The organism is Pantoea sp. BR_17 (assembly GCF_041955125.1).
GTDB lineage: Bacteria > Pseudomonadota > Gammaproteobacteria > Enterobacterales > Enterobacteriaceae > Pantoea > Pantoea stewartii.
On sequence record NZ_JAVAXT010000009.1, the window covers coordinates 115,344 to 219,848 of the forward strand.

The 104,505-nt window shown below is 53.5% G+C and carries 96 protein-coding genes and 2 pseudogenes (1 of these 98 cut by a window edge); 37 read left to right on the top strand and 61 right to left on the bottom strand.

Going from position 1 to position 104,505, the window contains the following annotated elements:
* A protein-coding gene (fdhD, locus tag RAC60_RS14970; protein ID WP_226374606.1) for a formate dehydrogenase accessory sulfurtransferase FdhD crosses the window boundary here: on the bottom strand, positions 1-686 show its 5' portion. 88 nt of this gene lie to the left of the window's left edge; 686 of the gene's 774 nt are visible here — the first part of the coding sequence; the start codon lies at positions 684-686; the stop codon falls past the left edge of the window.
* Between the two features lie 474 nt (positions 687-1,160).
* Here fdhD and fdhE point away from each other — a divergent pair, with 474 nt between their 5' ends.
* From fdhE to RAC60_RS14985, 3 genes are all read left to right on the top strand, one after another.
* Positions 1,161-2,084, top strand: a complete 924-nt coding sequence (gene fdhE, locus RAC60_RS14975; RefSeq protein WP_039339184.1) for a formate dehydrogenase accessory protein FdhE — start codon at positions 1,161-1,163, stop codon at positions 2,082-2,084.
* 39 nt (positions 2,085-2,123) lie between these two features.
* Positions 2,124-2,735, top strand: a complete 612-nt coding sequence (locus RAC60_RS14980) for a glutathione S-transferase (RefSeq protein ID WP_006121390.1) — start codon at positions 2,124-2,126, stop codon at positions 2,733-2,735.
* Between the two features lie 391 nt (positions 2,736-3,126).
* Positions 3,127-3,876 (top strand): MipA/OmpV family protein, encoded by a 750-nt coding sequence (locus tag RAC60_RS14985; protein WP_033737302.1) that lies wholly within the window; start codon positions 3,127-3,129, stop codon positions 3,874-3,876.
* Positions 3,877-4,087: 211 nt separating this feature from the next.
* Here the strand turns inward: RAC60_RS14985 and glyS are convergent, their stop codons facing one another.
* A complete protein-coding gene (gene glyS / locus RAC60_RS14990) occupies positions 4,088-6,157 on the bottom strand; it encodes a glycine--tRNA ligase subunit beta (protein WP_375093967.1) in 2,070 nt (689 codons plus the stop codon).
* A gap of 9 nt (positions 6,158-6,166) precedes the next feature.
* The gene (gene glyQ / locus RAC60_RS14995; protein ID WP_006121387.1) at positions 6,167-7,078 is read right to left on the bottom strand and encodes a glycine--tRNA ligase subunit alpha; all 912 of its coding nucleotides are present in this window, start codon (positions 7,076-7,078) and stop codon (positions 6,167-6,169) included.
* Positions 7,079-7,359: 281 nt separating this feature from the next.
* Here glyQ and RAC60_RS15000 point away from each other — a divergent pair, with 281 nt between their 5' ends.
* Positions 7,360-8,355 (top strand): acyltransferase, encoded by a 996-nt coding sequence (locus RAC60_RS15000; RefSeq protein WP_006121386.1) that lies wholly within the window; start codon positions 7,360-7,362, stop codon positions 8,353-8,355.
* A gap of 1 nt (position 8,356) precedes the next feature.
* Here RAC60_RS15000 and yieH read toward each other — a convergent pair whose 3' ends face one another.
* Positions 8,357-9,019 carry a 6-phosphogluconate phosphatase gene (yieH, locus tag RAC60_RS15005; RefSeq protein WP_375093968.1) on the bottom strand — a complete coding sequence of 221 codons (663 nt, stop codon included), beginning with the start codon at positions 9,017-9,019 and terminating at the stop codon, positions 8,357-8,359.
* A 148-nt stretch (positions 9,020-9,167) separates the two neighbouring features.
* On the opposite strand from yieH, the gene RAC60_RS15010 reads away from it, so the two are divergent.
* Positions 9,168-10,481: an NCS2 family permease gene (locus RAC60_RS15010; protein ID WP_033737296.1), complete on the top strand. Its 1,314-nt coding sequence runs from the start codon at positions 9,168-9,170 to the stop codon at positions 10,479-10,481.
* 62 nt (positions 10,482-10,543) lie between these two features.
* On the opposite strand, the gene RAC60_RS15015 is transcribed toward RAC60_RS15010, so the two are convergent.
* The 6 genes from RAC60_RS15015 to rpmH form a co-directional block, all read right to left on the bottom strand.
* Complete coding sequence (locus tag RAC60_RS15015) at positions 10,544-11,134, bottom strand: malonic semialdehyde reductase (protein WP_006121383.1); 591 nt, start codon at positions 11,132-11,134, stop codon at positions 10,544-10,546.
* 215 nt (positions 11,135-11,349) lie between these two features.
* Positions 11,350-12,714 (bottom strand): tRNA uridine-5-carboxymethylaminomethyl(34) synthesis GTPase MnmE, encoded by a 1,365-nt coding sequence (gene mnmE / locus RAC60_RS15020; protein ID WP_006121382.1) that lies wholly within the window; start codon positions 12,712-12,714, stop codon positions 11,350-11,352.
* 89 nt (positions 12,715-12,803) lie between these two features.
* Complete coding sequence (gene yidC, locus RAC60_RS15025) at positions 12,804-14,444, bottom strand: membrane protein insertase YidC (protein ID WP_006121381.1); 1,641 nt, start codon at positions 14,442-14,444, stop codon at positions 12,804-12,806.
* Between the two features lie 2 nt (positions 14,445-14,446).
* Positions 14,447-14,704 carry a membrane protein insertion efficiency factor YidD gene (gene yidD / locus RAC60_RS15030; RefSeq protein ID WP_006121380.1) on the bottom strand — a complete coding sequence of 86 codons (258 nt, stop codon included), beginning with the start codon at positions 14,702-14,704 and terminating at the stop codon, positions 14,447-14,449.
* The gene (gene rnpA, locus RAC60_RS15035) at positions 14,668-15,027 is read right to left on the bottom strand and encodes a ribonuclease P protein component (RefSeq protein WP_013023999.1); all 360 of its coding nucleotides are present in this window, start codon (positions 15,025-15,027) and stop codon (positions 14,668-14,670) included. The genes yidD and rnpA overlap by 37 nt, the downstream gene beginning before the upstream one ends.
* A 14-nt stretch (positions 15,028-15,041) precedes the next feature.
* The gene (rpmH, locus tag RAC60_RS15040) at positions 15,042-15,182 is read right to left on the bottom strand and encodes a 50S ribosomal protein L34 (RefSeq protein ID WP_000831330.1); all 141 of its coding nucleotides are present in this window, start codon (positions 15,180-15,182) and stop codon (positions 15,042-15,044) included.
* A 598-nt stretch (positions 15,183-15,780) separates the two neighbouring features.
* Between rpmH and dnaA the strand changes: the two genes are divergently transcribed.
* From dnaA to RAC60_RS15070, 6 genes are all read left to right on the top strand, one after another.
* Entirely contained in the window at positions 15,781-17,187 is a 1,407-nt protein-coding gene (gene dnaA, locus RAC60_RS15045; RefSeq protein ID WP_006121378.1) for a chromosomal replication initiator protein DnaA, read from the top strand.
* Positions 17,188-17,191: 4 nt separating this feature from the next.
* A complete protein-coding gene (gene dnaN / locus RAC60_RS15050; protein ID WP_006121377.1) occupies positions 17,192-18,292 on the top strand; it encodes a DNA polymerase III subunit beta in 1,101 nt (366 codons plus the stop codon).
* 125 nt (positions 18,293-18,417) lie between these two features.
* Positions 18,418-19,503: a DNA replication/repair protein RecF gene (gene recF, locus RAC60_RS15055; RefSeq protein ID WP_375093969.1), complete on the top strand. Its 1,086-nt coding sequence runs from the start codon at positions 18,418-18,420 to the stop codon at positions 19,501-19,503.
* Positions 19,504-19,520: 17 nt separating this feature from the next.
* Entirely contained in the window at positions 19,521-21,929 is a 2,409-nt protein-coding gene (gene gyrB / locus RAC60_RS15060) for a DNA topoisomerase (ATP-hydrolyzing) subunit B (RefSeq protein ID WP_375093970.1), read from the top strand.
* Between the two features lie 172 nt (positions 21,930-22,101).
* Positions 22,102-22,911, top strand: a complete 810-nt coding sequence (gene yidA / locus RAC60_RS15065) for a sugar-phosphatase (RefSeq protein WP_289367698.1) — start codon at positions 22,102-22,104, stop codon at positions 22,909-22,911.
* A 108-nt stretch (positions 22,912-23,019) separates the two neighbouring features.
* The gene (locus RAC60_RS15070) at positions 23,020-24,273 is read left to right on the top strand and encodes a DUF3748 domain-containing protein (RefSeq protein WP_263757262.1); all 1,254 of its coding nucleotides are present in this window, start codon (positions 23,020-23,022) and stop codon (positions 24,271-24,273) included.
* Here RAC60_RS15070 and RAC60_RS15075 read toward each other — a convergent pair.
* Positions 24,254-24,616: a YceK/YidQ family lipoprotein gene (locus tag RAC60_RS15075; protein WP_006121372.1), complete on the bottom strand. Its 363-nt coding sequence runs from the start codon at positions 24,614-24,616 to the stop codon at positions 24,254-24,256. The genes RAC60_RS15070 and RAC60_RS15075 overlap by 20 nt on opposite strands.
* Positions 24,617-24,892: 276 nt before the next feature.
* Between RAC60_RS15075 and ibpA the strand changes: the two genes are divergently transcribed.
* The gene (gene ibpA / locus RAC60_RS15080; protein WP_006121371.1) at positions 24,893-25,309 is read left to right on the top strand and encodes a small heat shock chaperone IbpA; all 417 of its coding nucleotides are present in this window, start codon (positions 24,893-24,895) and stop codon (positions 25,307-25,309) included.
* Between the two features lie 201 nt (positions 25,310-25,510).
* On the opposite strand, the gene RAC60_RS15085 is transcribed toward ibpA, so the two are convergent.
* The 11 genes from RAC60_RS15085 to RAC60_RS15135 form a co-directional block, all read right to left on the bottom strand.
* Entirely contained in the window at positions 25,511-26,440 is a 930-nt protein-coding gene (locus RAC60_RS15085; RefSeq protein WP_375093983.1) for an Rpn family recombination-promoting nuclease/putative transposase, read from the bottom strand.
* A gap of 225 nt (positions 26,441-26,665) precedes the next feature.
* A complete protein-coding gene (locus RAC60_RS15090) occupies positions 26,666-27,577 on the bottom strand; it encodes an EamA family transporter (RefSeq protein ID WP_058701535.1) in 912 nt (303 codons plus the stop codon).
* Between the two features lie 158 nt (positions 27,578-27,735).
* Positions 27,736-28,986, bottom strand: a complete 1,251-nt coding sequence (locus tag RAC60_RS15095) for a valine--pyruvate transaminase (protein ID WP_205953802.1) — start codon at positions 28,984-28,986, stop codon at positions 27,736-27,738.
* 80 nt (positions 28,987-29,066) lie between these two features.
* Positions 29,067-30,041 carry a glyoxylate/hydroxypyruvate reductase GhrB gene (gene ghrB / locus RAC60_RS15100; RefSeq protein WP_039339173.1) on the bottom strand — a complete coding sequence of 325 codons (975 nt, stop codon included), beginning with the start codon at positions 30,039-30,041 and terminating at the stop codon, positions 29,067-29,069.
* 71 nt (positions 30,042-30,112) lie between these two features.
* Positions 30,113-31,393, bottom strand: a complete 1,281-nt coding sequence (locus RAC60_RS15105; RefSeq protein WP_039339172.1) for an MFS transporter — start codon at positions 31,391-31,393, stop codon at positions 30,113-30,115.
* A gap of 33 nt (positions 31,394-31,426) precedes the next feature.
* A complete protein-coding gene (locus RAC60_RS15110; RefSeq protein WP_289367697.1) occupies positions 31,427-32,380 on the bottom strand; it encodes a sugar kinase in 954 nt (317 codons plus the stop codon).
* A gap of 9 nt (positions 32,381-32,389) precedes the next feature.
* Positions 32,390-33,139 carry a sugar phosphate isomerase/epimerase gene (locus RAC60_RS15115; RefSeq protein ID WP_006121352.1) on the bottom strand — a complete coding sequence of 250 codons (750 nt, stop codon included), beginning with the start codon at positions 33,137-33,139 and terminating at the stop codon, positions 32,390-32,392.
* A 139-nt stretch (positions 33,140-33,278) separates the two neighbouring features.
* Positions 33,279-34,304 (bottom strand): LacI family DNA-binding transcriptional regulator, encoded by a 1,026-nt coding sequence (locus tag RAC60_RS15120; protein WP_375093971.1) that lies wholly within the window; start codon positions 34,302-34,304, stop codon positions 33,279-33,281.
* Between the two features lie 62 nt (positions 34,305-34,366).
* Positions 34,367-35,356, bottom strand: a complete 990-nt coding sequence (locus RAC60_RS15125; protein ID WP_375093972.1) for a LacI family DNA-binding transcriptional regulator — start codon at positions 35,354-35,356, stop codon at positions 34,367-34,369.
* Between the two features lie 161 nt (positions 35,357-35,517).
* On the bottom strand, positions 35,518-36,180 hold the full coding sequence (locus RAC60_RS15130) for an OmpA family lipoprotein (protein ID WP_375093973.1): 663 nt from the start codon (positions 36,178-36,180) through the stop codon (positions 35,518-35,520).
* A gap of 116 nt (positions 36,181-36,296) precedes the next feature.
* Positions 36,297-36,857, bottom strand: a complete 561-nt coding sequence (locus RAC60_RS15135; protein ID WP_375093984.1) for a DNA-3-methyladenine glycosylase I — start codon at positions 36,855-36,857, stop codon at positions 36,297-36,299.
* Between the two features lie 191 nt (positions 36,858-37,048).
* Between RAC60_RS15135 and RAC60_RS15140 the strand changes: the two genes are divergently transcribed.
* The 4 genes from RAC60_RS15140 to RAC60_RS15155 all read left to right on the top strand — a co-directional run bounded on the left by RAC60_RS15140 (position 37,049) and on the right by RAC60_RS15155 (position 40,432).
* On the top strand, positions 37,049-37,654 hold the full coding sequence (locus tag RAC60_RS15140; RefSeq protein ID WP_205952436.1) for a hypothetical protein: 606 nt from the start codon (positions 37,049-37,051) through the stop codon (positions 37,652-37,654).
* 152 nt (positions 37,655-37,806) lie between these two features.
* Positions 37,807-38,343: a primosomal protein DnaT gene (gene dnaT, locus RAC60_RS15145; RefSeq protein ID WP_006121358.1), complete on the top strand. Its 537-nt coding sequence runs from the start codon at positions 37,807-37,809 to the stop codon at positions 38,341-38,343.
* A complete protein-coding gene (gene dnaC / locus RAC60_RS15150) occupies positions 38,343-39,083 on the top strand; it encodes a DNA replication protein DnaC (protein ID WP_375093974.1) in 741 nt (246 codons plus the stop codon). The genes dnaT and dnaC overlap by 1 nt, the downstream gene beginning before the upstream one ends.
* Before the next feature lie 215 nt (positions 39,084-39,298).
* Entirely contained in the window at positions 39,299-40,432 is a 1,134-nt protein-coding gene (locus RAC60_RS15155; RefSeq protein WP_324020667.1) for an ROK family transcriptional regulator, read from the top strand.
* 25 nt (positions 40,433-40,457) lie between these two features.
* Here RAC60_RS15155 and RAC60_RS15160 read toward each other — a convergent pair whose 3' ends face one another.
* On the bottom strand, positions 40,458-41,414 hold the full coding sequence (locus RAC60_RS15160) for a LacI family DNA-binding transcriptional regulator (protein ID WP_039339256.1): 957 nt from the start codon (positions 41,412-41,414) through the stop codon (positions 40,458-40,460).
* A gap of 289 nt (positions 41,415-41,703) precedes the next feature.
* Here RAC60_RS15160 and RAC60_RS15165 point away from each other — a divergent pair, with 289 nt between their 5' ends.
* The 8 genes from RAC60_RS15165 to RAC60_RS15200 all read left to right on the top strand — a co-directional run bounded on the left by RAC60_RS15165 (position 41,704) and on the right by RAC60_RS15200 (position 49,715).
* Entirely contained in the window at positions 41,704-42,018 is a 315-nt protein-coding gene (locus tag RAC60_RS15165; protein WP_033737272.1) for a PTS sugar transporter subunit IIB, read from the top strand.
* Positions 42,019-42,030: 12 nt separating this feature from the next.
* Entirely contained in the window at positions 42,031-43,368 is a 1,338-nt protein-coding gene (locus RAC60_RS15170) for a PTS sugar transporter subunit IIC (RefSeq protein ID WP_033737270.1), read from the top strand.
* Positions 43,369-43,380: 12 nt separating this feature from the next.
* A complete protein-coding gene (locus tag RAC60_RS15175; protein ID WP_058708574.1) occupies positions 43,381-44,763 on the top strand; it encodes a glycoside hydrolase family 1 protein in 1,383 nt (460 codons plus the stop codon).
* A gap of 11 nt (positions 44,764-44,774) precedes the next feature.
* Entirely contained in the window at positions 44,775-45,077 is a 303-nt protein-coding gene (locus tag RAC60_RS15180; protein WP_072021690.1) for a PTS lactose/cellobiose transporter subunit IIA, read from the top strand.
* 190 nt (positions 45,078-45,267) lie between these two features.
* Positions 45,268-46,647 (top strand): carbohydrate porin, encoded by a 1,380-nt coding sequence (locus RAC60_RS15185; protein WP_033737263.1) that lies wholly within the window; start codon positions 45,268-45,270, stop codon positions 46,645-46,647.
* Between the two features lie 190 nt (positions 46,648-46,837).
* Positions 46,838-47,254 carry a VOC family protein gene (locus RAC60_RS15190; protein WP_054634764.1) on the top strand — a complete coding sequence of 139 codons (417 nt, stop codon included), beginning with the start codon at positions 46,838-46,840 and terminating at the stop codon, positions 47,252-47,254.
* A gap of 337 nt (positions 47,255-47,591) precedes the next feature.
* The gene (locus RAC60_RS15195) at positions 47,592-48,893 is read left to right on the top strand and encodes an MFS transporter (protein WP_033737399.1); all 1,302 of its coding nucleotides are present in this window, start codon (positions 47,592-47,594) and stop codon (positions 48,891-48,893) included.
* Between the two features lie 15 nt (positions 48,894-48,908).
* Complete coding sequence (locus RAC60_RS15200) at positions 48,909-49,715, top strand: substrate-binding domain-containing protein (RefSeq protein WP_058708575.1); 807 nt, start codon at positions 48,909-48,911, stop codon at positions 49,713-49,715.
* Here the strand turns inward: RAC60_RS15200 and RAC60_RS15205 are convergent.
* The 3 genes from RAC60_RS15205 to RAC60_RS15215 form a co-directional block, all read right to left on the bottom strand.
* Positions 49,690-50,589 carry a LysR family transcriptional regulator gene (locus tag RAC60_RS15205; RefSeq protein ID WP_033737398.1) on the bottom strand — a complete coding sequence of 300 codons (900 nt, stop codon included), beginning with the start codon at positions 50,587-50,589 and terminating at the stop codon, positions 49,690-49,692. The two genes, RAC60_RS15200 and RAC60_RS15205, sit on opposite strands and share 26 nt — an antisense overlap.
* A 145-nt stretch (positions 50,590-50,734) precedes the next feature.
* Positions 50,735-52,057 carry a PAS domain-containing methyl-accepting chemotaxis protein gene (locus tag RAC60_RS15210; protein ID WP_058701542.1) on the bottom strand — a complete coding sequence of 441 codons (1,323 nt, stop codon included), beginning with the start codon at positions 52,055-52,057 and terminating at the stop codon, positions 50,735-50,737.
* Between the two features lie 300 nt (positions 52,058-52,357).
* Positions 52,358-52,573, bottom strand: a complete 216-nt coding sequence (locus tag RAC60_RS15215) for a YdgH/BhsA/McbA-like domain containing protein (RefSeq protein WP_033737256.1) — start codon at positions 52,571-52,573, stop codon at positions 52,358-52,360.
* Positions 52,574-53,286: 713 nt separating this feature from the next.
* Here RAC60_RS15215 and RAC60_RS15220 point away from each other — a divergent pair.
* Positions 53,287-54,105: an AraC family transcriptional regulator gene (locus RAC60_RS15220; RefSeq protein WP_058701543.1), complete on the top strand. Its 819-nt coding sequence runs from the start codon at positions 53,287-53,289 to the stop codon at positions 54,103-54,105.
* Here the strand turns inward: RAC60_RS15220 and RAC60_RS15225 are convergent.
* The 8 genes and pseudogenes from RAC60_RS15225 to xylF all read right to left on the bottom strand — a co-directional run bounded on the left by RAC60_RS15225 (position 54,076) and on the right by xylF (position 61,962).
* Positions 54,076-54,714, bottom strand: coding sequence for a LysE family transporter (locus RAC60_RS15225; RefSeq protein ID WP_033737253.1), 639 nt, complete (start codon positions 54,712-54,714; stop codon positions 54,076-54,078). The genes RAC60_RS15220 and RAC60_RS15225 overlap by 30 nt on opposite strands.
* Before the next feature lie 278 nt (positions 54,715-54,992).
* The gene (locus tag RAC60_RS15230) at positions 54,993-55,181 is read right to left on the bottom strand and encodes a YjfB family protein (protein ID WP_006121221.1); all 189 of its coding nucleotides are present in this window, start codon (positions 55,179-55,181) and stop codon (positions 54,993-54,995) included.
* A 137-nt stretch (positions 55,182-55,318) separates the two neighbouring features.
* Complete coding sequence (locus RAC60_RS15235; protein WP_205950909.1) at positions 55,319-55,786, bottom strand: OsmC family protein; 468 nt, start codon at positions 55,784-55,786, stop codon at positions 55,319-55,321.
* An 81-nt stretch (positions 55,787-55,867) separates the two neighbouring features.
* A complete protein-coding gene (locus tag RAC60_RS15240) occupies positions 55,868-56,305 on the bottom strand; it encodes a GNAT family N-acetyltransferase (RefSeq protein WP_375093975.1) in 438 nt (145 codons plus the stop codon).
* A gap of 675 nt (positions 56,306-56,980) precedes the next feature.
* Complete coding sequence (xylR, locus tag RAC60_RS15245; RefSeq protein ID WP_375093976.1) at positions 56,981-58,156, bottom strand: D-xylose utilization transcriptional activator XylR; 1,176 nt, start codon at positions 58,154-58,156, stop codon at positions 56,981-56,983.
* 93 nt (positions 58,157-58,249) lie between these two features.
* Positions 58,250-59,431 carry a xylose ABC transporter permease XylH gene (gene xylH / locus RAC60_RS15250; RefSeq protein WP_375093977.1) on the bottom strand — a complete coding sequence of 394 codons (1,182 nt, stop codon included), beginning with the start codon at positions 59,429-59,431 and terminating at the stop codon, positions 58,250-58,252.
* Positions 59,424-60,943, bottom strand: a pseudogene (locus tag RAC60_RS15255) (xylose ABC transporter ATP-binding protein). Before RAC60_RS15255 ends, xylH begins: the two are co-directional and overlap by 8 nt.
* A 26-nt stretch (positions 60,944-60,969) precedes the next feature.
* Positions 60,970-61,962: a D-xylose ABC transporter substrate-binding protein gene (xylF, locus tag RAC60_RS15260; protein WP_039339152.1), complete on the bottom strand. Its 993-nt coding sequence runs from the start codon at positions 61,960-61,962 to the stop codon at positions 60,970-60,972.
* Between the two features lie 354 nt (positions 61,963-62,316).
* Here xylF and xylA point away from each other — a divergent pair, with 354 nt between their 5' ends.
* Entirely contained in the window at positions 62,317-63,639 is a 1,323-nt protein-coding gene (gene xylA, locus RAC60_RS15265) for a xylose isomerase (RefSeq protein ID WP_375093978.1), read from the top strand.
* Positions 63,640-63,656: 17 nt separating this feature from the next.
* Entirely contained in the window at positions 63,657-65,102 is a 1,446-nt protein-coding gene (gene xylB / locus RAC60_RS15270) for a xylulokinase (RefSeq protein WP_375093979.1), read from the top strand.
* A 38-nt stretch (positions 65,103-65,140) separates the two neighbouring features.
* On the opposite strand, the gene RAC60_RS15275 is transcribed toward xylB, so the two are convergent.
* The 6 genes from RAC60_RS15275 to pstS form a co-directional block, all read right to left on the bottom strand.
* Positions 65,141-66,379: an MFS transporter gene (locus RAC60_RS15275; protein ID WP_110268683.1), complete on the bottom strand. Its 1,239-nt coding sequence runs from the start codon at positions 66,377-66,379 to the stop codon at positions 65,141-65,143.
* Positions 66,380-66,489: 110 nt separating this feature from the next.
* Positions 66,490-67,227, bottom strand: a complete 738-nt coding sequence (phoU, locus tag RAC60_RS15280) for a phosphate signaling complex protein PhoU (protein WP_006121211.1) — start codon at positions 67,225-67,227, stop codon at positions 66,490-66,492.
* 17 nt (positions 67,228-67,244) lie between these two features.
* Entirely contained in the window at positions 67,245-68,018 is a 774-nt protein-coding gene (gene pstB / locus RAC60_RS15285; protein ID WP_033737235.1) for a phosphate ABC transporter ATP-binding protein PstB, read from the bottom strand.
* A 44-nt stretch (positions 68,019-68,062) separates the two neighbouring features.
* Positions 68,063-68,953, bottom strand: coding sequence for a phosphate ABC transporter permease PstA (pstA, locus tag RAC60_RS15290; RefSeq protein WP_033737233.1), 891 nt, complete (start codon positions 68,951-68,953; stop codon positions 68,063-68,065).
* Complete coding sequence (gene pstC, locus RAC60_RS15295) at positions 68,950-69,912, bottom strand: phosphate ABC transporter permease PstC (RefSeq protein ID WP_006121208.1); 963 nt, start codon at positions 69,910-69,912, stop codon at positions 68,950-68,952. Before pstC ends, pstA begins: the two co-directional genes overlap by 4 nt.
* Positions 69,913-69,998: 86 nt before the next feature.
* Positions 69,999-71,042 (bottom strand): phosphate ABC transporter substrate-binding protein PstS, encoded by a 1,044-nt coding sequence (gene pstS / locus RAC60_RS15300; protein ID WP_006121207.1) that lies wholly within the window; start codon positions 71,040-71,042, stop codon positions 69,999-70,001.
* Positions 71,043-71,226: 184 nt separating this feature from the next.
* Here pstS and RAC60_RS15305 point away from each other — a divergent pair, with 184 nt between their 5' ends.
* Positions 71,227-71,454: a hypothetical protein gene (locus RAC60_RS15305; RefSeq protein WP_253275879.1), complete on the top strand. Its 228-nt coding sequence runs from the start codon at positions 71,227-71,229 to the stop codon at positions 71,452-71,454.
* A 192-nt stretch (positions 71,455-71,646) separates the two neighbouring features.
* On the opposite strand, the gene glmS is transcribed toward RAC60_RS15305, so the two are convergent.
* From glmS to ravA, 18 genes are all read right to left on the bottom strand, one after another.
* Positions 71,647-73,476 (bottom strand): glutamine--fructose-6-phosphate transaminase (isomerizing), encoded by a 1,830-nt coding sequence (gene glmS, locus RAC60_RS15310; protein ID WP_375093980.1) that lies wholly within the window; start codon positions 73,474-73,476, stop codon positions 71,647-71,649.
* A gap of 145 nt (positions 73,477-73,621) precedes the next feature.
* Positions 73,622-74,992 (bottom strand): bifunctional UDP-N-acetylglucosamine diphosphorylase/glucosamine-1-phosphate N-acetyltransferase GlmU, encoded by a 1,371-nt coding sequence (gene glmU, locus RAC60_RS15315; protein ID WP_172913541.1) that lies wholly within the window; start codon positions 74,990-74,992, stop codon positions 73,622-73,624.
* A 161-nt stretch (positions 74,993-75,153) separates the two neighbouring features.
* Complete coding sequence (locus RAC60_RS15320) at positions 75,154-75,573, bottom strand: F0F1 ATP synthase subunit epsilon (RefSeq protein ID WP_013023936.1); 420 nt, start codon at positions 75,571-75,573, stop codon at positions 75,154-75,156.
* Positions 75,574-75,597: 24 nt separating this feature from the next.
* Complete coding sequence (gene atpD / locus RAC60_RS15325; RefSeq protein WP_006121202.1) at positions 75,598-76,995, bottom strand: F0F1 ATP synthase subunit beta; 1,398 nt, start codon at positions 76,993-76,995, stop codon at positions 75,598-75,600.
* A gap of 30 nt (positions 76,996-77,025) precedes the next feature.
* Positions 77,026-77,892 carry a F0F1 ATP synthase subunit gamma gene (atpG, locus tag RAC60_RS15330; protein WP_006121201.1) on the bottom strand — a complete coding sequence of 289 codons (867 nt, stop codon included), beginning with the start codon at positions 77,890-77,892 and terminating at the stop codon, positions 77,026-77,028.
* Positions 77,893-77,944: 52 nt separating this feature from the next.
* Positions 77,945-79,486, bottom strand: a complete 1,542-nt coding sequence (gene atpA, locus RAC60_RS15335) for a F0F1 ATP synthase subunit alpha (RefSeq protein ID WP_028725331.1) — start codon at positions 79,484-79,486, stop codon at positions 77,945-77,947.
* Positions 79,487-79,500: 14 nt separating this feature from the next.
* The gene (atpH, locus tag RAC60_RS15340) at positions 79,501-80,034 is read right to left on the bottom strand and encodes a F0F1 ATP synthase subunit delta (protein WP_006121199.1); all 534 of its coding nucleotides are present in this window, start codon (positions 80,032-80,034) and stop codon (positions 79,501-79,503) included.
* 14 nt (positions 80,035-80,048) lie between these two features.
* Positions 80,049-80,519 (bottom strand): F0F1 ATP synthase subunit B, encoded by a 471-nt coding sequence (gene atpF / locus RAC60_RS15345; protein WP_013023933.1) that lies wholly within the window; start codon positions 80,517-80,519, stop codon positions 80,049-80,051.
* A gap of 102 nt (positions 80,520-80,621) precedes the next feature.
* Complete coding sequence (atpE, locus tag RAC60_RS15350; RefSeq protein WP_003849523.1) at positions 80,622-80,861, bottom strand: F0F1 ATP synthase subunit C; 240 nt, start codon at positions 80,859-80,861, stop codon at positions 80,622-80,624.
* A 48-nt stretch (positions 80,862-80,909) separates the two neighbouring features.
* The gene (atpB, locus tag RAC60_RS15355; protein ID WP_033737226.1) at positions 80,910-81,728 is read right to left on the bottom strand and encodes a F0F1 ATP synthase subunit A; all 819 of its coding nucleotides are present in this window, start codon (positions 81,726-81,728) and stop codon (positions 80,910-80,912) included.
* Positions 81,729-81,736: 8 nt separating this feature from the next.
* Complete coding sequence (atpI, locus tag RAC60_RS15360; protein WP_006121196.1) at positions 81,737-82,120, bottom strand: F0F1 ATP synthase subunit I; 384 nt, start codon at positions 82,118-82,120, stop codon at positions 81,737-81,739.
* A gap of 689 nt (positions 82,121-82,809) precedes the next feature.
* Complete coding sequence (gene rsmG, locus RAC60_RS15365) at positions 82,810-83,427, bottom strand: 16S rRNA (guanine(527)-N(7))-methyltransferase RsmG (protein ID WP_006121195.1); 618 nt, start codon at positions 83,425-83,427, stop codon at positions 82,810-82,812.
* 47 nt (positions 83,428-83,474) lie between these two features.
* A complete protein-coding gene (gene mnmG, locus RAC60_RS15370) occupies positions 83,475-85,364 on the bottom strand; it encodes a tRNA uridine-5-carboxymethylaminomethyl(34) synthesis enzyme MnmG (protein WP_033737220.1) in 1,890 nt (629 codons plus the stop codon).
* A gap of 431 nt (positions 85,365-85,795) precedes the next feature.
* Complete coding sequence (mioC, locus tag RAC60_RS15375) at positions 85,796-86,236, bottom strand: FMN-binding protein MioC (RefSeq protein ID WP_033737219.1); 441 nt, start codon at positions 86,234-86,236, stop codon at positions 85,796-85,798.
* A gap of 154 nt (positions 86,237-86,390) precedes the next feature.
* Positions 86,391-86,852, bottom strand: a complete 462-nt coding sequence (asnC, locus tag RAC60_RS15380) for a transcriptional regulator AsnC (protein WP_006121192.1) — start codon at positions 86,850-86,852, stop codon at positions 86,391-86,393.
* 103 nt (positions 86,853-86,955) lie between these two features.
* The gene (gene ovoA, locus RAC60_RS15385; protein ID WP_058701550.1) at positions 86,956-89,094 is read right to left on the bottom strand and encodes a 5-histidylcysteine sulfoxide synthase; all 2,139 of its coding nucleotides are present in this window, start codon (positions 89,092-89,094) and stop codon (positions 86,956-86,958) included.
* Between the two features lie 74 nt (positions 89,095-89,168).
* The gene (gene viaA, locus RAC60_RS15390) at positions 89,169-90,629 is read right to left on the bottom strand and encodes an ATPase RavA stimulator ViaA (RefSeq protein ID WP_033737214.1); all 1,461 of its coding nucleotides are present in this window, start codon (positions 90,627-90,629) and stop codon (positions 89,169-89,171) included.
* Positions 90,626-92,122 carry an ATPase RavA gene (ravA, locus tag RAC60_RS15395; protein WP_039339253.1) on the bottom strand — a complete coding sequence of 499 codons (1,497 nt, stop codon included), beginning with the start codon at positions 92,120-92,122 and terminating at the stop codon, positions 90,626-90,628. The genes viaA and ravA overlap by 4 nt, the downstream gene beginning before the upstream one ends.
* Positions 92,123-92,393: 271 nt before the next feature.
* On the opposite strand from ravA, the gene kup reads away from it, so the two are divergent.
* Positions 92,394-94,262: a low affinity potassium transporter Kup gene (kup, locus tag RAC60_RS15400; protein ID WP_006121188.1), complete on the top strand. Its 1,869-nt coding sequence runs from the start codon at positions 92,394-92,396 to the stop codon at positions 94,260-94,262.
* 30 nt (positions 94,263-94,292) lie between these two features.
* Here the strand turns inward: kup and qseC are convergent, their stop codons facing one another.
* Together qseC and qseB are read right to left on the bottom strand one after the other, a co-directional pair.
* Positions 94,293-95,633: a quorum sensing histidine kinase QseC gene (qseC, locus tag RAC60_RS15405; protein WP_375093981.1), complete on the bottom strand. Its 1,341-nt coding sequence runs from the start codon at positions 95,631-95,633 to the stop codon at positions 94,293-94,295.
* Positions 95,621-96,292, bottom strand: a complete 672-nt coding sequence (gene qseB, locus RAC60_RS15410; RefSeq protein WP_006121187.1) for a quorum sensing response regulator transcription factor QseB — start codon at positions 96,290-96,292, stop codon at positions 95,621-95,623. The genes qseC and qseB overlap by 13 nt, the downstream gene beginning before the upstream one ends.
* Before the next feature lie 161 nt (positions 96,293-96,453).
* Between qseB and RAC60_RS15415 the strand changes: the two genes are divergently transcribed.
* The 7 genes from RAC60_RS15415 (at position 96,454) to rbsR (ending at position 102,831) form a co-directional block, all read left to right on the top strand.
* Entirely contained in the window at positions 96,454-96,855 is a 402-nt protein-coding gene (locus tag RAC60_RS15415) for a YgiW/YdeI family stress tolerance OB fold protein (protein ID WP_006121186.1), read from the top strand.
* Between the two features lie 182 nt (positions 96,856-97,037).
* Positions 97,038-97,457, top strand: a complete 420-nt coding sequence (rbsD, locus tag RAC60_RS15420; protein ID WP_006121185.1) for a D-ribose pyranase — start codon at positions 97,038-97,040, stop codon at positions 97,455-97,457.
* A gap of 7 nt (positions 97,458-97,464) precedes the next feature.
* Entirely contained in the window at positions 97,465-98,973 is a 1,509-nt protein-coding gene (gene rbsA, locus RAC60_RS15425) for a ribose ABC transporter ATP-binding protein RbsA (protein WP_033737209.1), read from the top strand.
* Complete coding sequence (gene rbsC / locus RAC60_RS15430) at positions 98,970-99,941, top strand: ribose ABC transporter permease (RefSeq protein ID WP_006121183.1); 972 nt, start codon at positions 98,970-98,972, stop codon at positions 99,939-99,941. The genes rbsA and rbsC overlap by 4 nt, the downstream gene beginning before the upstream one ends.
* Before the next feature lie 26 nt (positions 99,942-99,967).
* Positions 99,968-100,843, top strand: coding sequence for a ribose ABC transporter substrate-binding protein RbsB (rbsB, locus tag RAC60_RS15435; protein WP_375093985.1), 876 nt, complete (start codon positions 99,968-99,970; stop codon positions 100,841-100,843).
* A 61-nt stretch (positions 100,844-100,904) separates the two neighbouring features.
* Complete coding sequence (gene rbsK, locus RAC60_RS15440; RefSeq protein WP_006121181.1) at positions 100,905-101,834, top strand: ribokinase; 930 nt, start codon at positions 100,905-100,907, stop codon at positions 101,832-101,834.
* 13 nt (positions 101,835-101,847) lie between these two features.
* Entirely contained in the window at positions 101,848-102,831 is a 984-nt protein-coding gene (gene rbsR, locus RAC60_RS15445; protein WP_033737206.1) for a ribose operon transcriptional repressor RbsR, read from the top strand.
* Here rbsR and mdtD read toward each other — a convergent pair.
* Entirely contained in the window at positions 102,828-104,228 is a 1,401-nt protein-coding gene (gene mdtD, locus RAC60_RS15450) for a multidrug transporter subunit MdtD (protein ID WP_006121179.1), read from the bottom strand. The two genes, rbsR and mdtD, sit on opposite strands and share 4 nt — an antisense overlap.
* Between mdtD and RAC60_RS15455 the strand changes: the two are divergent.
* Positions 104,228-104,505 (top strand): annotated as a pseudogene (locus tag RAC60_RS15455) (hypothetical protein); the annotation flags it as partial. The gene mdtD and the pseudogene RAC60_RS15455 overlap by 1 nt on opposite strands.

Genomic DNA, 104,505 nt, shown 5'->3' on the forward strand with positions numbered 1-104,505 from the left:
TCTACCGCTAACTGGGTTGCGGCAGACACGGCAAACAGAATTTCAACGCCGCACATTGCCGATTTCTGCACCATTTCATAGCTGGCCCGGCTGGAGACCAGTACGGCACCATTGCCCCATTCGGCCTGACTGCGATAGCCCAGCAGTTTGTCCAGTGCCACATGGCGGCCGACATCCTCACAGCCATGAATCAGTCCACCCTCAGGATGTATCCAGGCGGCCGCATGCGTGCAGCCTGTTTTTTGCCCGACGGGCTGGACGTCCTTGAGCTGCGCCAGCGCGCTGTCCAGCTGCGCCAGGGGAAAAGTCTGCGTAAACGGCAACGGCGTCAGCGGCTTTCCGATCTGCTCCAGTTGCTCCACGCCACATACGCCGCAACCCGTCCGGCCGGCCAGCGCTCGCCGTTGGGCTTTCAGCGCCATAAAACGTCGGCTGGATAATTCAATCTGCACCTCAATGCCGTGACAACCGGTCACCACATCCATTCCGAAAATATCGGCCGGAGAATCGATGATGCCTTCTGAGAGTGAAAAACCGACAGCAAACGCCTCCAGGTCCTTGGGCGTTGTCATCATCACAACGTGAGAAATACCGTTATACACCAACGCCACGGGCACTTCTTCGGCTAACCAGTCGGCCTGAGCATGGTGCAGGTCGTCACGTTGCCAGACATGGATTTCACGCAAGCCTGCTCGCTCACTCGCACCGGTTTCCTCTTTCACTTCGTTGTTCTTCACGTTGTTCTGACCCTGAGCTGTTGCGGATGGCGTAAAGGTAACCCTGTTGCGCCATGCTGAATAGCTTCTATTCTGTACCCTGCGCCGTGCTGCAACAAGTCTGTGGGTGGCAGACAGCATAAAGCGTGAAAGGCCCACCGATTTGCCGTTATTCACAATGCGTTATGCCTGTTGTCGCCGGCGAAAAATGTATTTCATACTGAAGATAAAGGGCTGGACTGCTATGCTCAGCCTGTTGGGAGCTGTTTTGCACTGCGGTTTCCTGACGCGGTTTTCCGCCTGCTTTGCTCGCTGAGAACCGCTCACGAGGGAAAATGGCGAAAGATCCGACCCATAACGGCTATTCGTAGCCGATACAGACAACCTCATTTTTGCTGGTGTCGTGAGTAGCGTAATCAGCCAACAAACAGGAAAATGCCTTTTATGCGCATCCGCATTATCCCGAAAGACCCGTTGGAGAAGAGCGAAAAAAACCCAGCGGAAATGATCCCGCCGTTACTCTTCCCCCGGCTGAAAAATTTATACAGCCGTCGGGCGGCGCGTTTGCGTGATCTGGCGGCAAAAAATCCTTTGGGTGACTATTTACGCTTTGCCGCCGTCATCGCCCAGGCGCAGGAAATCGTTCTGTACGATCATCCTCTGCAGATGAACCTTCACGCACATCTGCTCAGGAGCGCTCAGGAAGATAAAGCGCCGCTGGATATTCATACTCTGTCGCGCGATCCACACTGGCATCGCCTGCTGCACTCGTTAGTTGCGGAGCTAAAGCCCGAAATGAGCGGTCAGGCGCTGGCGGTGTTAGAGAACCTGGAGAAAGCGTCAGCGACCGAGCTGGAAACGCTGGCCAGTGCCCTGTTTGCGGGTGAGTACGCGCAGGTGAGCAGTGATAAAGCCCCTTTTATCTGGGCTGCGCTGTCGATCTACTGGGCACAAATGGCGGCATTGATTCCCGGTACGGCTCAGGCGGAGATGGGCGCACAACGCCAGCACTGCCCGGTATGTCACAGCCTGCCGGTCGCCAGCATCGTACATATGGGTTCGCATGAAAGTGCGCGCTACCTGCACTGCAACCTGTGCGAAAGTGAATGGCACGTCGTGCAGAACACCTGCTCTCATTGCGACCAAAACCGCGATCTGCATTACTGGTCACTGGACAGCGAGCACGCGGCCGTCAAAGCAGAAAGCTGCGGCGACTGTGGCAGCTACATGAAAATGCTTTATCAGGAAAAAAATCCGGCCATTGAACCGGTCGCCGACGATCTCGCCTCTTTAGTGCTGGATGCACGTATGGAGCAGGAAGGTTTTGTACGCAGTGGCCTGAATCCTTTTATGTTTCCCGGTGAATAGTTTTTTGCTGATGAAACCTCGCTAAACGGGAGTAACGCAATGAAACTGATTGGCAGCTATACCAGCCCCTTTGTCCGCAAGATTTCTGTCATCATGCTGGAAAAAGGCATGATGTTCGAATTTGTTAATGCGTCGCCCTACAGCGAAGACAGCCATGTTCCGCAATATAACCCGCTGGGTAAAGTGCCCGCGCTGGTCGCGGAGGATCAGCAGGTCTGGTTCGATTCCAGCATCATTGCGGAGTACCTCGAACTGCGTGGTCAGGCACCGGCTTTATTGCCCGCTGATCCGCTGGCGTCTTTAAAGGTTCGTCAGCTTGAAAAGCTGGCCGATGGCATCAGCGATGCGGCACTGGTGATCGTACGTGAGCAAATGCGGTCAGGTAACGCCCAGTCAGAAGAAGTGCTGTTACGCCATCGCGACAAGATTCAGCGCGGGCTGGACAGCCTGGAAAAAGAAGTGAGTGAAGGAAAGTGGATCGATAATGGCGAACTGAATCTGGCCGACATTGCCACAGGCTGCATGATTGGCTACCTGAATTTCCGTCGCGTTGTCCCTAACTGGTGCGTTCAGCGGCCCGCACTGGTCAGGCTGGCCGAAACACTCTTTCAACGGGAAAGTTTTGCCCGAACCACGCCGCCGGCATCCTGATCGGCGAGGCTGTCAGCGCTGATGCCGGTAGCGGTGCTGACAGCCTGTTTCCTTAGCGCATTTCAGTCTGCAACCCTTGCTTTCCCACGTAAAGGGCTGTCGACGTCTCCGTTATTCCCCTTACCCATCACCACGGAATGGCGCATTCGCGCAGTAGCCTGAACCTGTCCGTCGTGACCAGTATAAACAGGGGATGAACTCCGTGAGAATAAGCGTAGCCATCTCTTGCATTGCTACAGCGGCTCCGATATACCTTTCGGGCAGCCCTGTTCTGAGACAACCCGCGTGCTCAGGATGAAAAGGCGGCACAAATATTTATGTATGCTCACGCCCCGTTTCGGGCTGTGAGGCCTGACAGATCACTGCCTCAGCCAGACGATAACCGGACAAAATGACGACCATCCCATTACGTTTCAGAACGGCATTGTGTTGCCTCCTGCTCGGTAATATTACGCATGCCTGGGCTGAGGGGCTGACCCTGGGTGCGCAGGGGGAAGCGAACTTTACGCCCTATCGCGCGTATAAAACTCAGTTTTCTGGCCTGCCCTATGTGGGCTATGACAATGATCATGTCTATATTGATGGCACAGAAGTGGGTGCCTATTTTATCAAAGATGACACCACACAACTGAAAGCGCGCTGGTGGTATCTGGATAACGAATTTGATCCGGACCAGACTTCTGATTCGGCACTCCGCCAGTTACGCATCCGCCACAGCACCATGATGGGCGGCATGAGCTACCAGAAGATCACGCCCCTTGGTGCGTTTCGAACCGAATTGTCTGGCGATACGCTGAACGAAAGCCGGGGATGGCTGGGTACGGTTGCCTGGGCAGGCCAGGTCTCTCTGATGCAACTGGACGTTTATCCTCAGGCCGGTGTGGACTGGCTCAGTAAACAGCAGGCAAGCTATTACTACGGGGTAAGCGAAGAGGAATCTGCCCGCAGTGGTTTACCGACCTGGAACCATCAGGGCGTAACGCCATGGCTTGCCGTGGCGTTTGACTGGCACCCTGTAAAATCCTTCCATGTCTACCTGCAACCCAAAGTCACCTTCCTTACAGGGGCCCTCCGCGACAGCCCGATGACGGATCAACAGTATTTCTGGACGCTGTCTTCAGGCGTGACCTGGACATTCTGAAGCTGCACGCCGCGCAGTGCCGCAGTCCATTTACAGGGTTCGTTGCCGTCCGGCTTTAATAACAGCCCCTGCGCTGCCAGGATGCCTTCGCAACCACAGGTGTTGTCAGTTCTTTTATTGCGTCCGCAAAAAGATAAAGTGCCACCAGCAGGTCGGGTGGCGGCATAAAAAAGGGACGATATCTCGTCCCTTTTATCTGTATCAGAACCGATTACTGCAGCAGCGAGATATCGGCCACCCGCAGGAACAGCTCACGCAGTTTCGACAGCAGCGTCAGTCGGTTAATTCGCACCGCCGGGTCTTCTGCATTCACCATCACTTTATCGAAGAAGTTGTCTACCGCTTCACGCAGCTGCGCCAGTTCAATTAACGCATCCTGATAACGTCCTTCTGCAAAGTAAGGCTGCAGTTTGCTGCTCAGGGCGGTCACAAACGTGGCCAGTTGGATCTCTTCATTTTCTTTCAACAGTGATGCCTGAACGCTGTCATTCAGCGGTTCTGTTGATTTTGCCAGAATATTCGAGACACGCTTGTTGGCCGCCGCCAGCGCGGCCGCTTCATCAAGCGTACGGAAATGCGAAACCGCCTTCATACGTGCATCAAAGTCCGCCGGACGGGTTGGACGACGTGCCAGCACCGCCTGCAAGGTATCGATGCTGTGGCCTTCTTCCTGATACCAGGTACGGAAACGGCCCAGCATAAAGTCGATGACGTCATCAACCACGTTCGCATTGCTCAGCTTGCTGCCATACAGACGTACGGCCTCTTCGGTGAGCGTTTGCAGATCAAGCGGCAGATTTTTTTCCACGATGATGCGCAAAACGCCCAGCGCGGCACGACGCAGAGCAAAGGGATCTTTATCGCCTTTAGGATGTTGACCGATGCCGAAAATACCGGCCAGCGTATCCATCTTATCAGCAATGGCCAGCGCACAGGCTACCGGGCTGGACGGCAAATCATCACCTGCGAAACGCGGCTGATATTGCTCGTTCAGCGCCACAGCGACATCTTCGGCTTCACCGTCATGACGCGCATAGTGCATGCCCATAACGCCCTGGGTGTCGGTAAACTCAAACACCATGTTAGTCATCAGATCGCATTTTGACAGCAGGCCTGCGCGCGTGGCGTGATTCACATCTGCGCCCGTTTGTGCCGCAATCCAGCCCGCCAGCGCCTGAATACGATCCGTTTTATCACGCAGCGAACCGAGTTCCTTCTGGAACAATACGGTTTCAAGACGCGGCAGATGATCTTCAAGACGTTTTTTACGATCGGTATTAAAGAAGAATTCAGCATCCGCCAGACGCGGGCGCACCACCTTCTCATTACCAGAAATAATCTGCTGCGGCTCGCTCGACTCAATGTTGGTGACGAAAATAAAGTTTGGCAGCAGTTTGCCTTCCGCGTCATAAACCGGGAAATACTTCTGATCGCCTTTCATGGTGTAAACCAGCGCTTCAGCCGGCACCTTAAGGAATTTTTCCTCGAAGGTGGCGGTCAATACCACCGGCCATTCCACCAGCGATGTTACCTCTTCCAGCAGGCTGTCACTCAGGTCGGCTACGCCACCTAAACGCCGTGCTGCGGCTTCCGCATCGGCTTTGATCATGGCTTTGCGGACCTGATAGTCGGCAATCACCTGACCGCGCTTTTCCAGCACATCCGGATACTGATCGGCGTTCTCAAGCGTGATTTCACTTTCGCCCATGAAGCGGTGACCACGGATAACGCGATCGGACTTGATGCCAAGAATCGTGCCGGGGATCAGTTCATCGCCCAGCAGCATCGTAACGGTGTGCACCGGACGCACAAACTGCACGTCGCTGTCGCCCCAGCGCATCAGTTTCGGTACCGGCAGTTTGCTCAGCGCCGTGGCAATCATGCCCGGCAGCAATGCCTGCGCCGCTTCGCCTTTCACCTGAGCGCGATAGACCAGCCATTCGCCTTTATCGGTGCTCAGACGTTCAGCCTGATCGACCGTGATACCGTTACCCCGTGCCCAGCCTTCTGCCGCTTTGGTGGCATTGCCCGCTGCATCAAAGGCGGCGGCAACGGCAGGTCCACGCTTTTCTACTTCACGATCGGGCTGGGAGGCGCTCAAATGGGCGACTTTCAGCGCCAGGCGACGCGGTGCAGCAAACCAGCTCACTTCGCCATGGTTCAGATTCGCGGCATCCAGCTCGGCCGTCACCTGGGCAGCAAAGGCTTCTGCCAGGCTACGTAATGCTTTCGGTGGCAGCTCTTCGGTGCCGATCTCCACCAGGAAGGTTTTCTCAGTCATGGCTGCCTCTTACTTTTTGTTATTGCACATCGGGAAGCCCAGCGCTTCACGAGAAGCGTAATAGGCTTCAGCCACGGCTTTGGTCAGGGTGCGAATACGCAGAATATAACGCTGACGTTCGGTCACCGAGATCGCCTTGCGCGCGTCCAGCAGGTTAAAGCTGTGTGCGGCTTTCAGAATGCGCTCGTAAGCGGGCAAAGGCAGCGGTTTTTCCAGCGCCAGCAACTTCTGCGCTTCCTTCTCATACTGTTCGAAACAGGTGAAAAGAAAATCGACGTCGGCATATTCGAAGTTATACGTCGACTGCTCCACTTCATTCTGATGGAACACATCACCGTAGGTGGTTTTGCCTAACGGACCGTCGCTCCAGACCAGATCGTAAACGCTGTCCACGCCCTGGATATACATGGCCAGACGTTCCAGACCATAGGTGATCTCGCCGGTAACCGGTTTACACTCCAGGCCACCGACCTGCTGGAAATAGGTAAACTGCGTCACTTCCATACCGTTAAGCCAGACTTCCCAGCCCAGTCCCCAGGCACCCAGCGTCGGGTTTTCCCAGTTATCTTCAACAAAGCGAATGTCGTGTACGGTAGGATCCATACCCAGCGCTTTCAGCGACCCGAGGTACAGCTCCTGAATATTGTCCGGCGACGGCTTGATGATCACCTGGAACTGATAGTAGTGCTGCAAGCGGTTCGGGTTTTCGCCATAGCGGCCGTCGGTAGGACGACGGGATGGCTGCACATAGGCCGCAGCAATCGGCTCCGGGCCAAGTGCGCGCAGGCAGGTCATTGGGTGTGAAGTACCAGCGCCCACTTCCATGTCCAGTGGTTGAACAATGGTGCAGCCCTGGCGCGCCCAGTAATCCTGCAATGTCAGGATCAGGCCCTGAAAGGTCTTGGTATCAAACTTTTGCATGATGAGTTCGCACGCGGTTCGGCTAGATAAAAAAAGAGTGCGACAGTATACCCTTTGACCGCGTGATATGCAGCCGGAAATCCGGCGGCGCAGCCGCGAGAGTGGATTTTTGGTGTCAGATTTAGCCTGCTGGCGGCCTGTCATCGCCTGATTAACCGATACGGTTATGCGTTTTCATGCGATCCTGTGCACAGAGGGTTCTGAATCCCCGCTATTGCGCTTGTTGACGTCGACGCGACTGGCTACGCTTTGCACCGGGACGCACTGCGCCAGAGGACACCATGTCGCAAAAGATTTACTGGATTGATAATTTGCGGGCGATTGCCTGCCTGATGGTCATCGTCATTCACACCACAACGTGGTATCTGACCGGGCCGATGGCCATAAAAGGTCACTGGTGGGATATTGCTAACCTGTTCAATTCAGCGTCACGCATCTGTGTGCCGCTGTTTTTTATGATTTCAGGCTATCTGTTCTTTGGTGAACGCAGTACGCAGCCGCGCCACCTGTGGCGACTGCTGGGATGTCTGGTTTTTTACAGTGCCGTGTCACTGGTTTATATCAGCCTGCTGACGCCAATTGGCGAAGGCCGTTCAATTTTAAAAATGCTGCAGAAGCCGGTGTTCTACCATCTGTGGTTTTTCTTCGCGCTCATGGGGATTTACCTCTTGTCGCCCCTGATTCAGGTAAAAAGCGTGCGGCCGCGCTACGTGGCGCTACTGGTGCTGATTGTGGTGGTCCTCGCGAATCCCAATACCATGGACCAGTCGTGGGGGCGCTTTCACTGGTTGCCCATTAACCTTTACCTGAGCGGCGACAGTATCTATTACCTGCTCTACGCCTTATTAGGCCGGGCGATCGGTACCATGGACACAGAAAGACGCGCTATCACACCGTTGGCTGCCGTGACCTTTGTGGCCTGCGTGACCGGCATTATGCTGGGTACGAAGCGCGCGTTAATCGTTAATGGTGCCTTTAACGATACGTGGTATCTCTATTGCGGACCGCTGGTATTCATTGCCGCAATAAGCGCGCTGGTGGTGTTCAAAAATGCCTTTAATCAACGTACGCTGCCCGGTCTGGCCATCATTTCGCGCTACTCTCTGCCCATCTACGGCTTTCACGCCCTGTTCATCCATTTTATTCGCACCCATCACTATGACGATATGGCGCGTCCCTGGCTCGACCTGCCTGCCGTTTTTACCGTCACGCTGGTGGGCAGCTTATTACTGGGAATGCTGCTCAGTCGGGTGGATAAACGACATTGGGTGACCTGAGTCAGCGCGTCAGGTTCCAGCCTCTGGCGCGCCACAGCGCGGGTAACGCGGCCATATCGGTGAACACGGTCACCAGCGGATGATGGAGTTCGGGATTATGAGCGTCGGCACAGTAATAAAACACCGGCATGCCTGCTGCGATACCGGCACGCGCCCCCGCTTCGGAGTCATCCACCAAAATACAGCGCTCGACGGGTACCTGCATTTGTTGGGCTGCGTGAAACATCAGCTCGGGTTCGGGCTTCCAGTGGCCAATATCGTAACCGCTGTAAAGACGGTCAGAGAAATGATTCAGCATGCCGGTGAGGCCCAGCGAGTGCTGCATCTTTTTCACCGTGCCGTTTGACACCACGCATATCGGTACTGCCATTTGCCCGACCAGTGCCTTCGCACCGGCTATCGGCTTCAGTTCACGGTCAAACAAACGGGCCACTTCGCGCCGGTAGGCCGGTTCAACGTCCTCCAGCGGCAGAGCGACCCGATGCGTTTCACTGACGTCGCGGATGATGTCATACAGCTTTACCCCTTTGTACTTTTCGAACATCTCCTGTAGAGAGAGCGTAATCCCGTACTGGGCAAAGGTGGTGACATACGCGCGGGTGCACAGGACTTCACTGTCAACCAGGGTACCGTCACAATCGAAAAAGACGCATTCAACAGACATCTGACTCCTCCTTTTGTTCGGGGTACCTTAACACGTCAGCGTGGCCCTGAGGGGCCGGGATATGGCAATCGGTTGCGAAAAATCATTGTATTGCCGGGGCAAAATCGCCAGGATACGCGCCGGTGAAATTTTCTTCTGGATAAATGGCATGAATAAACAAGGCCTTTTTCAGCGCGTATTCAAACTGCAGGAGCATGGTACAACGGTTCGTACCGAAGTGATCGCAGGCATTACCACGTTTTTGACCATGGTATACATTGTTTTTGTGAACCCGCAGATTTTAGGTGTCGCAGGCATGGATACCCGGGCAGTGTTCGTAACGACCTGTTTGATTGCCGCGTTCGGCAGCATCCTGATGGGGCTGTTTGCCAATCTTCCTGTCGCCCTGGCCCCGGCGATGGGCCTCAATGCCTTTTTTGCCTTTGTGGTCGTCGGCGCGATGGGTTACTCATGGCAGGTCGGCATGGGTGCCATCTTCTGGGGCGCACTGGGTCTGCTCATCCTGACTCTGTTGCGGGTACGTTACTGGATGATCGCCAATATTCCGCTTAGCCTGCGCGTAGGCATCACCGCTGGCATTGGCCTGTTCATTGCCATGATGGGCCTGAAAAACGCCGGTATCATTGTGGCCAACCCGGATACGCTGGTCAGCGTGGGTAACCTCAGCTCACACAATGTGCTGCTGGGTGCGCTGGGATTCTTTATTATCGCCATTCTGGCCTCACGCAACATTCACGCCGCCGTGCTCATTTCGATGATCGTCACCACGGCGTTGGGCTGGCTGCTGGGCGACGTGACGTTCACGGGCGTGGTTTCTGCGCCGCCATCTGTCACCGCGATTGTCGGTCAGGTTGATATTAAAGGCGCGTTCAACATCGGCATGGCAGGCGTCATATTCTCCTTTATGCTGGTCAATCTGTTTGACTCGTCCGGCACCTTGATTGGCGTGACCGACAAAGCCGGACTGGCTGATGAAAAAGGCACGTTCCCGCGCATGAAACAGGCGTTGTATGTCGACAGCATCAGTTCGGTAACGGGCGCGCTGGCAGGAACGTCATCGGTGACCGCCTATATTGAAAGTACCTCCGGCGTAGCCGTCGGCGGCCGTACCGGATTGATGGCCGTGGTCACAGGCCTTCTGTTCCTGCTCGTCACGTTTTTATCGCCCCTGGCGGCCATGGTACCGGCCTATGCTGCGGCAGGCGCGTTAATCTATGTTGGCGTGCTGATGACGGCCAGCCTGTCCCGCGTCAAATGGGATGACCTGACCGAAGCCGTCCCGGCATTTGTAACTGCCGCCATGATGCCCTTTAGTTTTTCGATTACAGAAGGCATCGCACTGGGCTTTATTGCGTACTGTGTGATGAAGCTGGGCACCGGTCGCTGGCGAGAAATCAGCCCCTGCGTCGTCATTGTCGCCTTGCTGTTTGTATTGAAAATCGCCTTTATCGACGCGCATTAAAACCGTACGCAAAGGGCGGGAAAGCAGTGAGCGTTACGGTAAGCACGTAACGCTCCAGTAACTCAGACGAACTGGCAGGCCTGCTCCAGGCTCAGCCGGGGTAATCGGGGCGGGAGCTTGTCGGGTAAGCCATAGCCCAGGTTAATGAGCAGGTTGGCCTGCCAGCTGGTACCGGCAAAAAAGGCCGCGTTCACTTTAAGCGGATCGAATCCTGACATCGGGCCTGCATCCAGCCCCAGCGCACGCGCGGCCATGATCAGATAGCCTGCCTGCAGGCTACTGTTACGAAATGCGGTTTCTTTAACCAGATCGGGTGTGTTGGTAAACCAGTTTCGCGCATCGGCATGTTGAAACAACATGGTCAGATGCTGATAAAACTCGCTGTCCCAGGCAATAATCACGGTGACAGGGGCGCGCAGGGTTTTCTCAAGGTTGCCGGAGGCCAGGGCCGGCTTCAGCTTTTCTTTTCCCTCCGCGGAGGTGACAAAAACAAAGCGACCGGGTGAGCAGTTGGCCGAGGTCGGTGCCAGGGCAACCATCTGATAGAGCTTCTCCAGCAGCGACTGCTGCACCGGTTCAGGCTGCCAGTGACTGTGCGTACGGGCCTGGTAAAACAACGTATTCAGCGCGGCATCATCGAGCGGTATCGTCATATAACTCTCCAGGAAAACATCCAGTATTTAACCTGTACGTTGCGTTCACGCTTTTGGATGCCTATTCGCCCGGTTTAGTGTGAATGACCTGGCACGCCGCAAAACGTGAGCAATCTTATCCCTCGTTATCATACCTTGCGTTACGGCAACCGATGCGCAACGCACGGCGGATTGCGTTTCTGGATGCACATTTCCACCGCCGTCTGCCCGCTGAGCTACTTACCAATACAGAAACTGGAGAAAATCCGGCCTAACAGATCGTCCGAGGTAAATTCACCCGTAATTTCACTTAGCGCCTGCTGCGCCAGACGCAACTCTTCTGCCAGTAATTCCCCTGCCCATGCGCCCAGCAGTTGATGTTTTCCCTGCTCCAGGTGGGTTGCGGCTAATTCCAGTGCCTGCAAATGACGACGGCGCGCCAGGAAGCCGCCTTCCATATTGTCGGCAAACCCCATGGTCTGTTTGAGGTGATCACGTAAGGTATCAATTCCTTCGCTGGTGCGGGCAGACAGTCTGATCAGGGCATGACCATTGACGTCCGTCAGGCCGAGCGTTTCACCGGTGATGTCCGCTTTATTGCGCACCACGGTGATCGGCAGTTGAGACGGCAGGCGAGCGACAAAATCGGGCCAGATTTCCGCCGGTTCGGTCGCCTGCGTGGTGGTGCCATCAACCATAAACAGCACGCGGTCCGCCTGTTCTATTTCATGCCAGGCGCGCTCGATGCCGATACGTTCCACCTCATCACTGGCTTCGCGTAAACCGGCGGTATCAATGATATGCAGTGGCATACCATCAATATGGATGTGTTCACGCAGCACATCGCGCGTGGTGCCGGCGATATCCGTGACGATAGCCGCTTCACGCCCGGCAAGTGCATTAAGCAGGCTCGATTTTCCGGCATTTGGCCGACCGGCAATGACGACTTTCATCCCTTCGCGCAGCAGGCTGCCCTGTCTGGCTTCCGCGCGCACCGCATCGAGATCGCGAATGACAGCATTAAGCTGCCCTTCGATTTTGCCGTCAGACAGGAAATCGATCTCTTCATCAGGAAAGTCAATGGCCGCTTCCACGTAGATACGCAGGTGAGTCAGGGCTTCCACAAGCTGGTTAACACGGACAGAGAACGCGCCTTGCAGGGAATTTACCGCCGAACGCGCGGCCTGTTCTGAGCTGGCGTCAATCAGATCGGCAATGGCTTCCGCCTGGGCCAGATCGAGTTTGTCGTTCAGAAACGCGCGTTCAGAAAATTCACCAGGCTGCGCGATACGTAATCCGGGCAGAGCCACAATCCGTTTCAGCAGCAGATCCAGAATCACCGGGCCGCCGTGACCTTGCAGCTCCAGCACATCCTCGCCGGTAAAGGAGTTGGGGCCAGGAAACCATAGCGCGATGCCCTGATCCAGCACGCTGCCATCACTGTCGTTAAACGATAAGTAGTCGGCATAACGTGGTTTAGGGAGTTTACCCAGCACCTGGCGGGCAACCTCGGCGGCCTGCGGACCGGAAACACGCAAAATGCCAACGCCGCCGCGTCCGGGCGGCGTGGCCTGAGCAACAATGGTATCGCTATGGCTCATACATTTTCTCTCACTACAGAAAACAAAGGCGGTCGCTTTGACCGCCTGAGCATAACCTGTTTTATCGCGGGAGACCTCCCGCGACGGTTTTACGCTTTCTTCTTGTCGCGGCTGTGTAAGCCACGTTTTTCCAGCCCGCGATAGATCAGCTGCTGCTGGAGAATGGTCACCAGGTTACTGACGATGTAGTACAACACCAGACCTGACGGGAACCACAGGAAGAACACGGTGAAAATTACAGGCATATACGTCATGATCTTCTGCTGCATCGGATCGGTCACCGTCGTCGGTGACATCTTCTGAATGAAGAACATGGTGATGCCCATCAGGATCGGCAGAATATAGTACGGATCCTGCGCTGACAGGTCATGAATCCATAAAATAAACGGCGCATGACGCAGTTCAACCGAGCCAGACAGCATGTAGTACAAGGCCAGGAAGATAGGCATCTGAATCACCAGCGGCAGACAGCCACCCAGCGGATTCACTTTTTCAGCCTTATACAGCGCCATCATTTCCTGGCTCTGCTTCTGCTTATCATCCCCTAAACGCTCACGCATCGCCTGAATCTTCGGCTGCAGCATGCGCATTTTCGCCATCGAGGTGTACTGCGCTTTCGTCAGCGGGTACATGATGCCACGCACGATGAACGTGATGATGATGATGGAGAAGCCCCAGTTACCGATAAAGCTGTGAATGAACTTCAACAGTTTAAACAGCGGCTGAGAGATGAACCATAACCAGCCATAGTCCACAGTCAGGTCAAGATGCGGCGCAATCGCGGCCATTTTATCCTGAATTTCCGGACCTACCCACAGTGTGGCATCCAGTGTCTGCTGTGCACCCGGTGCAACGGTGACCGGCGCAGATTTATAGCCGATAGCCGCCACGCCATTTCCCAGATTGCTGGTGTAAAGCGTGTTGGTTCCCTGCGTGCGCGGCACCCAGGCGGTAGCGAAATACTGCTGCAACATCGCCACCCAGCCATTGGTGGTGGTGGTGTTGAGGTTTTCGTTATCGGCGATGGTATCGAACTTAATCTTTTCGTATTTCGATTCGCTGGTGGAGTAAGCCGTACCGCGGAAGGTATGCAGCGCAAAGTTATTGCTGCCGGTATCGCGGTGCTTAGGCAAATCGATGGTCTGTTTTAACTGACCAAACATTGACACTTCCAGCGGCTGCTGGCTGGTGTTATTAATGTTGTAATCAACGTTAACTGCATAGTCGCCACGCTTGAACACAAACGTTTTGGTATAGACAACGCCGTTTTCAGCTGTGAACGTCATCGGAACACGCAGCTCGCTCTGACCGTCAGCCAGTTCGAAGTGATCCTGTGCCGTGGTATACAGCGGACGCGCACCGTTGTTCGGGTTGTCCGGACCATTACGGCCAGTCAGACCGCTCTGCGCCTGGTAGACAAACGATGGTGTGGTTTCAAGCAGCTCAAACGGCTTGTCAGAACCCAGCTTATCCGGGTAAGTCAGCAGCAGCGCCTGATCAACATCGCCACCGCGAGTGTTGATGGTTAATGACAGGACATCGGTCTTAACGGTGATCGTTTTACCCTGGCCACTGGCGGGAACACCGGTAGCATCACCGGCAGCGCTGTTGGTGTTTTGCGTGGTCTGGGTCTGCAATGGCTTCGGAGCGTGGTCCGTCTGCCAGGCTTGCCAGATCATGAAAGACACGAACAGAAAAGCGATGAGAAAGAGATTGCGTTGCGAATCCATCGTTAATGTTCTCTGGTATCAAAGGTTTTTGGCGGCACAGGATCGTCACCACCCGGGTTCAAAGGGTGGCATTTTAATACGCGTTTTAAAGTCAACCAACTGCCTTTTATCACGCCAAACCTGCGTAAGGCCTCAATTCCGTATTGAGAGCAGGTCGGATGAAACCGACAGTGTGGCCCCAGCAATGGACTGATACCGCGTTGATATACGCGTATCAGGACGATCAGGAACCGCGCGCCAGGCGACAGTGACGACGCCATAATTTCTCCAACGCTTCCGCCAACATACGGTTATCGAGATCGGCAACACCCTTTTTCGCGACCACCACAAAGTCCATCGACGGCAATTCATGTTGACGCAGACGAAAGCTTTCGCGGGTCAATCGCTTGATCCGGTTACGTTCGTGAGCGCGTTTCACATGTTTTTTCGCGACGGTAAGACCGATGCGGGGATACCCCAGCGCGTTAAGGCGGCCGAGAATAGTAATTTGCGGCGTGCCAGCCCGTTGTGGCTGCTGAAAGACGAAAGTGAAATGAGTGGGAGTTAACAAACGTAACTCCCTGGGAAATGCGAGCTTACCCATCAGGGTTAGCTTTATTACTTAGAAACGGTCAGACGAGCGCGGCCTTTAGCACGACGACGTGCCAGAACCTGACGACCATTTTTAGTAGCCATACGAGCACGGAAGCCGTGTGAACGGTTGCGCTTCAGTACGGACGGTTGAAAAGTGCGTTTCATGGCGATTTCTACCTAAACTTGAAAATTTTCACTGGGTGACGCGTTTTCGGGCCAACAAACAGACCGACGCCTCAATGTGTCTTTAATAAAGAGGCGGGATTGTAATAATTGTACAGTCCCGAGTCAATTTACTTCGCTTGTCGCGGCGCCAGAAAACCCGGATACAGCCCGCTGAGTCCGGGCATTGAGCTTTACGCGACAACGCCGGGGGGAGAATTATACGGGGTCTGCGTTAAAGCGCAAGGATCGCGCAGGATCTTATTGCGATCAAATTCGCCTGCCACACGTCAAAAACGAGAAGCCGTCCGAAAATTTGGATCATTCAGCACGATCCCAGGTGGTTTTTTCTGCCGCAGGCGTAGACTTTTACCCGCGTTCATGCCCTGTGGATAAAAAGGAGAAAAACTGTGTAGAAAGGGAAGATCTCTGTCGCGCTTTGCGCTATGATCCGCCCTTCCTCTGGCGATCCTCCGATGGTTGCGGGGTGGAAAACCGCTGATAGCGGTCGCAGGCGCTTTCTTTCGTCTGTGTCAAAAATGAACGTTTCTTAGATTAGTGCCTACTTTTTCTTATCGAATTTGTACGAGTGGAGTCCGCCGTGTCACTTACGCTTTGGCAACAGTGTCTTGCCCGTTTGCAGGATGAGCTTCCTGCCACCGAATTCAGCATGTGGATCCGTCCACTACAGGCTGAATTAAACGACAATACGCTTGCCTTGTATGCTCCTAACCGCTTCGTACTCGACTGGGTTCGGGATAAATACCTAAACAGCATCAACGCATTGCTGAACGAATTCTGCGGTGCCAATGTCCCGCTGTTGCGTTTTGAGGTGGGCACGCGTCCGGTTCAACACGCCGCAGCGGTCAGCCAGCCCGCGATGGCCAGCGTCAGTGCGCCGGCGGAGCCTGTGCCAAGCCGTCCGGCACCGACACAGATTTTACGTCCGAGCTGGGACAACGTGCCTGCTCCTGCGGATGTGACCTATCGGTCCAATGTTAACAATCGCCATAACTTCGACAACTTTGTTGAAGGTAAATCTAACCAACTGGCGCGCGCGGCGGCACGCCAGGTGGCCGATAACCCTGGCGGTGCCTACAATCCGTTGTTCCTTTATGGCGGTACTGGCCTCGGCAAAACTCACCTGCTGCACGCCGTGGGTAATGGCATCATTGCGCGTAAGCCAAACGCGAAAGTGGTTTACATGCATTCCGAGCGCTTTGTGCAGGACATGGTAAAAGCGCTGCAAAATAACGCCATTGAAGAGTTTAAGCGTTACTACCGCTCGGTTGATGCGCTGTTGATCGATGACATTCAGTTTTTTGCCAATAAAGAGCGTTCGCAGGAAGAATTTTTTCACACCTTCAATGCACTGCTGGAAGGCAATCAACAGATCATTTTGACGTCGGATCGTTACCCCAAAGAGATCAACGGGGTTGAAGATCGACTGAAGTCACGGTTTGGCTGGGGCCTGACCGTGGCGATCGAACCGCCTGAACTGGAAACCCGCGTTGCGATCCTGATGAAAAAGGCGGACGAAAACGACATTCGTTTGCCGGGCGAAGTGGCCTTCTTTATTGCCAAGCGTTTACGTTCGAACGTGCGTGAGCTGGAAGGGGCACTGAACCGGGTGATTGCGAACGCTAACTTTACCGGTCGGGCGATTACGATCGATTTCGTCCGCGAAGCATTGCGGGATCTGCTGGCCCTGCAGGAAAAACTGGTCACTATTGATAATATTCAGAAGACCGTTGCGGAGTACTACAAAATTAAAGTCGCGGATTTGCTCTCTAAGCGCCGTTCGCGCTCAGTCGCGCGTCCGCGTCAAATGGCGATGGCGATGGCGAAAGAGCTGACCAACCACAGTTTGCCGGAAATTGGCGATGCTTTTGGCGGTCGCGACCATACCACGGTGCTTCATGCCTGCCGCAAGATTGAGCAGTTGCGTGAAGAAAGCCACGACATCAAAGAAGATTTCTCTAATCTCATCAGAACATTATCTTCGTGACGCTATGAAATTTATTGTTGAACGTGAACAGTTGCTAAAGCCGCTGCAGCAAGTCAGCGGCCCCCTTGGTGGTCGTCCGACGCTGCCGATCCTTGGCAACCTGCTGATGCAGGTGAATGACGGATCGCTGTTGCTGACCGGCACCGATTTGGAAATGGAAATGGTGGCGCGCGTGGCGCTTACTCAGGCGCACGAGCCTGGCGCAACCACCGTGCCGGCACGCAAATTTCTCGATATTTGTCGCGGCCTGCCGGAAGGCGCAGAGATCAACGTCACACTGGAAGGCGAACGGATGTTGGTGCGCTCTGGCCGCAGCCGTTTCTCGCTTTCGACCTTGCCCGCCAGCGACTTCCCCAACCTGGATGACTGGCAGAGCGAGGTGGAATTCACGCTGCCGCAGGCAACGCTGAAACGGCTTATTGAAGCCACGCAGTTTTCCATGGCGCATCAGGACGTGCGTTACTACCTGAACGGCATGATGTTTGAGACCGAAGGCGAAGAACTGCGTACGGTCGCCACCGATGGTCACCGTCTGGCCGTCTGTTCCATGCCCGTTGGCCAGGCGCTGCCCAGCCATTCGGTCATCGTGCCGCGTAAAGGGGTTATCGAGCTGTTGCGTCTGCTGGATGGCGGCGATACGCCGCTTCAGGTACAGATTGGCAGCAGTAATATCCGTGCACATGTGGGCGACTATATCTTCACCTCTAAGCTGGTGGATGGTCGCTTCCCGGATTATCGTCGTGTGTTGCCCAAGAATCCGGATAAGGTGCTGGAAGCCGGTTGCGATCTGCTGAAACAGGCCTTTGCCCGTGCTGCGATTCTGTCGAATGAGAAATTCCGTGGCGTTCGTCTGCATATCACCGAAAATCAGCTAAAAATTACCGCGAATAACCCTGAACAGGAAGAAGCGGAAGAGATGCTGGATGTCAGCTATAACGGCAGCGAGCTGGAAATTGGGTTCAACGTGAGTTACGTGCTGGACGTGCTGAATGCGCTGAAGTGCGAGAACGTCCGTTTGCTGCTGACGGATTCTGTGTCGAGTGTGCAGATTGAAGATGTCGTCAGCCCGGCGGCGGCCTATGTCGTCATGCCTATGCGCCTGTAGGCCATCGTACGCTGGCCTGCTCGCCATTCGGGTTTCGGACGGTATTGTCCGTGACCCGAGCGGCTTGTTTTTCAAAGGCACAATCCCTTTCATCCTGACTTTTGCCCTTCACGCTGGATTGATTCATGGCTTTAACCCGCCTGCTAATAAAAGATTTTCGCAATATTGAACAGGCTGACCTGGCGTTAGCGCCGGGATTTAATTTTCTGGTGGGCGCGAACGGTAGCGGCAAAACCAGCGTGCTTGAGGCGATCTATACGCTGGGCCACGGACGTGCGTTTCGCAGTTTGCAGGCGGGACGGGTAATTCGGCACGATCAGGCCGCCTTTGTGCTGCATGGCCGGCTGGAAGGCCAGGAGCGCGAGTTCTCCGTCGGGCTCAGTAAAAATCGCGCCGGGGAGAGCAAAGTCCGCATTGACGGCAGCGACGGACATAAAGTGGCCGAGCTGGCGCAGTTACTGCCGATGCAGTTGATCACGCCAGAGGGTTTTACCCTACTTAATGGCGGTCCTAAATATCGCAGAGCCTATGTCGACTGGGGCTGCTTTCACAATACGCCGGGTTTTTTTAATGCCTGGAGCAACCTGCGGCGCCTGCTCAAACAGCGCAATGCGGCATTGCGTCAGGTCACGCGCTACAGTCAGGTTCGTCCCTGGGATCAAGAACTGGTGCCGCTGGCCGAACAGATTAGCCAGTGGCGCGCCGAGTACAGTGGCGCGATCTCAGCCGAGATCGTAACCACCTGCGGGCAGTTTTTACCCGAATTTGATCTGCGTTTTTCGTTCCAGCGCGGCTGGGACAAAGAGAGCGATTATGCCGAACTGCTTGAACGCAACTTTGAACGCGATCGGGCCTTAACCTACACCGCCAGCGGCCCGCATAAAGCGGACTTTCGTATTCGTGCCGAAGGTACGCCGGTGGAAGATTTACTCTCACGCGGGCAGCTTAAACTGCTGATGTGTGCATTGCGTCTGGCGCAGGGCGAGTTCCTGACTAACCAGAGCGGACGCCGTTGTGTTTACCTCATTGATGACTTTGCCTCTGAACTGGACGACAGTCGCCGCCGCCTGCTGGCGGAACGACTGAAGGCGACGCAGGCTCAGGTCTTTGTCAGCGCCATCTCGTCCGAGCATGTAATCGACATGACTGACGAAAAGGGCAAGATGTTCCGCGTGGAACAGGGTAAAATAGCGGTTCAACCTAAAGATTAAATGAGCGAGAAACGTTGATGTCGAATTCTTATGACTCTTCAAGTATCAAAGTTCTGAAAGGGCTTGATGCGGTACGCAAACGCCCGGGCATGTACATCGGCGATACCGATGACGGAACCGGTCTGCATCACATGGTATTCGAGGTCGTGGATAACGCAATCGACGAAGCGCTCGCCGGTCACTGTAAAGATATCGTTGTCACCATCCATGCGGACAACTCGGTTTCCGTACAGGATGACGGACGCGGTATTCCAACCGGTATCCACGAAGAAGAAGGCGTGTCCGCGGCAGAAGTGATCATGACCGTGCTGCACGCTGGCGGTAAGTTCGACGATAACTCGTATAAAGTCTCGGGCGGCCTGCACGGCGTGGGCGTGTCTGTGGTTAACGCCCTGTCACAGAAGCTGGAGCTGACCATTCGTCGCGAAGGCAAAGTGCACCAGCAGATTTATCTGCATGGCGTGCCCGAAGCGCCGCTGGCGGTGACAGGCGATACCGACGGGACCGGTACCCGTATCCGTTTCTGGCCAAGCCATGACACGTTCACCAACGTGACCGACTTCGAATACGACATTCTGGCGAAGCGCCTGCGTGAGCTCTCTTTCCTGAACTCCGGTGTTTCCATTCGTCTGGAAGACAAACGTGACGGCAAAAACGACCATTTCCACTACGAAGGTGGGATTAAAGCGTTTGTCGAATACCTGAACAAGAACAAAACGCCTATCCATCCGACCGTATTCTATTTCTCAACCGAAAAAGACGGCATTGGCGTGGAAGTAGCCCTGCAGTGGAACGACGGTTTCCAGGAGAACATCTACTGCTTCACTAACAACATTCCTCAGCGCGACGGCGGTACGCACCTTGCCGGTTTCCGCGCCGCGATGACGCGTACCCTGAATGCCTACATGGATAAAGAGGGATACAGCAAGAAGGCCAAAGTCAGCGCCACCGGTGATGACGCGCGTGAGGGCCTGATTGCCGTGGTGTCGGTGAAAGTGCCGGATCCAAAATTCTCTTCACAGACCAAAGACAAGCTGGTGTCTTCTGAAGTGAAATCGGCCGTTGAGCAGCAGATGAATGAACTGCTGGCGGAATATCTGCTGGAAAATCCGGGCGATGCAAAAATCGTTGTCGGCAAAATCATTGATGCCGCCCGCGCCCGTGAAGCCGCGCGCCGTGCCCGTGAAATGACACGCCGCAAAGGTGCGCTGGATCTGGCTGGCCTGCCGGGCAAGCTGGCGGACTGTCAGGAGCGCGATCCGGCTCTGTCTGAAATCTACCTGGTGGAGGGTGACTCCGCGGGCGGTTCTGCCAAGCAAGGCCGTAACCGTAAAAACCAGGCTATTCTGCCGCTGAAAGGGAAAATCCTTAACGTTGAGAAGGCGCGTTTCGATAAGATGCTGGCGTCTCAGGAAGTGGCTACGCTGATTACCGCGCTGGGCTGCGGCATTGGCCGCGACGAATATAACCCGGATAAACTGCGCTATCACAGCATCATCATCATGACCGATGCGGACGTCGACGGCTCGCACATTCGTACACTGCTGTTGACCTTTTTCTATCGTCAGATGCCAGAAATTATTGAGCGTGGTCACGTCTACATTGCTCAGCCGCCGCTGTATAAAGTGAAAAAAGGCAAGCAGGAACAGTATATTAAAGACGATGAGGCGATGGATCAGTATCAGATCGCTATCGCCCTCGACGGAACGACGCTGCACACCAATGCCAGCGCACCGGCATTAGGTGGTGAGCCGCTTGAATCTCTGGTCGCGGACTTTAACAGCACGCAGAAGATGATCAAACGTATGGAGCGCCGTTTTCCGCTGGCGATGTTACGTGCGCTGGTCTATCACGACACGCTGAGCGATCTGAGTAATGAAGCGGCCGTTAACGCCTGGATTAACGGACTGGTGAGCTATCTGACTGAACGTGAAGCGCACGGCAGCACCTATGTGGCACACGTACGTGAAAATCGTGAGCTGAATCAGTTTGAGCCTGTTTTACGCGTACGGACCCATGGCGTGGACACGGATTATCCTCTGGACAGCGAGTTTATTATGGGGCCGGAATACCGCAAAATTTGCGCCCTGGGTGGCAAACTGCGCGGCCTGCTGGAAGAGGATGCTTACATCGAGCGCGGTGAGCGCCGTCAACCGGTATCCAGCTTCGAACAGGCGATTGAGTGGCTGGTGAAAGAATCCCGCCGTGGTCTGTCTGTACAGCGCTATAAAGGTCTGGGTGAGATGAACCCGGATCAGTTGTGGGAAACGACAATGGATCCAGACAGCCGTCGCATGCTGCGTGTCACCATTAAAGATGCGATCGCCGCCGACCAGCTGTTTACAACCCTGATGGGGGATGCCGTTGAACCGCGCCGCGCCTTCATCGAAGAGAATGCGTTGAAAGCCGCAAACATCGATATATAATCGCGCCAAAAGATGTAAAACCCTTCCTCGTGAAGGGTTTTTTTTTTGCCAGATCATCGTGGACCTAAACGTAACACGTTATGGTTCACGCGTGCTGAAAAGCGCCGATAAACTGGTCAATGTGAGCTGAATCGCGCTAGCATTGCTGTAAACCCGACACAATGAGGATGCTATGGCTATTAAACTGATCGCAATTGATATGGATGGCACGCTGCTGAATCCGCAGCACGAGATCACCGCAGGCGTAAAATCGGCACTGAACCGCGCCCGGGAAAAAGGGGTTTCCATCGTGTTGGCGACCGGCCGACCTTATGTTGGTATTGAGCGTTATTTAATGGAACTTGATCTCCATACGCCAGGTCAGTACTGCATCAGTAATAATGGCGCGCTTGTTCATCGGGCTGAAGATGGTGAAGTCGTCGCCGATGTGACGCTGGGCTTTGACGATTACATGTATGTTGAGAAGCTGGCCAGAGAACTGGGCGTGCATTTTCAGGCGTTTGATAAATCACACCTGTATACGCCAAATAAAGATATCAGCGAATTTACAATTCATGAAGCCAGCCTGACCGGCATCCCGGTACGTTATCGGGCCGTTGAAGAAATGGATCCGTCAACGCGTTTTCCAAAACTCATGATGATTGATAAACCCGCTCTGCTTGATGCGGCCATCGCCAGACTGCCTGAGCATGCGCACCAGACGTATACCATTTTGAAAAGCGCGCCCTACTATCTGGAAATTCTCGACCGTCGGGTAAACAAAGGTTATGGCGTAAAAATGCTGGCAGAGAAGCTGGGTTTGCAAGCGGAAGAGGTTATGGCGATAGGCGATCAGGAAAATGATCTGGCGATGATTGAATACGCAGGGACCGGCGTCGCGATGGGCAATGCGATTGATTCTGTGAAAAAAATAGCCCAGTTTGTGACCAAAACCAATATGGAAGATGGGGTTGCGCACGCCATTGAAAAATGGGTGCTTTAATCGGTTTCTTTTATGGGTAAAACCGCGCAGTCAGGTCAGTCATCTGCACGGTTTTACCCATAACATCACTGCAACTGTCAAATAACGCGCCTGCTCACGAGTGCTTTCATGCCTGAAAAACAGATTACTTTTGCTCCTCGTCATCATCAACTGACCAACATCAACGTCTGGACGCCCGACAGCCAGTGGCTGGCCTTTGATGTGCGGCCTTCCGGCGCGTCGTTCACCGGTAAGACAATTGAACGCGTTAATGTGAATACCGGCGAAGTGGAAGTGCTGTATGAGGCAACGGCGGGCGCCCATGTTGGCGTGGTGACGGTTTGTCCCACCTTACCCGAGCGCTATGTCTGTATTCATGGGCCAGAGCATCCTGACGACAACTGGCATTATGACTTTCATCATCGCCGCGGCGTGATCATTGAAGCGGGTCAGGCCGCCAGTCTGGATGCATGCGATATCACGCCGCCCTTTACGCCAGGTGCTTTGCGCGGCGGTTCTCACGTCCATGTTTTTAGTCCGGATGGCTCGCGCCTCAGCTTCACCTATAACGATCACGTGATGCACGAGCTGGATATCAGTCTTGATCTGCGCAATGTCGGCATTGCCGTCCCGTTAAAAGCAGTGAAACCAGAAAAACAGCATCCGCGCGAATATGATGGCAGCCATTTTTGTGTAGTAGTCAGTGAAACGACAGCGCACCCACAGCCGGGCAGCGATCAAATCAATCGGGCCTATGAAGAGTGCTGGATTGGTCATCAGGGCTATGAAAAGCCGGACGGCAGCCGTCAACGCTGGGCCATCGCCTTTATTGGCGACACGCTTTCCGCGGCAGGAGACAAGCATCCCGAGGTGTTTGTCGTCGATTTGCCAGAGGCACTGGAAGCCTATGCCAAACCCGGCCACTCACCGCTGGAAGGGGACAGCCACCATCTACCTGCGCCACCAGCGGGGGTTCAACAGCGACGGTTAACCTATAGCAAGGGACTGGCGCAGCAACCTCGCCACTGGTTACGTAGCTCACCCGATGGCAGCGCTATCGCCTTTTTGATGGCGGACAGCCAGCAGGTGATTCAATTATGGTGGGTATCGCCTAACGGCGGTGAACCGCGTCAGATAACGCGGCTGAACCACAGCATTCAGTCTGCATTTAGCTGGCATCCTCGTGGTGAAGCCATTGCCTTTATTTGCGACAACAGCGTGATGCTGTGTCACTGGCAAACGGGAGAGTGCGAACGCTTAACCGCCCGCACCGGGTCGGCACCGTCCGGGGATGCGGTGGTCTGGTCACCGGATGGAAAAAAGATCGCTTTTATGCGGGAAAAAGAGGGCTGGCAGCACCTGTTTACTGTGACGGTTGCATAGCGGGCATGGGCTGAGCATGCGCCAGATTTTCCTCGGTGTGGGCCAGCTTTTCACTCTGAAGCACGCGGGCGCGCGGCGAATCCAGGGCTTTATCCTTGTCGCTGCGATAGTAATCCCAGGGCAGTAACAGCGTATCCATGACGGCAGAAAAAGGCAGATCAACCAGCGCCAGGGGCTTTAGCGCCCAGCTGGCCTGACTGTCCGTCAGAATGTCGGCACTGGCACGTGTGCCCGGATAGTAGCCCTGACTTGCACCGGTATGCGTCATGACGCTGGAACATCCACCGGAAGCGACTGCGCAACACATCACGCCAGCCAACGGTAACCTTTTCATCATTTTCATATGTCGTCCCTTCGATTCTGGCACCTGATTGCGTGAGCGCACCAGCGTACCCTCTCAGTCATGAAGTCCGTTCTGGTCCGGCAATTTACCCTTGAGTGTATGCCATTTCGCCAGTTTGGCGAAAAAAATCACGCATCGGGTCTTGAAAGCCTGGCGTCTGCACCCATTTTCTAAACAGGGTCGTTAAGGCTGCCGCCGAAAGGGGCAATGCGGTCCTGCACAACCTGTCCAATAGTGGAAGGTTGCCAAAACTTGCTGACATTCAGGAGTCTTTTTATGCGTAACTTTGATCTGTCTCCCCTTTATCGCTCTGCCATCGGATTTGATCGCCTGTTCAACCTGCTTGAGTCCAATCAAAATCAGAGCAACGGTGGTTATCCCCCTTACAATGTTGAACTGGTTGATGAGAATCATTACCGCATCACTATCGCGGTAGCCGGTTTTGCTCAGAGTGAACTGGATATTACGGCCCACGACAACGTGCTCATCGTGCGTGGTGCGCATCCGGAAGAGCAGACAGAACGTAAATATCTCTATCAGGGCATCGCCGAGCGTAATTTCGAGCGTAAATTCCAGCTGGCTGACCATATCGTCGTGCGCGACGCGCGCCTGGAAAATGGTCTGCTGAGCATCGATCTTGAGCGTTTGATTCCTGAAGAAGCGAAACCACGCCGGATTGAAATTTTAAAATAAAGCGGCCGTGACGGCTGAGTAAACATGAGAACGGTCACAGCATACAGGTTGTGGCCGTTTTTTTATGACCGCGACAAGCAGATTGATGCGGATGCGGCGAAGCGATCAGTGATGGCCTGATGGTAAGAAAACGAAAAGCATCAGGTCGCGTTGACAAACGCAGGGCTTCACCTGTCCCGCGCCTTCTTTTGCAGGTTCAGATCAATGCTGAATCTGTGCCAGATCTGCTTCACTCAACCCGGTCATTTTCATTACGGTTGTTCTGTCCAGGCCATGCTGCAGCATAGTGCGCGCAACCTCGCGTTTACCTTCATTACGGCCTTCATGCCGCCCGGTCTGAATACCCTTCTCAAAGCCCTTCTGCATACCTTTTTGTTCAAGCTGCTGTGCAATGGTCATAAGCGTGTCTCCGTGTTGCGGCACCCGCAGGGCCAGTTCCTGAATAAAAGCCTCGACGTCTGGGGTTTCACCCGCCTGCACAATGTAGTGCACCAACGATACAATCTGTGATGACGAAAGATAACCGGACAGCAGCACAGGGACAAGTCTGTCCATCAGATTTGCGAGATCGCGCTGATGGATGTGCTTTTGCAGCAGCGTCAGTGCCGCCATGCTGCGATGTTCCACAATCTCATCGTCAGGCATTACCGTAATATCAACCAGAGGGAAGCAAGTACTGTAGAGCCTGCGAGCCAGTGCCGGATGCGTAAAATCATCCAGCCAGCAGGTGGAATAAGGATAGGGTCTGCGTTTACCCATATAAAACAGCACCGGTATCACCAGCGGCAGCGTTTTATAGCCGGCATCCAGGTGGCGCAGCATGGCCGCGACCGCGTAGCGAAGAAGCCTGAACGCCATATGCCTGTCAGGTGAAGACTGATGTTCGATCAGGACGTACATATAGCCCTCACCCGCTGTCGTTTTGAGACTATACAGCACATCACTGAAATACTGCCGGAGATCCGCTTCAACAAAGGAACCGGACGCCAGTTTTAACGTCCGTAAGTCGCAAATCGCGCGCAGATCTGCGGGAAGATGAATTTCCATGAAATCGCGGGCAATGTCAGGTTGGGTGAGAAACTGACGAAAGGTTGCATCATGTGGTGTTGGCGTTGCGTTTTTCTTCTTCATCATTGCTGGCCCGGTTATAAAGCACACGGGCGAAAGTCGTGATGAGTGAAAAGAGATGTCTGGCCGCCCTGGCAATGCGGATACTTCCATGCATCCGCATTGCTGTCCAGGCGGAGGTTTTATTCTGCGAGCGGGCTGCCAAAGCCAGCCCGAAAACGCGCGCATGCACAGGCATTTACGAAAGGGTAGTTACGTCGGGCACGTCAGTTTGACGAGTGGTAAGCGCTAATGTTGCGGCTGCCTGAGCCAGCGCTGACCAATCACGCCACCAAACATATTGACCAGCAGCCCGACAATGATGATTACAGCACCCACAATCTGCTGGCGTGATAAGGTTTCCCCCAGCACCAGGGCTGCCGAAACAATCCCAACAACGGGCACCAGCAGGGAAAGCGGTGCCACACGCCAGGTTTCATAACGGCTAAGCAACGTACTCCAGATGCCGTAACCCATAATGGTCGCCACAAAGGCCAGGTAAATCAGCGCCATCACCGTCTGTAGATCAATGTGCGTCAGACTGGTAATGATTGCCGACCGGCCTTCAAACAGCAGCGAACAGGCAAAGAAAGGAACGACGGGCACCAGCGCGCTCCAGACCACCAGCGACATAACCGGTACGGGATAATGCCGGGTGATGATTTTATTGGTGATATTCCCCAGTCCCCAGGAAAACGCCGCCGCCAGCATAAGCATCATAGTGGTCAGTGTTATGCCGGCGGCGCTCTGGCCAGCCATGCCGGAGGTGGCTAATAAAAAAATGCCTGAGGTGGCAATCAGCATGCCCGCAATGTGATTCCAGCGCAGCTTTTCGGCCAGAAACAGCGCCCCAAGCAGCAGCGTAAAGAACGCCTGCGCCTGTAATATCAGCGAAGCAAGGCCTGCAGGCATACCCAGTTTGATGGCCAAAAACAGAAACGCAAACTGCCCAAAACTGATGGTCATGCCGTAAAGTAAAAGCCACTTTACTGGCACAGCAGGACGGCGCACCAGTAAAAGGGCAGGAAAGGCAACCAGTGCAAAACGCAATCCCGCCAGCAAAAAGGGAGGCATGTTATGCAGACCCAGTTTTATGACAACGAAGTTCACGCCCCACGCAATCACTACACACAGGGCTAACAGCCAGTCTTTTCCCGACACCGCACTCTCCTTTTGCCCGCGCTGGCCCGCACGGCCATATGCGCATCACGTCTGTTAATAATGCAAAATGCCTTTGCGATCGGGTTAAGGCAGCGTTGCGCTTCATCAAGGCCGGCCGGATAGAGACGACGCCTTGTTGCCCGATCGGGTCTGTAGATTTAACTGTCGCGCCAGGCGATCTCCACTTCTTCAGCCAGAATCTGTATGGCGCGCTCAATGTTTTCCGCATCCGGTACATAATTCATGCGCATGCACTGGTGCGTGTGCGGCCAGTCATGCTCCAGACCCGGAAAGAAAAAGTGGCCCGGCACCATCAGCACGCCCCGAGCTTTAAGCCGCTGGTACAGCAACTCCGTACTGATCGGTAAATCCCGGAACCACAGCCAGAGAAAAATTGCCCCCTCCGGTTTATGGATCAGACAGCGCTCCGCCGATAAGTAGCGGCGAATAAGGGTGATCGTTTGCATCACCTTGTGCTGATAAAAAGGTTTAATCACTTCTTCAGACAAGCGCAGCAGATCGCCACGTTGAATCATTTCGCTGGCCATGGCCGGGCCAATACTGCCCGGTGCCAGGCTGATGATGCCGTTCATGTTACCGATCGCGGTAATCGTGCTCTCATCGGCGATGATGATCCCGCAACGTGCGCCTGGCAGACCGAGTTTGGATAAACTCATGCAGAGAATGATATTGGGGTTCCACAGCGGCCGCACATCACTAAAAATAATGCCGGGAAAGGGCACACCATAAGCGTTGTCGATAAGTAACGGCACCTCATGCTGCTGCGCCAGCGCATCCAGTTGCAGAAGTTCGTCATCCGTAATGACATTGCCGGTTGGATTGGTCGGGCGCGATACGCAAATCAGCCCCACATCGTCATTCATGGGGAGATGTTCAAAATCGACGTGATACTTGAACTGCCCTTCCGGTAATAACTCTATGTTGGGCCTGGCAGAAATAAAGAGGTCTTCATCCAGGCCCGCATCAGCGTAACCCAGGTACTCTGGAGCCAGAGGAAACAGCACCCGTTTTTTACTGCCGTCACTGCGCCGCCCCGCGAACAGGTTGAAGAGATAAAAAAATGCGCTCTGACTGCCGTTAGTCAGCGCGATATTTTGCGCAGTGACAGACCAACCGCACTGCTCACGTAGCATTGCCGCTAGGGCATCCAGCAGCACGGCTTTACCGCGTGGACCATCGTAATTGCATAAGGCCTCACTCAGTTTGCCCTCGTCGTGCATCTGCTGCAGCAACTGCTGAAAATAATCGTTCATTGCCGGGATCTGTGCGGGGTTCCCGCCGCCAAGCATGATCGTGCCGGGCGTACGCAGGCCTGCGCCCATGTCTTCCATCAGACGTGAGATGCCGGAATGTTGAGTAAACTTGTCGCCGAACTGAGAAAAAGCCATAGCGGTTAAAAATTTGTAATAAAGAATGGGATAACCACCATAACGCCCGCTCCCGGCGGGCGCAATGGGCAGCCGCAGGATTACTTCAGCACCTGAGGATTCACGCAGTTCTTTTCAACCTTGCCGCTCAGGGCGGCAATGAGATTTTCTACCGCGTCCTGCATCATCCCATAGCGGGTTTCGTGGGTTGCAGAGCCAATGTGCGGCAACGTAACAACATTCGGTAACGACAGCAGCGGCGAGTCAGTCGGCAGCGGCTCTTTTTCGAAAACATCCAGCCCGGCGGCGTGGATCGTGCCCTCTTGTAGCGCGGTAATCAGGGCATTTTCATCTACCACTGGCCCACGGCCCGCGTTGATCAGCACCGCACTGGGCTTCATCATCGCCAGCTGTTCTGCGCCAATTAAATGATGCGTTTCTTCGGTAAGCGGCAGGCTGATGCAAACGAAATCGCTTTCTTTGAGCAGCGTTTCCAGCTCACACCGGCGGGCTGCAAACTGCGATTCGGCCTGGTCGTGCTGACGGCGCGCATTGTAGAGAATGCTCATGCCGAATCCGAAGTGCGCACGCTGGGCCAGCGCCATACCGATGCGTCCCATACCAAGAATTCCCATCGTCTTATGGTGCACATCCATGCCAAACCGGTCCGGACCAATACTTTTTTGCCAGTTGCCAGCTTTCACCCAGGCATCCAGCTCCGGTATACGTCTTGCCGTACTGAGAACCAGCGCCATGATGGTGTCGGCCACCGTTTCCGTCAGTACCGTTGGCGTGTGCATCAGCACTACCCCTCGCTGATTCAGGGCATCCACATCAAAGTTGTCATAGCCGACAGAAACGCTGGAACAGGCGCGCAGTGCGGGCATTTTGGCCAGCAACTCGCCGTTGACTTTTCCGCCCGATCCCAGCATTCCTTCGGCCTGTTGCAGTGCCTGCGCATGTTGCTGCTGGCTTTCGGGTGATAAATCGTTGATTTCGGTGATCGTGGCATAGTCTGCGAGACGCGCACGGAGATCGTCAGGCAATTTTTTATAAAGAATGACGGCGGGTTTCATCAGATAGCTTCCTGTAAATAAATGACGGGCAACACAAAGGTCGCCCGGAGAAGATGCTAACGCTTACGCTTTCAGGCCGGTTTCGCGCCTTGTAGCGGAGGCGCCTTATTTTGTGCGGGTTTGACGATAAGCGTCAGGACCACGGACAGCAGTAGTGCGCCACCCATAAAAATATAGGAGGCCGAAGGACTGCCGGTTGCCCCGTTCAGATAACCCACAATCCAGGAGCCGATAAACGAGCCCAACGCCCCCATACTGTTGATAAGCGCCATTGCGCCGCCGGAAACATTGCGGGGCAGCATTTCCGGAATAATGGCAAAGAACGGGCCATAAGGCGCGTACATCGCGGCACCGGCGACGACTAACAAGGTATAAGACAGCCAAAAATTGCCCGAACCCACCATATACGAACCGAGGAAGGCGAAGGCACCCACCAGCAACAGTGGCCAGACAAACAGTTTACGGTTTTGCGTTTTGTCCGATGCCCAGGACACCACCACCATCGCAATCGTGGCTGCCAGATAAGGCACAGCCGATAACCAGCCCGCTTCCACCATGCCCATTTGTGTACCGTTGCGCAAAATTGAAGGCAGCCACAGGACAAAACCGTAAACGCCAATACTCCAGGCAAAGTACTGCATACAGAGAATGATCACGTTACGATTGCGAAAGGCTTCGCCGTAGTTGCGCACTGCTTTGATGCTTTCTTGCTCTTTTTGCAGCGCGGCCTGTAGCGCGGCTTTTTCTGCATCGCTCATCCAGCGCGCTTGCGCAGGCTTATCCTGTACCATAAACCACCAGGCAATGGCCCAGATCACCGCAGGAATGCCTTCGAAGATAAACATTTCCCGCCAGCCAAACGCCTCTATCAGATACCCTGAAACCACGGACATCCACAGGACCGTGACGGGATTACCGAGAATTAAAAAGGTGTTTGCCCGCGAGCGCTCAGATTTTGTAAACCAGTTACTGATGTAAATCAGCATAGCAGGCATTACCGCAGCCTCGACAACCCCCAGCACAAAGCGAATCGCCGCCAGCACAGGGATGTTGCTGACAACGCCGGTGAGTGAAGCACAGCCGCCCCACAACAGTAGGCACCAGAAGATCAGTTTTTTTACACTGCGGCGCTCCGCATAGATCGCCCCAGGGATTTGAAAAAAGAAATACCCCAGAAAGAACAACGCACCCAGCAGGGAAGACATTCCTTTGGTAATGCCCAGATCGTCATTGATGCCAGCGGCGGATGCGAAGCTAAAATTTGCCCGATCCAGATAGGCAAGACTGTAGGTGATAAACACGATGGGCATAATGAACCACCAGCGTTTAGGCGCGATAATCTGCGTTTTCATCGGGAACTCCTCTGTTTCTGTTTGCGGGCCGGGCTACACATCACCTAACTGCTGACGCGTCGGCAAACCTTCGCTGTCACCACTCACCTGAATCGCCAGTGAACCAATTTTGTTCCCCCGGCGAATCGCCTCTATCAGTGGTTTCCCTTCCAGCAATGCACTTATGACTCCCACGGCAAACCCATCTCCGGCCCCGACCGTGTCCACAACCTGATCAACTTTGATTGCCGCCACCTGGCCCTGCTCACCCCCGGCTGTCTTATACCAGGCGCCCTCGCCGCCGGTTTTAATCACCACCGCTTTTACCCCTTTATCGAGATAAAAATCGGCAATATCCTGCGGTTGGCGATAGCCGGTTAAGATGTAACCCTCTTTTTCACCGGGCAGTACCCAGTCTGCGTATTCCGCTAACAGATTGAGCTGATTACGCATTTCCTCTTCGCTGCGCCACAGCACCGGACGCAGATTAGGATCAAAGGAAATTGTTTTACCCCGCGCCCGCATCTCTTTCGCAGCATGCCTGGTCAGCTCAAGCGAACTGTCTGATATTGCTGCCGCCACGCCGCTCAGATGCAAATGGCGTGCAGAGCCAAAATAATCGTGGTCAAAATCCTCGGGTGACAGATGACTGGCAGCGGAGCCTTTGCGGAAATATTCCACGAGCGGATCGGAACCATCATCCACTTTAGATTTAAGCTGAAAGCCCGTGGGATAGCGCGGATCGACGGTCACCTGACGATGGTCGATATTTTCTTTATCCAACACCTGACAAATAAAACGACCAAACGCGTCCTGTCCAATACGACTCACCCAGCCCACTTTCAGCCCGAGGCGTGCCAGACCGATGGCGACATTCAGTTCTGCACCTGCGGCGCGTTTGATAAATGTTTCTACTGCAGCCAAATCACCCGTTTCGCGGGCGACAAACATGGCCATGGCTTCGCCGATCGTGATGACATCAAGCGTACCGTTAGGATGAGTCGTCATTTTTACTCCTCAGACATTACGCAGCAGCGTCACATAATGGCGCGTAACCGCAATCAGATTGTCGCCTTCCAGCGGAAATTCAATACCGCGAGGGGCTCTCGCCGGTAGCCGATGCAACAGGTCTTGCCAGCCCGGTCCGGCATCGTCGAGCGCAATAGCGCGATAGCTTTTCCCCTGCGGCACCGCTGCTTTGACGTGCACGTAACCCACCTGGTCGGTCAGCAGGACTGCGGCCTGCTCCGGGTTTTCGCCTGTCCAGTGCCAGTTCCCCATATCGAAAGTCATGCCAATCGGCAATGCCGCCTCACGGGCAGCGTTAAAAAAGCGCAGCATCGGTTGCAGTTTGCCGTGCACTGTCTGGTCATTTTCCACGGTCAGCGGCACGCCATATTCCGCAATCAGCATGCGCAGTGTTTCGCTGTACAGAGCCCCCGTAAAATTGCCCAGCGCCACCTTTAGTCTCTGCGCGTTTAGTTGACGAGCTTCGGTAAAATAACGCGTCAGCAAAGGGTTCAGCTTACCGTCCTCACTGAACAAGGTATCGGGTACAGAATAGCTGGCGCGCAGCCGGTGCTGATCAATGGCCAGCGCCAGCGCGGGCAGGTCATCGAAAGTCGTGTCATCGAACAATTCGCGACGGATTTCCACACCGTCCGCACCAGCCTGCTGAATGATCGGTAAGAGCGCCCTTTGTCCGCCCAGCGCAGCAATCTGTTGATGTCCATAAGCCGCCGTGACGACGATAATTTCGGGCTCCATTGCGGACTCCTGAGGGGGAAAATCGGTATTAACGTTATAAAAACGTTAAATGGAACCGGTTCCAAAGCAAAGTAGCAAAATGCGGAATTATGATCGTGCTCACGAAGCGAGCACGTAAGTGAAGGGAACAATCTGAAAATTAGCGAAGACGCTGGCTTGATCCCCGGACAATCAGCTCACCCGAGAAAACCTGCTCACAGGGAGGATGATCGTGGCCTTCGATACGCGAAATCAGGCGCTCCAGCGCATGGTAGCCAATCTGCCAGGTGGGCTGTTTAAGCGTGGTAATCCCGACACCTGCCAGCGCCGCCCACTCCAGCTCATCAAACCCCAATAAACCCATGTCGCTTCCCCAGTGCAAATTTAGACGCTGAAGGGAACGGGCCACCTGTAAGGTCAGCGCACCGTTTGCCACCATAACTGCGCAACGCCTGTCTGCATGACGCTGACAGAAGTCACGCAAGACGGTATCCATCACATCGGGCTGATGCAGCGAGACTTCTGCATTTTCATGGAGGATGGCCGGATGCGCAGCCAGACGCTGGCGAAACGCCTGCAGGCGCTCGCGACGGGTATTCACGCTGCCTAACGGTTCACTCAAAAACAGCAGCGCCTCATAACCGTTATCAATTAAGTGATCGGTGGCCGTTTCTGCCGCTTCAGCATTATTCAGGCCCACCACATCACAGGAAAAATCGGGGATTTTTCGGTCAATCAGCACCATCGGCAGCAAAGATTGCTGCAGCCGGCTCAGTACCTTTTCATGCATACCTACCGCGTTAACGATAATGCCTTCAACCTGATAGCTACTCAGCAACTGCAAATAATGCTGTTCAAGATCGACTTCATTGTTGGTGTTACACATAAGCAATGTAAAGCCGCAGGCACGACAGGCCGCTTCAATGCCGCACATAACGTCTACGGAATAGGGATTGGTGATATCGGCAATGATTAACCCGATTAGCCGGGTTCGCCCCCGTTTAAGCCCGCGCGCCATCTGGCTTGGCCGATAGTTAAGATCGCTAATTGCCTGTTCAATGCGCGCTTTTAAGTCGGGAGAAAGCAGATGCTGTTCGCCGTTAAGATAACGCGAGACGCTGGTTTTCCCGGTTTTTGCCGCGCGGGCAACATCGCTAATAGTGGCGCGAGAAGGCCTGATTTTCATAGAATATTCCGCAAATTACGCATGCCGCGAGACTACCACAGGCGTCCGGCATGACAAACACGTTAGCGCTGTGCGGGCAGTTGCAGACTGGGTTGCCACAAGACCTGTAGCCGGGCCAGCGGTGCGCCGTCCAGTAACTGCATCACCATGGTCGCAAGCTGTTCGCCTCTTTCCTGCTCACTGGCCTGACGAATCGCAATAACCGGAAAATCAATGATGGCGTCAACCGGGAGTCCATCCCAGGCCATCAAAGTGATGGCATCCTTACCCTGCAGTCGTCCTGCCTGCTGAAGCGTTATTAACGCGCCTTCGGCCAGCGTACTGCTATCGGTAATAATGGCCTGAGGTTGTAGCCCTTCAGCCAGCCAGGCGGAGACTTGTTGATACCCTGCGCGGCGCGAGGGAGCAACCGCCGCAGTGGCATAAGGTGGTACGGAATCCAGGGCGTTCAGGTAGCCCTGACGGCGATCGCGTACAAACGTACAGCGTTCGTTTCCCCCGAGAAAGGCGATGCGCTGCATGCCCTGGGTCAGGCAGTGTTTTACCGCCAGCGCGGAACCTGCGGCGTTATCGACATCAAACCAGGCATGATTTTGCTGTGCATCAGTGCGCCCCAGCGAGAGAAAATTAAAGCCTTTCTGCTGTAGGCAGCGCAGGCGTTCGTCCTGCGGCAAGGTGTGCGTGATGATTAGCGCATCGACCACGCGACTGCGTAGCATACGCATCAGTGAACGCTGTCCGTCACAGGGTTTATCCGTCAGCAGCAGCAGGTCGATATCATAGTGGGAAAGACGCTGGTCCAGCGCCAGTAATATCTTATTGAAATGGATATCGCTGAGGGGCGGGGCGCTCATCGGGTAGACGACGCCGACCGCGTTAGCGCGTCCGGTTTTTAAACGCCGGGCAGCTACATTAGGACGGTAGCCACGTCGCCGGGCTTCTTCTTCCACGCGCTGACGCGTGTGTTTTGCTACATCCTCATACCCATTCAGGGCGCGACTCACGGTGGTTACGGAGAGCCCCAGGACTGACGCAATGGCTTTAAGTGACATGATGCGTTATCCATTGTTCAATTTGAACCATGCTGGCATAAAGCGTTAACTGGCACTGTGTACAGGCACCAACTGGAAACCTTACCGAGTTTATTGTCTAAAAATTGTCGAATAACTGACAGTAGCATGTCTTTCGCCCCCGGTGACAGGGGGCGAAATGATCAATTTAACGGGCTCAGCGTAATTTCAACCCGGCGGTTTTGGGCTTTGCCTGCTTCAGTACTGTTGGTCGCAATGGGGCTGTCGGGGCCGACACCCTGCGTATGCAGACGGTCAGCCGCCACGCCCTGTACGATCAAGGCGCTGGCCACGCTTTCTGCGCGCTGCTGTGACAGGCGCATATTCAATGCGCGCGAACCCGTACTATCCGTATGCCCCACCACGTTTACGGCCGTTTTCGGATACTCTTTTAGTACCATTGCGACGCCGGTCAGGGTATTGGCACCGGCTGGCTTCAGACTGCTGCTGCTGGAATCGAAGGTCACATTGTTTGGCATATTCAACACAATATTGTCGCCCTGTCGCGTCACACTGACGCCCGTACCCTTCATTTTATCGCGCAGTTTTGCTTCCTGAACATCCATGTAATACCCCACACCGCCGCCTAAGGCTGCGCCGCTGGCGGCACCGATGAGTGCCCCTTTACCCCGATCTTTCTTCGAGGATGAAAGCACGCCCACACCGGCGCCGACTAATGCACCAAGACCCGCCCCCACGCCGGATTTTCCGGCCTGCGACTCGCCGGTATAGGGATTCGTAGTACAACCGGATATCACCAGGCTACCGCTGATTAATAACAAGATGGCAATCAATTTTTTCTGCATTATGTGTCCCTTGGGTTTCTCTAATCGGGGCGCCCCGGCCCCTTACTGGCCCTGATTATGCCGCGTAAAAGTGAGGGAAATCCTGAGACAATGTCTTATTTTGTAAAGGAGCGGTGTTAAATGTTATCAGGATGGCAAAAGCAGTTGGTTTGGTGATCGTTAATCAGGCCGCAGGCTTGCATAAAGGAGTAACAAATTGTCGGACCGATGAATTTGAAACCACGCGTCTTTAATGCTTTAGAGAGTGCTATAGCCTGCGGAGAGGTGGTCGGGCTCTGTTTGTAATCCGTATAGTGGTGAACAATTGGCTGGTTATCGACGAACTGCCAGACGAAATGGGCAAAATCTTCCCCTTCCGCCTCCATCGCCAGCATCGCTCTGGCGTTGGCAATAATCGCCGCAATTTTACCCGGGTGACGAATGATGCCGCTGTTTTGCATAAGTTGGACAACGTCCTGATCGTTCATCAATGCCACCGCCTGCGGATCAAACTGGTGAAAGGCCGCGCGGTAATTCTCGCGCTTTTTCAGCACCGTAATCCAGGATAACCCGGCCTGTTGACCTTCCAGACACAGCATTTCAAACAGCGCCAGTTTATCTCTCTGCGCACGGCCCCACTCATTGTCATGGTAAGCCAGATAGAGGGGATCCTGCGTAACCCAGCCGCATCGTTGCATCATGGTATTCCTTTATAAAGCGCCAGTTTGTTGACCGATGGTAGAGGGAAACTGCCACCATTTGAACCCGCCACATGACAAAATGCGAGGCGGCTTCCATAGTCACCACCACATCCGTAAAGCATTGAAAGCGAAGGCAGCCCCACGCCAGGCGAATACAATGATAACGATAGTCATTTTCAGGTCATTCCATGCGTAACGAAGTCATTCTTATCGGCCGTGAAATCACGGTATTCCTTTTTGCCTCCCTGTTTATCACCTTCATGCTTGTCCCCCTCTATATGGATGTGGTGTGGATGGATAACGCGCTGCACGAAGCCTCTTTTACTGAAACCACACAGGAACTGTTGTTAGTTAGTCTCGCCGGCGCATTTTATATTGCCGCACGACACCGTCCCGACCAGTGCGGTGGATTAACCTTAATAGCCGGTTTTTACAGCTGTATGCTTATCCGCGAGCTGGATTTCTTCTTCGATCTTGTTCGTCACGGCAGTTGGGTGTGGTTTGCACTGGCGACCGCACTGGCGAGTTTCGCCGTCGCCATGCGTACTCCCAGGCAGACGCTCCGTACGCTGGCGAACCTGCTGCACCATAACCGTTGGCCCGTGATGGCGACCGGACTGATGATTGTGCTGGTTTTCTCACGTCTGTTTGGCATGAACATCCTCTGGCAACACCTGATGCCCGATCATTACAACCGCGGGGTAAAAAACATGGCCGAAGAAGGGGTAGAGCTGCTGGGATACAGCCTGTGTTGGCTGGCCGGTCTGCGCTATCTGTGGCAAACCCGGCCGTGAACGCGCAAGTCTCTGTCCCCCCACGGTTGCATAACAGGCGCTCGCCGGCAACGCTTTTTCAGCGATCCCGCGCCTTAAAAAAGGTACAATATGCTCTTCTGCACCGCGACAGGTGATCCGGTGTTGGGTGTAAGTTAACCGCAGGTCTTTTCATGTCAGTCAAAATCTTAACGTCAACGCTAATCGGTCTGGAGGCTTTCCGTCAGGACCCGCAGAGCGCCTTACAGCAGGCTGAAGACGGCATGCTGGCGGTGCTGGATAATTACACGCCGGTGATGTATGCCCTCACTCCCGCGCGTCTTGCACAGTTATTAGCCCTTGAAGCCGCCGCTCAGCAACCCAGTGATGTGGCGCTGGATGACAGTCTGTATGACGATGTTTCTGCTACGCTGCATAAACCCGTCGGCAAGTTTGCCATGTATGACGGCTGGCAGCCTGACGCCGACTTTACCCGCCAAGCAGCAATCTGGGGCGTCGCGCTCAGCGAGCCGGTGACGGCGGCAGAGCTGGCCGCCTTTGTGGCTTACTGGCAGGCCGAAGGCCGCCTTTTTCATCATGTACAGTGGCAACAGAAGCTGGCGCGTAGCCTGCAGATGAACCGCGCCGCCAATGGCGGACAGCCGCGTCGCGATATTACGCAGATCAGCAGTACTGACTACGATATTCCCGATGGTTTCCGAGGTGAGTAATGAAAACGCCCAACGATCTGTTTAACCGTCTGAAAAGAATGATGCCAGCAGGAACCCGTCCCAAATTCACTAATGGTGAAGAGTTGCTGGCCTGGAACCAGGAACAGGGGCGGTTGCGTTCAGAAGCGATTGTGCGAGAAAACCGCGCGATGAAAATGCAGCGTATCATGGGGCGTTCTGGGATTCGTGATCTGCATATTAACTGCTCATTCGACAACTACCGCATCGAGAATGAAGGTCAGCGCAAAGCCCTGGAGCAGGCGCGCCAGTATGCTGCTAATTTTGAAGGAAACATCGCCAGTTTTGTCTTTGCAGGTCGGCCGGGCACAGGGAAAAATCATCTGGCTGCCGCCATCGGTAACGATCTGATTTTGCGTGGCAAGAGCGTGCTTATCGTGACTGTCGCGGATCTGATGTCCAGCATGAAAGGAACGTTCAGCGGCAGCAGTGATATCACCGAAGAGCGACTGATTCAGGATCTGAGCAGCGTAGATTTGCTGGTCATTGATGAGATTGGTATGCAGAGTGAATCGCGCTACGAAAAAGTGATTATTAACCAGATTGTTGACCGCCGCTCGTCATCTAAACGTCCGACGGGGATGCTCACCAATCTCGATCCCACCGGCATGAACGCCCTGTTAGGTGAACGCGTGATGGATCGTATGCGTTTAGGTAACAGCCTGTGGGTGCGCTTCGACTGGGAAAGCTATCGCAGCCGCGTCCGGGGTGACGAATACTGATGTTGCTGCCCGCTGAAGCGGGCGGTAGGGTTACTCCCCAGTTGCATGATCGTGTGGCCTGGCCCCCATTTCTGATGTAATCCCCTTATTCAGAGGACATTGCTATTTGGCAGCCCTCTCTGCCCAATGCTAAGTTTTCATTAGACATCAAACTAATAAGACTTCGTTGGCGGTGGGCGCTCCCTCGCCGCTGTGCACCTCTGGGGTAAGCCGTCATGAAAGCAACTGGCAAAGGGCCTGCATTGATGCGGCTGAATAATCAAAAGCGCGTAATGGCTCAACTGCGTCAGCTGCGCATCACATCGCGCCAGGATCTGGCGCAGGTACTGGCACTCAGCAAAAACACCGTTTCGCAAATTATTGATGATTTGCTGGAAAACGGTTGGGTTCAGGAACTAGGTAAAGCCAGCGTTTCTTCGGCTGGCCGTCCTAAAATTCACATTACCCTGCGCCCGGAAAAGCTGGTCAGTGCCGGTATCATGGTGGAAAAAAACCTGATTCACTGGCAGATCTGCGATTATTTTTCACAACCGCTTGCCGAACAGACAATACGGACGGACACCAGTAAACCTGGCCCGATCCTGGCTGAAATCGGCGCCCTGTGCGAAAAACTGATGGAAGCCTGGCCAGGGCTGCTGGGAATTGGGCTGGGGTTTCCCGGTGTCGTCGATTCACGGCGAGGCTGGATGCATTTATCGACCCACCTGGGCTGGCAGAATGTTGACCTGGCCAGTGATCTGCGCAAACAGATCGCCTTGCCGATTCGGATTATGAATAACGTCAGGGCCGCTGCGCTGCTGTCTGTGCAACAGCTCAATCTGCCCGCCGAAAGCGGGCATTTTTATTTGCGCATTGCAGAAGGCATTGGCGGCGCGCTGGTGCAGCATGGCGTGGTTTTTACTGGCAACAGCTGGACCGCTGGTGAAGCAGGACATCTTACCGTCCAGCCAAATGGCCCTCGCTGTAGCTGTAATCGACAGGGTTGTCTGGAGGCGATGATCAGCAAACCTGCCATTAACCAACAGCTTGCCCAGCGTCAGCCGGGATTAACCTGGCACAGTCGTGACAGCGCACCGAATGTCGTGAATGAAGTGATGCAGCTGGCAGGCAACTATCTGGGCATCGCGCTCAGCCAAATCATGTTATTACTGAATCCCGCCACAATCATCATTGACTGCCCCTGGAGTGTCAGCCCGACCTTTTGCCAGGCCGTGCTCAATCAGACGCAGGCCAACAAACTGGCGTTTATTGCGGCCCATACGCAGGTACATTTTCTGCAATCGCATCTGGCCCCGGCGACCGGGCTGGCGCTGGCCATTATCGAACAGATGGAGCAGCGCCTCGAGTAACAGGCCACTGAGCGTGGCCGGTGGCTTAGCGCTGGCGAAAATCGGGAATAACCAGATCGCCACGCATTACTGAGGAATGTAACACGCTCTGCGTCTGTTGATTCAGTGCCTTCACAATACGCGCGGCCATGGCATCCATTGAATATGAGATAGCCGGAATCGTCGGGATACCGGGCAGATCCAGCGTGCCGGCCAGACTAAAGACCATAATGTCTTTTGGCACCTGCTTATTGAACGCCTGCAACTGAGGAATCACTTTTTGTGCCTGCTGCTCATCGGCCACCAGCAATGCATTGAAATTGAGCGTGGAGGCATTGTTCAGAAGTTCCTGCAACGCCACTGAAGAAGATGACGTGTCCATAAAGACCAGATTGCGGTTAAAAGGCAGGAAATTTTTTTCCAGGGCATGTTTATAGCCCAGCAGAACCTGATCGGCAAAGCCCATGCCCTCGGGATGAATCAGAGCAATTTGACGACGATTTTGACTGATAAGATAGTTACAGGCCGTTTCCGCTGCAAAAGCATGATCACGCTGGATACTGTTCACTTCTTCGCCGGATTCCAGACAATCCACCAGCATCACGTTTGGCTGACGCAGGTTTAACGGAAAGCGCGCGCCGATAATTAAGACATCATCACATAACCCACAGGTCAACTCACTGAGGCAGGTCATCACGTCCGCTTTCGTGTTGGCGAAACGAAGTAACAGGTGTTTTTGATGCTGACTGAAATGTTTCTCCAGCGCATAAAGGTAACCCGTCGTCTGATTGATATTTTCCTGCGCACAAATAACACCGATACAGCCCGTAGACTGACTCAGTAGTGACTGGGCGATGACGTTTGGACGATAATTCAGTTCATCCACCGCTTTTAACACCGCAGCCCGACTGGCCTCTTTCACCCCACGTGACCCACTCAACACGCGCGATACGGTGGCTTTTGACACGCCAGCCAGTCGCGATACATCGTTGATAGTAGACATCATTTTCCCCTAACAGAACCAAACGGCTCCCTGAAAACTGACCGAAACGGCGGCTTAATTTTTCGCCACAGGCAGTATAGCGTTTTCATTTTTTCATGGAAACCGATTTTCCGTTTCTACTCAATAATGATTTTTACCGCTTAATTTAGTGATCTGAATCGTAATTAAACACCCGTTATCAGCCAGAGCATGATGCCTGTCACACTTCCTTTTGCGACAAATGGAAACCGGTTTCCATATCGTATCAAATCATCTCCGTAACAAGTTTTACACGTAAAGGAGCGTTCTCATGATCAGGATTATGTTGTGCTGTTCGGCAGGTATGTCCACCAGCATGCTGGTGCGCAAAATGGTAGAGGTGGCGGATCAACGCGGCCTCGCTGTGCAGATTGATGCCTGGGGCATTGCCGAGTTTGATACGCAGTTTCCAACGTATCAGGTTGTGCTGCTCGGCCCGCAAGTGAAGTACATGTTAAACACGCTTTCAGAAAAAGCTGCCACCCACGGTATTCCTGTCCGGGCTATTGATATGACGGACTACGGTATGCAACGCGGTGACAACGTGCTGGATTACGCTCTGTCGCTTATTGAAGCGACACACTAAAAGGTGTCATTTATGGGTTCGTTATATCAGTCAATGGTGACGGTGATTGAACAGGCTATTACGCCCCTCGCCGGAAAATTGGGTCAGCAAAAGTACGTTATCGCTATTCGTGATGGTTTTACGGCGGCCCTGCCGTTTATGATTATTGGCTCGTTCATGCTGGTGTTTATTTTCCCGCCCTTTTCAGCGGATACCACCAACAGCTTTGCCCGGGCCTGGCTCGACTTTTCGGTCACTTATCGCCAGCAACTGATGCTGCCGTTTAATCTCAGCATGGGCGTCATGACCTTCTTTATCTCAGTCGGCATCGGTGCCAGTCTGGGCCGACAGTTCAACCTTGATCCCATCATGTCAGGTTTACTGGCTTTTATGGCCTTTTTACTGGTGGCAGCGCCCTATGCTGATGAAAAGATCTCTACGCAGTACCTGTCCGGTCAGGGAATTTTTACGGCCCTGATTACCGCGATTTATGCCACCCGTGTTTATGCCTGGCTCAAACAGCATAACGTCACGATTCGCCTGCCCAAAGAAGTCCCCACTGGCGTCGCCCGTTCTTTTGAGATTTTAATTCCGGTATTGGTGATCATTGGCACCCTGCATCCGCTTAATCTGTTTATTGAAGCCAAAACGGGCATGATTATTCCTCAGGCGATTATGCATCTGCTGGAACCGCTGGTATCCGCCTCGGATTCCCTGCCAGCCATCTTGCTGTCGGTGCTGCTGTGCCAGATTTTTTGGTTCGCCGGTATTCATGGCGCACTCATCGTCACTGGCATCATGAATCCCTTCTGGATGGCTAATCTCTCCGCCAATCAGGCCGCTCTGGCAGCCGGTGCGGCGCTGCCCCATGTCTATCTGCAGGGCTTTTGGGATCACTATCTGCTTATCGGCGGCGTCGGTTCCACTTTGCCGCTGGCCTTTTTACTGCTGCGCAGCCGGGTGCTGCATCTGCGTACCATCGGCAAAATGGGCGTGGTTCCCAGCTTCTTTAATATCAATGAGCCGATCTTATTTGGTGCGCCCATCATCATGAATCCCCTGCTGTTTATTCCCTTCGTCTGCGTCCCGATGATTAATGCCGTTCTGGCCTATACCGCCACAAAACTGGGCTGGGTTGCGCAGGTCGTTTCGCTGACGCCCTGGACGACGCCCGCGCCGATTGGTGCTTCCTGGGCGGCCAACTGGGCGCTTAGTCCACTGGTCATGTGCCTGATCTGCATGGTGATGTCGGCACTGATGTACTTACCTTTTCTGCGCGCTTACGAACGCAGCCTGATCAAAGCAGAAGAGAAAAAAATTCAGGATACCGTGCCCGCAGGCAATACCGTGCACGGTCATCCCCAGGCTTAAGGAGTCAGTCACATGCACTACCGTTTTCCTGACAATTTCTGGTGGGGCAGCGCCAGTTCGGCGTTGCAAACCGAAGGCTGTAGCCTTCAGGGCGGTAAAAGCGCCACCACCTGGGATCACTGGTTCGCACACCAGCCGCATCGTTTCCATCACGGTATTGGCCCGGCCGATACCTCCGGCTTTTATCAACACTGGCGGCAGGATATCGCGCTGCTAAAAGCGTTAAAGCACAACAGCTTTCGCACCTCGCTGAGCTGGGCGCGGCTCATGCCGAACGGAGCGGATGAGATCAATCCCGAGGCCGTCGATTTCTATCACCGGGTCATTGATGAATTACTGGCGCAGGGGATTACGCCGTTTATCACGCTGTTTCATTTCGATATGCCGCTGGCCCTGCAGGAGAAAGGGGGCTGGGAAAACCGCGAAGTGGTGCAGGCGTTTGGCCGCTACGCGCAGCGCTGTTTCGCGCTGTTCGGTCACAAAGTGAAGCACTGGTTTACTTTTAATGAGCCCATTGTGCCGGTTGAAGGCGGCTATCTGTATGATTTTCATTATCCCAACGTGGTGGATTTTAAACGCGCCGCTACCGTGGCCTTTCATACCGTACTGGCTCATTCCCTGGCGGTACGTGCCTGGCGTAACGGCGGCTATGATGGCGAAATAGGCGTGGTACTGAATCTCACACCGTCCTATCCGCGCTCAACGAATCCGGCAGATGTCAACGCAGCACAGCATGCCGATCTGCTGTTTAACCGCAGCTTTCTCGATCCGGTTCTCAAGGGCGAATATCCGTCTGCGCTGCTGGGCTTATTAAAACAGCATGACCAGTTGCCACACTGCCTGCCTGGCGACAGCGCCTTGCTTGCCGACGGCATCATCGACCTGCTGGGTGTCAATTATTATCAACCGCGCCGGGTGAAGTGCCGGGACAGCGCCGTCAACCCTGACGCACCGTTTATGCCGGAGGCATTATTCGATCATTACGACATGCCTGGCCGACAAATGAACCCATACCGCGGATGGGAAATCTATGCGCCGGGTATTTACGATATTCTGATCAACCTGCGCGATAATTACGGCAACCCTCGCTGCTTTATTTCTGAAAATGGAATGGGCGTCGAAAATGAACAGCGTTTTATTCAAGACGGTAAAGTTCAGGATGATTACCGTATCGAATTTGTTTCCGAACATCTTAAATGGCTGCATAAAGGCATTCGCGAGGGCTGTCATTGTCTGGGTTACCATATGTGGACCTTTATCGATAACTGGTCCTGGCTGAATGGCTATAAAAATCGCTATGGCTTAGTGCAGCTCGATCTGGAAACACAACAACGTACGATAAAAAAGAGCGGAAACTGGTTTGCTAACGTTGCCGAAAATAACGGTTTTGACTGAGAGCGATAATAATGATTGAACTTGAAGACGCTGTAATGACGATTATCGTCAATTCAGGACACGCCCGCAGTTTGTGCTTTGAAGCCCTGCAGGCGGCGCGGCAAGGCCAGTTTGACGAGGCCCATGCGCGCCTCAAAGAGGCCGACGACTATTCCCGCAAGGCCCATCAGATGCAAACCCGGTTAATTGAACAGGATGCTGGCGAGGCCCGACAGCCGATGACGTTAATTATGGTCCATGCTCAGGATCATTTAATGACGTCGCTATTAGCCCGTGAATTATCAGAAGAAATAATTCATCTCTATCAACGGTAATTTGATCGCTTAATACAGGAGAATGCCTGACAAAAAACATCCCTCTGGAAAGAAAACATACTCTACAAATCAACTTGTTTTGGTGACAGTCAATAAGCCGAAACGGGCGGGTTATTATCTGAAAACAACAGCACGCGTCTTTCGGGTTAATTCGTGTTAACCCGAAGGATGAGGTGTAAACGAGATAACCATGAACATGATAAAAACATTTTCACTTCCTCTGGCGGTGAGCGCCGCGCTGTGCCCGATTGCCGGCCTCGCACAGGAATTCACGCAGGAACAAATCGACGCTATCGTCGCCAAAGCCGTCGATAAAGCTTTAGCAGAGCGTCAGGCTAAGATGGATGCCGCCGTCGCGAAAAAAACGGATGTGATAACAGAACCGCAGAGTCCTGCACAGTCACCGGATATGGCCATTCCTTTTGGCGTGAAGTTTAGCGGCTACGCCCGTTATGGCGCGCATTACCAAAGTGGTGACCAAAAGTATGTCAACGTTGATGGCTCTTACAACGGCGCCTCCGGTATTGGTCGCCTGGGGAACGAAGGTAACGGCGGCGAATTCCAGCTCTCTAAAGCGTTTAAAAGCACGAACGGTGCCATCTGGGACGTGAACGTGATGATCGATCACTGGGGCGATGAAGTGAACCTGAAAAAAGCTTACGCTGGCGTGACCAACGTGCTGGCCTCGAATCCCAATGCCTATCTTTGGGCCGGACGGGACTTTCATCAGCGCCCACAACAGAACATCAATGACTATTTCTGGATGAACCACGATGGTCAGGGCGCGGGCGTAAAAGACTTTGACGTAGGCGGGATAAAATTTGACCTTGCTGCCGTCGCGGCGGTGGAATCCTGTAATCCTGAAGTGCTTAGCGATGAATCCAATCCGTCACGCATTACCTGTACGGGCGGATCGGGCACCGGCGATAAAGGAAACTATGCCGCCACATCTAAAATCCACGGCATGAAACTGGGGCCGCTGGATCTGGAGATGTATGCCAATTACGGTTTCGACTCTAAGGCCGTGGAAAGCGAGGATCGCCTCAACGCCTGGCAGGGTGCGTTTGTCGTAAGCCACACCACCGATCATGGCGTCAATAAAGTGATTGCACGCTACTCAGACAATGCGGATAACAGCGTTTACAGCAAAACCCATGGCCTCAGCACGCTTTACACCAGCTTTGAAGGTAAGCACCTGTTTACTCAGCAGGCGCAGGTGGAGTATCTGCTGGCCTATCACGATTATGACAACAGTCGACTGAAAAGCGACAACCGGAAAAACTACGCTGCCATTGTGCGCCCGATGTATTTCTGGAATGACGTGCACTCCACCTGGCTCGAAGCCGGTTATCAACGGGTCAACTATGATGAAGGCGGTAGCAACAACGGCTGGAAGCTGACGCTGTCGCAAAATATCGCTATCGCGATGGGCCCGGAGTTCCGTCCCATGCTGCGCTTCTATGTGACGGGCGGCAAGGTCGATGATGCGCGCACCGCACGCGTGAATGGCCGGGAAAACGATATTCTTGACGACTTCAATCTGGGTGCGATGTGGGAAGCCTGGTTTTAAGACGAAACACGGGTCGTCTACGGCCAGTGTGAGGCGGTGTACGGATTTACCTGCAACGATAAGCAACCCTCACCCCTCGGGCATTTCTGCCGTATGCCCGATTGGGTGGTAAGCTGTACGAAGGGCGCGCTACACCGCCTTGCCGTGTTAACGCGACATTCACCTCAGCGACCTGATAAGGAAAAGCACCATGTCGGCAATCGGTAATACATTTCATCACATCGGTATTGTGGTTCAGGATATTGAAGCCAGTGAAGCCTGGTATAGCCAGATGCTGGGATTTACGCGTCTGTATGATTATGGCTGGCCGGGCGTACAGGTTGTTTTTATTGCGCGGGGCAATGTGAAACTGGAGCTGTTTCAACATGCGCAGGCCACCCCGATGGATCCACAGCGGCAACGCGCAGAAACCAATCTGAAAATCGGCGGTATCAACCATTTCGCGCTTCAGGTCGACGATCTCGATGAGGCGGTTGCGGAACTGCAGGCAAAAGGTGTCGAGATCGTTTCCCCGCCCCGTGCCGTACCCAACGGCGATGGTGATCGTTTCGCTTTCATTCATGATAACGAGAAGATGCTCGTCGAGCTTTTTCAGCCCGGCCGCTAACCCGCCTCCTGTCTGGAATGATTTCACTCGCGACGGGGCGAACGCGCGCGTCGCCTGATAGAACCTGACAAAGGCTTTACGCTACCCCTTTTCCTTTAAATACCCATATGAACCCTGTCACAAAACGCGCATTCGGTTTTTCGGGCTGGTTAAACGTCCACCCGCCCGGCAAACTTGTTAAAGCCTTGTTGCACATAGCCCAATGTAATTGTTAACGGCCATTAATGCGCATAGCGCATCAGTCGATGAGTTTATTGCGCTTATTTACTTTATTTTCCTGATCCAGTCTTCAGCAACAGGCGCAGAAAAAAGCGTCAATGATAAACTGGAGATACCGATGCATTCCTCGACTTCACCTATGACCACTCGCGCCAGAATCGGCGCCATCTTGCGCGTTACCTCGGGCAACTTTCTGGAACAGTTTGACTTCTTTCTGTTTGGTTTTTATGCCACCTACATCGCGCATACTTTCTTTCCGGCGAGCAGTGAGTTCGCCTCACTGATGATGACCTTTGCCGTCTTCGGCGCAGGTTTCCTGATGCGCCCGATCGGCGCCGTGGTGCTGGGCGCTTATATTGATAAAGTCGGCAGACGCAAAGGATTGATCGTAACCCTGTCCATTATGGCTACGGGCACCTTTCTGATCGTATTAATCCCGTCTTATCAGAGCATTGGCCTTTGGGCTCCGATGCTGGTGCTTATCGGTCGCCTGTTGCAGGGCTTCTCTGCCGGTGCCGAACTGGGCGGCGTGTCGGTTTACCTGGCCGAAATCGCTACGCCAGGCCGTAAAGGCTTCTATACCAGTTGGCAGTCGGGTAGCCAGCAGGTCGCCATTATGGTTGCCGCTGCCATGGGTTTTGCCCTGAATGCCGCCCTGGAAGAGAGCGCGATTCGTGAATGGGGCTGGCGTATTCCGTTCCTGTTTGGCTGCCTGATTGTGCCTTTCATTTTCTTTCTGCGTCGTAAGCTGGAAGAAACGCAGGAATTTAATGCTCGCCGTAAGCATCTGGCGATGCGCGAGGTCTTTAAAACCCTGTTAGCTAACTGGCAGGTGGTGGTTGCGGGCATGTTGATGGTGGCGATGACCACAACAGCGTTCTATCTGATTACCGTTTATGCCCCCACCTTCGGCAAGAAGGTGCTGATGCTCAGTGCGTCTGACAGCCTGCTGGTTACGCTGCTGGTGGCCATTTCCAATTTCCTCTGGCTGCCGGTCGGGGGTGCCCTGTCGGACCGCTTTGGACGTAAGCCGGTTCTGATTGCCATGACGTTGCTGGCCCTGGCAACGGCTTATCCGGCCCTGACGCTGCTGGCCGAAGCACCGAGTTTTACGATGATGCTGACCGTACTGCTGTGGCTGTCATTTATCTACGGCCTGTATAACGGTGCGATGATTCCTGCCCTGACCGAGATTATGCCAACCGAAGTTCGGGTGGCGGGCTTTTCACTCGCTTACAGCCTCGCAACGGCTGTCTTTGGCGGATTTACCCCGGTGATTTCAACCGCATTGATAGAGTACACCGGTGATAAAGCGTCACCCGGTTACTGGATGAGCTTTGCTGCCGTCTGTGCCCTACTGGCGACGCTGTATCTTTACCGCCGCAGCGCTGTCAATTTACAACCCGCCGTTAAACATTAAGTCAGGGACTCCATTATGAAACGACTATACCGATCACTCCTTGCCACCCTCGTGCTTTCAACCGTCAGCACGACGGTACTGGCAAAGGACGTGACCGTGATGATCTCTGGTGGCTTTAAAGCCGCCCTGGAGAAACTCACGCCTCAGTTTGAAGCCCAAAGCGGTGACAAAATTATCCTGGTATCCGGCCCTTCAATGGGTAAAACCCCGCAGGCAATCCCTAACCGCCTGGCACGTGGTGAAAAGGCCGATGCGGTAATTATGGTAGGCAATGCGCTGACTCAGCTGGAAAAAGACAAGTGGATAAAACCCGGCTCACGCGTGGAGCTGGCTGACTCGCCGATTGGTATTGTCGTGAAGCAAGGCGACGCTAAGCCCGCAATTAAGACGGATGACGAATTACGTCAAACCTTACTGAGCGCGAAGTCTATTGCGTATTCCGATAGCGCCAGCGGTCAGTATGTCAGCAGCGAGTTGTTTAAGAAGTTAGGCATTGAAGACAAAGTCAAAGACAAAGCACATCAGGTCGAACGTATTCCTGTCGCCTCGGAAGTGGCAAAAGGCCACTATGCACTGGGACTGCAGCAGGTCAGCGAACTGCTGCCCGTCAAGGGCGTGACTTTTGTTGGCGAGTTGCCTGACGATGTCCAGTACATTACCCGCTTCGCGGGCGCTGTCCCGGCGAAAGCCGTGCATCCGGAAGCAGGTAAAGCGCTACTTGATTTCCTGGCCTCAGCCCAGGCGCAGGCGGTCGTTCACGCAACCGGTTTGCACTCGGTGAAAACGCAGCAGCCTGTTACGCAGCGTGATACTGTTCAGTAATGAGCTTTTCCAGTTCTGCTGCAATATACGACTGAATGCGTCCGCTGCGTCTGAGCAGCCCTACAGTACGTTTCACCACCGGATCGGTGAGGGGTAACTGCACCAGCACCGAATGACCGGATGACGGCATCGACATGGCGGGCACGGCAGCAATGCCGATTCCCGCTTCAACCATACCGAGCATCGTGGTCACATGTCGGGTTTCACAGATACTGGGACGCGCCGGAACAACATGACCCAGGGCAGAATCCAGCAGGTTGCGATTACCCGACGTCTTATCCAGCCCCACATAATCCTGCTGATAAAATTCCTGCCATGTCAGCCCTTTACGGCTGGCAAGCGGATGGTCGTGTCGGCAGGCGACAACATAAACATCCTCAACCAGGGGTAAAAATTCGGTGCCAGGCGGTGGATTGCCGGAGAAGCAAATGCCAAAATCTGCCTGACCACTGGTTACCGCCTCGATCACGTTGCCTGCGCTGCTATCAATGATTTTGACGCGTACGCGAGGATAGCGGGCCTGAAAGCGGCGAATGACATCCGGCATAAAATAGTAGGCCGCAGAGGGCACCGTCGCCACCGTCACCAGTCCGGTCCGATCCTGGCTGACTTTACTGATATCGGCCATAACCTCTTCAAAATTAGCGAGCAGCTGCTCCGAACGTGCGGCAAATGTCTGACCATAAAGCGTAAGCGTAACCCGGCGCGTGGTTCTGTCGAACAGCTTAATCCCCAGTGCCGTTTCCAGCTTTTCAATCCTGCGGCTCAGGGCCGACTGGGACAGGCAAATGGACTCCGCTGCAATGCGGAAATTGCCATATTCGACCAGGGCGCGAAACGCGTACAGATCGTTAAGATCGAAATTAACCGGCATGGCGACAGACGTTCCCGTGATGTTGAAAAGGCTGGAACCATAGTGCCTTATCGCTTAACAGCAAACAAAGTGAAATATGCGCGAAACGGCGGGTGTTAAGCGGGGAAACCGGTCACCCGTAAAGGCAGGCGACCGGAAAAAATACTCAGACAGGATGTGGCGTGGATGAACGGGAAACGTTTCTGACCGCTTCCTCGACGCGCTCAGAATTGCTCTGAATACTGGCGATTACCTCACCCGCCTGACGCATAAGATTGACTCCACGCGCCGTGTTTTTCAGGTTATTTTCGATGTCTTCCAGCACCTTTTTCGCCAGCTGATTATTACTGGACACCACGCGTCCTATTTCTTCTGTCGCTTCGTTAATACGTGCCGCCAGCGTGCGTACCTCGGCGGCTACGATGGCAAAACTGCGCCCCGACGTGCCGGCGCGGGCAGCCTCAATGGCTGCATTCAGCGCAATAAAGCGCGTCTGCTCGGCGATATTGCGAATGGAATGCACCATATCGGCAATCCGGTCAGACTGGCCGTTCAGGCCAAAGACATCCGCCGAAACGCTGTTCATCTCATTGGCGATGTCCGCCATCGTTCTGACGCTGTCTTCGATGACATCGGCACCCGTTACCGAGCTTTCACGTGTCTGTTGCGCCATCTTCCATGCGTGCTGAGCGGCTTCGTTTTCCTGCTGGTTTTGCAACACCTGCTCCGTCACATCCGTCGCGAATTTCACGATCTTATATAACCGGCCTTCGGTATCAAAAACCGGGTTATAGGTTGCACGCAGCCAGATGGTTTTACCCTGGCGGTTAAGGCGCGGATACTGGCCGGAAAAAAATTCGCCCTGGTTCAGGCGTTGCCAGAACTGCTGATATTCCTGGCTGTTACGCAGTTCCTCAGAGCAAAACATACGGTGATGCCGCCCGAGGATCTCATCGGCTTTGTAGCCGGTCGCTTTCAGGAAGTTTTCATTCACCTCCAGTACTTCCCCGGCCTTATTAAATGCAATGACGGCCATTGAGCGGCTGATCGCCTGTACCATGGCATCCTGCTGCTGCGCTTCGCTGATACGCTCGGAAATATCAGCCGCCAGCTTGATGACCTTAATCACCCGACCCTGCCGATCTTTTACTGGCACATAGCTGGCTTCCAGCCAGACGGGATGATTATCTTTGCCTAAACGCAGGTATTTACCGCTGAAGCTCTTGCCGCTGGCCAGCCGTAGCCAGAACTGGCGATACTCGGCTGAGTTGACCAGCGAGGGCGAGCAAAACATGCTGTGATGACGACCCACGATTTCTTTTATCTCATAGCCCATCTTGTTGAGAAAAAGATCATTTGCCCGAAGGATCGTGCCTTCTGGCGTAAACTCGATGATCGGAATGGCATCATTCAGTGCTTTGAGCGAATCGGCGGCGTGTTTATGCTGGTGTTTTGAGAAAAGGGAAAATAATTTTTTTAGAATTGTCATTTTTATACTGCCATGTTGAGTGGTCTGGAGAGTTTATCGGCAGAAGAAAGAGCAGGCTTGAGACAATGGAGAATAAACAGGCAACAGATTGTGACCGGGCTAATAACGTTAATTAAAGGATGAATACAACGCCCTTTATTTTTTGGCCGCGTTAAAACGTAATGACTGACATTAAGTGGAAAATTATTTGCACACCGGGTTTACGTCACTGTCGACATAAACCGTCCTTTTCACGCTCTGCAGCGACCAAAAAAAAGCTGCCATCAGGCAGCTCTTTGCGCATCTTTCAACACGACGCGGTTATTTATACAGCTCGGCGGTCATGTGGACACGGTCGTTCGTGTTGGCTTCGATGATTCTGTACTGCGCACCCTGCTGTTCAGCCTGGGCTGCAATTTTCGCTTCGGTACCATCAAGGGTTGAACCCGTTGCGGTGACAGTTTGCGCAAAAGCAGAGGCTGACATCAGTGAAAGCGCAGCAACGGCAGCAAGGGAAAGTGTTTTCATGGTTTTCATAATCCGGTTCCTTATCATGTAAGCGGGAAAGCAGTGTGCTTTCGATGGGAGTAATGATAACCATAGTTATTAATACAAAGTTAACAATAAGTGCCGCAATTGTGACCCTGCTATCTATCACGCTGATAGCTAAAACCTCATGCCGACTTTGCGGAATTGACATATAACGTTTTTGGTAAGGGTGACTGAGGCAGAAGAAGCAGAGGCTCAGCGCGAGCTGCAGCTATATTTCACGTTTTGCTATGCCAGGGATTAAGGATATCTCACCTGTCTGGCAGATCTTATCTGCGCGCTAAGAGCGGTTAACTGCGAAGGTTGTGCGCTTTTAAGCGCACACATCTTGATGACTGCTGCCAGACAACAAACAGGATAATGCTTTATTGCTTGCGCACGTTAGTACGTAGCGCGCCCTTTTCCCCTGTTGGTTTCTTACGTGTTAACCCATGGCTTAGATTCCAGAGAGCGGATGGGTTTGTTTGTCACGGCTTTCGGCTTTCCAGGTAAACAAAGCGCACTAAAATTTGCCAGTAATCCTAAAAAATCATGCCTTTTTGCCCTCCTCCGCTCTTTTCTTTAACTACCTGTTTTTTCCTGTGGCAAAAGCGACTGGAATATTACGCGTTAATGTGCGTCTTTTCATCGGGGTGATATAGTCTGCTGAGAGGCTTTATCAGCGCCATCTGCGCGCTGATATTTTGTGGAGGAGAGCTTTAATGGCGCTGTACGCTCTGGACTGGTTTAGTCGCAATGGTATGGAGTGCTCGCGCGTTAAAGCGCATAACGCAACCTTTCCAAAACACACGCACGATGAATATGTGCTTAGCGCCAACCTGTCGGGCATTGAGGAAATCACACTTAATGGCCAGACACTGCAGGTCAATGCGGGCCAGATCACTCTGTATAATCCGGCCAGCATCCAGTCTTCACGTTTCGATCAGCACGGCGCTGAATTCCTCAGCATCCATATTCCGCAGACGCTATTAAAAACATTCAATCTCAGCCAAAATCTCAGCAGTCACCGTGAGGCACCCGTTTTAGCTGAAGGCGTTTTCACGCATCAGGCGTTATTTAACGCTATATGTCGCTATGCCCAACTGACACAACACCATGACAGCGAAGAGGAAGAGCAGGCACTTTTGCTGTTGTGCGCAGAATTGTTCTCTGAGAAAGTCACGCGAGATGCCGTGGTCGATAAAGACCTGGACCGCATCATTGCTTTTATGCGCCAGCATGTGAACATGAAGCTTACGCTGAATGCATTGGTGCAGGTAGCGGGAATAAGCAAATACGCGCTGGTGAGGCGTTTTACTGCTTATACCGGGCTTCCACCTTTGCAGTATCACATGCAGCTTCGCCTGTGTGCAGCGCGGGCGCTTCTGCGACAGAATCAGCATCCTCTGGACGCCGCGCATCGCCTGGGATTTTACGATCAAAGCCATTTTATCAATGCGTTTCGCAAAGTAATGGGCACCACGCCCAAACACTATGCTTCACAGGTAGGTTCAGGAAAGCAAAAATTCTTTATAACCTGAAACGATGACGTAAAAAGCAAAACAGGCAAAGATAAGGGCAGAAAGCATGTAGGAATATCTCAACAACTTTTGTCCTAATAGCCTGCCGCCCACGCTGCCAACCAGACAGAGCACACCCGTCCATATCACCCCGGCCAGAAAAAAACCGCTCAGAAATAGCGTGGTTCCGGTAAGGTTTTGCTCCCCGAAACGGGAAATGAGCGCGCCACCCACCGTCGCAAACCACAGAATGGCGGTGGGTGAGGACAGGGCCAGTACAATTCCGCGACGGAACTCACGGAACAGCGACAGCCTGACAGTCACCTGTGATGTGTCGATATCGTTAACTGTACTGAAGGCAGCCATCAGCATTTTAACGGTGAACCCTGTCAGCAGAAGCCCTCCACCCGCCCAGATTATCCATCGCACTATCTCGAATTGCAGTAACACCGCCATGCCCGCCAGCGCCAGCACGGCATAAAAAAGATCGCCTATACAGGTGCCGATGCCCAGCGAAAATCCCTGAAAATACCCCCGCTGCATTGCCAGCGTAATCATTGCGATGTTGGCAATGCCGATATCCAGACACAGTGACAGACTTAAGAAAAACCCCGTCGAAAAGGACATCATCGCACTGCACTCCTGCACGAAAGAACCTCGCGCTGCGCCACCTGATATGTGCCTGTAAATTCTGTAAAAAGAGCCCATTCCGGAGAGCGAAGCGTAAACTGAAGCGGCGTCATTGAGTTCCCTGCCTGAACGTGAGTGACACCTTATTTCATTCTTTTACTCAGCTCAGGTATTGGAAAAAATTGCAGCGAAGGGATGAAGGGAGAGTCAGCCGACGGGGAAAGGGAATAAAGCGGGCGGTACGACATGATCCGCCCGGGGAACCTGGAGCAGAATAATCAGGCGGTGGTGTTAATGTTCCGCCCTACAGCCGGGTTCGCGGGAAGGGCAGTAACGCCTTCCACCAGTGTAGTGATGGTATCTGCCTGTTGGTTCAGGGTTTTCTTTAACAGCGTCGCATTGGCTTCACCACGTGCCTGCCATTGATCTAACCCTGCAGACAGCGTTGTGAGTTGCTGAATATCCATGCAGTTGCTCCTTATGTTGACTGAGCCCCAAACGGGGGTCACATAATACTGGCGACGGATTTCGCCAGTGGCGCATAAAGTATCGGCACATATACGCAAAACTTAAGCATGATTAACAGTACCGTGAAGCACACTGCTTATCGTGAAACAAACCGCGGCACAAAACTCACCGGAAAATTCAGCGAATTCGCGATAAAACACGCATCGTGAGCATCGTGGTGCAGCGCTTCTGCGCGCGCAGCGTCCGCCGGATCGCGCAATGTGACCAACGGCTTCAGCGTGATTTGCGTGAAATGCCCCCGCTCACCCTCGACCATTGTGCCCTCCGCCGCATCCTCATAAGCCTCGACGATGATACCGGCATCAGCGCACAGATGCAGATACCATAATTTATGGCAGGCGGACGCCGAGGCCAGCAACAGTTCTTCGGGATTCCAGCGCGTGGCATCGCCCCGAAAGGCCGGATCGGCACTCAGTGCGATGGTCGCTTTCCCCTCAGCGGCAAGCTCACCATTGCGGTCGTACGCGGTGTAGGAATCTGTACCGCTGCCACGGTTACCGGTCCAGCGAATGTGAATATGGTAATGATGTTCCCGATTAGCCATCTTGCATCCTTTAAAGGCTGAAGGTGATTCTGGAGACAGTATCCATCGTGATTTCAGGCCTGTAGCCCAGCGGATTGATGCTCAGAGCCTGATGTTATAACGGACAATATCATCCACCTGTGCCAGCTTATCGTACAATCTGCGGGCAGGATTGTTTTCATTTGTCACCCAATATACTTTCGCCCAGCCCAGTTCACGGGCTTCATCGCAGACTGCCACGATTAGGGCTTTTCCCGCACCTACGCCGCGCTTGTTTTCCTTAACAAAGAGATCTTCCAGATAGCATACGGGCCGAGTGACCCAGGTCCCCTCGTGTATCACACATATCGCGAAACCGATCACGCTGCCGTTTTGTTCGGCGAGTCGACACATGAGCGCGGAGTCAGGTGAATGGATTCTCTGCCAGGTAGATAGCGTGACGCTCTCATCCAGGTGATGACCATAAAACAGCAGGTAATCTTTCCAGAGCCCCAGCCAGGCTGCGTAATCATCCGGCAGGGCATTACGAACGTTAAGCATTGACGTTCCTTTTAGTCGATGGGCCAGATAACTCGCCGCTGTAATGCCATGACGACGCTACACATCGCGGATACGAAAACAGCGACTGACGGCTTGTTGGAGCCTGCTCAATCAGTAAAGCAGCAGTCTCCCTCAGAAGCTATCTTAATGCGATGGAGTCTGTAAAATCGTGGCTGATGACCATAATAACGATGACAGCGCAGGCGCAGTCAACCAGGGTATTACGAATGGCTCTGGGATTTTGCGATCCCTACTTAAGCGAGGCGGCGGCCCAGCCCTTTCTCAAAGAAAACCATAATATAAAGAAGTATATTTTCGACAGTCTGTCAGAAAAGCACTGAACTACACAGTCCCTCAAAAAAAGGGTGACCATGGATCATGGTGATTGTTAAACAGAGTGACAGCAAGCTCTGCCACACTGTTTAACAGAACATAACCTCAGAAAATTTTGAATAATTCATTATATAAATCAAAAAATTAACTCTTTTATAGCTACTTTAATATGCCTTACGGTGTTACTCAGTTGAATATATTCATTCTGACATTCTCGTCTTGTCTTTCAGAGAAAATATAAGTGGAAAGCCAGCCCAGGCCATTCGGACCGGCTTCCTTATAGATGATGGCGACAGGTCATCGGTTCATTCATGTACTCACAGAAATGCCAACATCGCCTTCTTACGCCACTTCTCCATTTTCCTGCCTGTACTCTTTCGGTGTCGTCGCATAGCTCTTCTTGAACACCGAATAGAAATACTGCAATGAGGGATAACCACACATCTGCGAGATTTCATTGATACTGAGTGACGAGCCCGCCAGCAGTTCCTTTGCCTTTTCCAGCTTTTCGCGATGGATCATGGCGTGAATCGTATCGCCGGTTTCGTCACGGAAACGTTTCTCCAGGTTAGAACGCGACAGGCCAATGGCATCCAGTACCTGCTCCACCTTAATGCCCTTACAGGCGTTAAAACGGATAAAATGCATCGCCTGAATCACTGCCGGATCGTGCAGCGAGCGGAAATCGGTTGAGCGGCGGGCAATCACTTTCACTGGCGGTACCAGAATGCGCTGGAGCGGCAGAACCTGCTTATCCAGCAGGCGGTGTAACAGCTTAGCGGCCTGATAACCCATCTGTCGTGAACCCTGAACTACCGAGGAAAGCGCGACGCGAGAGAGATAACGGGTCAGTTCTTCGTTGTCGATGCCAATTACGCACAGCTTCTCAGGCACCGGAATCTTCAGGTGCTCGCAGGCCTGCAGCAGATGACGCGCACGTGCATCAGTGACAGCAATAATGCCGGTATGCGGGGGAAGGGTTTGCAGCCAGTCGGCCAGGCGGTTTTGCGCGTGCTGCCAGTTCTCAGAGGCGGTTTCCATGCCCTGATAAACCACGCCCATATAGCGCTCACGCATGACGCGTTGGCGAAACGCCAGTTCGCGCTCCTGTGCCCAGCATTTACCACTGGAAGCCGGCAAACCGTAAAATGCAAAACGGTTGATACCGCGCGCTTTCAGGTGCAGGAAGGCACTTTCCACCAGCGCGCTGTTGTCGGTGGCAATGTAGTGTACCGGCGGGTAATCCTCTTCACGATGATAGGAGCCACCCACACCGACGACCGGCACCGCCACGTCTGCCAGCGAACGCTGAATGGCGCTGTCGTCATAATCCGCAATCACGCCGTCGCCCAGCCACTCATGGATATTGTCAATGCGGCAGCGGAAATCCTCCTCAATGAAAATATCCCAGTTTGTCTGTGAAGCTTGTAAATACTCGCCAACGCCTTCAACCACCTGACGATCGTAAACCTTGTTGGCGTTAAACAGCAGGGTAATGCGGTATCGTTTCTCATGCATAGTGGCAGCGTCCCGTTAACTCCCAGCGAATTGCATAGCACAGCTGGATGCATCACAGAAATGGTTTGCGCCACAGTGTGATCGTTCACACGATTACATACGGCGGCGCGTTGCGGTGTCCATCCAGACCGCCAGCAGCAAAATCGCCCCTTTTACGATGTACTGCCAGAAGGTCGGCACATCCATCATGCTCATGCCGTTATCCAGCGAGGCCATGATAAACGCGCCCATCACCGCCCCGGCGACGGATCCGACGCCGCCAGCCAGGCTGGTGCCGCCGATAACACAGGCTGCAATCGCATCCAGTTCGGCGATGTTCCCGGCAGAAGGCGATCCCGCGCCCAGACGTGAGCTGAGGATCAGCCCCGCGATCGCCACCATCAGGCCATTGATGGCAAACACCGCCAGCTTGGTGCGCGCCACATTGATACCGGAAAGCCGGGCGGCATCAATATTGCCGCCGATGGCGTAAATGCGGCGGCCAAAAGCCGTGCGGGTGGCCATAAACATTCCCGCCAGCAGCAGCAATGCCAGCAGCAGTACCGGAGTAGGTACGCCACGGTAATCATTCAGCAGCCAGATCGCCCCCAGCACCAGCACGGCGGTGATCGCCTGGCGTGCCACGGTGCTTGTCGCCGCCGGTTGAGCCAGCCCCAACTGCTGACGACGCAGCCGTAAGCGCCACTGCCACAGAATAAACAGTGCCAGGCCGATAAAGCCAAAACCAAAACCGAAGCCGCCTGGCAAATAGCTTTGCCCAATCTGGGACATCGCCGGACTGGTCGGGGCAACGGTAGTTCCGTCGGTGATACCGACCAGGATGCCGCGAAACGCCAGCATACCGGCCAGCGTTACGATAAACGAAGGCACCTTGCGGTAGGCCACCCACCAGCCATTCCAGGTGCCCAGCAGCAGGCCAAGCACCAGCGTGACCACAATGGTCAGTGGCAGCGGCCAGCCCAGCCAGACGTCAAAGATCGCCGCCGCGCCGCCCAGCAGCCCCATCATAGAGCCAACTGAGAGGTCGATCTCAGCGGAGATAATAACAAACACCATGCCCACCGCCAGGATGCCGGTTATCGCTGTCTGGCGCAGCAGGTTAGAGACGTTGCGCGGGCTGAGCCAGGCACCGTCAGTAGTCCAGGTAAAAAACAGGGCAATCAACACAATCGCCCCCAGCATGACCAGCACCTGCAAATTACGCAGGCCGAGCTTGCTGGAGACGGGCTTGTTGGCCGGCGTCGATACGGCGGGCTTGGTTTCGCTGTTAAGCATAATGTTCACTCCGCAGAGCGGCTTCCATCACCTGCTCCTGAGTCAGATTGTCGTTAATCAGATCGGCTTTGATTTGCCCTTCATGCATCACCAGAATGCGGTCGCTGAGGCCCAGCACTTCGGGCAACTCAGACGAGATCACAATGACGGAGATGCCCTGCTGTACCAGCGCATTGATAAGCACATAAATTTCCTGCCGCGCACCCACATCAATACCGCGCGTGGGCTCATCCAGAATCAGAATTTTTGGATTGAGCAGCAGGCATTTCGCCAGAATCGCTTTTTGCTGGTTGCCGCCGCTGAGGCGGCCAATCGGCAGTTCAGGTGACGAGGTTTTGACCCGCAGGCGGGCGATAGCGGCATTAATGGCGTGCAGCTCGCTGGCTTCGTCAATTGTGGACAGGCGCTGGCTGAACTGATCCAGCGCCGCCAGAGTGATGTTTTTGCCCACGCCCATCAGCGGCACAATGCCGACTTTTTGCGATCCTCCGGTACCATGGCAATGCCGTGCGCGATCGCCTCCTGACAGTCGCGGATAGTCACTTTGTTGCCGTTAATCCGGATCTCACCCTGCCAGCGACCAGGCCAGACGCCAAACAGACACTGAACGGTTTCCGTTCGGCCAGCACCGACTAATCCGGCGATACCAAGGATCTCTCCCTTACGCAGGGTAAAGGACAGGTTATTCACGCGCTTGATGTGGCGGTTGACCGGGTGCCAGGCCGTCAGGTTGCTGACCTGCAGCACCGTGTCGCCAATCTCGTGAGGTGAATGTGGATAGAGCGCCGTGAGTTCACGTCCGACCATCATGGTGATGATATCGTCCTCACTCAGGCCCGCCGCCGGACGAGTGGCAATATGCTGACCATCGCGAATCACGCAGATGGTGTCCGAAATCGCCCGCACCTCGTTCAGTTTGTGCGAGATATAAATACAGGCGATACCGTGCTCGCGCAGGTTGTGGATGATACTGAGCAGTACCGTGGTTTCCTGCTCGGTCAGCGAGGACGTCGGCTCATCGAGGATAAGCAGCCGCACCTGTTTGTTGAGCGCCCGCGCAATCTCCACCAGCTGCTGCTGCCCCAGGCCCAGCTCACCCACGCGCGTGTCGGGCGAGACGTTAAGTTTGACCCGTTCCAGCAACTGCTGGCAGCGCAGCGTCATGGTTTCATCGTCCACCATGCCAAAGCGCCCCAGCTCTGCGCCCAGGAAGATGTTCTCCATCACGGTCAGTTGCCGTACCAGCGCCAGCTCCTGATGGATAATGACAATCCCTTTGCGTTCGGTATCGCGAATAGTCTGTGCCTGGATCGGGTCCCCGGAAAACTGAATCTGCCCCTCAAACTCCCCGTGCGGATACAGTCCGCACAGGATTTTCATCAGGGTCGATTTGCCAGAGCCGTTTTCACCACACAACGACAGCACTTCACCGGCATCCAGTTGCAGGCTGACGTTGTCCAGCGCCTTCACCGCGCCGAAACGCTTGGTGATATTTTTCATTTCCAGCAACATCGGTCTTCTCCTTCGCAGGATGGCGATCAGAGTTCACTCTTCTTGTGGAAACCGTCTTTCACCACGGTACTGTCGATATTGTCTTTGTTGACCTCGATGGGTGTCAGCAGGCGCGACGGCACGTCTTTCAGGCCGTTGTTGAGTTTGGCATTGCTGGCTGGCGTCTGACCGTTGCCCAGCTCGACGGCGACATTAGCTGCTTCAGTCGCCAGTTCTTTAATCGGTTTGTACACCGTCATGGTTTGCGTGCCATTCATGATACGTTTGATGGCGGCCAGATCGGCATCCTGCCCGGAGATGGCGACCTTACCGGCCAGCCCCTGCGCGCTGAGCGCCTGGATCGCTCCCCCCGCGGTAGCATCGTTTGAGGCCACAACGGCATCGATGTGGTTTTTATTGGCGGTCAGGGCGTTTTCCATGATTTTCAGTGCATTTTCCGGCAGCCAGGCATCAACCCACTGATCACCGACAACTTTTATGCTGCCATTATCAATAGAGGGTTTTAACACCTTCATCTGCCCTTCGCGGAACAGGCGGGCGTTATTATCGACAGGCGATCCGCCCATCAGGAAGTAATTGCCTTTGGGCACTTTTTTCACCAGGCTTTCGGCCTGCATTTCGCCGACTTTTTCATTATCAAACGAAATATAGAAATCGATATCGGCATTATTAATCATGCGATCATAGGCCAGAACTTTAATGCCTTCGCGTTTCGCTTCTGCCACGACGTTACTTAATACCTGACCGTTGTAGGGAATAATAACCAGCACATCCACGCCGCGGTTAATCATATTTTCGATTTGCGACATTTGCGTTTCTTCATTGCCATTGGCAGACTGCACGAAGACTTTCGCGCCCTTTGCTTCCGCCTGTTTAACGAAGATATCGCGGTCTTTTTGCCAGCGTTCCAGACGTAAATCGTCAATGGCCATGCCGATTTTGACTTCTTTTGCCAGACTGGCCTGACTGAACAGCGTAAGCGCCGCAAGCGCAGCGAGTAATGCGGGTTTCATTTTCATCATGGTCATCCTGTAGGGAACGGTTATTGTCGTTGTAAGGCTATGAACCAGGCGGATGAATTGTTCACCTTATTTTTACCTGCCAGCAATTACTGATTTTTATCCGGCTATTACGTTTTTTGGTTTATTTCTGAATTTTTGAGCGCGATCCAAATTTTAACATTTTCAGACTCGCCGTTACCGCAAACTGCACAGCATGAGGTCATCTCATTGTCATATTTTTTTGCGAGCAAGCGCACAATAAATAATTCTCTTACTGCCTGTGTGAAATATCGTAATTGAGTGGTCAGAAAGCGGATACGCACAATATGGCTTCTGGGTAACCCATTCGGGACCACTGTTAAGGAGCAAACCATGCACGCTTATTTTGACCAGCTTGATCGCGTTCGCTACGAAGGCGCAAAAACCAGTAATCCTCTGGCCTTCCGCCACTACAACCCTGACGAAGTCATCCTGGGGAAAACCATGGCTGAGCATCTGCGCTTCGCCGCCTGTTACTGGCACACCTTCTGCTGGAATGGCGCGGACATGTTTGGTGTCGGCGCTTTTGATCGTCCATGGCAAAAAGCGGGCGATGCGCTGGCGCTGGCCAAACTGAAAGCGGACGTTGCCTTTGAGTTTTTCCACAAGCTGAACGTGCCTTACTACTGCTTCCACGATGTGGACGTCTCACCTGAAGGTGACTCCATAAAAAGCTATCGCGAAAACCTGGCGGTAATGACCGATACGTTGCAGGCGAAACAGCAGGAAACGGGCTTAAAACTACTCTGGGGCACCGCTAACTGCTTTACACATCCGCGCTACGGTGCGGGTGCCGCCACCAATCCGGATCCGGAAGTGTTTTCCTGGGCCGCCAGTCAGGTGTGCAGTGCAATGAAAGCGACCCAAACGCTGGGGGGCGAAAACTACGTACTGTGGGGCGGACGCGAAGGCTATGAAACGCTGTTAAATACCGACCTGCGCCAGGAGCGCGAGCAGATTGGCCGCTTTATGCAGATGGTCGTTGAACATAAGCACAAAATCGGCTTCCAGGGCACGGTCCTGATTGAACCCAAACCGCAGGAGCCGACCAAACATCAGTACGATTATGACGTTGCGACGGTTTATGGCTTCCTGAAGCAGTTTGGCCTGGAAAAAGAGATTAAGGTAAATGTGGAAGCCAACCATGCCACGCTGGCGGGTCACTCATTCCATCACGAAATAGCGACGGCGATTGCGCTGGGTGTATTTGGTTCGGTCGATGCCAATCGGGGTGATGCCCAGTGTGGCTGGGACACCGATCAGTTCCCGGTCAGCGTGGAAGAGAACGCGCTGGTGATGTATGAAATTATCAAAGCAGGCGGCTTTACCACAGGCGGCTTAAACTTTGATGCCAAAGTACGTCGGCAGAGCACCGACAAGTACGATCTGTTCTATGGACACATCGGAGCCATGGACACGATGGCACTGGCGTTGAAAGTGGCGGCGCGTATGCTGTCTGACGGTGAGCTTGATCAGCGCGTGGCACAGCGCTACAGCGGCTGGAACGGGGAGTTTGGTCAGCAGATTTTGAAAGGTGAGTTTTCACTGGAAACGCTCGCGGCCCATGCGCACCAGCAGCAGTTCAATCCGCAACATCGCAGCGGTCGCCAGGAGCAACTGGAAAACCTGGTGAATCATTACCTCTATGACTTCTAATCCGTAAGGAGCGCGACATGGTAATCGGGATCGATATCGGCACATCCGGCGTAAAAGTCGTGTTGCTGGATGTGCAAGGGCAGGTGGCGGCGGTGGAAACGGCCCCACTAACGGTTTCCCGCCCGCATCCGTTATGGAGCGAGCAAGATCCCGAAAGCTGGTGGCAGGCCACGGATAAGGCAATGCAGGCACTGGCACAACGGCACGACCTGAGCACGGTGAAAGCTGTGGGCCTGACAGGACAGATGCACGGCGCGACCTTGCTGGACGCGCAGCATAGGGTGCTGCGTCCCGCCATTCTCTGGAACGACGGACGCAGCGGCGATCAGTGCCGTGAACTGGAGCAGCGGGTACCTGACTCTCGGCGCATCACCGGTAACCTGATGATGCCAGGTTTTACCGCGCCCAAACTATTATGGGTGCAACAGCACGAACCAGACATTTTTGCCCGGATTGCCAGGGTGCTTCTGCCTAAAGATTACCTGCGCTGGCGCCTGAGCGGCGAGTTTGCCAGCGACATGTCTGATGCAGCCGGAACCATGTGGCTGGATGTGGAAAAGCGTGACTGGAGTGAGGAGATGCTCGCGGCCTGCGGGCTGGATCACAGCCAGATGCCAGCCCTGTTCGAAGGCAACCAGATTACCGGTACTTTATCAGCCGCGATCGCGCAGCGCTGGTCGCTGCCGCAGGTGCCGATCGTGGCGGGCGGTGGCGATAACGCGGCAGGCGCGGTCGGCGTCGGCATGGTCGCGCCGGGGCAAGGGATGTTGTCACTCGGTACCTCCGGCGTGTACTTCGTGGTCAGCGAAGGCTATCTCAGCAATCCCGAGCAGGCGGTACACAGCTTTTGTCATGCGCTGCCGCAGCGCTGGCACCTGATGTCGGTAATGCTGAGCGCCGCTTCCTGCCTGGACTGGGCAGCGTCACTGACGGGCTGCGATGATGTCCCGCACCTGTTAGCCGAAGCGGAACGTGCAAAAGACGATGCGCCCCCCTTGTGGTTTTTGCCTTATCTTTCCGGTGAACGCACACCGCATAATAATCCGCATGCCTGCGGCAGCTTCTTTGGGTTTACCCACCAGCATGGGCGACCCGAGCTGGCGCGCGCCGTGCTGGAAGGCGTCGGTTTTGCGCTGGCGGATGGCATGGATGTGGTTCACGACTGCGGCGTAACACCCGAAAGCATCATGCTGATTGGCGGTGGAGCACGAAGTCGCTACTGGCGGCAGATGCTGGCAGATATCAGCGGACAAACACTGGACTACTGCGAAGGTGGCGATGTCGGCCCGGCGCTGGGTGCCGCCCGACTGGCGCAGATGGCAATAGATAACAATCTGACCATTCCGGCCCTGAAGCAGGTGCAGCGCCATGAGCCAGATCCGGCTCGTCATGCACATTATCAGCCGAGACGTGAGACGTTCAGTCGGTTGTATCAGCAGTTGCTGCCGCTGATGAATCAGTAATTCAGAAAAAAGGGGCAACAGGGTTGCCCCTTTTTCTTTTAACCAATCGCCCCCAGCGCATCGTCCTGGCTTTGCTTTTTCGGCAGCAGGAACAGCGTTGCTGCAATATCCAGCAGGTAGATCAGGGCCAGTAGCGTGATAGCAGCCACGAAGGAGAATTTACCCGCCAGCAGCCCGATTACCAACGGACCCAATCCACCGACGCCGCGCCCCAGATTAAACAATACGTTCTGCGCGGTCGCACGAACCTGCGGCGGAAAGGTATCTGAGATCAATGCGCCATAGCCGCCAATCATACCGTTGACGAACAGGCCCATCAGCGCACCGGTAAACAGCATCACGGTCGGATCGCGCAGTTGCGCATAAACCACAACCATCACGACCGCACCGAACTGGTAAAGCAGGAAGATTTTCCAGCGCGCAAAGCGATCGGCCAGCACGCCAAACAGCCAGATGCCAAAGGTCATGCCCACCACGGTTACTGCCGTCCAGACGCCGGATTTGGTCAGACTGAAACCGAAGTTAGAGGACAGGTAGCTGGGCATCCAGATCATCAGGCCGTAATAACCGAAGTTCTGAACGGAACAGAGAATAAAGATCCCCAAGCTGGCTTTGCTGGTGGCACGGTCTTTAAACAGCAGTTTCAGTCGGGCGGGAAAGGACAGCGAGGGAACATGTTTAATTTGACGGGTGAAGCTCTCGGGTTCGCCCATGCTGCGGCGAATAACAAATGACACCAGCGCGGGCAGTAATCCCACCAGGAACATGCCGCGCCAGCCAATCACACTCAGTAAAGGCGGGGTGATAAATGCCGCCAGCAGTACGCCGAGTTGCCAGCCGATGCCGACCCAGGCCGAGGCGCGGTTGCGCTTTTCTGCCGGCCAGGCTTCTGCAATCAGCGCCATGCCGATGCCAAACTCACCGCCCAGTCCCATGCCCGCCAGCGTACGGTACGCCAGCAGATCCCAGTAACCCTGCGCCACTGCACACAATCCGGTAAAGACAGAGAACATCAGTATCGTGATGGTTAACACACGAATGCGCCCATAGCGATCGCTGAGGTGGCCAAACACAATGCCGCCGATGACCGCGCCGATCAGCGTCCAGGTCACCAGTGAACCAGCCTGTGACGGATCCAGTGCCAGCGACAGGCTGATAGCGGGCAGCATAAACCCGAGAATCAGCAGATCGAATCCGTCCATGGCATAACCGCTGACGGCAGCCAGCATCGCTTTCGCAGGCGTAATGCTCTGCTTAACAGGGAAAGAAGAGGACATGAGTGCGCACCCGTTGGTTAAAAAACTGGCGCAAGTATAAAGAGCTAAGAGGATGGGGTCTATGCAGAATAGCCGGAGCCGTGCGCCTTATGGCGCACGGTTGCGCGAGATCAAGACGGTTTGTTGCTACCGTCGTCGTCACCGGATAACAGCGCGTCCAGCCTGTCGCCGCCCACGTGACGGAAATCCTGACCTTTCACGAAGTAGAAAATGATTTCGCAGATATTCTGGCAGCGGTCACCGATACGTTCGATGGCGCGGGCGCAAAACAGCGCCGTCAGAACGCTGGGAATCGTCCGAGGATCTTCCATCATGTAAGTCATCAGCTGACGCACAATGCCTTCGTACTCTTTATCCACTTTCTTGTCTTCGCGGTAGATCTGCACGGCTTCGTTAAGATCCATGCGCGCAAAGGCATCCAGCACATCATGCAGCATCTGCACAGTATGACGGCCCAGCGATTCCAGGCTGACCAGCAGCGGCAGATGTTGCTGGCCAAACTTCTCCAGCGCAGTGCGGCTGATTTTCTCGGCAACATCGCCGATGCGTTCCAGTTCGGAGATGGTTTTGATAATCGCCATGACCAGACGTAAATCGATAGCGGTCGGCTGACGTTTGGCGATGATGCGCACACAGGCTTCATCAATCTCCACTTCCATCATGTTGACCTTCTGGTCGCCATCAATGACGCGCTGGGCCAGTTCGCCGTCCAGATTATGCATGGCGGTAATGGCATCGGTCAGCTGCTGCTCAACCATGCCGCCCATGATCATCACCTGCGTGCGGATGTGCTCCAGCTCAGCGTTAAACTGACCGGAGATGTGTTTATTCAGATTTAAACTGTCCATGGCGATCTCCTGTCTAATCAGCCGTAGCGACCTGTAATGTAGTCTTCCGTTTGTTTCTGTGCCGGCTTGGTGAACAGCGTGTCGGTGTCGCTGAATTCAATCAGTTCGCCCAGATACATAAACGCCGTGTGGTCGGAACAACGTGCCGCCTGCTGCATGTTGTGTGTCACGATCACGACGGTGTAATCCTGCTTCAGTTCAGTAATGAGTTCTTCGATACGGCCGGTAGAAATGGGATCCAGCGCTGAACAGGGCTCATCCAGCAGCAGGACTTCCGGACGAATGGCGATACCGCGCGCAATACACAGACGCTGCTGCTGGCCGCCTGACAGACTGTAGCCACTCTGATGCAGCTTGTCTTTGGTTTCAGTCCACAGGGCTGCCTTGGTAAGCGCCCACTGCACACGCTCGTCCATATCGGCGCGAGACAGCTTTTCAAACAAGCGCACGCCAAAGGCGATATTGTCATAAATCGACATCGGGAAAGGCGTCGGCTTCTGGAACACCATGCCAACCCGGGCGCGCAGCAGGGCGATATCCTGGTTGGACGCCAGAATGTTGTCACCGTCCAGCAGAATATCCCCTTCCGCGCGCTGCTCGGGATAGAGCGAATACATTTTATTGAAGGTTCGCAGCAAAGTGGATTTACCACAGCCTGAAGGGCCGATAAAGGCCGTCACCTGATTCTTCGCAATATCCAGGTTGATGTTCTTCAGAGCGTGAAACTTGCCGTAATAAAAATTCAGATTACGGACCTGAATCTTACCCGCTGATGCAGTCGCAGTACTCATTGCTTTTCTCTCTTATACGACACCGCACAGGGCCGTGTCAGTCGTTAACCGTGTTTACCCTTGGCGAATACCACGCGTGCTACGATATTTAACAGCAACACACAGAGGGTAATAATCAGTACGCCCGCCCAGGCCAGACTTTGCCACTCGGCGAACGGACTCATCGCAAATTTAAAGATGGTGACCGGAAGGTTTGCCAGCGGCTGCATCATGTCGGTGCTCCAGAACTGGTTCGACAGCGCAGTAAACAGCAGCGGCGCGGTTTCGCCCGCGATGCGCGCTACCGCCAGCAGCACACCCGTAATAATCCCGGATACGGACGCTTTCAGCGTAATGGCGGAAATCATCTTCCATTTCGGCGTACCCAGCGCATAGGCTGCTTCGCGCATGCTGTCAGGTACCAGTCGTAACATGTTTTCCGTCGTGCGAATCACTATTGGAATCTGTAACAACGCCAGCGCTATCACACCTGCCCAGCCTGAGAAGTGGTGCATCTGCGCCACGACAATGGTGTAGACAAACAGGCCCACAACAATCGATGGGGCAGACAGCAGGATGTCGTTAATGAAACGAATCACTTCCGCCAGTAAAGACTTACGACCATATTCTGCCAGATACACACCCGCCAGAATGCCCAGTGGCGTGCCAATGAATGTCGACCATAAAATCAGTAAACCGCTACCTACCAGCGCATTGGCTAATCCGCCTCCCGCCGTGTTTGGCGGCGGTGTGGACTCGGTAAACAGCGACCATGAAAGCCCGTCAATGCCGCGGCTCACGGTGGTAAACAAAATCCAGACCAGCCAGAATAAGCCAAATGCCATCGTCAGCAAGGACAGCGTTAAGGCGATTTTGTTCTTGGTGCTACGCCACGACTGCATTTTGCGACGTGACGCTTCCAGTTCGGCCCGAGCCTGTACTTCCATTGTTGTCATGATCGCGCTCCTTCACTTTTTGCCAGACGCATAATCATTAACTTGGAAATCGCCAGCACAATAAAGGTGATAACAAACAGAATCAGGCCCAGTTCCATCAGTGCCGCTACGTGAACACCCGATTCGGCTTCAGCAAACTCATTCGCCAGTGCCGAGGTGATACTGTTGCCTGGCATAAACAGTGAGGCACTGTCGAGCTGGTAGGTGTTACCGATAATAAAGGTGACCGCCATGGTTTCGCCCAGCGCACGTCCCAGGCCCAGCATGATGCCGCCGATGACGCCGTTTTTAGTAAACGGCAACACGATGCGCCAGATCACTTCCCACGTTGTACAGCCGATCCCATAGGCTGACTCTTTCATCATCACCGGCGTCTGCTCAAACACGTCGCGCATGACTGAAGCAATATAGGGAATGATCATGATGGCCAGAATCACACCTGCGGCCAGAATACCGATACCAAACGCCGGACCGGAGAACAGAGCGCCAATAATCGGAATGCCCGAGAGGACATCACCAACGGGCGTCTGGAAATATTCTGCGAACAGCGGAGCAAAGATAAATAAGCCCCACATACCATAAACAATACTCGGAATCGCAGCGAGCAGCTCAATTGCGGTTCCCAGTGGACGTCGTAACCAGCCTGGTGAGAGTTCGGTCAGAAAAAGAGCAATACCGAAACTGACCGGTACCGCAATAATCAACGCAATGATTGAGGTGACAAGTGTGCCGTAAATCGGCACCAGTGCACCGAATTGTTCGTTAGGGGCGTCCCAGGTTTTGGTCCACAAAAACGCGAAACCAAATTTCTGTATGCTTGGCCAGGAAGAGAAGATCAGGGAGACGATAATGCCGCCCATAAGCAACAGAACAATCAGCGCAGAGAGTTTTACCAGCGCGCCAAAAATTCGGTCACCTTGCTTACCTGGGGCTTTGAATGCCGACTTCGTTGCAGCCATAGAAGTCTTCGTCCTCAGAAGTTATCAGGGCGGCAGACGCCGCCCTTGAAGGCTGACCAGCACGCAGGCTGGTCAGGGTCATTCACTTACTTATAAAGCGCTTTACCAGAACTGTCTTTGATATTGGCTTTCCAGGCAGCACGGATCTGCTGAACCACGCTCTCCGGCAGGGTGGCATAATCCAGCGCATTGGCCGTTTTACCGCCATCTTTGTAGGCCCAGTCAAAGAACTTCAGGACTTCGGCACCTTTCGCCGCATTAGTCTGATCTTTGTAAATCAGGATAAAGGTGGTTGAGGTGATCGGCCATGCATCATTGCCTTTCTGGAAGGTCAGATCCTGAGCAAACGATTTGCTCCAGTCTGCGCCTTTCGCGGCATTAGAGAAGCTGGTTTCGCTTGGCGCAACCGCTTTGCCGTCCGCATCCATCAGTTTGGTATAGGTCAGGTTATTCTGTTTGGCATACGCGTACTCAACGTAACCAATAGAACCTGGCAGACGCTGTACAAACGCTGCCACGCCATCGTTACCTTTACCGCCCAGACCGGTTGGCCAGTTAACGGTGTTGCCTTTACCAATTTTGCTGTTCCACTCTTCGTTCACTTTCGCCAGGTAGCTGGTGAAAACGAAAGAGGTACCTGAACCATCCGCGCGACGCACCACGTTGATGTTGGTATCGGGCAGTTTCACGCCTGGGTTCAGTTTAACAATCGCAGGATCGTTCCACTTTTTGATGTTACCCAGATAGATGTCGCCAACGGTTTTACCGTCCAGCGTCAGCTGACCAGATTTGATGCCTGGCAGGTTAACCGCCAGCACCACGCCACCGATTACGGTAGGGAACTGGAACAGACCATATTTCTGCAGATCTTCGTCTTTCATAGGCGCATCGGAGGCACCGAAATCAACGGTTTTGGCGATAATTTGTTTTACACCGCCAGATGAACCAATGCCCTGATAGTTGATTTTGCTACCGGTGGCTTGCTGATACTCTGCTGCCCACTTGGCATAAACCGGCGCCGGGAATGTACCGCCAGCACCGGTCAGATCGGTGGCTGCAAATGCAGAAACCGCACTAACGGCAAGAGAGGCGGCGAGGATTCGGGCTACGGTGCTACGCATCAGTGTCATGTTCCCTCCAGGGGAGAAAAGTCAGGCTAAGTGCCTTTTTAGTAAGAGTCAGTGATTGCTGCAGGAGGGAAAATAGGACAGTTTAGTGACAGAAAAATGTAGTTAATATTACAGTTATATGACAGGCACAATTATTGCTCATTTCATAAGACTCCTCTCGAAAAGGACATGTTCGATGAGATTTATGAAGAAGCTTCTGGTGTGCAATGTCGTCCTGCTCTGTACGCTGGCAGGCTTAAAGGCGGATGATACGACACCCACGATTCATTTAGATAAATTTTATACCGCAGCTAATAACAAAGGCGCTCTGGCTATATTGGGTTATTACGGCGCCGTTAAACAATCATCCGTCGATGTTGAAGGTGTTATTGCAATGAAAGATAAGATTAAAGACTTAACAAAAACGCTATAAAATCAGGCAAATATCCTCAGTCAACTCGCCAAAAGCTAAGCAACAATGAGGATACGATCAATAACCTGCAGCGTTCACTCGATGAGGCTAACCGCAAAATCAGCGATCAACAGCGTGCACTGGAGCAATGCAGTAGCAAGATCAAATAAATGAAACGCGTGAATCCCGTCGGGGATTCACGCATAAGATGCATTACTCGACCGTTACCGATTTCGCCAGGTTACGCGGCTGATCCACATCGGTGCCTTTGATCAGGGCCACATGATAGGAGAGCAGCTGGAGCGGCACGGTATAGAAGATAGGCGCAATGGCCTCTTCGACGTGCGGCAGAGGAATGATTTTCATTCCTTCGCTGTCACTGAAACCGGCATCCTGATCGGCAAACACGTACAGCAGACCGCCACGTGCGCGTACTTCTTCGATATTCGATTTCAGCTTCTCTAACAGTTCATTGTTCGGTGCCACCACAATGACCGGCATATCGGCATCGATCAACGCCAGCGGACCGTGCTTGAGTTCCCCTGCCGCATAGGCTTCCGCATGAATATACGAGATCTCCTTCAGCTTGAGCGCCCCTTCCATCGCGATAGGGTACTGATCACCACGGCCAAGGAACAGGGCATGGTGCTTATCAGAGAAATCTTCGGCCAGGTTTTCAATCAGCTTGTCCTGCGCCAGCATTTGCTCAATGCGGCTTGGCAGAGCCTGCAGACCATGCACAATTTCGTGCTCTTTTTCTGCGGACATGCCGTTCAGGCGACCGAGTTTTGCCACCAGCATCAGCAGTACGGTCAGTTGAGTGGTAAAGGCCTTTGTAGAGGCTACACCAATCTCCGTACCCGCTTTGGTCATCAGCGCCAGATCGGATTCACGTACCAGCGACGAACCCGCGACGTTACAGATAGCCAGCGATCCCAGGTACCCCAGCTCTTTCGACAGGCGCAGCGCGGCCAGCGTATCCGCCGTTTCCCCCGACTGAGACAGGGTAATCAGCAGGCTGTTTTTACGTACCGCCGATTTGCGGTAGCGGAATTCGGACGCAATCTCGACATCACAAGGGAGGTTTGCCAGCGCCTCGAACCAGTAACGCGAGACCATGCCAGAGTTGTAAGAAGTGCCACAGGCGATGATCTGGATGTGCTCAACCTTGCTGAGCAGCGCTTCTGCATTCGGCCCCAGTTCGCTGAGATCGACTGCACCGTGATTAAAACGCCCCGTTAAGGTGTTTTTAATCGCATTTGGCTGCTCATAGATCTCTTTTTGCATGTAATGGCGATAGATACCTTTATCACCGGCATCGTACTGTACGCTGGATTCGATCTCGGCGCGGCGCACGGTATTACCCGCACGATCGACGATCGTGACATCGCGACGGCTGATTTCAGCGATATCGCCCTCTTCCAGATAAATAAAGCGGCGAGTGACCGGCAACAGTGCCAGTTGGTCAGAAGCAATGAAATTTTCACCCACACCACGGCCGATGACCAGTGGGCTGCCTGAACGGGCGGCCACCAGACACGATGGATCGCGACTGTCCATGATCACCATGCCATAGGCACCGCGTAGTTGGGGAATCACACGCTGCACGACTTCACGCAGCGAACCGCCCTTTTTCTGCTCCAGATGAACCAGATGCGCTACCACTTCGGTATCGGTTTCTGAGCTGAAATGGTAACCCTGCGCAATCAGCGCTTCACGAAGCGGCTCATGGTTTTCGATAATACCGTTGTGCACTATAACGATATGCTCAGAAACGTGCGGATGCGCATTGGCCTCTGAGGGTTCGCCATGGGTTGCCCAGCGCGTATGCGCGATACCGGTTCCGCCGTTCAGAGGTTGTTCTTCCGCTGCGGCAGCCAGCATCTGAACTTTGCCCAGACGACGCAAACGGGTAACATGACCTTGCTGATCGACGACGGCCAGACCGGCTGAGTCATAACCGCGGTATTCCAGGCGGCGTAAACCTTCTAACAAAATTTCTGCGATATCACGTTGTGCTACTGCACCAACAATTCCACACATAAGTTATTTCCTGACTTCATGGCTGTTTGCCATTGCGTTGTCATATGACCTGATAGTCCGGCATTGCCGGTTCCCCGAGCCTTGTAGAGAGTGGGGATTATAGTTTTGGTACTGCAAGCGGCCCGTTTAGCCCGGGCCGTAAAAATTATTTTTTCTTCTGCGGGCGCTGCCAGCCGGCTTTGTGATTCTGCTCTTTACGGTTATAGACCAGATCGGCAGTGGAAATGTCTTTCATCACCGTTGTTCCGGCGGCAATCGTTGCGCCTGCCGCCACACTCACCGGGGCGACCAGTTGCGTATCCGAGCCAACAAATACATTGTCACCAATAACGGTTTTGAATTTATTTGCGCCATCGTAATTGCAGGTAATCGTCCCTGCACCGATATTCACATTGGCACCGATCTCCGCATCACCCAGATAAGACAGGTGACCTGCTTTAGAGCCTTTCCCGAGTCGGGCTTTTTTCATTTCAACGAAATTGCCGACGTGGGCGGCCTGGGCCAGTTCACTGCCGGGACGTAAACGCGCGAACGGGCCGACCGTACAGTCAGTGGCCAGATTCGCATCCTCGATCACCGAATAGGGGCTAATCTCGCAATCATCGCTGATGACGCTGTTTTTAATGACGCAGCCCGCACCAATTTTGACCCGATTGCCCAGCGTTACCTGGCCTTCAATAATGACATTGACGTCGATCTCAACGTCCCGACCATGCTGCAGCGTGCCGCGCAGGTCGAAGCGTGCCGGATCGCGTAGCATAACGCCCGCAAGCAGCAGTTTTTCTGCCTGCTCCTGCTGGTAAGTGCGCTCGAGAGTTGCCAGTTGCAGACGGTTGTTTACGCCATCGGTTTCGCTATTGCGTGCCGGGTGTACCGCATTGATGACCCGACCTTCCTGATGCGCCAGGGCAATGATGTCGGTAATGTAATATTCACCCTGAGCATTATTATTGGTAAGTTTTGCCAGCCAGCGTTTTAGATCACCACCGTTAGCGATCAGGATGCCAGTATTGATTTCATTAATGGCCAGTTGCACAGGGCTGGCATCTTTCTGCTCAATAATGCCGACGATGGTGCCATTTTCACGCACGATGCGGCCGTAGCCCGTAGGGTTATCCAGTACGACGGTTAACAGTCCAATCCCGCCTTCCGGCTTCGCGTCGCGCAGACGTTGTAATGTCTCTTCAGAAATCAGCGGAACATCACCATAAAGCATCATGATGTCTTCGTCGTCTGCAAAGTGCGGAGCTGCCTGCTGCATGGCATGCCCGGTACCGAGTTGTTCTGCCTGCAACACCCAGTTAACGGCACTGTCGGTTAACGTGGCTTTGAGCTGGTCACCGCCGTGTCCGTAAACCAGATGAACCTGTTGCGCACCCAGCCCTTTTGCGGCATCAATGACGTGCTGAACCATCGGTTTACCTGCCAGCGTATGCAAGACTTTTGGCAGATCGGAATACATACGGGTGCCCTTGCCAGCCGCAAGAATCACCACACTCATCGCACTGTTAGACATATCTATCCTGACTGATTTTTGACTGAGGAACGTTAAACGATTTAGCCCTGAGATTACTACATTTTTCTCGTTCCGAAATTAGCTATTATCCCGCTATCCGGGCTTCAGATAAAAAAAATGCCAGCCCAATGGGCTGGCATTTCGTGACGCATAAAGCCGGATTACATCGCTTTTTTGGTCAGCTCGATCACGCGCAGTTTGGCAATGGCTTTCGCCAGTTCTGCAGAAGCCTGAGCATAGTCCACGTCGCCGTGGCTGCTGTTCATATGCTCTTCTGCTTTACGTTTTGCTTCCAGGGCACGCGCTTCGTCCAGATCGGTACCGCGAATAGCGGTATCGGCCAGAACGGTAGTGCTGCCAGGCTGCACTTCCAGCACGCCGCCAGAGAGGTAAATAAACTCCTCTTCGCCGTGCTGTTTCACGATACGGATCATTCCAGGCTTAATGGCAGTCAGCAGCGGGGCGTGGCCAGGGAAAATCCCCAGTTCACCTTCGCTACCTGACACCTGAATTTTCTGTACCAGACCAGAGAACAGTTGGCTCTCTGCACTGACAACATCCAGGTGATAAGTCATAGCCATAATTTTCCTCCTGGGAAACCGTTATTACAGTTTCTTCGCTTTTTCGACCGCTTCTTCGATGGCACCAACCATGTAGAAGGCCTGCTCTGGCAGGTGGTCAAATTCACCTTCCATGATGCCTTTAAAGCCACGGATGGTGTCTTTCAGCGTCACGTATTTACCTGGAGAACCGGTGAACACTTCTGCTACGAAGAACGGCTGAGACAGGAAGCGCTGAATCTTACGCGCACGTGCCACCAGCAGTTTGTCTTCTTCAGACAGTTCGTCCATACCCAGGATGGCGATAATGTCTTTCAGTTCCTGATAACGCTGCAGCAGTGACTGTACGCCACGTGCAACATCGTAGTGCTCCTGACCCACAACCAGTGGATCCAGCTGACGGCTGGTTGAGTCCAGCGGATCAACGGCTGGGTAGATACCCAGAGAGGCGATCTGACGGCTCAGGGTGACTGTTGAGTCTAAGTGAGCAAAGGTAGTTGCCGGTGACGGGTCAGTCAGGTCATCCGCAGGGACGTAAACGGCCTGTACGGAGGTGATTGAACCGGTTTTGGTGGAGGTAATACGCTCCTGCAACACACCCATCTCTTCTGCCAGCGTTGGCTGATAACCTACCGCAGATGGCATACGACCCAGCAGTGCAGAGACTTCTGTACCGGCCAGGGTATAACGGTAGATGTTGTCGATGAACAGCAGAACGTCACGGCCTTCATCACGGAATTTCTCCGCCATGGTCAGACCGGTCAGTGCAACGCGCAGACGGTTACCCGGCGGCTCGTTCATCTGGCCATACACCAGCGCAACTTTGTCGATAACGTTGGAGTCAGTCATTTCGTGGTAGAAGTCGTTACCCTCACGAGTACGCTCACCTACGCCGGCAAATACCGAGTAACCTGAGTGCTCAGCCGCAATGTTACGGATCAGCTCCATCATGTTTACGGTTTTACCCACACCCGCACCACCGAACAGACCGACTTTACCGCCCTTCGCGAACGGACACATCAGGTCGATAACCTTGATGCCGGTTTCCAGCAGTTCCTGCGAGTTAGACTGCTCTTCATAAGAAGGCGCAGGGCGGTGAATAGAGGAAACCTCTACTGCACTGCCATCTTCTTCTTTCAGGTCGCCTTTCATGTCGATAGGCTCGCCCAGCACGTTCATGATACGGCCGAGGGTTGCTTTACCAACCGGTACCTGGATCGGTTTTTTCAGGTCGGCAACTTCCAGACCGCGCTTCAGGCCGTCAGAAGTACCCATGGCGATAGTACGCACTACGCCACCACCCAGCTGCTGCTGAACTTCCAGCACCAGACGAGCATCACCATTCTTAACCTCAAGAGCGCTGTACACTTGCGGTACTGCATCCTGAGGGAATTCGACGTCAACTACGGCGCCGATAATCTGGACAATCTTTCCAGCTGCCATCTTGAATCCTCTACCTAATTCCAAACCTGGTTAAACCGCGGAGGCTCCCGAGACGATCTCGGTAAGTTCCTGGGTGATGCTGGCCTGACGAGCTTTGTTGTAAACCAACTGCAGCTCTTTGATCAGATTTCCGCCGTTATCGGTTGCAGCTTTCATTGCCACCATACGTGCGGCCTGCTCACTGGCCAGGTTTTCCACCACACCCTGATAAACCTGCGATTCGACATAGCGACGCAGCAGCGTATCCAGCAGCGCTTTCGGATCGGGCTCGTACAGGTAATCCCAGGTCTTCGCCTTCATCTCTTCTTCACCTTCCGCTGGCGGTAACGGCAGCAGTTGGGTAATGGTCGGAGTCTGAGACATGGTGTTGTTGAACTTGTTGTTAACAATGTACAGCTTGTCGATACGGCCTTCATCGTAGGCCTGCAACATCACTTTTACCGGGCCAATAAGATCAGACAGCGCAGGCTTATCGCCCATGCCAGTGACCTGTGCCACTACATTGCCACCAACAGCGCCGAAGAATGACACGCCTTTCGATCCCACAATGGCCAGATCGCTCTGTACGCCTTTGTCGGACCAGGCCTTCATCTCTGCCAGCAATTTTTTGAACAGGTTAACGTTCAAACCACCACAAAGCCCGCGGTCAGTCGAAACGACCAGGTAGCCGACGCGCTTAACGTCGCGCTCATCCAGGTAAGGGTGCTTGTATTCCAGATTGCCTAACGCAAGGTGACCAATCACTTTGCGCATGGTATCTGCATACGGACGGCTGGCCGCCATGCGTTCCTGCGTTTTACGCATTTTGGAGGCGGCGACCATTTCCATCGCTTTGGTGATCTTCTGCGTATTTTTTACGCTTCCAATCTTGGTACGTATTTCTTTTGCGCCGGCCATTAGCTTCTCCTCAAAGCCTTGCGGCCTGCCTTTTCAGACAAGCCGCCAGACATTACCAGGACTGGGTTGCTTTAAACGTCTCGAGGAGGCCTTTCAGCTTCTCTTCGATGTCGTTATTGAAGTTACCAGACTGGTTGATTTCAGCCATCAGCTCGGCGTGATCGCGATCTGCGAACGCCAGCAGAGCCGCTTCGAAGCTACCAATTTTTGCCAGCTCAACGTCGTTCAGATAGCCGCGTTCCGCTGCGAAAAGAACCAGACCCTGTTGCGCGACAGACATCGGCGCATACTGTTTCTGCTTCAGCAGCTCGGTCACTTTCTGACCGTGGCTCAGCTGTTTACGGGTTGCATCGTCCAGATCAGACGCAAACTGGGAGAATGCAGCCAGTTCACGGTACTGTGCCAGCGCGGTACGAATACCACCGGACAGTTTCTTGATGATCTTGGTCTGAGCAGCACCACCTACACGGGATACAGAGATACCCGGGTTAACAGCCGGACGGATACCGGAGTTGAACAGGTTAGATTCCAGGAAGATCTGACCATCAGTAATCGAGATTACGTTGGTCGGAACGAACGCAGAAACGTCACCCGCCTGAGTTTCGATGATAGGCAGTGCGGTCAGAGAACCGGTCTGGCCTTTTACTTCACCATTGGTGAAGCGCTCAACGTAGTCAGCGCTAACGCGTGATGCACGCTCCAGCAGGCGAGAGTGGAGATAGAACACGTCGCCCGGGAATGCTTCACGACCTGGTGGACGGCGCAGCAGCAGAGAAATCTGACGGTATGCAACAGCCTGCTTAGACAGGTCATCGTATACGATCAGCGCATCTTCACCGCGGTCACGGAAGTATTCGCCCATGGCGCAACCCGCATACGGAGCCAGGTACTGCAGTGCAGCAGACTCAGATGCAGAAGCCACAACAACGATGGTGTTAGACAGCGCACCGTGCTCTTCCAGTTTACGTACCACGTTAGAAATGGTTGACGCTTTCTGACCAATCGCAACGTAGACACACTTGATGCCTGAATCACGCTGGTTGATGATGGCGTCGATTGCCATCGCGGTTTTACCGGTCTGACGGTCACCGATGATCAGCTCACGCTGGCCACGGCCGATTGGAATCATCGCATCGACAGATTTGTAACCCGTCTGAACAGGCTGGTCTACGGACTGACGATCGATAACACCGGGTGCAATCACTTCGACTGGCGAGAAGCCGTCGTTGTCGATTGCGCCTTTACCGTCGATAGGTGCACCCAGGGTGTTCACCACGCGGCCCAGCAGGCCACGGCCAACCGGTACTTCCAGAATACGGCCAGTACACTTGACCTTCATGCCTTCGGCCAGGTCAGCATACGGACCCATCACCACGGCACCTACAGAGTCACGCTCGAGGTTCAGGGCGATAGCGTAACGGTTTCCCGGCAGGGAAATCATCTCACCCTGCATTACATCGGCCAGGCCGTGTACGCGGATGATACCGTCACTTACAGAAACAATAGTACCTTCATTGTGAGCTTCGCTCACGACATTGAACTGAGCAATGCGCTGCTTGATCAGTTCGCTGATTTCGGTGGAATTCAGTTGCATATGCTCCAGTCCCCTTAAGACTGCAAGACGTCTGCCAGACGGTCAAGACGGCCGCGTACGCTGCCATCAATCACCAGATCACCCGAACGGATGATCACGCCTGCCATCACAGACTTATCAATTTTGCAATTCAGCTTAACTTTGCGTGACAGACGTTTTTCCATCGCGGCGCTGATTTTAGTCAGCTGGTCGTCACTCAGCGTGCTGGCAGAAATGACATCCACTTCGGCCGTCGCTTCATACGCGTCCCGAAGTTGAATGAATTGCGCCAGTACAGCTGGAAGCGCTGTCAAACGTCCGTTTTCCGCCATCACCTTAATCAGGTTCTGCGCGGGTTCATCCAGTTGATCACCACAGACTGCGTTAAACGAGGCAGCCAACGCTTCAGGTGCTAACGCACCGGAAAGCAGGTCAGCCATCTGTTCATTGGCAGCCACTTCTGCGGCAAACGCCAGCATCTTTTGCCAGCGTTCAATACTTTGATGCTCAACAGCAAAGTCAAAAGCTGCTTTGGCGTAGGGGCGAGCTACAGTAATCAGATCAGACATCAGCCCCTCCCTCCTTACAGTTCAGCGACCAGTTTATCAACGATGTCGCTGTTAGCAGCTTCATCCACGGAACGTTCGATGATCTTCTCGGCGCCAGCCATTGCCAGCAACGCGACTTGCTTACGCAGTTCTTCACGTGCACGTTTACGCTCGGCGTCAATTTCAGCCTGCGCTTGTGCCACGATGCGAGTACGTTCGTTATCAGCTTCAGTCTTGGCTTCGTCCAGAATCTGCGTGCGACGCTTGTTCGCCTGCTCGATAATGACCTGAGCTTCCTCTTTCGCTTTTTTCAGCTGGTCGGTCGCATTAGCCTGCGCGAGATCCAAATCTTTCTTCGCGCGTTCAGCAGAAGCAAGGCCTTCAGCAATTTCTTTCTGGCGCTTTTCGATGGCAGCCATAATCGGCGGCCATACGTACTTCATGCAGAACGCGACAAACAGGATGAACGCGATGGCCTGGCCGAGGATTGTTGCATTAATGTTCACAGCACAATGCCTCTAATTAAGTAGTAAACTTTTCTGCCGCTATCAGTGATAAACGGCAGAATCCGTTCACGCCTGCGCCGGGCGCAGAGTGAACACAGGGCTTTAGGCGACAGCAAACATCACGTAGAGGCCCAGACCAACAGCGATCATTGGGATTGCATCCACCAGACCCATTACAACAAAGAACTGCGTGCGCAGCAGAGGAATCAGGTCAGGCTGACGAGCAGCGCCTTCCAGGAATTTTCCTCCGAGGATGCCGATACCGATCGCAGCACCGATTGCCGCCAGTCCCATCATCACAGCGGCAGCCATGTACAGCAGATCCATATTCAGGTTTTCCATGACAGTCTCCAGTTTGTTTCAGTTAAACGCGTATTGTTGAGAAAAAAATCAATGTTCTTCAGATGCCATCGACAGATAGACAATCGTGAGGACCATGAAGATGAAAGCCTGTAGCGAAATGATCAGGATGTGGAAAATGGCCCACGGCACATTCAGAACCCACTGTGACCACCACGGCAACAGACCGGCAATAAGGATAAAGATCAGTTCACCCGCATACATGTTACCGAACAGTCGCAGACCGAGAGAAACCGGTTTGGACAGCAGGCTAACACCTTCCAGAATCAGGTTGATGGGGATAAAGATCGGGTGATTAAAAGGCTGCAGCGTCAGCTCTTTCGTGAAGCCGCCAATGCCTTTCATTTTGATGCTGTAGAACAGAATCAAAATAAAGACGCCCAACGCCATAGATAACGTGATGTTCACGTCTGCGGACGGCACAACGCGAAGCGCTGGCAGGCCTAACCAATGCTCACCGATATACGGCAGCAGATCGATTGGCAGCAGATCCATGAAGTTCATCAGGAAGACCCAGACAAAAATTGTCAGAGCCAGCGGGGCGATAAGTTTACTTTTACCGTGATACATGTCGCGCACGTTGCTATCAACGAAACCGACAACCAGCTCGATAGCCGCCTGCATTTTCCCTGGCACACCGCTGGTGACGCTTTTCGCCACGCTACGGAACAACACCAGGAAGATAACTCCCAGCACCAGAGAGAAAAACATGGAATCGATATTTAATACCCAGAACGTCGCGGGAGCGTCGTGAGCATTCACTAACTCGAAGGTACGCAGGTCCAACTGAAGATGAGTCAGGTGGTGACCAATGTACTCTTGCGGAGTAGAGATTTCTCCTGCAGCCATGATGCCTCTTACCCTTTGTTGTTAATTACCGCCGGTGCCAACATCTGTACGACCAGCACCGATAACCAGGCTACTCCGACCGGCCAAAAGACCGCATCGAATACACCCAACGCCACAATGAGCAAAATAATGGTCGCGAACACTTTGGCTATTTCACCCAAAGCAAAGCTCCATGCGACGCGCCCCGATGCCGGGGTTTGCCCTTGCAGGCGCCAGGCTATAAACAAGAACAACACGTTCGGCAGCCAGGCTGCCACGCCGCCAGCAAGTGCAGAGGCGCCCCAGGTCATATCTTTCAGGGCAAAAAAGAGAACACCGACGATGACAATGGTCACTAACTGAATCATCAGCACCGTTCGGGCGTATTTTACACTGTAAAGAGACACTGACATGACGCTGATACTCTCCTGCCCCTTTAGGGGTATGTCGCGTGTCGTATAAGACTGCCTTTGTGCATTTGAGTCAAGTAGCAAAAGCCGTGCAAATTATACGGGCCGCACCTGTGATTTCAATCGTTAAGTAACGAAAAGGTGAACAATTATCTAAATTTCTTTCCGAAGGACTATTTTTCCAAAGATAGAGAGCAGGTCGTTACGAATTACACGCCGAAAAGTTCGGTCGTCATGCTGTTTTAAAGCGTGCTTTAGATCACATAATAAGCATTCGCACCGTAGCAGGTTTTATCGTCCTGTAATTACCTGAGCTAAGAATCAATAAATAAACCCTTTATGGACAGTCACTTAAAAAGAATTACCGCCTCATTTTTTCGTAATGGCGATAAAAAGGGTCTATTGACATCGAAGACGGGTTCAGAATCGTAAAATGCTTATTCCCCGTGACCACATTTCATTGCCGTTTAACCGGATAATGGGTGATTCACACCTGGAAAATTCCAGCAATGCGTGATTATTTTGATAAAAAGTTGTGAAGTAAAAGTTAAATGTGAAAAAGTTTTTCAGATAATTTCCGCGTGGGTATTTAACATTGCGAGGTGAAATAACCGATGAGACAAATGTCGCCCTACCGCATCTTTGGTAACACATGCACCGTGCCTCGTCGTCGCGCACGGTGCAAACTTCAGCTATTCACGTCCGATAATGACCAGGTGACGTTCACCCTCAAGCTGAGGTACCCGCAATGCAACCACGCTATCAAGCGCATAGCCCGCAGGCAGGTTGGCAATTTCATCATCAGGCCGTACGCCTTTAAGAGCATAAAAGTGGCCGTCTTCCGCCGGTAAGTGGTGGCACCAGCTCACCATATCGTCCAGGGAGGCAAAAGCACGGCTGATGACGCCGTCAAATGGCGGCTCTGCAGGAAAGTCCTCTACCCTGCTCTGCACTGGCGTGATATTGGTCAAACCGAGTTCATGCTGGACCTGCCGTAAAAAACGCACACGCTTACCGAGGCTGTCCAGTAAAGTGAAATGCGCATCAGGCATGACGATGGACAGAGGAATACCAGGTAAGCCCGGCCCTGTCCCGACATCGATAAAGCGGGCACCTTTAAGATGCGGCGCAACCACAATGCTGTCCAGAATATGGCGCACCAGCATCTGCTGGGGATCCCGTACGGACGTCAGATTGTAGGCTTTATTCCATTTATCCAGCAGCCCGACGTAGGCTACCAGTTGCTGTTTTTGTTGATCGGTAAGAGAAATGTTTGCCGCTTGCAGCAGCGAAGTGAGTTTGTTGATCACAGCATCAGTCCAGTCAGCGGGGGCGGGTAAGCCCGCCCCGGTTCAGATCAGGCGCTTTTGCGCAACAGACCTTGTTTTTTCAGGTAAATAAGTAAAATCGAGATTGCCGCAGGCGTAATGCCTGAAATGCGTGACGCCTGACCAATTGACGTGGGTTTATGATCGTTCAGCTTGGCGATAACTTCATTGGACAGACCGCTGACCTGACGATAATCCAGCGTCGCAGGCAGTAATGTATTTTCGTTTCGCAGCTGACGTTCAATCTCTTCCTGCTGGCGCGCAATATAACCTTCGTATTTCACCTGGATTTCGACCTGCTCAGCAGCCTGCTCATCGGTTAACGCCGGGCCAAATGCTTCCAGCGTCATCAGTTTCAGGTAGGTCATTTCAGGACGACGGAGCAAATCTTCACCGCTGGCTTCTTTCGTCAACGGTGCGCTGGTTACGGTATTCACGTCGGCGATGTTTGCGGATTTAGGATGGACCCAAATATCACGCAGTCGCTGACGCTCCTGCTCGATCGCTTCCAGCTTCTGGTTAAAGCGCGCCCAGCGCGCATCGTCCACCAGACCGAGTTCGCGACCCGTTTCCGTCAGACGCAAATCGGCGTTGTCTTCACGCAGCATCAAACGGTATTCAGCACGCGAGGTAAACATGCGATACGGTTCTTTGGTGCCGAGCGTACAAAGATCGTCCACCAGCACGCCCAGATAGGCCTGGTCACGACGCGGCGCCCAGCTTTCCTTATCAGCAGACTGTCTTGCCGCATTCAGGCCTGCCAGCAAGCCCTGGGCCGCCGCTTCTTCGTAACCGGTGGTGCCGTTGATCTGGCCAGCAAAGAACAGACCGGCAATAAATTTGCTTTCCAGCGTGGGTTTCAGATCACGTGGGTCAAAAAAATCATACTCAATGGCATAGCCCGGGCGCACGATTTTTGCATTTTCCATACCCTGCATAGAACGTACGATCTGCATCTGCACATCGAATGGCAGGCTGGTGGAGATACCGTTCGGGTAGATCTCGTTACTGGTCAGCCCTTCAGGCTCAAGGAAAATCTGATGCGAATTGCGATCGGCAAAGCGCATGACTTTGTCTTCAATCGAAGGGCAATAGCGTGGGCCGATCCCTTCGATGATCCCGGCATACATGGGGCTACGATCGAGGTTATTGCGGATCACATCATGCGTTTTTTCATTGGTATAGGTGATCCAGCACGGAACCTGCTGAGGATGCTGTGACGCGCTTCCCATGAACGAAAACACAGGCATGGGGTTGTCGCCATGCTGCGGCGATAACACGCTGAAGTCGATGCTACGTGCGTCAATACGCGGCGGAGTGCCGGTTTTCAGACGATTAACACGTAAGGGTAACGCACGCAGACGTTTCGCCAGCGGGATAGAAGGGGGATCACCCGCGCGTCCACCGCTGTAGTTATCCAGCCCGATATGAATTTTCCCGTCAAGGAACGTGCCCACGGTTAACACAACGGTTTTGGCACGGAACTTCAGGCCCATTTGCGTCACAGCACCGACGACACGATCGTTTTCAACGATGAGATCATCGACGGCCTGTTGGAAGATCATCAGGTTGGGCTGATTCTCCAGTGCTGTACGCACAGCCTGACGGTAAAGCACGCGGTCGGCCTGCGCACGCGTTGCCCGAACAGCAGGGCCTTTACTGGCGTTTAGTATCCTAAACTGAATGCCGGCCTGGTCGATCGCGCTGGCCATCAAACCGCCTAAGGCATCCACTTCCTTTACCAAATGTCCTTTGCCGATACCACCGATCGCCGGATTGCAGGACATTTGTCCCAGCGTATCAATGTTATGGGTCAGTAACAGGGTTTGCTGACCCATTCGGGCTGCTGCCATGGCAGCTTCCGTGCCCGCATGACCACCACCAATAACGATGACGTCAAAAGGATCTTGATAAAACATGAAGTGGTACCTCGTTGATGAATAGTCAGAGATCGTTCTCTCTGGGCGGTGGATTCTACTGAAATTATGGCTGAGGCGAAAGCAGCGGGATCGTCAGGTTTAAAAGATAAGATCTTTATTCTTTATATGATCTCTCTGTTAGATCTCTTATTAGGATCGCCATGCCTTGTGGATATCTGCGGAAACCTCAAAGGAAACAAGTTGGTAGCGAGGATCGATACCTGTGAATGATCGGTGATCCCGATCCGTATAAGCTGGGATCAAAACAGGTCCTTATCCACAGCTCAGAAAGTAAACTACGGTTGTTCTTTGGATAACTACCGGTTATACGCAGAAAAGCAGGGTAGTTATCCACAAAACAAACAGCAGGATCCGACGAAAAACAATATTATCTGCTGGGGATCGTCATTATTTCACGATCCCACACCCGCTCAGATCGCGGATTTCCAGGTCATCACCCATTCTTCAGCCGGATCTTCAGGGATCTCATGTTCGAGAATATCGATTTCCAGTCGTTCACCGATACGCTGCGCGCCGCAGGCAATCAGCAGAGCATCAATATTGCGGATGGCGCCACAAAACAGATCGTACTCATGATTGCCAATGCCAACAGCCCCAAAACGGACGGCAGACAGATCGGGACGGCTTTCATTAATAGCATCATAAAAAGGTTGCAGATTGTCAGGTAACTCACCGGCGCCGTGGGTTGAACTTACCACCAGCCAGATGCCTTCCTGCGGCACCTCTTCCAGCTCAGGGCCATGCAGCATCTGCGTAGAGAAGCCCGCTTCCTGCAGTTTTTCTTCGAGATGTTCGGCAACATATTCGGCGCTGCCTAAGGTGCTGCCACTGATTAACGTAATGTCGGCCATCGTGCTCTCCTGAGGTGAAGCCGGTATTGTACGCTGTGATCAAGCAGTGATCCACCTGTGGAAAACAAGGTTATTAGTTTAGATAAACCCGATACAGCCGTTGTCAGACGGCTGATCGTCAAAGGATAAGATTGTGCACAAGCCAGTGGAAAGATCAGGGCTTGATGGTTCGCATAATTGGATTTTGCAGTGAGATCAGTGTCTCAGTGGACTGGATTTCGTCGATGGTCTGGATCTTATTGATTAATACCTGCTGCAGGGCATCGATAGAACGACACATGACTTTAATGAAAATACTGTAGTGCCCGGTGGTGTACCAGGCTTCCACGACCTCATCCAAGGCTTCAAGCTTGCTGAGGGCTGCCGGGTAATCACGGGCGCTTTTCAGGATAATGCCGATAAAACAGCAGACATCAAAACCCAGCTGACGCGGGTCGATCTCGACCCGCGTGCCCAGAATGATGCCCGCCTGCTTCATCTTTTCGACGCGTACATGAATCGTTCCCGGACTGACATTGAACTGTTTGGCCAGCTCGGCGTAGGCGGTTCGCGCATTTTCCAGCAGGGCATTCAGAATGCCCCGGTCCAGATTATCCAGCTGCAGATGGTCAGGCATTGTCATCCTCGTTATCGTTTTTCTTCAATGAACTGAGGAGAATGTGCAGCAAAATAACGGCCCTGGCAACCAACGGACAGCGGCACGTGCCGCTGCCCACGGGTTAACGCTTACGCCAGAGCGTGACCTGGGCAAGCGTGTGCTGGAACTTACGGGCGGTTTCACGAATCACAAACGGCACGTCCTGTGGCGAACCGATTTGCTCAAAGTCTGCCGCCAGCAGGCGTTGTAGCGCCTGTAAGGTCGTCAGCGCTTCGCCATTTTCCCTTACCCCGCCCAACCAGTTTTCCTTCGGCGTAAACTCTTCAAGCCAGGTGTATGGCGATGACAGAACCAGAAGGCCACCCGAGCGGATCATGGGGGTGACATCATGAAGGAACCGGGCCGGCTGGCGCAGGCGATCAATCAGATTTGATGCCAGGACCAGATCGTAACGTGTAGGCTGGGGTTTCATATTACAGGCATCACCCTGGATAAACTGAATACGCTTTGCCTGTTCGCTGGTAACAGAAAAGTCCTTAAGCCTTACCTGACGATACTCAACCAACTCGCCTTCTTCCGGCACGACATAACGGAAATCCTCACCCGTGGTCAGCTGTAACGCGACATCAATAAAGCGTGCCGAGTAATCCATGCCGGTCACATGCGCAAAGTGACGAGCCAGCTCAAAGCTCGCGCGGCCCGTCGCGCAGCCGATATCCAGTGCCTCTCCGCGGTTCTTACAGTGCGGCAGCGCCAGTGTGACCAGCGCTTCTGCATAGTTATCAACGCCGAAATACCGTGGGCCGTATTGGAAATCGAGATATTGTGAAACCATGCTGTCGGTTTCATAAGGGTTCAGCGCCATGGTTTCCTGATGGGAAGAAACGACATAGCGGAAGCCGGCATGCTGGAAAAAGTGGCGACGGAAGGCATAACGTGACGATTTAATGGCTTCATTGCCAGTCGATATCCAACTGCCACCTTTAATAAGTGAATGCTTACCATCAAAGGTAGGTGTCGAGAAATCATCGTAAAGGGGATGAACTTTGAAGCCCTCAAAGCCATTGGTTGGCGTAGTCGTCCACTGCCAGACGTTCCCCACGATGTCAAAGAACTCACCCTGTGGGAAGCGATCAACAGGACAGGATGAAGCCCAGTAGGCCAGGTTTATGTTGCCCGGCGCCTGATCCCAGTCTGGCTGGTCGCCTTCAACCTGTTCACGCAACTGGTACCATTCTGCTTCGCAAGGCAACTGCACAGATTTTCCGGTTTCCTCGGCTTTCCAGCGGCAAAACGCGGCCGCTTCCAACTGATTCACCTCAGCAGGCCAGTCCCATGGCATTGCCACTTCTTCGCACATCAAACGCAGTTTTAGCTGATCGGGCATCGCGGCGTTGCCGACCCAGAAGGTCGGCATTGTCGCCCTGGCAAACTTACGCCAGCCCAGCCCTTCTTCATCCCACCAGCGATCGTTCTGGTAACCGCCCGCTTCGATAAAGGTATAAAACTCGGCATTACTGACCAGCATTTTGCTGGCTTTAAACGGTTTCAGCTCGGTCTGCTGCGTGCCGTATTCGTTGTCCCAGCCGTAGGTGTCATCGGTTTTACCCAGCGTAATCAGTCCGCCTGGCTGAGAAACCAGGCTGTTTGTCGGGACGGACTGGCGATCGTGACGCGCTTCGCTGCAGACCGGCCATTGTGGTTGAGGTTTTACCCATTCAACCGGTAACTGCCGAATCAGTACGCTGGATGTTTCAAGATGAATACGTTCATGCTCAATGCCCATCAAAATAACCCAGGCCGGACTGTCCCAGCTAACAGGCAATTCCAGCGGCATCGTTTCAATAAACTGCGTCACCAGTGCTTTCACACTGCCGCGATAATCGCGTACAGCTTCCACTGAAGGCCAGTCATAGTGACTGTCATTAAGATCATCCCAGCTCATTTCATCGACGCCTATTGCCAGCATCGCTTCGATGCGATCGTCAATACGTGAGTCGATGTAGCGGCCTGCCATGAGCTTGTTTATATAAAAGGTGGCGGTGTGGCCGAAATAGAAGATCAGCGGATGACGCAGCGGTATCGCTTTTGTAAACCAGGCGCGTTGATCGTTGAGGCAGGTAAACAGATCCTCGTACAGCGCCCAGGTCTGGTTGAAATAAGCCAGGAGCTCGGCACGTTTTTGTTCGACGTTTTGGCCAGAGAGCAGCAATGTTCGGGTTGGGGCTGGCAAATCATGATGGTGTTGAACAGCGTTCACAGGGCACTCCAGATTGCTGAATAAGTAATTGCAGATATTTACTATAAAGCAAAATGGAATTTCTGCCGTAGGGCTTAACGGCGCCAGTGACGCAATAAACGGCTTTTTATGCCGGTATCAAAACGCCAGATATGGTCAAAGATACGCATGATGCCGGGTTTTCCGTGCGCAGACATGGCGACAGCGTGAAAGCGTTGCTGCTGCTGTTGCTGGCGATGTTTAACGCTGCGCACAACCTCATCTGGCAGGCGTTGCGCGATAAAATCAGACACGATGACGGCATCCGCATCCTGCCATTGCGGCCCTTCCATGCGGGCAATGACGGCGGAAAGGCAGGCTGCCAGGTCGGTGCCACCGCGAAAACGCTGGCTGAGAAAACGAATGGCCTGCTCCAGTCCGTCATCGCCCGTTAATTCGTAACCAATTACGTCATGCGCGAATAACATGATGTAACAGCGCCGCCGATCGGCCAGCGCAATCTTGAGAAGGGCCAGGCAAAAGGCTTTTGCACATCGCTCATTGAAACCGCCCATCGAGCCGGACGTATCGACACAAACGATAAAGGGGCCACGTGGCTGTTCTTCATGCTGCTGGTGGCTGACCGGACGCTGAGTGATCTTTTCGTGCCAGGCGTCACCCTGAAGTTTGTAAGTAAGTAATCGCTTCTCTACTAGGCGTCGGTAAAACTCAAGTTCCAGTTCACTGACGCTTAATGCCGCAAGCTCGGGCGGTAATAAACGCAGCACATCATCGCTCTGATGAATACCGCTGACTTCTTCCGGCACGGCATCCGGTTCGCGTACCAGATGATGGAATGTTTCCAGCGGGGCATCCTGTGAAGGCACCGACTTTGCTTCCCGGCTGCGGCCCAGTTGCTGAGCCAGCTTCATTAATTCAGGCTGCTGCGCAAGAAAATCCCCATATTGCAGCATCAACTGGTAATCGCCGTGCTGGAGCGGGGCTTTGCCCATATCCCACAAGCGTCCGGCTGCGGCTTCGTCATCATCCGCCAGTACCGGCGCCAGCTGCCCGCTCAGTGCCATACGTTGCTGCAACTCTGCCATCAGACGTTCACGCTGCTGCTCAAGGAGTTGTTCATTCAGCGTGAGCGTTTGCAGTGTGAGGCTGAGCCGCCAGCGTTGCAGGAATAAGGTATGTTGTGCGGTGCTGAGATTACCGGGATCGTTATGCAGCAGCAGCCGTCGAGCTTCCTCTAAGAAAGGGGACGTCAGGCGTTCGAGGTGAGCAAGCGTTTCATCAAGTTGCTGGCTAAATTCACGATCGCTGAGTAACTGAATACGCTGAAACAGCTGAAATTCTTCCGCCAGCATGTCGGGAACGGGCGTGGCTTTGAGTTCGGCGTCAATCTCGGCTTTCCAGCGAGGGACGTCACGTAGCAGCGCCTTCTTCATACCGGGGAATTTTTCAAAGAACAGCGCCAGCTGTGGAGACGCGAGTAAGGCCAGAATAAGCTCTTCAATCAGGTCCGTTTCGCCGATTGACAGCAATGTACTCAGCGTCTCCAGTGAGATCATTTACGCGCCTGTTTGAGCTGTTCCGCCACATCCTGCAGGCTGGTTTCGACGCGTGCCAGCCAGTCATCGCTGATAAACAGGCAACGTTGCTGCTGGCTGAAAAGGTGACGCTGTTGACGCAACTGGCCGTCAAGTTCATCCAGCGCGTCGCTGATTTCCTGCGGCAAGGCATCGGCGCTGCTGGCACCCGGCAATGTCAGCCTGGCGGTTTGCAAACTGACGTCGCGTATCGCCAGGCAGTGCTGCGCATCCACCAGCAAATCCAGCGTCTGCGCAAAACCGATGCCATTTAATTTACCGCGCACATCACCACCTTTTTGCAGCCAGTGATCCAGCGCTTCGCGCTCGATCACCAAATGCGTCACCTGCATGTCGTGCAGCACCAGGGGTTTCTGCAACATCAGGGTTAACTGTGCCTCGGTAAAGCTTTCGGGCAAATCGTAATGGGGTTTACGGCTAAACATACCGCTGTGCTTTTCCAGCGTGATCGCGGCAGCGACGCTTTGCTGCTGTTGCAACGCCAGCCGGCGCGCTTTGAGCTGCTGGAGTTTCAGCAGTATCGTTTGCTGTTGCCAGGCGTGCTGCGTCATCAACTGATCGATTTCACTGTCCAGAATTTTCATCGACGCGATGTCGTGCCACAGGCAGTCCTTAAGCAGGATCAGATCGAGGGGCGCTATCGCATTGCGGCCACTGTAAAAAGCGCTGGCCTGCAACAGGTGAATGGCTTTTTTCCAGCGGCGATCGGAAATGTAGGGTGCCTCTGGTAGCTTCTCCAGGTGCTGACGTAGCTGGTATATCAGTTCAAAGACATTATCCGGCAACGCAACCTGACTGATGCCTTGCTGCCATTGCACATATTCTTCGTCACTGATGCGCAGCGACTCGGCTACCGGATTGTCATTTTCATCCTGCTGGTGGGTCAGCATGCTGCGGAAGTTTTGTTTTTCATGCACGTTGTCCAGCCACAGGCGGATCAACATACGGTCATACAGGGCTTCCAGTCCGCTGTCGGCTTCCGGTAACTCATTCGAGGCGGTGACCAGCAGGCGCATCGGAATTTTTTCTTCGCTATCGCCATTACGAAAGCGGCGTTCGTTGATGGCGGTGAGCAGCGTATTCAGGATGGCCGGGCCGGCTTTCCAGATCTCATCCAGAAAAACGATTTCAGCGTCCGGTAAATAACCTTTGGTCAGCCTCTGATAACGGCCTTCATCTTTCAATGCCTGGATGGAAAGGGGACCAAAGACTTCTTCCGGTGTGGAGAAGCGGGTCATCAAATATTCAAAGGCACGGGCATGTTGAAAGGCGCATTTCAGTCGGCGGGCAATCAGGCTTTTTGCAATACCTGGCGGGCCAAGTAAAAAAACGCTTTCGCCGCTAAGTGCGGCCAGCAAACAAAGGCGAATGGCATGATGTCGCTCATACAAACCTTTTTCTAACGCATTGCTGAGACGAGAAATTCTTTCTGCCAAAAGATGGGGTTGAGCCATAATCACATCTATGTCCTTACGATCGTCGAGCCGCAGCGTTTTAGCGAACGCAATACTCTATAGGGTATGATGCGCGAAAGCGTTAATCGATGTCAGCTTTTTTGTTTCAGAAGGTTCGATAGCGCGGCTTTTAATGTTAATAAGAACGCAAGAAATCAGGGGATGACCGCCTGTAACCCTGACGGCGGAGTATAAATTTTCGTGAATACGTGCATACTGTGCGCTTTTTGATGGCTTGAGCGCCTCTCAGAATCTAACAAAAGATCATTTTATGAGCTCTGATAATAAGCACTCACTAGGCGGATTAACGCTGGCGGCTATTGGGGTCGTCTATGGCGATATCGGTACCAGCCCGCTTTATACCTTACGCGAATGTCTTTCGGGACAGTTTGGTTTTGGCGTTGAACGGGATGCCGTCTTTGGCTTTCTTTCGCTGATTTTCTGGCTGCTGGTGCTGGTGGTCTCGTTGAAATACATCAGCTACGTTATGCGTGCTGATAATGCCGGAGAAGGCGGTATTCTGACGCTGATGTCGTTGGCGGGCCGACATACGGGCGGGCGCATAACGGCAACGCTGGTAATTATGGGACTGATTGGCGGCAGCTTCTTCTATGGCGAAGTGGTGATTACGCCAGCCGTCTCCGTGCTGTCAGCGATTGAAGGGCTGGAAATCGCCGCGCCCAACCTGGACAGCTATATTGTTCCGCTGGCAATCACCGTGCTTACGCTGCTGTTTATTATCCAGAAACACGGTACAGGGATTGTCGGTAAACTGTTTGCGCCGGTCATGCTGCTGTGGTTTATCGTGCTGGCAATACTGGGCGCACGAAGCATTGCCAACAATCCTGAGGTACTCCAGGCGCTGAATCCTTACTGGGCGCTGCACTTCTTTGTGGAATATAAATCGGTGTCCTTCTTTGCGCTTGGCGCCGTTGTGCTGGCGATTACGGGCGTTGAAGCGCTGTATGCAGACATGGGGCACTTCGGTAAGTTTCCTATTCGCCTGGCGTGGTTTGTGGTGGTGCTGCCGTCGCTGGTGCTCAACTATTTTGGTCAGGGCGCGCTGTTGCTGAAACACCCGGAAGCGATCAAAAACCCGTTTTTCCTGCTGGCACCCGACTGGGCGCTTGTCCCCATGTTGATTCTGGCAACGTTAGCCACCGTCATCGCCTCGCAGGCGGTTATTTCCGGCGTATTCTCGTTAACCCGCCAGGCCGTGCGTCTCGGCTATCTGCCGCCCATGCGCATTGTTCATACCTCAGAAAAAGAGTCAGGCCAGATCTATATCCCAATCATTAACTGGCTGCTCTATTTCTCTGTGGTAATTGTGATTATTGGTTTTGAGCATTCGAGTAATCTCGCTGCGGCATACGGGATTGCGGTCACGGGCACAATGGTGCTGACCTCTGTGCTTTGCGCGACCGTCGCGATAATGAACTGGCACTGGAATCGCTATCTGGTTGGACTGATTTTGATTGCCATGCTGTGCATTGACGTATCCCTGTTCTCGGCCAACCTGATCAAGATTTTCTCCGGTGGCTGGCTGCCGCTGACTCTGGCATTGATGATGTTTATCGTGATGACGACATGGAAGAGTGAACGCTTCCGTTTGCTGCGTCGTATGCATGAACACGGCAACTCTCTGGAGGCAATGATTGCTTCTCTGGAAAAATCGCCGCCTGTGCGCGTGCCCGGAACGGCGGTTTATATGTCACGCGCACTAAATGTGATCCCTTTTGCCATGCTGCATAACCTTAAGCACAATAAGGTGCTGCACGAACGCGTGGTGTTATTAACACTGCGCACAGAAGACGCGCCCTATGTGCATAACGTCAGACGCGTGACTATCGAACAGTTGTCGCCGACCTTCTGGCGTGTGGTAGCCAGTTACGGCTGGCGTGAAACGCCAAACGTAGAGGAGATTTTCCATCGTTGTGGGCTGGAGGGACTGAACTGCCGCATGATGGAGACCTCATTCTTTATGTCTCATGAGTCGCTGATTATCGGCAAACGGCCATGGTATCTGCGACTGCGCGGCAAGCTGTTCATGACGCTACAGCGCAATGCGCTACGGGCGCCCGATCAGTTTGAGATTCCGCCTAACCGGGTGATTGAACTGGGTACCCAGGTCGAGATTTAACAGCGTGCGCCTGCCTGTCAGGCGCTTTTTTTACCAGCTCAGGCTGACGCACAGCCCGCCTTCCGGAAGCTGACTGAAGTGCAGCGTCATGCCATGTAACTGGGCAATATTGCGCACAATGGATAAACCTAATCCACTGCCGCTTTTCTCCTGCCCTGGCGGACGCCAGAAACGCTCACCCAGTCGTTGTAGCGCGTCGGGTGATAAACGGTTGCCGTTATCTTCCACTCGCAATCTTCCAGACTGAAGAATCAGATCCACGTTGCTGCCTGGCGGTGTATAACGAATGGCGTTATCAAGCAGATTCCTTATCAGCAAAGACAGCAGCAAGGGATGTCCCGAAATGACCGGATCGGCTTCAGCATTGAAGCGCAACCGGATATCACTTTTCTCTGCCAGCGGCAACTGTGAGGCCAGGGTTTCCTGCGCCACTTTCTTCAGCATGACGGGCTGGAACGCGTTACGGGCATCCTCTGCTTCAATACGCGACAGCGTCAGTAACTGATCCACCAGACGTGTCGCCCAGACAATGCCCGCATCCAACTGCTGAAGTGCATGCGTGCGCATTGCCTCGTCATCGGCGGCCAGTTGGATGACCTCGCTTTGTACCTGCAGGGCCGCCAGCGGACTGCGTAATTCGTGCGCCGCATCGGACGTGAAGCGGCGTTCCCGCTGCACCATCGTATGAATTCGACCAAACAGCCCATTCAGCGCGTCAATGACCGGGCGCACCTCTTTCGGCACGCGGTCAGCCTGTAAAGGCGCATCATCATCAGGTGCGCGTTGAGCCAGTTGCTGGCTGAGCTTTTTTAGCGGGCGGAGTTCATACCAGACCAGGCCCGTTAACATCAGCAGCATAAAGGGGAGTGAAATCAGCCAGGGCAGCGTGCTGGTCTTCACGATATCGTTGGCCATGTCATCCCGGTATTCCCATTCCTGACCCACCACTACGCGGTAGCGTTGATCGGGCGTGGTCAGCCAGACTAACCGCCAGGGATCGTCATCGTCCCTGAGCTGACCATTCAGAAAGCCCTGATGATCGGCATTAAAGAGAAGATCTTTGCCGTTATCGCCATCGTTGAGGACCGGTTTTCCATCACGCGTAAAGACGGCAAAGGCCAGCGCATCATCATCCTGTTCGCCCCGGTTATGGGGCAGTATTTTTTTACTCCTGGGAAGCGAGGTTTCGTTCACTGAGGTGAAATTCAGCGTCAGCAGGCGCTTTGCAAGTAACAGTTGCTGCGTATCAAACAGCTCATTGATCGTTTCGCGCGTCTGGTAGCGAGCGCTCAGCGTGGCCGCTCCCCAGCAGATGCCGAGTATCAACATCAGGCCAATGCCCAGACGCAGGAATAAGCTCATCGATCGCATTCGCTTTCCCCCAGCGTATAGCCCACGCCGTGAATCGTGCGAATAAAGCGTTGGCCTAATTTCCTGCGCAGATGATGAATATGCACCTCCACCGCATTACTCGAAACCTCGGTATCCCAGGTGTAAAGTTTTTCTTCTAACTGGCTGCGCGTCAGCACGCGCCCCGGGTTACGCATAAACAGTTCCAGCAGCGCCATCTCGCGGCTTTTTAGTTCAACGCTGGCCCCGTTTTGTACCACGCTGAGGTTACCGGGGATCAATACGACATCGCCGTGACGCAGTTCGGGTTGCAGTTGCCCGTGGCGTCGTCGAATCAGTGCCTGTAAACGCGCGGCGACTTCGGTCAGCGCAAAGGGTTTGCACAGATAATCGTCCGCGCCCATCTGTAATCCTTCAACCCGTTGGTCGAGTGCATCGCGCGCCGTCAGAATGAGTACCGGGACATCGTAGCCCTGCTGACGCCACTGACGCAGAATGTCCAGCCCGTCACGCTCCGGCAGGGACAAATCAAGCACAACCGCATCCCACGGGGCGGCATTCAGGGCCTGAAATCCGGCCTCGCCTGAGACAAACCAGTCGACGCTAAACCCCAGCTTGCTGAGTCCAGCCTTAATGCCGTCGCCGATCAGGCGATCGTCCTCAATCAGTAAAATGCGCATCGTCTCTCCCTTTTAATAAGCGATTTATACGAAGCGAAATGGCGGTTGTACAGCGAGTCTGGCTAAAAAAAAGAGGATATTTTCCCCTTAAGATCCTGTTAATAACTGTGTGGTTTACTGCTTTCACTGAAAGAACGGATTCACAGACAAGAGGTGACGAAATGAAAAAGTATGCTGCACTTATCGCTGTAACACTGTTAGCGTCTGCGCCTGTACTGGCGGCACAACAAGGCGGTTTTGTTGACCCGAATGCGCCTGCACCGGCAGCACACACGCAGCAGGGTGGTTTTCACGCCGATCACACCAGCGTCGTGACGGTGAAGCAGGCTGAAGCGATGAAAGATGACAGCTGGATTACCGTAAGGGGTCAGCTTGAAAAACAAACGGGTAACGAAGATTATTTGTTCCGCGATGAAAGCGGCACAATGACGGTCGAGATCGACCATAAGCGCTGGAATGGCGTCACGGTTTCGCCGAAAGATCGGGTTGAGCTGACAGGTGAACTGGATAAAGATTTCAACAGCATTGAACTGGATGTGAAACAGGTTAAGAAGCTCCCTTAATCACCCGTGACCGGACCGTATTGACGGTCCGGTTTTCCTTTCAGAACAGTACCTAACTCAAATTCCCTCCGGCAATATCGAAACGTTTCGATAGCGATCACAAATTTCTTCTCCAGTGGTTGAATTGTAACCTTCTTTTTATACACTCCAGAAAGCGAAACGTTTCGCTCTGGAGTGGAAAAATGAAAAAAGGTCGCCTGTTAAACGCTGAACTCTCTTACGTTATCGCCCGCCTGGGCCATACAGATACGTTGACGATCGCTGATGCGGGGTTGCCCATTCCGGCAGAAACGCAGCGTATCGATCTGGCACTGATACCGGGTACGCCAGGCTTCATGCAGGTGGTGGAAGCGGTAACGCATGAGATGCAGGTGGAAAGCGCCTTTATCGCGGAAGAAATTAAGCAACACAATCCGCAGCTCCATAGCGAACTGATCGCCGTGCTCGACGCATTGCAACAGCACCAGGGAAATCGCATTACCATCCGCTACATCAGTCATGAACAGTTTAAACAACAAACACAACGTAGCCAGGCGGTCATTCGCAGCGGAGAGTGCTCTCCGTATGCGAATGTCATCCTGAGTGCCGGTGTGACCTTCTGAGGCCGTTATGCAACCGTTACTGCAGCTCAAAGGCATCGAAAAAGCGTTTCCGGGCGTGAAAGCATTAAATGGCGCGTCGCTGTCCGTCTGGGCAGGGCGCGTTATGGCATTAGTCGGTGAGAATGGCGCCGGCAAGTCCACCATGATGAAGGTGCTGACCGGGATTTATACCCGTGATGCCGGATCACTGCAGTGGCTGGGCGAAGAAACCACCTTCAGTGGACCGAAAGCCTCGCAGGAAGCCGGTATCGGCATTATCCATCAGGAGCTCAACCTGATCCCGCAGTTGACTGTGGCAGAAAACATCTTTCTTGGGCGTGAATTCGTTAATGGCTTTGGTCGCATTAACTGGAAGCGGATGTATGCCGAGGCGGATGCGCTCCTGAAACGCCTGAATCTGCGTTTTAGCAGTCACAAGCTGGTGGGCGATTTATCCATCGGCGATCAACAAATGGTCGAAATTGCCAAGGTTCTGAGCTTTGAATCGAAAGTCATCATTATGGATGAGCCCACGGATGCGCTGACGGATACCGAAACATTGTCCTTGTTCCGGGTGATCAATGAACTGAAGGCGCAAGGATGCGGCATCGTTTATATCTCTCATCGCATGAAAGAAATTTTTGAGATTTGTGATGACGTGACGGTCTTCCGTGACGGGCAATTTATTGCAGAGCGTCCGGTCGCCGAGATGAGCGAAGAGAGCCTGATCGAAATGATGGTGGGACGCAAATTAGAAGATCAGTATCCCCATCTGGATGAGGCGCCCGGCGAAATTCGTCTTAAGGTTCAGAACCTCAGCGGCCCTGGCGTGGATGACGTCAGCTTCACCTTACGTAAAGGCGAAATTCTCGGCGTATCGGGCCTGATGGGCGCAGGCCGGACAGAGTTAATGAAAATTTTGTATGGTGCCTTGCCCCGTACCGGGGGGCAGGTCTGGCTGAGTGGACGTGAAGTCGTGATCCGTTCTCCTCAGGATGGCCTGGCTAACGGCATCGTTTATATCTCCGAAGATCGCAAGCGCGATGGCCTGGTGTTAGGCATGTCAGTCAAAGAAAACATGTCGCTTACCGCCTTACGCTATTTCAGTCACCCGGCTGGCAGACTGCGCCATGCGGAAGAGCAGCTCGCTGTAAAAGATTTCATTCGCTTATTTAACGTGAAAACGCCGTCGATGGAGCAGCCGATTGGCCTGTTATCGGGCGGGAATCAGCAGAAGGTGGCGATAGCCCGTGGATTGATGACGCGCCCTAACGTGTTGATTCTTGACGAACCGACGCGCGGCGTGGACGTCGGGGCCAAAAAAGAGATCTATCAGCTGATTAATCAGTTCAAAGCTGAAGGGCTGAGCATCATCCTGGTGTCGTCAGAAATGCCAGAGGTGCTGGGCATGAGTGACCGTATTGTCGTGATGCATGAAGGCCGTTTAAGCGGCGAATTTAGCCGTGAAGAAGCTACCCAGGAAAGCCTGATGGCAGCAGCCGTCGGTAAGCAACACAGTGAGGATTTAGTTGTATGACCACCCAAACCGTTCCATCTAACCGTCGCTGGTTCAGCAAAGCCTGGCTACTTGAGCAAAAATCGCTGATTGCGCTGATTGTGTTGATTGCTGTGGTGGCGAGCCAGAGCCCGAATTTCTTTACTGTGGCCAACCTGTTCAACATTCTTCAGCAGACATCGGTCAATGCCATCATGGCTGTGGGAATGACCCTGGTCATTTTAACGTCCGGCATCGATCTTTCCGTCGGCTCGCTGCTGGCGCTGACGGGCGCGGTGGCCGCCTCGCTGGTAGGCATGGAGGTGAATGCCTTTGTTGCCGTTGCAGCCTCCCTGGTGCTGGGCGCGGCGATAGGTGCGGTCACGGGAACCATCGTGGCGCGGGGCAAGGTGCAGGCGTTTATCGCTACGCTGGTCATGATGTTACTGCTGCGCGGCGTCACCATGGTTTATACCAACGGCAGTCCGGTCAATACCGGTTTTAACGATAATGCCGATCTGTTTGGCTGGATTGGTATTGGTCGTCCGCTGGGTATTCCAACCCCGGTCTGGCTGATGGCGCTGGTGTTTGTCGCCGCCTGGTACATGCTGCATCACACGCGCCTGGGTCGCTATATTTATGCGTTGGGCGGTAATGAGGCGGCCACGCGTCTCTCCGGCATCAACGTTAACCGTGTGAAAGTTATTGTTTACTCATTGTCTGGCATGCTGGCCGCGCTGGCGGGATCGATTGAAGTGGCGCGTCTGTCTTCTGCCCAGCCAACAGCGGGTACAGGCTATGAACTGGACGCTATCGCGGCTGTCGTGCTGGGCGGAACGAGTCTGGCAGGCGGTAAAGGCCGCGTCGTTGGCACCTTAATTGGCGCATTAATCCTTGGCTTTTTAAACAATGGATTAAATCTGATGGGTGTATCTTCCTACTACCAGATGATCGTCAAAGCAGTCGTTATTCTGCTGGCGGTGCTGGTGGATAATAAAAGCAGCAAATAACTCAGACTCTTATACAGGATAAAATGATGAAAAAGTTAACTGCACTCGCTGTCATTCTTGGCGCAACCATCAGCGCCAGCGCAATGGCGAAAGATACCATTGCCCTTGTTATCTCTACGCTGAATAACCCGTTCTTTGTGTCCCTGAAAGACGGCGCGCAAAAAGAAGCGGACAAACTGGGTTACAACCTGGTCGTGCTGGATTCACAGAACAACCCTGCGAAAGAACTGGCTAACGTGCAGGATCTGACGGTTCGCGGCACCAAAGCACTGCTGATCAACCCAACCGATTCTGACTCTGTAGGCAATGCCATCAAGCTGGCTAACCAGGCAAAAATCCCTGTTATCACGCTGGATCGCGTGGCGGCTCAGGGTACCGTGGTAAGCCATGTTGCATCTGATAACCGCTTCGGCGGAAAAATGGCAGGTGACTTTATTGCCCGTAAACTGGGTGATGGCGCGAAAATCATCGAATTAGAAGGGATCGCGGGAACTTCAGCAGCCCGTGAACGTGGCGAAGGCTTCCAGAAAGCCGTTGATGCACACAAGTTCAAGGTTCTGGCCAGCCAGCCTGCTGACTTTGACCGTACTAAGGGCCTGAACGTGATGCAGAACCTGTTGCAGGCGCATCCAGATGTGCAGGCGGTATTTGCCCAGAACGACGAAATGGCACTGGGTGCCCTGCGTGCACTGCAGACTGCTGGCAAGACCGATGTGCTGGTGGTGGGCTTTGACGGCACGCCAGATGGTGTGAAAGCCGTTGAAGGCGGTAAGCTGGCGGCGACCGTTGCTCAGATGCCAGAGAAAATTGGCATGATCGGCGTTCAGACTGCTGATAAAGTGCTGAAAGGCGAAAAAGTGCAGGCAGTTTATCCAGTTGATTTGAAACTGGTTACTAAATAAATCAAAGAAAAGCAGGGCACTGCGCCACCCATCGGTGGCGCACTTATTTCGGACTCTCCCAATGAGCAAACACGCAAAACTGGCCGTTCTCGGCAGCATCAATGCTGACCATATCCTTAATCTGGCACACTTTCCCCGTCCCGGCGAAACGGTGATCGGGCAGAAATATCAGATTGCGTTTGGTGGTAAAGGCGCCAATCAGGCTGTTGCTGCCGGCCGTGCGGGCGCTGATATTGCCTTTATTGCTTGTGTCGGTGCCGATGACATTGGTGAACGTGTCTGTCAGCAACTCGCGCAGGATAAGATTGATACCCAGCCGGTAGAGGTCATTGAGGGTGAATCGACGGGCGTTGCGATGATCTTCGTCAATGGCGAAGGCGAAAATAATATAGGCATCTATTCCGGTGCGAATGCCGCGTTAACGCCAGCCTACGTCGCGCGTCACCAGCAGGTTATCGCCGGGGCTGACGCATTACTGATGCAGCTTGAATCGCCACTGGACAGCGTGGTAGCGGCGGCAACCCTTGCCCGACAGCATCAGACGCAGGTCATTTTGAATCCTGCGCCAGCAACGGCTCTGCCGGACAGTCTGTTAGCGCTGGTTGACGTGATTACGCCAAACGAGACTGAGGCTGAAATCCTGACAGGAATTGCCGTCAGAAATGATGAGGACGCTGCGCGTGCGGCGGCTGCGTTACATAATAAAGGCATCCCCACTGTCTTGATCACCCTGGGACGCCGTGGCGTCTGGCTGAGTGAAAAGGGCCAGGGGCAACGTGTTGCGGGTTTTGACGTGAAAGCCGTAGATACGATTGCGGCGGGTGATACGTTTAACGGCGCCTTTATCACAGCACGTCTTGAAGGCAAGGCCATGCTGGATGCCGTTCGCTTTGCGCACGCTGCTGCGGCAATTGCGGTAACCCGTTCGGGAGCACAGCCCTCTGTACCCTGGCGTGCCGAGATCGACGACTTTTTACAGCAACAGGGTTAAGCGCTTGGCTACGATGAAAGATGTCGCCCGGCTGGCGGGCGTCTCCACCTCAACGGTTTCACACGTCATCAACAAGAATCGTTTTGTGAGCGATGGGGTGCGTGAAAAAATCGAACAGGCGATTCGCGATCTGAACTATGCGCCGTCGGCACTGGCTCGTAGCCTCAAGCTTAACCAAACCCATACGATCGGCATGCTACTGACCGCCAGCAGTAACCCCTTTTATGCCGAAGTGGTACGTGGTGTTGAAGACAGCTGTTATGAGCGTGGATACAGCCTGATTCTGTGCAATACCGCCGGGGACGAAGACCGTATGAATCGTAGCCTGGAAACCTTGCTGCAAAAGCGGGTCGATGGTTTGCTGATTATGTGCACGGAAAGTCATTTACCGTCGGCGGAAATCCTGAATCGTTATCCTTCTATTCCTATGGTGATGATGGACTGGGCGCCTTTCGAAGGGCGGGGCGATATCATTCAGGATAACGCGCTGTTGGGGGGTGAACTGGCGACACAGCATCTGATTGACAGCGGATATTCGCGAATCGCCTGTATTTCCGGGCCGCTTGATAAAACCCCGGCGCGCATGCGCCTTGAAGGTTTTCATCAGGCAATGCAGAAAAACGGTCTGGAGGTCCCGCCAGACTATGTCGTGAGCGGTGACTTTGAGTTTGCGGGCGGTTATAACGCCATGTTCGAACTGTTGGCGCTGGATACCCCACCGCATGCCGTTTTTACCAGCAACGACGCGATGGCGGTTGGGGTTTACCATGCACTACATCAGGCCGGCTTGCAGATTCCGCAGGATATGGCGGTGATGGGATATGATGACGTGGAACTGGCGCGCTATATGTCGCCGCCGCTGAGCACCATTCATCAACCGAAAGATGAGCTGGGTGAACTGGCTATTGATACGTTGATTTATCGTCTGAGTAATCCCGACGTCAGCCAGCAGACGCTGGTACTGACGCCGGAACTGGTTCCGAGGGGATCGGTTTAAGCTTTCTTCTTTTTATCGCGATTTTTAATCAGGTTGCGTCCGTCGCCATTGCGCAGCATCGTAAACGTCAGCGCTGACAGGACGGTGACGATGCCCATCGTCAGGAAGGTAGAATGGAACTGTTCTACTGTCGTGCTATCAAATTCCTGATAAAAGCGCAGGACAGCTGCACTCACGGCCACCCCAAAGCTGATCGCGAGCTGCTGTGTCACCGCGAGTACACTGTTGCCGCCACTGGCATTGTCGTCATCCAAATCAGCCAGGGTAATGGTGTTCATTGCCGTAAACTGGGTGGACATCGCCATACCTAACAGAAAGAGTGGAATTAATAAGAACGCAATATCCTCAGAAGGTGACTGCAGCGAGAAGCTGGCGATCATCACGCCAATGATCATCGTAATACTGACTAACAGGCGGCGATAGCCAAACCAGCGCAGTAATTGCGTCACGCTTTGTTTAGCCAGAATGGAGCCAATGGCTGTGGGGGCCATCATGCAGCCAGCCAGAATCGCAGAATAGCCAAATCCTACCTGAAGCATCAGCGGCATCAAAAACGGCACGCAACCAGTGCCCAGCCGCGAAGCGATGTTACCAATGATGCCTACCGAGAATGTGCGTGTTTTAAACATGGGCAGATTGATCAACGGCGAGGGATGACGCCGGGCATGGGCTATATAGAGGAGCAACAAGACAACGCCGCCAGTCAGAACGCCTGCCGCAAGCCAGGGTGAGACAATACGCTCACCAAACAGCTCTATGCCGGTAGAGATCATCACTAATCCAATGCCGAACAATAAAAATCCCAGAAAGTCGAAGCGGCGCTTTGGTGTCGTGAAGTCAGGCATGAATTTACGTGCATAGACGATGCCGAGCAGACCTATCGGAATGTTTATCAGGAAGATCCAGTGCCAGGTGGCATAGGTCACCATGATTCCCCCCAGCAACGGCCCCAGTATCGGTCCGACTAATCCCGGCATGGTGACAAAGTTGAGAATAGGTAAGAGTTCACTACGGGGATAGGCACGCAGAAGTGCCAGCCGCGCGACGGGCATCATCATCGCGCCACCCACGCCCTGAATAACGCGCGATGTGACCAGTATTGATAAGGAGGGCGATAAGGCACAGGCAAGTGAACCCAGCGTAAACAGCGAAACGGCAATAATAAAGATCTTGCGTGTGCCAAAGCGGTCTGCAAGCCATCCACTAACCGGAATAAGCATGGCAACAGTTAAGGTGTAGCTGATAACGGCGGACTGCATGGCTAGCGGGGAACGTTCAAGGCTGGTAGCGATCGCGGGCAGCGCGGTATTGAGTATCGTGGCATCCAGTGACTGCATAAAGAAGGCCATAGCGGCAATCCATGGCAGACCGGCCATACTGCGCGCGGATTTAATCATTGAGCGTCCTTCGTAATGTCTTCGGCAAAGAATATAAAAAGAATAGCATTGGCAGAAATGCACAATACGCCTCTTTCAACCGATATGTGGTGATTTCCGTGCGTTATTTACGCAGGATGTGTCGCTTTTTACCCCGTTCGTTTAAAAATGAATCGCTCAGTCATTTTTTTATAATTAATGCTTGTCACCCAGAAAGAACGCCCTATAATGCGCCTCCACTGACACGGCACAACGGCTTACGTAACGCGGTGTTCAGCAGAGAACTCCCCGGAGTTTT

Excerpts from the sequence above, each read along its gene's own strand:
- fdhE (WP_039339184.1), top strand. The coding sequence starts at position 1,161 with ATGCGCATCCGCATTATCCCGAAAGACCCGTTGGAGAAGAGCGAAAAA.
- RAC60_RS14980 (WP_006121390.1), top strand. The coding sequence starts at position 2,124 with ATGAAACTGATTGGCAGCTATACCAGCCCCTTTGTCCGCAAGATTTCT.
- RAC60_RS14985 (WP_033737302.1), top strand. The coding sequence starts at position 3,127 with ATGACGACCATCCCATTACGTTTCAGAACGGCATTGTGTTGCCTCCTG.
- glyS (WP_375093967.1), bottom strand. The coding sequence starts at position 6,157 with ATGACTGAGAAAACCTTCCTGGTGGAGATCGGCACCGAAGAGCTGCCA.
- glyQ (WP_006121387.1), bottom strand. The coding sequence starts at position 7,078 with ATGCAAAAGTTTGATACCAAGACCTTTCAGGGCCTGATCCTGACATTG.
- RAC60_RS15000 (WP_006121386.1), top strand. The coding sequence starts at position 7,360 with ATGTCGCAAAAGATTTACTGGATTGATAATTTGCGGGCGATTGCCTGC.
- yieH (WP_375093968.1), bottom strand. The coding sequence starts at position 9,019 with ATGTCTGTTGAATGCGTCTTTTTCGATTGTGACGGTACCCTGGTTGAC.
- RAC60_RS15010 (WP_033737296.1), top strand. The coding sequence starts at position 9,168 with ATGAATAAACAAGGCCTTTTTCAGCGCGTATTCAAACTGCAGGAGCAT.
- RAC60_RS15015 (WP_006121383.1), bottom strand. The coding sequence starts at position 11,134 with ATGACGATACCGCTCGATGATGCCGCGCTGAATACGTTGTTTTACCAG.
- mnmE (WP_006121382.1), bottom strand. The coding sequence starts at position 12,714 with ATGAGCCATAGCGATACCATTGTTGCTCAGGCCACGCCGCCCGGACGC.
- yidC (WP_006121381.1), bottom strand. The coding sequence starts at position 14,444 with ATGGATTCGCAACGCAATCTCTTTCTCATCGCTTTTCTGTTCGTGTCT.
- yidD (WP_006121380.1), bottom strand. The coding sequence starts at position 14,704 with ATGGCGTCGTCACTGTCGCCTGGCGCGCGGTTCCTGATCGTCCTGATA.
- rnpA (WP_013023999.1), bottom strand. The coding sequence starts at position 15,027 with ATGGGTAAGCTCGCATTTCCCAGGGAGTTACGTTTGTTAACTCCCACT.
- rpmH (WP_000831330.1), bottom strand. The coding sequence starts at position 15,182 with ATGAAACGCACTTTTCAACCGTCCGTACTGAAGCGCAACCGTTCACAC.
- dnaN (WP_006121377.1), top strand. The coding sequence starts at position 17,192 with ATGAAATTTATTGTTGAACGTGAACAGTTGCTAAAGCCGCTGCAGCAA.
- recF (WP_375093969.1), top strand. The coding sequence starts at position 18,418 with ATGGCTTTAACCCGCCTGCTAATAAAAGATTTTCGCAATATTGAACAG.
- gyrB (WP_375093970.1), top strand. The coding sequence starts at position 19,521 with ATGTCGAATTCTTATGACTCTTCAAGTATCAAAGTTCTGAAAGGGCTT.
- yidA (WP_289367698.1), top strand. The coding sequence starts at position 22,102 with ATGGCTATTAAACTGATCGCAATTGATATGGATGGCACGCTGCTGAAT.
- RAC60_RS15070 (WP_263757262.1), top strand. The coding sequence starts at position 23,020 with ATGCCTGAAAAACAGATTACTTTTGCTCCTCGTCATCATCAACTGACC.
- RAC60_RS15075 (WP_006121372.1), bottom strand. The coding sequence starts at position 24,616 with ATGAAAATGATGAAAAGGTTACCGTTGGCTGGCGTGATGTGTTGCGCA.
- ibpA (WP_006121371.1), top strand. The coding sequence starts at position 24,893 with ATGCGTAACTTTGATCTGTCTCCCCTTTATCGCTCTGCCATCGGATTT.
- RAC60_RS15085 (WP_375093983.1), bottom strand. The coding sequence starts at position 26,440 with ATGAAGAAGAAAAACGCAACGCCAACACCACATGATGCAACCTTTCGT.
- RAC60_RS15095 (WP_205953802.1), bottom strand. The coding sequence starts at position 28,986 with ATGGCTTTTTCTCAGTTCGGCGACAAGTTTACTCAACATTCCGGCATC.
- ghrB (WP_039339173.1), bottom strand. The coding sequence starts at position 30,041 with ATGAAACCCGCCGTCATTCTTTATAAAAAATTGCCTGACGATCTCCGT.
- RAC60_RS15105 (WP_039339172.1), bottom strand. The coding sequence starts at position 31,393 with ATGAAAACGCAGATTATCGCGCCTAAACGCTGGTGGTTCATTATGCCC.
- RAC60_RS15110 (WP_289367697.1), bottom strand. The coding sequence starts at position 32,380 with ATGACGACTCATCCTAACGGTACGCTTGATGTCATCACGATCGGCGAA.
- RAC60_RS15115 (WP_006121352.1), bottom strand. The coding sequence starts at position 33,139 with ATGGAGCCCGAAATTATCGTCGTCACGGCGGCTTATGGACATCAACAG.
- RAC60_RS15120 (WP_375093971.1), bottom strand. The coding sequence starts at position 34,304 with ATGAAAATCAGGCCTTCTCGCGCCACTATTAGCGATGTTGCCCGCGCG.
- RAC60_RS15125 (WP_375093972.1), bottom strand. The coding sequence starts at position 35,356 with ATGTCACTTAAAGCCATTGCGTCAGTCCTGGGGCTCTCCGTAACCACC.
- RAC60_RS15130 (WP_375093973.1), bottom strand. The coding sequence starts at position 36,180 with ATGCAGAAAAAATTGATTGCCATCTTGTTATTAATCAGCGGTAGCCTG.
- RAC60_RS15135 (WP_375093984.1), bottom strand. The coding sequence starts at position 36,857 with ATGCAACGATGCGGCTGGGTTACGCAGGATCCCCTCTATCTGGCTTAC.
- RAC60_RS15140 (WP_205952436.1), top strand. The coding sequence starts at position 37,049 with ATGCGTAACGAAGTCATTCTTATCGGCCGTGAAATCACGGTATTCCTT.
- dnaT (WP_006121358.1), top strand. The coding sequence starts at position 37,807 with ATGTCAGTCAAAATCTTAACGTCAACGCTAATCGGTCTGGAGGCTTTC.
- dnaC (WP_375093974.1), top strand. The coding sequence starts at position 38,343 with ATGAAAACGCCCAACGATCTGTTTAACCGTCTGAAAAGAATGATGCCA.
- RAC60_RS15155 (WP_324020667.1), top strand. The coding sequence starts at position 39,299 with ATGAAAGCAACTGGCAAAGGGCCTGCATTGATGCGGCTGAATAATCAA.
- RAC60_RS15160 (WP_039339256.1), bottom strand. The coding sequence starts at position 41,414 with ATGTCTACTATCAACGATGTATCGCGACTGGCTGGCGTGTCAAAAGCC.
- RAC60_RS15165 (WP_033737272.1), top strand. The coding sequence starts at position 41,704 with ATGATCAGGATTATGTTGTGCTGTTCGGCAGGTATGTCCACCAGCATG.
- RAC60_RS15170 (WP_033737270.1), top strand. The coding sequence starts at position 42,031 with ATGGGTTCGTTATATCAGTCAATGGTGACGGTGATTGAACAGGCTATT.
- RAC60_RS15175 (WP_058708574.1), top strand. The coding sequence starts at position 43,381 with ATGCACTACCGTTTTCCTGACAATTTCTGGTGGGGCAGCGCCAGTTCG.
- RAC60_RS15180 (WP_072021690.1), top strand. The coding sequence starts at position 44,775 with ATGATTGAACTTGAAGACGCTGTAATGACGATTATCGTCAATTCAGGA.
- RAC60_RS15185 (WP_033737263.1), top strand. The coding sequence starts at position 45,268 with ATGAACATGATAAAAACATTTTCACTTCCTCTGGCGGTGAGCGCCGCG.
- RAC60_RS15190 (WP_054634764.1), top strand. The coding sequence starts at position 46,838 with ATGTCGGCAATCGGTAATACATTTCATCACATCGGTATTGTGGTTCAG.
- RAC60_RS15195 (WP_033737399.1), top strand. The coding sequence starts at position 47,592 with ATGCATTCCTCGACTTCACCTATGACCACTCGCGCCAGAATCGGCGCC.
- RAC60_RS15200 (WP_058708575.1), top strand. The coding sequence starts at position 48,909 with ATGAAACGACTATACCGATCACTCCTTGCCACCCTCGTGCTTTCAACC.
- RAC60_RS15205 (WP_033737398.1), bottom strand. The coding sequence starts at position 50,589 with ATGCCGGTTAATTTCGATCTTAACGATCTGTACGCGTTTCGCGCCCTG.
- RAC60_RS15210 (WP_058701542.1), bottom strand. The coding sequence starts at position 52,057 with ATGACAATTCTAAAAAAATTATTTTCCCTTTTCTCAAAACACCAGCAT.
- RAC60_RS15215 (WP_033737256.1), bottom strand. The coding sequence starts at position 52,573 with ATGAAAACCATGAAAACACTTTCCCTTGCTGCCGTTGCTGCGCTTTCA.
- RAC60_RS15220 (WP_058701543.1), top strand. The coding sequence starts at position 53,287 with ATGGCGCTGTACGCTCTGGACTGGTTTAGTCGCAATGGTATGGAGTGC.
- RAC60_RS15225 (WP_033737253.1), bottom strand. The coding sequence starts at position 54,714 with ATGATGTCCTTTTCGACGGGGTTTTTCTTAAGTCTGTCACTGTGTCTG.
- RAC60_RS15230 (WP_006121221.1), bottom strand. The coding sequence starts at position 55,181 with ATGGATATTCAGCAACTCACAACGCTGTCTGCAGGGTTAGATCAATGG.
- RAC60_RS15235 (WP_205950909.1), bottom strand. The coding sequence starts at position 55,786 with ATGGCTAATCGGGAACATCATTACCATATTCACATTCGCTGGACCGGT.
- RAC60_RS15240 (WP_375093975.1), bottom strand. The coding sequence starts at position 56,305 with ATGCTTAACGTTCGTAATGCCCTGCCGGATGATTACGCAGCCTGGCTG.
- xylR (WP_375093976.1), bottom strand. The coding sequence starts at position 58,156 with ATGCATGAGAAACGATACCGCATTACCCTGCTGTTTAACGCCAACAAG.
- xylH (WP_375093977.1), bottom strand. The coding sequence starts at position 59,431 with ATGCTTAACAGCGAAACCAAGCCCGCCGTATCGACGCCGGCCAACAAG.
- xylF (WP_039339152.1), bottom strand. The coding sequence starts at position 61,962 with ATGAAAATGAAACCCGCATTACTCGCTGCGCTTGCGGCGCTTACGCTG.
- xylA (WP_375093978.1), top strand. The coding sequence starts at position 62,317 with ATGCACGCTTATTTTGACCAGCTTGATCGCGTTCGCTACGAAGGCGCA.
- xylB (WP_375093979.1), top strand. The coding sequence starts at position 63,657 with ATGGTAATCGGGATCGATATCGGCACATCCGGCGTAAAAGTCGTGTTG.
- RAC60_RS15275 (WP_110268683.1), bottom strand. The coding sequence starts at position 66,379 with ATGTCCTCTTCTTTCCCTGTTAAGCAGAGCATTACGCCTGCGAAAGCG.
- phoU (WP_006121211.1), bottom strand. The coding sequence starts at position 67,227 with ATGGACAGTTTAAATCTGAATAAACACATCTCCGGTCAGTTTAACGCT.
- pstB (WP_033737235.1), bottom strand. The coding sequence starts at position 68,018 with ATGAGTACTGCGACTGCATCAGCGGGTAAGATTCAGGTCCGTAATCTG.
- pstA (WP_033737233.1), bottom strand. The coding sequence starts at position 68,953 with ATGACAACAATGGAAGTACAGGCTCGGGCCGAACTGGAAGCGTCACGT.
- pstC (WP_006121208.1), bottom strand. The coding sequence starts at position 69,912 with ATGGCTGCAACGAAGTCGGCATTCAAAGCCCCAGGTAAGCAAGGTGAC.
- pstS (WP_006121207.1), bottom strand. The coding sequence starts at position 71,042 with ATGACACTGATGCGTAGCACCGTAGCCCGAATCCTCGCCGCCTCTCTT.
- RAC60_RS15305 (WP_253275879.1), top strand. The coding sequence starts at position 71,227 with ATGAAGAAGCTTCTGGTGTGCAATGTCGTCCTGCTCTGTACGCTGGCA.
- glmS (WP_375093980.1), bottom strand. The coding sequence starts at position 73,476 with ATGTGTGGAATTGTTGGTGCAGTAGCACAACGTGATATCGCAGAAATT.
- glmU (WP_172913541.1), bottom strand. The coding sequence starts at position 74,992 with ATGTCTAACAGTGCGATGAGTGTGGTGATTCTTGCGGCTGGCAAGGGC.
- RAC60_RS15320 (WP_013023936.1), bottom strand. The coding sequence starts at position 75,573 with ATGGCTATGACTTATCACCTGGATGTTGTCAGTGCAGAGAGCCAACTG.
- atpD (WP_006121202.1), bottom strand. The coding sequence starts at position 76,995 with ATGGCAGCTGGAAAGATTGTCCAGATTATCGGCGCCGTAGTTGACGTC.
- atpG (WP_006121201.1), bottom strand. The coding sequence starts at position 77,892 with ATGGCCGGCGCAAAAGAAATACGTACCAAGATTGGAAGCGTAAAAAAT.
- atpA (WP_028725331.1), bottom strand. The coding sequence starts at position 79,486 with ATGCAACTGAATTCCACCGAAATCAGCGAACTGATCAAGCAGCGCATT.
- atpH (WP_006121199.1), bottom strand. The coding sequence starts at position 80,034 with ATGTCTGATCTGATTACTGTAGCTCGCCCCTACGCCAAAGCAGCTTTT.
- atpE (WP_003849523.1), bottom strand. The coding sequence starts at position 80,861 with ATGGAAAACCTGAATATGGATCTGCTGTACATGGCTGCCGCTGTGATG.
- atpB (WP_033737226.1), bottom strand. The coding sequence starts at position 81,728 with ATGGCTGCAGGAGAAATCTCTACTCCGCAAGAGTACATTGGTCACCAC.
- atpI (WP_006121196.1), bottom strand. The coding sequence starts at position 82,120 with ATGTCAGTGTCTCTTTACAGTGTAAAATACGCCCGAACGGTGCTGATG.
- mnmG (WP_033737220.1), bottom strand. The coding sequence starts at position 85,364 with ATGTTTTATCAAGATCCTTTTGACGTCATCGTTATTGGTGGTGGTCAT.
- mioC (WP_033737219.1), bottom strand. The coding sequence starts at position 86,236 with ATGGCCGACATTACGTTAATCAGTGGCAGCACCTTAGGCAGCGCCGAA.
- asnC (WP_006121192.1), bottom strand. The coding sequence starts at position 86,852 with ATGCCTGACCATCTGCAGCTGGATAATCTGGACCGGGGCATTCTGAAT.
- viaA (WP_033737214.1), bottom strand. The coding sequence starts at position 90,629 with ATGATCTCACTGGAGACGCTGAGTACATTGCTGTCAATCGGCGAAACG.
- ravA (WP_039339253.1), bottom strand. The coding sequence starts at position 92,122 with ATGGCTCAACCCCATCTTTTGGCAGAAAGAATTTCTCGTCTCAGCAAT.
- kup (WP_006121188.1), top strand. The coding sequence starts at position 92,394 with ATGAGCTCTGATAATAAGCACTCACTAGGCGGATTAACGCTGGCGGCT.
- qseC (WP_375093981.1), bottom strand. The coding sequence starts at position 95,633 with ATGCGATCGATGAGCTTATTCCTGCGTCTGGGCATTGGCCTGATGTTG.
- qseB (WP_006121187.1), bottom strand. The coding sequence starts at position 96,292 with ATGCGCATTTTACTGATTGAGGACGATCGCCTGATCGGCGACGGCATT.
- RAC60_RS15415 (WP_006121186.1), top strand. The coding sequence starts at position 96,454 with ATGAAAAAGTATGCTGCACTTATCGCTGTAACACTGTTAGCGTCTGCG.
- rbsD (WP_006121185.1), top strand. The coding sequence starts at position 97,038 with ATGAAAAAAGGTCGCCTGTTAAACGCTGAACTCTCTTACGTTATCGCC.
- rbsA (WP_033737209.1), top strand. The coding sequence starts at position 97,465 with ATGCAACCGTTACTGCAGCTCAAAGGCATCGAAAAAGCGTTTCCGGGC.
- rbsC (WP_006121183.1), top strand. The coding sequence starts at position 98,970 with ATGACCACCCAAACCGTTCCATCTAACCGTCGCTGGTTCAGCAAAGCC.
- rbsB (WP_375093985.1), top strand. The coding sequence starts at position 99,968 with ATGAAAAAGTTAACTGCACTCGCTGTCATTCTTGGCGCAACCATCAGC.
- rbsK (WP_006121181.1), top strand. The coding sequence starts at position 100,905 with ATGAGCAAACACGCAAAACTGGCCGTTCTCGGCAGCATCAATGCTGAC.
- rbsR (WP_033737206.1), top strand. The coding sequence starts at position 101,848 with ATGAAAGATGTCGCCCGGCTGGCGGGCGTCTCCACCTCAACGGTTTCA.
- mdtD (WP_006121179.1), bottom strand. The coding sequence starts at position 104,228 with ATGATTAAATCCGCGCGCAGTATGGCCGGTCTGCCATGGATTGCCGCT.